The 115,343-nt window shown below is 62.2% G+C and carries 90 protein-coding genes, 1 tRNA gene and 3 pseudogenes (2 of these 94 running past the window's edge); 65 read left to right on the top strand and 29 right to left on the bottom strand.

From position 1 onward, the window contains the following. The 4 genes from U0023_RS01795 to U0023_RS01780 form a co-directional block, all read left to right on the top strand. Positions 1–7,201, top strand: the 3' portion of a protein-coding gene (locus U0023_RS01795; RefSeq protein WP_154661149.1) for a hypothetical protein. Its footprint begins 224 nt before the window's first position; only the last 7,201 of its 7,425 coding nucleotides appear in the window; its start codon lies off the left edge, out of view; the stop codon is at positions 7,199–7,201. Further along, entirely contained in the window at positions 7,198–11,886 is a 4,689-nt protein-coding gene (locus tag U0023_RS01790) for a hypothetical protein (RefSeq protein ID WP_009764070.1), read from the top strand. Before U0023_RS01795 ends, U0023_RS01790 begins: the two co-directional genes overlap by 4 nt. A 41-nt stretch (positions 11,887–11,927) precedes the next feature. After that, positions 11,928–12,407 carry a YybH family protein gene (locus U0023_RS01785; RefSeq protein WP_009764071.1) on the top strand — a complete coding sequence of 160 codons (480 nt, stop codon included), beginning with the start codon at positions 11,928–11,930 and terminating at the stop codon, positions 12,405–12,407. Between the two features lie 493 nt (positions 12,408–12,900). Then, entirely contained in the window at positions 12,901–13,035 is a 135-nt protein-coding gene (locus U0023_RS01780) for a hypothetical protein (RefSeq protein ID WP_009764072.1), read from the top strand. 43 nt (positions 13,036–13,078) lie between these two features. Here the strand turns inward: U0023_RS01780 and U0023_RS01775 are convergent. Continuing rightward, positions 13,079–13,652 (bottom strand): annotated as a pseudogene (locus tag U0023_RS01775) (IS6 family transposase); the annotation flags it as partial. A gap of 4 nt (positions 13,653–13,656) precedes the next feature. Here U0023_RS01775 and U0023_RS01770 point away from each other — a divergent pair. Next, complete coding sequence (locus tag U0023_RS01770; protein ID WP_245272996.1) at positions 13,657–13,833, top strand: hypothetical protein; 177 nt, start codon at positions 13,657–13,659, stop codon at positions 13,831–13,833. Between the two features lie 163 nt (positions 13,834–13,996). On the opposite strand, the pseudogene U0023_RS35495 reads toward U0023_RS01770, so the two are convergent. Continuing rightward, positions 13,997–14,221, bottom strand: a pseudogene (locus tag U0023_RS35495) (DUF2293 domain-containing protein); the annotation flags it as partial. Positions 14,222–14,405: 184 nt separating this feature from the next. Continuing rightward, positions 14,406–14,993 (bottom strand): S24 family peptidase, encoded by a 588-nt coding sequence (locus tag U0023_RS01765; protein ID WP_195904218.1) that lies wholly within the window; start codon positions 14,991–14,993, stop codon positions 14,406–14,408. Between the two features lie 300 nt (positions 14,994–15,293). On the opposite strand from U0023_RS01765, the gene U0023_RS01760 reads away from it, so the two are divergent. After that, positions 15,294–15,689, top strand: coding sequence for a helix-turn-helix domain-containing protein (locus U0023_RS01760; protein ID WP_009764076.1), 396 nt, complete (start codon positions 15,294–15,296; stop codon positions 15,687–15,689). A gap of 106 nt (positions 15,690–15,795) precedes the next feature. Here U0023_RS01760 and U0023_RS01755 read toward each other — a convergent pair whose 3' ends face one another. Next, the gene (locus tag U0023_RS01755; protein WP_009764077.1) at positions 15,796–16,158 is read right to left on the bottom strand and encodes a hypothetical protein; all 363 of its coding nucleotides are present in this window, start codon (positions 16,156–16,158) and stop codon (positions 15,796–15,798) included. 271 nt (positions 16,159–16,429) lie between these two features. Here U0023_RS01755 and U0023_RS01750 point away from each other — a divergent pair, with 271 nt between their 5' ends. The 17 genes and pseudogenes from U0023_RS01750 (at position 16,430) to acs (ending at position 35,393) form a co-directional block, all read left to right on the top strand. Then, positions 16,430–16,720 (top strand): antitoxin Xre/MbcA/ParS toxin-binding domain-containing protein, encoded by a 291-nt coding sequence (locus tag U0023_RS01750; protein ID WP_009764079.1) that lies wholly within the window; start codon positions 16,430–16,432, stop codon positions 16,718–16,720. A gap of 166 nt (positions 16,721–16,886) precedes the next feature. Beyond that, on the top strand, positions 16,887–17,837 hold the full coding sequence (locus tag U0023_RS01745) for an antitoxin Xre/MbcA/ParS-like domain-containing protein (RefSeq protein ID WP_195904219.1): 951 nt from the start codon (positions 16,887–16,889) through the stop codon (positions 17,835–17,837). Further along, positions 17,818–18,132, top strand: coding sequence for a DUF433 domain-containing protein (locus U0023_RS35490; protein WP_407667365.1), 315 nt, complete (start codon positions 17,818–17,820; stop codon positions 18,130–18,132). Before U0023_RS01745 ends, U0023_RS35490 begins: the two co-directional genes overlap by 20 nt. Before the next feature lie 1,048 nt (positions 18,133–19,180). Then, on the top strand, positions 19,181–21,256 hold the full coding sequence (locus U0023_RS01740; protein WP_154661151.1) for a hypothetical protein: 2,076 nt from the start codon (positions 19,181–19,183) through the stop codon (positions 21,254–21,256). A gap of 788 nt (positions 21,257–22,044) precedes the next feature. Further along, on the top strand, positions 22,045–23,343 hold the full coding sequence (locus U0023_RS01735) for a hypothetical protein (RefSeq protein WP_040638747.1): 1,299 nt from the start codon (positions 22,045–22,047) through the stop codon (positions 23,341–23,343). A gap of 580 nt (positions 23,344–23,923) precedes the next feature. Further along, positions 23,924–24,268: pseudogene (locus tag U0023_RS35485) on the top strand (hypothetical protein); the annotation flags it as partial. A 195-nt stretch (positions 24,269–24,463) separates the two neighbouring features. Next, positions 24,464–25,312, top strand: a complete 849-nt coding sequence (locus tag U0023_RS01730) for a site-specific integrase (protein WP_040638748.1) — start codon at positions 24,464–24,466, stop codon at positions 25,310–25,312. Positions 25,313–25,854: 542 nt separating this feature from the next. Next, positions 25,855–26,076: a hypothetical protein gene (locus tag U0023_RS01720; protein ID WP_083861451.1), complete on the top strand. Its 222-nt coding sequence runs from the start codon at positions 25,855–25,857 to the stop codon at positions 26,074–26,076. 1,287 nt (positions 26,077–27,363) lie between these two features. Then, the gene (gene thyA, locus U0023_RS01715) at positions 27,364–27,777 is read left to right on the top strand and encodes a thymidylate synthase (protein ID WP_009764086.1); all 414 of its coding nucleotides are present in this window, start codon (positions 27,364–27,366) and stop codon (positions 27,775–27,777) included. Positions 27,778–27,783: 6 nt separating this feature from the next. Further along, on the top strand, positions 27,784–28,089 hold the full coding sequence (locus tag U0023_RS01710; RefSeq protein WP_009764087.1) for a DUF2293 domain-containing protein: 306 nt from the start codon (positions 27,784–27,786) through the stop codon (positions 28,087–28,089). Positions 28,090–28,126: 37 nt separating this feature from the next. Beyond that, positions 28,127–28,609, top strand: coding sequence for a GNAT family N-acetyltransferase (locus U0023_RS01705; protein WP_009764088.1), 483 nt, complete (start codon positions 28,127–28,129; stop codon positions 28,607–28,609). Then, a complete protein-coding gene (locus tag U0023_RS01700; protein ID WP_009764089.1) occupies positions 28,606–29,118 on the top strand; it encodes a dihydrofolate reductase in 513 nt (170 codons plus the stop codon). The genes U0023_RS01705 and U0023_RS01700 overlap by 4 nt, the downstream gene beginning before the upstream one ends. 135 nt (positions 29,119–29,253) lie before the next feature. Beyond that, complete coding sequence (gene hflK / locus U0023_RS01695) at positions 29,254–30,399, top strand: FtsH protease activity modulator HflK (RefSeq protein ID WP_009764090.1); 1,146 nt, start codon at positions 29,254–29,256, stop codon at positions 30,397–30,399. After that, positions 30,396–31,331, top strand: coding sequence for a protease modulator HflC (gene hflC, locus U0023_RS01690; RefSeq protein ID WP_009764091.1), 936 nt, complete (start codon positions 30,396–30,398; stop codon positions 31,329–31,331). The genes hflK and hflC overlap by 4 nt, the downstream gene beginning before the upstream one ends. Positions 31,332–31,337: 6 nt before the next feature. Next, a complete protein-coding gene (locus U0023_RS01685; protein ID WP_009764092.1) occupies positions 31,338–31,529 on the top strand; it encodes a DUF2065 domain-containing protein in 192 nt (63 codons plus the stop codon). Between the two features lie 214 nt (positions 31,530–31,743). Further along, positions 31,744–33,261 carry a DegQ family serine endoprotease gene (locus U0023_RS01680; protein WP_009764093.1) on the top strand — a complete coding sequence of 506 codons (1,518 nt, stop codon included), beginning with the start codon at positions 31,744–31,746 and terminating at the stop codon, positions 33,259–33,261. Between the two features lie 176 nt (positions 33,262–33,437). After that, the gene (gene acs, locus U0023_RS01675) at positions 33,438–35,393 is read left to right on the top strand and encodes an acetate--CoA ligase (RefSeq protein WP_009764094.1); all 1,956 of its coding nucleotides are present in this window, start codon (positions 33,438–33,440) and stop codon (positions 35,391–35,393) included. On the opposite strand, the gene serB is transcribed toward acs, so the two are convergent. Then, positions 35,363–36,271, bottom strand: coding sequence for a phosphoserine phosphatase SerB (serB, locus tag U0023_RS01670; RefSeq protein WP_009764095.1), 909 nt, complete (start codon positions 36,269–36,271; stop codon positions 35,363–35,365). The two genes, acs and serB, sit on opposite strands and share 31 nt — an antisense overlap. Before the next feature lie 14 nt (positions 36,272–36,285). Between serB and miaA the strand changes: the two genes are divergently transcribed. Continuing rightward, a complete protein-coding gene (miaA, locus tag U0023_RS01665) occupies positions 36,286–37,236 on the top strand; it encodes a tRNA (adenosine(37)-N6)-dimethylallyltransferase MiaA (RefSeq protein ID WP_009764096.1) in 951 nt (316 codons plus the stop codon). On the opposite strand, the gene U0023_RS01660 is transcribed toward miaA, so the two are convergent. Next, positions 37,196–38,023: an RMD1 family protein gene (locus U0023_RS01660; protein ID WP_009764097.1), complete on the bottom strand. Its 828-nt coding sequence runs from the start codon at positions 38,021–38,023 to the stop codon at positions 37,196–37,198. The two genes, miaA and U0023_RS01660, sit on opposite strands and share 41 nt — an antisense overlap. A gap of 276 nt (positions 38,024–38,299) precedes the next feature. Here U0023_RS01660 and U0023_RS01655 point away from each other — a divergent pair, with 276 nt between their 5' ends. The 3 genes from U0023_RS01655 to ilvN are packed head-to-tail and all read left to right on the top strand — an operon-like array spanning position 38,300 to position 41,376. Beyond that, the gene (locus U0023_RS01655) at positions 38,300–40,072 is read left to right on the top strand and encodes an acetolactate synthase 3 large subunit (RefSeq protein ID WP_009764098.1); all 1,773 of its coding nucleotides are present in this window, start codon (positions 38,300–38,302) and stop codon (positions 40,070–40,072) included. A 48-nt stretch (positions 40,073–40,120) separates the two neighbouring features. After that, positions 40,121–40,801, top strand: coding sequence for a glutathione S-transferase family protein (locus U0023_RS01650; protein ID WP_009764099.1), 681 nt, complete (start codon positions 40,121–40,123; stop codon positions 40,799–40,801). 29 nt (positions 40,802–40,830) lie between these two features. Then, positions 40,831–41,376, top strand: a complete 546-nt coding sequence (gene ilvN / locus U0023_RS01645; RefSeq protein ID WP_009764100.1) for an acetolactate synthase small subunit — start codon at positions 40,831–40,833, stop codon at positions 41,374–41,376. A 3-nt stretch (positions 41,377–41,379) separates the two neighbouring features. Here the strand turns inward: ilvN and U0023_RS01640 are convergent, their stop codons facing one another. Beyond that, a complete protein-coding gene (locus U0023_RS01640; RefSeq protein WP_009764101.1) occupies positions 41,380–41,925 on the bottom strand; it encodes a DUF924 family protein in 546 nt (181 codons plus the stop codon). A gap of 276 nt (positions 41,926–42,201) precedes the next feature. On the opposite strand from U0023_RS01640, the gene ilvC reads away from it, so the two are divergent. After that, complete coding sequence (ilvC, locus tag U0023_RS01635) at positions 42,202–43,221, top strand: ketol-acid reductoisomerase (RefSeq protein WP_009764102.1); 1,020 nt, start codon at positions 42,202–42,204, stop codon at positions 43,219–43,221. Positions 43,222–43,341: 120 nt separating this feature from the next. On the opposite strand, the gene U0023_RS01630 is transcribed toward ilvC, so the two are convergent. From U0023_RS01630 to U0023_RS01620, 3 genes are all read right to left on the bottom strand, one after another. Then, entirely contained in the window at positions 43,342–43,689 is a 348-nt protein-coding gene (locus U0023_RS01630; RefSeq protein WP_009764103.1) for a hypothetical protein, read from the bottom strand. A 110-nt stretch (positions 43,690–43,799) separates the two neighbouring features. Beyond that, positions 43,800–43,955, bottom strand: a complete 156-nt coding sequence (locus U0023_RS01625) for a hypothetical protein (RefSeq protein ID WP_009764104.1) — start codon at positions 43,953–43,955, stop codon at positions 43,800–43,802. A gap of 64 nt (positions 43,956–44,019) precedes the next feature. Next, positions 44,020–44,541 carry a DedA family protein gene (locus U0023_RS01620; RefSeq protein WP_009764105.1) on the bottom strand — a complete coding sequence of 174 codons (522 nt, stop codon included), beginning with the start codon at positions 44,539–44,541 and terminating at the stop codon, positions 44,020–44,022. A 155-nt stretch (positions 44,542–44,696) separates the two neighbouring features. Between U0023_RS01620 and pdxY the strand changes: the two genes are divergently transcribed. The 6 genes from pdxY (at position 44,697) to U0023_RS01590 (ending at position 50,309) form a co-directional block, all read left to right on the top strand. Next, on the top strand, positions 44,697–45,545 hold the full coding sequence (gene pdxY, locus U0023_RS01615; RefSeq protein ID WP_009764106.1) for a pyridoxal kinase PdxY: 849 nt from the start codon (positions 44,697–44,699) through the stop codon (positions 45,543–45,545). Positions 45,546–45,682: 137 nt separating this feature from the next. Next, on the top strand, positions 45,683–46,495 hold the full coding sequence (locus tag U0023_RS01610) for an ABC transporter ATP-binding protein (protein ID WP_009764107.1): 813 nt from the start codon (positions 45,683–45,685) through the stop codon (positions 46,493–46,495). Beyond that, entirely contained in the window at positions 46,495–47,286 is a 792-nt protein-coding gene (locus U0023_RS01605; RefSeq protein ID WP_009764108.1) for an ABC transporter permease, read from the top strand. Before U0023_RS01610 ends, U0023_RS01605 begins: the two co-directional genes overlap by 1 nt. A gap of 35 nt (positions 47,287–47,321) precedes the next feature. Continuing rightward, positions 47,322–48,344 (top strand): ABC transporter substrate-binding protein, encoded by a 1,023-nt coding sequence (locus U0023_RS01600; protein WP_009764109.1) that lies wholly within the window; start codon positions 47,322–47,324, stop codon positions 48,342–48,344. Between the two features lie 349 nt (positions 48,345–48,693). Continuing rightward, positions 48,694–49,599, top strand: coding sequence for a PhzF family phenazine biosynthesis protein (locus tag U0023_RS01595; protein WP_009764110.1), 906 nt, complete (start codon positions 48,694–48,696; stop codon positions 49,597–49,599). Further along, entirely contained in the window at positions 49,596–50,309 is a 714-nt protein-coding gene (locus U0023_RS01590) for a hypothetical protein (RefSeq protein WP_009764111.1), read from the top strand. The genes U0023_RS01595 and U0023_RS01590 overlap by 4 nt, the downstream gene beginning before the upstream one ends. Here U0023_RS01590 and U0023_RS01585 read toward each other — a convergent pair. Further along, positions 50,300–50,629: a hypothetical protein gene (locus tag U0023_RS01585; RefSeq protein WP_009764112.1), complete on the bottom strand. Its 330-nt coding sequence runs from the start codon at positions 50,627–50,629 to the stop codon at positions 50,300–50,302. The two genes, U0023_RS01590 and U0023_RS01585, sit on opposite strands and share 10 nt — an antisense overlap. Positions 50,630–51,049: 420 nt before the next feature. Between U0023_RS01585 and U0023_RS01580 the strand changes: the two genes are divergently transcribed. After that, positions 51,050–52,612, top strand: a complete 1,563-nt coding sequence (locus U0023_RS01580; protein ID WP_009764113.1) for a 2-isopropylmalate synthase — start codon at positions 51,050–51,052, stop codon at positions 52,610–52,612. A 218-nt stretch (positions 52,613–52,830) separates the two neighbouring features. On the opposite strand, the gene U0023_RS01575 is transcribed toward U0023_RS01580, so the two are convergent. Next, positions 52,831–52,906, bottom strand: a tRNA-Lys gene (locus U0023_RS01575). A 253-nt stretch (positions 52,907–53,159) separates the two neighbouring features. Here U0023_RS01575 and U0023_RS01570 point away from each other — a divergent pair. The 7 genes from U0023_RS01570 to U0023_RS01540 all read left to right on the top strand — a co-directional run bounded on the left by U0023_RS01570 (position 53,160) and on the right by U0023_RS01540 (position 62,481). Next, entirely contained in the window at positions 53,160–55,472 is a 2,313-nt protein-coding gene (locus U0023_RS01570) for an FdhF/YdeP family oxidoreductase (protein ID WP_009764114.1), read from the top strand. Positions 55,473–55,620: 148 nt separating this feature from the next. Continuing rightward, positions 55,621–56,271: a cytochrome c3 family protein gene (locus tag U0023_RS01565; RefSeq protein WP_009764115.1), complete on the top strand. Its 651-nt coding sequence runs from the start codon at positions 55,621–55,623 to the stop codon at positions 56,269–56,271. Next, positions 56,259–59,192, top strand: a complete 2,934-nt coding sequence (locus U0023_RS01560; RefSeq protein WP_052600608.1) for a TAT-variant-translocated molybdopterin oxidoreductase — start codon at positions 56,259–56,261, stop codon at positions 59,190–59,192. Before U0023_RS01565 ends, U0023_RS01560 begins: the two co-directional genes overlap by 13 nt. Positions 59,193–59,196: 4 nt before the next feature. Continuing rightward, positions 59,197–60,510: an NrfD/PsrC family molybdoenzyme membrane anchor subunit gene (gene nrfD / locus U0023_RS01555; protein ID WP_009764117.1), complete on the top strand. Its 1,314-nt coding sequence runs from the start codon at positions 59,197–59,199 to the stop codon at positions 60,508–60,510. Then, positions 60,507–61,040 (top strand): DUF3341 domain-containing protein, encoded by a 534-nt coding sequence (locus U0023_RS01550; protein ID WP_009764118.1) that lies wholly within the window; start codon positions 60,507–60,509, stop codon positions 61,038–61,040. The genes nrfD and U0023_RS01550 overlap by 4 nt, the downstream gene beginning before the upstream one ends. Continuing rightward, positions 61,037–61,534 (top strand): c-type cytochrome, encoded by a 498-nt coding sequence (locus U0023_RS01545; protein ID WP_009764119.1) that lies wholly within the window; start codon positions 61,037–61,039, stop codon positions 61,532–61,534. The genes U0023_RS01550 and U0023_RS01545 overlap by 4 nt, the downstream gene beginning before the upstream one ends. Further along, positions 61,531–62,481, top strand: coding sequence for a hypothetical protein (locus U0023_RS01540; protein WP_009764120.1), 951 nt, complete (start codon positions 61,531–61,533; stop codon positions 62,479–62,481). The genes U0023_RS01545 and U0023_RS01540 overlap by 4 nt, the downstream gene beginning before the upstream one ends. Positions 62,482–63,127: 646 nt before the next feature. Here the strand turns inward: U0023_RS01540 and U0023_RS01535 are convergent. After that, positions 63,128–63,673: a c-type cytochrome gene (locus tag U0023_RS01535; protein ID WP_009764122.1), complete on the bottom strand. Its 546-nt coding sequence runs from the start codon at positions 63,671–63,673 to the stop codon at positions 63,128–63,130. A 158-nt stretch (positions 63,674–63,831) separates the two neighbouring features. Here U0023_RS01535 and coxB point away from each other — a divergent pair, with 158 nt between their 5' ends. From coxB to U0023_RS01515, 4 genes are read left to right on the top strand one after another with little or no spacing between them, the layout of a single operon-like run. Further along, positions 63,832–64,875 (top strand): cytochrome c oxidase subunit II, encoded by a 1,044-nt coding sequence (coxB, locus tag U0023_RS01530; RefSeq protein ID WP_245272997.1) that lies wholly within the window; start codon positions 63,832–63,834, stop codon positions 64,873–64,875. Next, on the top strand, positions 64,872–67,439 hold the full coding sequence (locus U0023_RS01525; RefSeq protein WP_009764124.1) for a cbb3-type cytochrome c oxidase subunit I: 2,568 nt from the start codon (positions 64,872–64,874) through the stop codon (positions 67,437–67,439). The genes coxB and U0023_RS01525 overlap by 4 nt, the downstream gene beginning before the upstream one ends. 1 nt (position 67,440) lies before the next feature. Next, a complete protein-coding gene (locus tag U0023_RS01520) occupies positions 67,441–67,797 on the top strand; it encodes a hypothetical protein (protein WP_009764125.1) in 357 nt (118 codons plus the stop codon). 25 nt (positions 67,798–67,822) lie between these two features. Next, complete coding sequence (locus U0023_RS01515; protein ID WP_009764126.1) at positions 67,823–68,350, top strand: DUF421 domain-containing protein; 528 nt, start codon at positions 67,823–67,825, stop codon at positions 68,348–68,350. 4 nt (positions 68,351–68,354) lie between these two features. On the opposite strand, the gene rhaI is transcribed toward U0023_RS01515, so the two are convergent. Both rhaI and U0023_RS01505 read right to left on the bottom strand, forming a co-directional pair. Continuing rightward, positions 68,355–69,650, bottom strand: a complete 1,296-nt coding sequence (gene rhaI / locus U0023_RS01510; RefSeq protein WP_009764127.1) for an L-rhamnose catabolism isomerase — start codon at positions 69,648–69,650, stop codon at positions 68,355–68,357. A gap of 115 nt (positions 69,651–69,765) precedes the next feature. After that, complete coding sequence (locus tag U0023_RS01505) at positions 69,766–71,871, bottom strand: bifunctional rhamnulose-1-phosphate aldolase/short-chain dehydrogenase (protein ID WP_009764128.1); 2,106 nt, start codon at positions 71,869–71,871, stop codon at positions 69,766–69,768. Positions 71,872–72,114: 243 nt separating this feature from the next. Between U0023_RS01505 and U0023_RS01500 the strand changes: the two genes are divergently transcribed. The 7 genes from U0023_RS01500 (at position 72,115) to U0023_RS01470 (ending at position 79,327) form a co-directional block, all read left to right on the top strand. After that, complete coding sequence (locus U0023_RS01500; protein ID WP_009764129.1) at positions 72,115–72,927, top strand: DeoR/GlpR family DNA-binding transcription regulator; 813 nt, start codon at positions 72,115–72,117, stop codon at positions 72,925–72,927. 35 nt (positions 72,928–72,962) lie between these two features. Next, on the top strand, positions 72,963–73,958 hold the full coding sequence (gene rhaS, locus U0023_RS01495; RefSeq protein WP_009764130.1) for a rhamnose ABC transporter substrate-binding protein: 996 nt from the start codon (positions 72,963–72,965) through the stop codon (positions 73,956–73,958). 77 nt (positions 73,959–74,035) lie between these two features. Beyond that, positions 74,036–75,553 (top strand): sugar ABC transporter ATP-binding protein, encoded by a 1,518-nt coding sequence (locus U0023_RS01490; protein ID WP_009764131.1) that lies wholly within the window; start codon positions 74,036–74,038, stop codon positions 75,551–75,553. A 19-nt stretch (positions 75,554–75,572) separates the two neighbouring features. Next, positions 75,573–76,592, top strand: a complete 1,020-nt coding sequence (locus U0023_RS01485) for an ABC transporter permease (protein WP_040639131.1) — start codon at positions 75,573–75,575, stop codon at positions 76,590–76,592. Further along, on the top strand, positions 76,589–77,635 hold the full coding sequence (locus U0023_RS01480; RefSeq protein WP_009764133.1) for an ABC transporter permease: 1,047 nt from the start codon (positions 76,589–76,591) through the stop codon (positions 77,633–77,635). Before U0023_RS01485 ends, U0023_RS01480 begins: the two co-directional genes overlap by 4 nt. Beyond that, on the top strand, positions 77,632–77,955 hold the full coding sequence (rhaM, locus tag U0023_RS01475; RefSeq protein ID WP_009764134.1) for an L-rhamnose mutarotase: 324 nt from the start codon (positions 77,632–77,634) through the stop codon (positions 77,953–77,955). Before U0023_RS01480 ends, rhaM begins: the two co-directional genes overlap by 4 nt. A 4-nt stretch (positions 77,956–77,959) precedes the next feature. After that, positions 77,960–79,327, top strand: a complete 1,368-nt coding sequence (locus U0023_RS01470) for an FGGY-family carbohydrate kinase (RefSeq protein ID WP_009764135.1) — start codon at positions 77,960–77,962, stop codon at positions 79,325–79,327. Positions 79,328–79,783: 456 nt separating this feature from the next. Here the strand turns inward: U0023_RS01470 and tam are convergent, their stop codons facing one another. Further along, on the bottom strand, positions 79,784–80,557 hold the full coding sequence (gene tam, locus U0023_RS01465; RefSeq protein ID WP_009764137.1) for a trans-aconitate 2-methyltransferase: 774 nt from the start codon (positions 80,555–80,557) through the stop codon (positions 79,784–79,786). 262 nt (positions 80,558–80,819) lie between these two features. Between tam and U0023_RS01460 the strand changes: the two genes are divergently transcribed. After that, a complete protein-coding gene (locus U0023_RS01460) occupies positions 80,820–81,644 on the top strand; it encodes a DUF2189 domain-containing protein (protein WP_009764138.1) in 825 nt (274 codons plus the stop codon). A 57-nt stretch (positions 81,645–81,701) separates the two neighbouring features. On the opposite strand, the gene U0023_RS01455 is transcribed toward U0023_RS01460, so the two are convergent. From U0023_RS01455 to U0023_RS01435, 5 genes are read right to left on the bottom strand one after another with little or no spacing between them, the layout of a single operon-like run. Then, entirely contained in the window at positions 81,702–82,037 is a 336-nt protein-coding gene (locus tag U0023_RS01455) for a cytochrome C oxidase subunit IV family protein (protein ID WP_009764139.1), read from the bottom strand. A gap of 10 nt (positions 82,038–82,047) precedes the next feature. Next, entirely contained in the window at positions 82,048–82,770 is a 723-nt protein-coding gene (locus U0023_RS01450) for a heme-copper oxidase subunit III family protein (RefSeq protein WP_009764140.1), read from the bottom strand. 14 nt (positions 82,771–82,784) lie between these two features. Next, positions 82,785–83,483, bottom strand: coding sequence for a cytochrome c oxidase subunit 3 (locus U0023_RS01445; RefSeq protein WP_009764141.1), 699 nt, complete (start codon positions 83,481–83,483; stop codon positions 82,785–82,787). Then, positions 83,476–85,257, bottom strand: coding sequence for a cytochrome c oxidase subunit I (ctaD, locus tag U0023_RS01440; protein ID WP_009764142.1), 1,782 nt, complete (start codon positions 85,255–85,257; stop codon positions 83,476–83,478). Before ctaD ends, U0023_RS01445 begins: the two co-directional genes overlap by 8 nt. 36 nt (positions 85,258–85,293) lie before the next feature. After that, positions 85,294–86,109, bottom strand: a complete 816-nt coding sequence (locus U0023_RS01435) for a cytochrome c oxidase subunit II (protein WP_009764143.1) — start codon at positions 86,107–86,109, stop codon at positions 85,294–85,296. A 618-nt stretch (positions 86,110–86,727) separates the two neighbouring features. Between U0023_RS01435 and U0023_RS01430 the strand changes: the two genes are divergently transcribed. After that, positions 86,728–88,707, top strand: coding sequence for an autotransporter assembly complex protein TamA (locus U0023_RS01430; RefSeq protein WP_009764144.1), 1,980 nt, complete (start codon positions 86,728–86,730; stop codon positions 88,705–88,707). Continuing rightward, the gene (locus U0023_RS01425) at positions 88,707–93,005 is read left to right on the top strand and encodes a translocation/assembly module TamB domain-containing protein (protein WP_009764145.1); all 4,299 of its coding nucleotides are present in this window, start codon (positions 88,707–88,709) and stop codon (positions 93,003–93,005) included. Before U0023_RS01430 ends, U0023_RS01425 begins: the two co-directional genes overlap by 1 nt. A 50-nt stretch (positions 93,006–93,055) precedes the next feature. Here U0023_RS01425 and U0023_RS01420 read toward each other — a convergent pair whose 3' ends face one another. Genes U0023_RS01420 through U0023_RS01405 form a run of 4 tightly spaced genes read right to left on the bottom strand, consistent with a single transcriptional unit; the run spans position 93,056 to position 97,374 of the window. Then, positions 93,056–93,709, bottom strand: coding sequence for a methionine ABC transporter permease (locus U0023_RS01420; RefSeq protein WP_009764146.1), 654 nt, complete (start codon positions 93,707–93,709; stop codon positions 93,056–93,058). 19 nt (positions 93,710–93,728) lie between these two features. After that, positions 93,729–95,042, bottom strand: coding sequence for an acyl-CoA dehydrogenase family protein (locus tag U0023_RS01415; RefSeq protein WP_009764147.1), 1,314 nt, complete (start codon positions 95,040–95,042; stop codon positions 93,729–93,731). Positions 95,043–95,069: 27 nt separating this feature from the next. Continuing rightward, positions 95,070–96,470 carry an LLM class flavin-dependent oxidoreductase gene (locus U0023_RS01410; protein ID WP_009764148.1) on the bottom strand — a complete coding sequence of 467 codons (1,401 nt, stop codon included), beginning with the start codon at positions 96,468–96,470 and terminating at the stop codon, positions 95,070–95,072. Between the two features lie 31 nt (positions 96,471–96,501). Continuing rightward, positions 96,502–97,374 (bottom strand): MetQ/NlpA family ABC transporter substrate-binding protein, encoded by an 873-nt coding sequence (locus U0023_RS01405; RefSeq protein WP_009764149.1) that lies wholly within the window; start codon positions 97,372–97,374, stop codon positions 96,502–96,504. Positions 97,375–97,823: 449 nt separating this feature from the next. Between U0023_RS01405 and U0023_RS01400 the strand changes: the two genes are divergently transcribed. Beyond that, complete coding sequence (locus tag U0023_RS01400; RefSeq protein WP_009764150.1) at positions 97,824–98,279, top strand: Lrp/AsnC family transcriptional regulator; 456 nt, start codon at positions 97,824–97,826, stop codon at positions 98,277–98,279. A 272-nt stretch (positions 98,280–98,551) separates the two neighbouring features. On the opposite strand, the gene U0023_RS01395 is transcribed toward U0023_RS01400, so the two are convergent. Then, entirely contained in the window at positions 98,552–99,232 is a 681-nt protein-coding gene (locus tag U0023_RS01395) for a GntR family transcriptional regulator (RefSeq protein WP_009764151.1), read from the bottom strand. Between the two features lie 191 nt (positions 99,233–99,423). Between U0023_RS01395 and U0023_RS01390 the strand changes: the two genes are divergently transcribed. The 8 genes from U0023_RS01390 to U0023_RS01355 all read left to right on the top strand — a co-directional run bounded on the left by U0023_RS01390 (position 99,424) and on the right by U0023_RS01355 (position 112,599). Next, positions 99,424–100,404, top strand: a complete 981-nt coding sequence (locus tag U0023_RS01390) for a TRAP transporter substrate-binding protein (protein WP_009764152.1) — start codon at positions 99,424–99,426, stop codon at positions 100,402–100,404. A gap of 72 nt (positions 100,405–100,476) precedes the next feature. Continuing rightward, the gene (locus U0023_RS01385) at positions 100,477–101,016 is read left to right on the top strand and encodes a TRAP transporter small permease (protein ID WP_009764153.1); all 540 of its coding nucleotides are present in this window, start codon (positions 100,477–100,479) and stop codon (positions 101,014–101,016) included. A gap of 4 nt (positions 101,017–101,020) precedes the next feature. Then, the gene (locus U0023_RS01380) at positions 101,021–102,301 is read left to right on the top strand and encodes a TRAP transporter large permease (protein ID WP_009764154.1); all 1,281 of its coding nucleotides are present in this window, start codon (positions 101,021–101,023) and stop codon (positions 102,299–102,301) included. Between the two features lie 23 nt (positions 102,302–102,324). Beyond that, positions 102,325–103,161, top strand: a complete 837-nt coding sequence (gene kduI, locus U0023_RS01375; RefSeq protein WP_009764155.1) for a 5-dehydro-4-deoxy-D-glucuronate isomerase — start codon at positions 102,325–102,327, stop codon at positions 103,159–103,161. Between the two features lie 10 nt (positions 103,162–103,171). After that, entirely contained in the window at positions 103,172–103,930 is a 759-nt protein-coding gene (gene kduD / locus U0023_RS01370; RefSeq protein WP_009764156.1) for a 2-dehydro-3-deoxy-D-gluconate 5-dehydrogenase KduD, read from the top strand. Positions 103,931–103,948: 18 nt separating this feature from the next. Continuing rightward, positions 103,949–104,287: a cupin domain-containing protein gene (locus U0023_RS01365; RefSeq protein WP_009764157.1), complete on the top strand. Its 339-nt coding sequence runs from the start codon at positions 103,949–103,951 to the stop codon at positions 104,285–104,287. 354 nt (positions 104,288–104,641) lie between these two features. After that, positions 104,642–110,494 carry a hybrid sensor histidine kinase/response regulator gene (locus tag U0023_RS01360; protein WP_040638749.1) on the top strand — a complete coding sequence of 1,951 codons (5,853 nt, stop codon included), beginning with the start codon at positions 104,642–104,644 and terminating at the stop codon, positions 110,492–110,494. Continuing rightward, a complete protein-coding gene (locus U0023_RS01355) occupies positions 110,491–112,599 on the top strand; it encodes a response regulator (RefSeq protein WP_009764159.1) in 2,109 nt (702 codons plus the stop codon). Before U0023_RS01360 ends, U0023_RS01355 begins: the two co-directional genes overlap by 4 nt. Positions 112,600–112,725: 126 nt before the next feature. Here the strand turns inward: U0023_RS01355 and U0023_RS01350 are convergent, their stop codons facing one another. From U0023_RS01350 to U0023_RS01340, 3 genes are all read right to left on the bottom strand, one after another. After that, positions 112,726–112,956 (bottom strand): hypothetical protein, encoded by a 231-nt coding sequence (locus tag U0023_RS01350; RefSeq protein ID WP_009764160.1) that lies wholly within the window; start codon positions 112,954–112,956, stop codon positions 112,726–112,728. A gap of 228 nt (positions 112,957–113,184) precedes the next feature. Beyond that, complete coding sequence (locus U0023_RS01345) at positions 113,185–113,955, bottom strand: SDR family oxidoreductase (protein WP_009764161.1); 771 nt, start codon at positions 113,953–113,955, stop codon at positions 113,185–113,187. A 16-nt stretch (positions 113,956–113,971) separates the two neighbouring features. After that, positions 113,972–115,343: the 3' portion of an FAD-binding oxidoreductase gene (locus tag U0023_RS01340; protein ID WP_009764162.1), read on the bottom strand. It continues 5 nt past the right edge of the window; only the last 1,372 of its 1,377 coding nucleotides appear in the window; its start codon lies off the right edge, out of view; its stop codon occupies positions 113,972–113,974.

The raw sequence follows: 115,343 nt of genomic DNA, 5'->3' as shown, positions 1-115,343 counted from the left end.
GCGCGTCAGCGGAGCGCAGACAAGAGCGCATTGGGGACCGGACGCAACGGCAAAAATCGAAACACGCGGTGAGGTCACAGCCGTCGTTCTGAAAAAGGCTAGGTTGCTTGGCGAGACAGCGTCTCTCGAGTTGGCATTCGTGCGGGATCAAAAAGGCTGGCAGTGCGCCATGTCCTTTGCGGCGGGAAAGTTATCAGCCAAATCGGCTGCTCCTTTCCCCTTATCAGGGCCACACTTGTCCGCGCCAACATCCGGCACCGCGCTTGTCCGCGCCGCACATCTTCAGCCCCATATATGGGCCAATGCCAAATTCGAATTGGACCGCGCGCTGCGGCCAAGAGCGACCGGCACATTCTTATTCGGGGGTCTTGGTGGATTCAAGAGTCAAGGGACGCTCTATCTGCTGCCGCGCACCGATGACGGGACTGCCTACGCAAGGATGGAGTTCGGACCGACCGACATCATCAGTCTTACAAAGGAGTGTTCGGTCCGACCCGCCAGCATGAGCACTTTCTTTTATGGCCGAAATGACAATTTAACCTTCAAGGGCGCGGGCACATTCCAGGTCGGACAGGTCAATTTCGCCGGCCACAGTGAATGCAAGATCACTTTTTCCAAGAACCTGCGTGGCGGGGGCTGGCGCTGGAGCGCCGACTGGCGGCTGCCCGAACACGAACAACTCATCGAAACGCCGCATGGCCGTATGGGAGTCGTTGGCACCGGCCTCTCGGACATTCAATCGTCCGGGCAGTTCGGCAAGCTGGAATACTTCAACGCCGCCGCCACTCTCAAGCACGTCGCGCATCGTCTGCCTCTCGGCAAATCGTATCCAGGTTATGCCGATCTGGCGCGGCTCGACTTCACCGCGGCGGGAGAGCGCATCAGGCTCCTTTACGACGCAAAACAGATCGCATCAGCAGACCTTAAATCTGGAAGCTGGGTGTCTCTTATTCCCGGCAGCAAGACCGGATTTGCTATCAAGCTCGATCAGGCCAGCCTGCTTGTCGTGCGCGAAGCCGACATGTTTCATGGCAAGTTCACATTCCGCGGCCTGGCATTGAAGCGGGGCAGCGACGGCTTATGGCTCCTGACCGCCGATCCGAAGGAACAGCTGTTGAAGGTGGAACTGCCATCGCAGCACCTGATGGAAAAAAGCTTTTTCCGTCAATTGCCGGTTTTGCCCGGAGCTCCTCTGTTGCCGGATGAATTGCCGCTTCTGTTCAGCGTGAAAGGCCGGGGCTCGATCCGCGAGCAACTTGAGAAGCGAATCGCGGACTTTTCTGCATTCAGCATTTTCGCAAAAAGGTACGAAGAAACATATAGGTCGGTTGGCCCGAAAGATGAAGTTAAGGACCTGCCACTTCCGCCGCAACACGTCCGCGATGTAGAAGCCATATATGTCGGCCGTGAGGGCTTGTTCTCCCTGCGCAGCCGCAGGGTGGCGACTTTAGTAGCCAATGCCATCCGTGATGAATCGCTGCCAGTGCTGCGCGAAGTCAAACTGGGGCTCGGCGCTATCCTCGTCGCCGATATTCTCCAGCGGGCGCGGGGAAACCTCTCAGTGCCCTGGACCCTCGGCGAGGCGAATACAGCCCTCCAGGAACTTCTGACCGAGGCGAGGAAGCGCAGCGACGACCACAACATCATCCAAACGGAATATCTGGCGCGAACCAACGGCACGGTTCTTTTCTATGCGAGAGACTGGCTAAACGATTGGCCGAAAGAATTCCCAGCCGCGGCGCCGCCGCCCACGATTGGGAGAAAAAATCTGAATGCCGAACTCGGCGAAATGCTTGCGGTGGTGATCGCAGCCGGCGGATTTCCTGACCCTTCGCCCAGCGAGGCGGCCTTGCAGGCGGCCTACAAGGAAGACAAGTATCCACTTTTGCCGGTTCAAGCGCTGGCAGCGGGGCCAACGCGGCTTGTGTTCGACGTCGCTAACGATCGCGGCGAAAAACCTGGCGAAGCCAGGGAGGTGAGCGCCCGGCCTTATTCTCTCGAGACTCTGCTGGCATGGAAAAACTACGACCTGAAGGTGACACAACGCGCGAACCGCTTCGGCGCCGGGCAACATCCGGGCATGGCAGCTAATGTCAGCGAAGAGGCAAAGCTCATCGATGCGCTCATGTCGCAGAAGATCAACCCTAGCACGGTGATCAAGGAGCGGTTCGATCAAATCATCGAGCAGGCGCGCCTTACCCCGAACCCGTTTGAAACCCAGATCGAACTGCCGGCTAAGCTGTTCCTGTCGCCCGCCAGAGACGTGAACATCCTGCCGTCTTGGCCCAAGCGCGTCTCTCGCGTGCCGATCTGGCAAGCGGAACTGCGTGAGAAGCCCGGTGAGCGTTTTTCGCTTCGCGCCGTCGGCTCGCCAGATTTTGAGGCCGATGTGTTCGATCCGGCGTTGCGGGACAGCGCCCGCGCGAGACTGGAAAAGCCGGACGCGTTTCTGTCGCCGCTCAACCGCTACGACAGGCACCAGATCGTTGCGCTGAGCAGCATCTACGGTCTGCCGGTGATCGCGCGGCAGTCGCCGAATGAAGGATCCGAGCAGACAAGCCAGATCGCGCCGCCGACGGTGTATCGACTGGAGAAAGGATCGCGCGGGAAGGAAGGCTTGCGGGAGAACGACGAGAAAGAACAGGCGATTTACATACCCCGCCCGATGCGCCATCGCTTACTGACGCTCTCCCCGGTCGGCGCTTCGCTCGACCTCGATGCGACATTCGTGCCGCCTGCGTCGGTGCGCAACATGTCGGATAAGAACCTGTTCGACGCCTTCAGCATCGAACGTTGGCGCAGCCTAATCGCCTTCGGCCGCGATGTCACGACAGAAGTTGTCTATAAGGGCTTCCTGTACCCGATAGGTTTCCGGGCCACGCTTGTTAAAGTAACCGAACGTGTCTTTGAGCCGTGGCAAGGCGAAAACACCTTGCCGATCGGCTTCCTCCGGCAGCGTCTATACATCCAGATATCCGACCCGACCAAGCTATTCCCGGCGGTCGGCCAACCGTTCGGCGGCAATTGCTGGCCGGCAAGTTCCATGACCCTCGACATGAGCAAAACGCCGGACATCGTCGATCCGACGCGAGCGCAGACAGAACGTCCCCAAGAACAAAAATGGAGCACACAGGGCAGCGGGCGTCTCGACCATCCGCTCCGCGTCGGCATGGTGTTCTGGCCGCGCAGCGCGCCGGGGGAAGCCGGCAACATCCAGTTTCGCATGAAGATCGACGGGCGGCCGGAACTGGTCGCCATGCCGATGATTTTCGTCGACAACGCCGCCGCACACGACCCGCCGACCATGCGCGCTTTGCGCCGTCACTACAACAATGACGCGGAAGTTGGCCCTCATCTTAAGCTGCTCAAGCATGGCGGCGTCCGGCGCCGCTACGCGAATGAACAGAAGCCCGGTGACGCCACGCTGGAAACGCTCGAATGGCGTGTGAGCGCCGACTCACTGCGCGCCACGCTTGACGAGGCGCTCGAGCACGACCCCAGCGATTTCCTCATGAATTCGGCGATGGAGAGCGTCGACCAGCCTCCCGTATTTCCGCGGCTTGCTAGCGCCGTGGTCTGTCACGACACAGTGGCGCGGTTCAGCGGCAATCCGCCGGCGCCGATGGAGGTTAAGTACTTCCCCGGCTACATCGAAAAGGGTTTCGTGAAGCGGGCTGACGAGGAGAAGCAAGAGAAAGAGCGAAAGGAGAACCCGAGCGGAGCGGCGGAAAACATTCGTCCAAAGCCAGACGCCAATCTGGCCAAACAGGCCTTTCTGGTCACCACCGCGAATGAACCGCCTTCCCTCGACATGGGCGCCAATGGCGATCGCTCTGGCGGCGTCGGGCGGCCCAGCAACTTCATCCGCGCGATCGGTCGCGACGGGCCGATCGGCGGCTCTGCGAAGTGGGATGCAATAAAGGGGAATGATACGGCACCGACATTTGGCGACGGCTTTTTCGACGAAAATGCCAAGGTCCTCGGAATCGTCCGTCTGAATGAATTGGTCAAGGTCGCGGTCGCCAACACGAAGTTGCCGCCGCTCCTGAAAGACACACTCGATTTTTCCTGCGACGTCCTGAAAGGCGGCGCGAAAGGCGCTCTGTCCGCGGTTGAGGCCGTCGAGGTTCAGCTGAAACAATTGCCGGAAGAGGCGCGAAAGGCGCTCACGTCGCTCTCGGAACGCATTTCGGATGAAAAAGCGGCGCTGGAACGTGTCGCAAAAGCATGTGCGCCCAACGACGTCGCCGCCGCGGTGTCGGCCACGCGCAATCTGATCGACGAGGTCGATCGCCTAGCCTCCGCGCCTTTGGCCATACTTACGTCCATCGTCGACGGCAGACTCGAAAAGCTGAAGACGAACTGGCTCGCCGAGATCGAGAGACAGATTGAGCTGCCGATACGCCAGTTGCTCCTCACTGTACCGATCGCTCGTCTGGCCGAACTGCTGCTGCCAATCGGCGCGGGGCTCGCCGCGCTGGACCGGCTGGAAGAACTCGCTGCGCTGCGCGGGCCTCTGACCGTCCTATTGGAGCAAAGCGTCACCCACGCCTTCAAGGAACCGCTGCCGCTCGACCTGCAGGGATTGCGGGACCGCTGGGTCGACAATGTCGTCCAACGGCTGGAAGCGGAGAAGAATAACCACTCCGACGCTATTAAAGCCAGTCTCGACAAACTGAAAACGGCTGTGGAAGCGCTGAAGAAGCGCAGCGCGGCGACGGATTTTATCGCGCAGTTGTATCGCGCCGCGGTCATCCTGCGCGGCGATCCCAGCGACTGGGCACGGGCGCTCAACGTCGACGTGCCGACGAAGGCGCTCGAAGACGAGCTGGCGTTCTGGTGGAGTCGCACAGGCCTTCCCGATTGCGCACAATTGGTCGATGGTTCAATCGCGCTGCGCAAGGCTTTGGTCGCCCAGCGCTTCGACAAGAGCGTCTGCGCGGACCCTCGGTTCTGCGTCGCCAATCAGGCGCCGGGGCCAAACGCGCCGGCCGCACTCTGCACGTTGCTCTGGCAGCTCTGCCTCGACCTGCCGGATCCAAACGTCTCTAAGACCGCAAGGGAATTGGCGCAGGCCTATGCGGCCTTCGCCGAAGCTTTAAGCGCGCTCGCGGCTATCGAAGCGCAATACGCTGCTTGCACCGTCGCCGACCTGACTGCCGCGCAGAGAGATTTTTCGTGTGGCCTACAAAGGCTGGACGCGGCCCGAACGGCCTTCATTGATGCGTTACAGAACTGGTTCAACGCCGTCAAAGGCGCTGCGCTCGGTTCGCTGAACGACGCCGCCGCCACGCGGCTTGCGACCGCGCTGGCTACCGCGCTGCGCGTGATCAAGCCCGAAGAAGCCGACATAAAGGATTTCGTCAAGCAATTAACGCCGCTGTTGGGACAAGTCACTGCCGCCGCATTTGAGAAACGGCTACAGGCCCCGTTAGGCGAAGTCGAAACGCTCATCGAGGCGCTCGACAGAGTCAAAACAGTCGCTGAACTGCGCAAAGCCATCGACGCGATCGAGGCAGCGAAGCAGACGCTCAGCAGTTTGAAAGTGCTGGCGGAGCAAGCTGTCATGCAAAGCATGCTGCGCGCTACTCTGCCCGCCCGACAAGCCGCAGAAGATTTACTCAAGCGCATCATTGCGGTTCTCGCCAGCGGATACCGCGACGTTCTCGACGCTCGCAACAAGCTTCGCGACGATCTAGACAAGTTGCAGGCGGACCTATCCGAGGATTTCAAGGTAACGCTGCCGAGTGGCGCGCTGCGCAAGATTGCCGAAGTCGACAAGGATTCAAGCCTGGTCGCGATCTGCGGCACGGCAACGCCGAACGGTGATGGTCTCGACTTAGAGGCTGTCGTCATCCAATGCATGCGCGGCTTGTCCGGCGCTTCGCAGAAGGACGCTGCGCTAGCGCTTCTTACGGCCTGGAGCCGACGCGCACCAGCCTTGATGCGGCTGATATCCGACCTTGGCGCGCGCATCACGCGCACTATGGCGCTGCCGGCGCAGCTTCAAATTCTTGATCTCGATGACTTGCGCGCCCAACTGAACAACTTGCTCGGCGATATCGTGCCGACGAGGCGAACGCTTGAATATGACTGGACCTTGCCGCTGCCAAGAGGCAAGGAGATCCCGATCGGTGCCTCGGGAAGCGTCGCGAAATTTATCCTGCCCAGTGAGTTAAAGCTGTCGGCCAAGACGACGATCGATCTGTTGAGGCCGACCGCGCCTGTGGTCACAGCCGATGGAAAACTGGACAGCTTCAAGGTCAACATTCTCAGTGACTCGGTGATCCTGAGATTCAAGCCTTTCACATTCAATAGCGCTAATGGCGGCTCCCGATTCTCGGCAGACATTGAAGGCGTAGACATCGGCGCGAGCCTCGCCTTCCTCACGGCGCTTGCCGTTTACTTCCAGGCACAAGGCGGCGATGCGTCGGACGGGCTCGGCGACAAGCCAAACGGCCCCTATGTCGAGCAACGAAAAGCAGGGCCGGGCGTCCAGGCCGGCTACCGGATCAATATCGGCGCTGCGCAGCTTGGCACTTTGGCGATTCAGGGTCTGAATTTCGATGCGCATTGCGAACTCCCCTTCGACTCCGCTTCTGGCGCGGTGCGCATCAGCTTGGCTACGCCGGAAGCTCCCTTCCTGATTACCTGCGCGCCCTATGGCGGACGTGGGCATTTCTTCCTGGTTAGCGGACCGGACACGGCAGGCGTGCGGTTTGACGTGGGATTTCAATGGGGCGGCGCGGCGGCGATCTCCTTCGGCCCGCTGCAGGGTGCGGCCTTCATCATGGTCGGCTTCCGCATGTCGAATCTCGGCGGCTTCGAGTTCGCCGGCTTTTTCATCGCCGCCTTTGAAGGCCACGTCGCCTGTTTCGGCGTCTCCGGCAGTTTCGTCGTCAGCCTGCGCAGCACCAGCGGGCAGATGAGAGGCGAAGCCACGCTGACCTTCAAGTTCTCCTGCGGACCGGCCGAGATAACCTACCGGGTCGGCGTCGGCCATAATGCTGGAAGCAGGATGGGCGACCGAGCCTGGCTTGAGCAGCAGCCGGGCGAGCCGCAAACCATGTGGGCCGGACTGGGGCAAAGCCCGGCCGCGGTCGCAACGGCCAATGTGCCGGGCATGCTAGAGAACTGGAGTGCATATCGCCGCCGGTTTGATTTCAAGGTTCGCGCAGCTGGTAGGAGAAAACGCCGATGACAGGTCCTCTTCTGCGGTTGGTGGCCAACGGCCTGAGTGGGCCGCGTCAGGCGCGTGCCGTGTTGTTGGTGTTTCCCGATCCGAACGGAAAGAGCGGCTGGGATCCGTTCCATTGGCCGACAGCGGCGCATCCCTTCATCGATAGCTTGCTCGCAGGCGCGAAGGTTGAATTGAGCGGCGACATCTTCAAGGGGCTAACGCCGCCCACGTTGACAAAGCCGCCATTGAAGACACCCAATGAGCAGGAAGTCGAAGATATCGAGGACCTCTGGCAGCGCAGCCTACTGCGCTCGCCGAAAATCTCAGCGGAGCTGTTTAGCGTATGGACCAAAACAGGAGTTCATTCGCCACCGCTGCGTGCGCATATGCCGCTGCCTGTGGCCGAAGCCGGGCTGCTGCTGCCGCTGGAGCGTGCGCGCGCCGCGCTCACCATGATCGCGCCTGACGACAGCCCGCTTCATAAGCGCACCGGCCTGCGGCCGTCGTCGGAGAAACTCAACGCCATGGGGCGCCCCTGGCTCGGCGATCCGCAACCACTGGTGCGCTTCGCGTCGGCTAATCCCGACTCGCTCGACGATGCGTCGCGGCGCATCCTCTTTGGCCCGCCCGATGTTGGTGCATGGTTGCATGGCAACGAGGCCGGAGCCGATCTTTCTGACCATCCTTTCTCAGCGCCGTTAAATCCGGACGATATCGCACGCCGGGCTCTTGGCCATGGCGATGAAGACCTATTATCGATCTTCGATCGAATGCACGCATTTCACTACGCTGCCTTGAACGGCATCCAATTGGCTCAGAATGTGCCGGTGCCCAAGGCCGCTGAAGAATCTGAACACGAACAATCAACGGGCGCAACGCGACGGCTGCAACAATTGCTGTCGTCGCCTGCCTTGTTGCGTCTGTTCGGCTTTGCACGCGATGTCCTGATCGATTTCGGCGCCGATATTCCCAACGGCGTTGGAACATTCGAGCAGGTGATTTTCAACGTGCCCTTTGCATTCAAGAGGACCGCCTTTGAGTCCGAAAGAGACAAGGGACATTTCTATCCGGCATCCCGGGTGACGAAAGGCGACACGGTCCGTCACGGTGTGCGGCGCATCGGCGTCCAAGAGAACGGCAAACACCGTTTCACCATGGTCTCGATCGAGCCTGTGACCTCAATAGATGAAGACATACAAGCCAACAGCAACAATAGAAAGGCTAAGGTGACCACCGGGCCGCTGGCGCTGGTTGACCTGTACCCGCAGTCGTTCCCTCCTTTCGCGGGATCGGACGTCGAATACGCCGAAGACCTCGCGGCACCGGCACCGAACCGGCTTGATGTTGGCATCGACACGGAGGACGGCAAGGTCGCGTGGTACAGCGCGTCGCCGCGCGTGATCCGCTACGGCGATCCTCGGGTGCCTGCCGGCAAGAGTGCGAATTGGCCGCAAAAGATGATTGAACGGCTGACGCCGGACTGGCTGCCGGCTTACGAGCGCGACGCGCATGGCGTTGCCTTTTCGACATTCATACAGAAGCCTGAGATCCAGGCGAACGCCTTGCAAAAAGACGATCAAGACAAGAAGAAGACAGCTGCGGTCTCCTGCTACGATCCGCGCGTTGCGACCTACGGCGGCGAGGCTCTCGGCGCGAGGTCTAATCCGATTAATATCGAAGGCAACAAGCCGCGATGGGGTGCCAGCCCTGTCTGGCTTTCCGATAGCGACTTGCTGCTCGACCAGCATGTCGGCGTTCCGGACGGAGACGCCGGCGACCTCGCCTTGCGCCGTTTCGGCTGGCGCTATCACTTCGGTATCCGGCGCGCTTTCATCGGCGGTGCCGGCATTACTCTCGATCGCGCGCGCGCGATCTATGAAGAGGACGAGGACGCGGCGTTTCCATCGGCCAGCAAGAATGGCAGCGGGTTTCGATATCTGCGCCACGATGCAATCACTAAGCCCGAGGTAATGCTGTCGCCCAATGTCTCAGTCCGACCAAAGCCGCTGGATAAGCTTCAGACTGGCCAACAGATGGTACTGGTTAGCCGCAAGGTGAAGTCGGGCGCGGAGATCCGTCGGACGACGCGCATCTTGGTTCCCCAACCGGTCGAACCTGAATTCGCCGCGATGCATGAAGCCTTCGACGAGGTAGAGGGGCGGGGCGCTGTCGCCGACCAGATCGCCGTCCCGATGCCGAACACCGCGGCGGGCGATAAAGGTGCACCTTTGGCCACGCATGCGCCGCGCCAGGGCCTGCGTAACCTATGGCTGAACCATGACGATCAGCACGGCACCGACAAGCGCTCCCACCGCCTGAAGATCGGCAGCGGTGAAATCCGGGCGACGCCTTATTATCCCGACCCCTCAGCCTGCTTCATAGTGCTGCGCCTGCAGCACCCGCATCTCGATCACTGGCTCGGCCCTCCCATGGCGGTTCGCATCCGCGGCGACGAGGTGGATGAGAGGGATTTCCGCTGGCCCGATATTCTACCGGTAATGCTCGAATTGAGTGCAGTCACTGGGACGCTGGGTCCGCAGCTGTCGGGCGGCAATATCATTACCGAGAATGGGCAGCGTTTTCGGCACATCACGGCATCGCTCGCCCCCGGCGAAGCCGCCAATCTGAAGGTGTGGTTTGCGCCTGACGCCGAGGACATGTTGTCATGGTTCGACGTCATCGACCGCTCTGTCGGCCTGTGCACTGCCGAGGGAAAGGAATGCGAATGCAAGCCTGAAGTGGAATGCGCGGCCGGCCGGCTCCGTCTTCTGGGCACCTTGGGCGTCGCCATGAGCGCGGGCTTGGGCTCAACAGACGAAGAGCGCTATCGCCTGGCCGGGCTTTATCACCAGCGGCTGCTGCAGGAACCCAACTACCTGTTCGCCGATGTCGCGGACATCAAGCTGGTTCACACCACCGATGAGCCGTGGACTGCCGCCGCGTTTAAAGGCACGCCTGCGGTGGCGCGGCCAATCTCGCTGGAGGAGGAGCCGCTCAATTCGTTCCTGGCAACGGCGGGACGCGCTTCCGACTGGGATGACAAAGTGGCTGAGGACAACGCAACCGCGGTGATCATCGGAGGCGAGATTACCTTCGATCAGGCCACTACATCGAGCCTGAGCATCGAAGCCCAGATGTTGCGGCCGGGGGATGAGTCACTCGAACGCGCACCGCCGGAAGTGCCGGCGCAGTTCGTGCCCAACGAGATGACGACCATCAAATATGACAAGGACACAGGCAAAGCCGATTTCGGCAAGAAGGTTTGGACCGAGATTCTGCGCATCGAGAACATCCCTATGCCTGAGGACGGCCGGGCGGGCCCTCACGACTTCCGGCTCGAAGAGGTGCTCGCAGGCCGTGATCCGCGCATGAAAGGCGCGACCGTGCAGTATCTCGCGCCATTGCATCACGGCCAAGCTCGGCAGGCCCAATTGCGCGTCGTGCCGACCGCGAGGCACGCCGCAATGATCTCGACAAAGCCGGCGAGGTCATCGCTGCAGCACCCGGTTACGCCGGCCGTCTGGATCCCGGCCACGATCCAGCCTGCCGCGCCCGATTGCAAGGAGCTAATCCCTTGCCTGGCCTGGGAGGAATCGTCTGATATCGAACGCGGCAATGTCCGGGCCATCAAGAAGCGTAACACCGGCTTCCGGTTGGTCCTGCGCCGGCCGTGGTTCAGCACCGGTGAGGGGGAGCGCGTCGGCGTCGTACTATGGCCGCCGCCAGTGCTCAATCTGCCCTTCGCGAAAGGTCAGCCACCGTTCAATGAGACGGAAGTTCCTAGTGATCTCGCCTTGAACATGCTGACCGAGGAAGATCTTAATCCGTTCGGTCGCCTGGTCTCAGTCTGGGGTGGCGATCCGACCAAGACGGCGCCGAGGCAGCGTAACGCGAAGCACCGGTTCCTGTCGTTCAAGGAGTTCAAGCTGCCGAAGACAGCGATGCTGCACCCGCGCGTGCTGATGCCGATTCCAGCGTCGGTGTCGGGTCAGGACAAACCGACATTCGTTGAAGTTTCGGTGATTAGTTTCCCCGTCGAGTTCGAGGAGTATGCGACGGATGCCTTTGTCGATATAGACATCGCGCCGATCATGGGCGTTGCGGAGCCATTGCTGCGGCTCGGTGTTGTGAGACTGCAAATTAATGCGCGCCATGATACGCTGCCGTCCCTCCGTGGCGAGCGTTCCGGCATCCGCTGTTCGCCGGCCTCGGTTGTTGAGGCCCGACTATTTCCGGAGCGTGTGCTCTCCGTGAGCGCCACAGCCATTGGCCCGGAACATGGCGCAAGCGAGCCGCGGACGTCGGTCTCAGTCGTCCTATCCGGTCCCGGCTCGTCGAGCGCCACCGGGCCTTCCGGGACGAGGGTCTACATCGAACTCAAGGAACTGATCGGCGACGATGAAGTCGCCGTCGCATCCATCAAGTCGGGAATATCACAGGGTGACGAGACCCGCGCGCTCACCCATGCTATTGCCGAGGGGACCGGAGAAAAGACCGACAGCGTCCTCTACAAACATGAAAACGGCGAAGACATTTGGGTGGCGAGCTTCATCCTGCCGGGCAGCATCGGCAGTCGAACCATCGTGGCACGTGCCCGCGAGGTCGTCCTTAAAAAATATGCCTTGGAAGATTTGAGAGATCCGGCGGAACTGCCGAGATACTTTGCTGAGGTCAAGCTGAGTAGTACTCATCCCAAGCAAGGTTAGGCGATGGATTTTGACACGTACAAAGTGGTGAGGGGAGCAACATGAAACTCGCACCTGCGGTGGCATTAGTGTTGACGTTGGCGGAAATTTCGACCGCAGCGAGCGGAGACCTTCCGGCGCTGCCGACTGCGCGTCCGGAAAAACTACGCGAGCAATGGCAAAGAGCTTTCGCAGCGGGCGACAGTGGAGCGCTCGCGGGAATGTACTGGCCGGACGCTGACTTGCTGCCGCCCGGCGGGGAGAAGAAGACGGGCGCCGCAGATATTAAGAAGTTCTGGGAGGAACAGACGGCCAAGTTCGCCAAGCCCACCGTCGGTACATCCAAGGTTGTCGTCGTCAGTCCGAATTTCATGGTCGAGACCGGGCTACTCAATTTCGAACATAAAACGCCGGCAGCGACAGGTCCACGAAAGGCTTTCATCGGCCACTACGTCGTGGTCTGGCGCAGGATCAAAAACAACTGGAAGATCGCGGTCGATACCTGGAATTCGAGCGAATTTACTCAGGCAACCTTACCCTAGATTCATTGCTGCTCGCGTTTCTCGCCAACCCGCTGACCCACGCTGCCGGCAGGGGTCGAATGCTCCGAGGTGAACACCCAGTTCCGTGCGAAACAGGCGTGCACAAAATCCTCGAAGTCGGCGTAAGAGAGATTGGTGAAGCTGTAGGGTATTCGACCACGCCATTCCAGTAGATCTCGCTCTGCATTCGGTCGAGTTCCTCCTGGCTCAGGACGCCGATAACGCCGTGGCCGTCACCGAGATGTTTGAGAGACCCAATGACCGCGCTTGTCCAGTAGGCGCCACTGTAGCGTCCACCTTTGCGACGCGCCAGATCTAGTTGAGGAAAGAGACCGCGAACTCCGCACGTGCGGCGTTCGCCGTTCCGGGCGTCTCCAGACTGCCCGAAAGCGGACGTTGGCTGATTCTGCTTTAGGCAGAATTTGAAAAATTCCTCGTGATTGGCGGCAGTTCGTGATTTGCTGTTGAGGTATTCTCGGCGGAGGCTTCGGCCATGACGGGCGAGCATCTCGTGATGCAGGAGAGCCTGTTCAACGAGTTCCGGCTCGAGGATTATGTCCCGTCCGATCACCTCCTGAGGCGCATCGACCGCTTCGTCAACTGCTCCGGGAGCTTTTTGTCACGGTAACTGGTACTGGGTGGATTGAGACGATTATAGCTGGTTTATGGGCTCAAGCGGCAACACCAGCTGCACTTTTCCATTCCGCCTTGGCATTGAGGTGTGAAGATGGGTGGCAAGGGCGAAGCGGCGGAACGGAATGGAACGAAGATATTGCGGACAGCTGAAAAGACACTGGCGAACCGCTGCAGGCCTCCGACAGACCGAAAGCCCTACATCATTCTCTCCCACTTCCTCAGCGGGAGATGTGAATTCTCAACCCTGTTGTTCAAGCCCTTGTGGGACCAGTGCTCAACCCTTGGCATGACTTGGCGTCTGGCAGCTCCGTACGAGAGCAGCTTGTCAGTGATGATGCGCTTCGGCGCCATGCCCTGCTTCTTCATCAGCCTGGCCAGCAAGCGCTTGGCCGCCTTGGTGTTGCGCCGGCCCTGGACGATCTCGTCGAGCACACATCCCTTCTGATCGACGGCGCGCCACAGCCATTGCTTCCTGCCAGCCATGCTGATGACCACTTCATCCAAGTGCCAAATGTCAGTCGTGCGTGGCGACTTGTGCCGGAGGCGCCGAACATACTCCGGACCGAACTTCTTGCCCCATCGCCGGATCGTCTCATAGGAGACAACCAACATCATGCTGCGTCTCGTTGAGCGCCTCCAGTTTGCAAGTCTGCGCTCGAAGAATGGTGATCCCCTGACTCAAGTATTGATAGGTGATGCTCATCTTGCAGTGCCTCGAGCTGTTTTTCTTCTGAAGCGCTCTGTACTGGAGATCGCCGTGCATTTATCCATCTGCTTAGGTGGTCTGTGAGGGTGGCGTTTTCTTCGCTGATTAGCCGGTCCTCAAGTAATCTGGCCTCTTCTCTGCAAAGTACTTGGCACATTCGCTTGAGATCTCTTCTGCGGCGTTTGAAATCCCTAGTAATACGGCTGAGCTCCGGGTCAGATTGGGCCGATCCGTGCCGCCACCAATTCCAAGCTTCGTGAACTTCAGCCGCAACGATAAGTCGGGCCTCATTCCGTGTCAGGCCCTGCCTGAGCCCGTTAACATTCAGCAGCTTCTCGTAGTCGGTAAGTTCATGACGGATATGGTTCGTTGCGAGAATGCCAGCGATCATACCAAGCCTGCCAAAATGACCTTTCCTCTTGGCCCGCATCAACAGGTCATTGCGCATCTCAGGCGGGCATCGCGGATACATAGCTCGAAGATAGATATCAAGCTGCGACAGGAATGCGGCCCGCTGAACCTTCGGACCGAGGGCTACTTTGGACGGACTGCCCGTCTCGGAGGTTTCAGCCTCCGGATCAGCATCGCAACCGTTAGCCAATCATTGTCCTCCCGCACGGAGAGTTGGTGACTAAACTTAGCACGGAAACGGGCCATCAAAGCTTATGGCCTATCCACCTGACACGCCCATAAACCTGCACAGGCAAGTTGTCTGAGACCGCTATCGCTGGGATGTCTCGCCGTTGTGCAGTGAGGATCCAAGAGGCTTCTCCTTTTGCGCGCTCGGCTCGCCGGATCGTGAGTTGATCGTCAACTGCGATTGCGAAAAGCTCGTCTTGGGAGAGGTCGCATTCCCTCAGATGGATGAGAACGTCGTCCATTGGGTTCATCGTTGGCGCCATAGCGTCATCTGAGACTGAAATAACACCAGCATTATCCGGTGACAGTCCCAGCTCCTGTAGTAACTCTGTTTCGAAGAGCTTGTGCCTACCTGTGGGCTGAAGCGTCCCTGAACCATGCTCGAGCTCCACATACTTCATACGAGGGACAAGTGTCGTTGCTTGCTCCCAGTGCGCTGCCGGCATTCCGTTGCCTGTAATAAGCCATGTCCAGCTATAACCGGTGGTGTCTAAAATCTTAGACAGTATGGTAAGGGAAACTGCCTTTCCGTCAAGGATGTTGTATATCGATGCTCGCGAGACGCCGGCGCGCTGGGCTAATAACGTGACATTTTCACCAGCCAAGATTGAACGCAATCTCTCAGTTAAGTTGCTGATATTGCCGTCTTCTTGCCGGCTTTTGGATTGTAAAGACGAGTGGTCGCGAGCCAATGATATTGACCTTCCAATGCATTCATTCTTTTATGTCTAAGTTTTTAGACACACGGTGAGTCGAGGACTGACAAGAGAATCGTTCCTCAGGATGAGAGAACGTCAAGGCTTTCTGCTCCGAGGCGCAAGGCGCGACTGGGCGCTGAATGAAATTACATAGCGCCGGCGCTTAGTCATTGAACCGAAGCTATTTCCACACAGGCAGGGTAAAGAATGGAACGCTCACACTCAAAGCACGCAGACAATGATGAGAGCTTCTCCGGGTTTGACCAAATTGATGCGGTATTACGGGACTCTGCGGATGGGACAGATGTCGCTGTCATTGCCGAGAAATACAATCTGCCCGTGAGCATAATCTACCAATGGAGAGCTCTATTCCTTCCGGGGTTCAAGCATCGGCAGCAACTCAAGGCACTTGAGGAAGAAAATGCCCAGCTAAAGCAGTTCATAACTGACGCCATGTCTGACGGGATCGCGGCTAAAGCGCATATCCTTAATCAGCTTAACTCAAACCTCAGGGAGCGAATTCGACCACGTCGGTCGCCGGATCTTGGACAGCATCCGCCGGAGAAGGGGCATTGCGGCGAGGAAAGTGAGAAACCGGCGTGAGAGGGGCAAGTGGATCTGAAATCATGAACTGCGGCAGATTTCTCGCCCGGCTTAAAATTTTCATCAATAACCGTCTCATTGCAAGTATTCCGCGTTTGGCGGATCATTAGAAATGGCTCGAACAATGGATGTCGGTGCCCGCCTTGAGGCGAATGCCATTCTTGATCAGCTTGTCGCCGACGGTGCAACCTTTCGTCGGGAGGATGCCCGACGCCTCATTGACTTGATCCCGATCGCTCGAAGTTCCCGCTTTTCGTTTCGAGGGAAGATCGCTGGCCGTGGGCCAAGTTTCAAAGGTCGCGCGGCTGGGATCGGTGACGTTAAAGTTGAAGGTGAGGAGCAGGAAAAAAACTTGGTGCTGAATGCTCCAATCTCTCACCGAATTGGCGGGTATGTCGTCACGCATACCCCAGGACAGATTGCAATCGAACTCATGTGGAGCGACACCAGGATCGATCAGACAGATCAAAGCTGTCTCCTCACGTATGAGGCAAGTACAAAGGAGCCGGAAGCGATGCTTCTCTCGAAGCAAGTGTCGCTGAATCTGCTCTTTATCACCCTTGCGTATGTCTCCTACGTACCGTGGAAAGCTGTAGTCGCCTCTCGCGTATGAGGTGAAGAAATCAACTCCGGCAGCGGGGCCTTTCGAGCAAATGCTCTCTAGGGCTGAATACGCCACAACGACCTGTATGCATTAAGCGATTGGCTGTAGCAGGCCTGAACAATGGAAGGAGTGATAGTTGTCCGAGACTTTCACACCGTACACCAAGACGCACACTGATCTGCTGCTCGAGAAAGCGATCATTCATCTCGATAGTCAAATAAACGGGCTCAGGTCGCTTAAGGGATCCGGGCCGGAGATCGCTGCTGTCATTGGGAAGGCACATGAGGTCTTCGGCGACCTGGGTGCTTTGTGGTTGGTCCGTCATAACCAGGTGCTCCAGTCTGTTCCATTGGACATAATCTTGCAAGGTAAGATGGACCGCGTCCTCCAGCTTCTCAGCCAGATCGAATATGGGGTCTACATATGAGCGCGGCGGAGCGTCTATCTCTAAGTGCCTCAGCGATGCGCTGTTCAACTCGCCAGTGAGCAATCGGCAAATTCTGGGAGACGCCCATGGCATCGACAACATTCGCGGACCTTAGAGGCCAACGGAGGCTCGTATTGATATGGCCGCGTCATTGGTAGCCGCGCTGATGGCGGCCGGTGAGGTACGGAAAGCTGAGTTAGTCAAATTGGCTGGCGGGCTCTACATGCCCGGGTATGTCGCCGCGATCCTCGCAATACCCGAGCAATTAGTCGAGGAGCGGCGTAAGGCGGGGGAGCTTATCGCTGTCGAGACAGGAGAAGGCTACCGCTATCCGGCCTGTCAGTTCACGCCGGACGGCATCGTGGCGGGCCTCTTCGAGGTCTTGGCCGTAATGCCAATCCGGCATGACTGGATGCGGCTTGAATGGCTCCTGGTCCCGGATGAGGCACTGGAAGGGCTTTCCCCGCTCGAGGCTCTCAGGGCAGGGCGCCTTGAGGACCTGCTCGACATCGCTCGTGACCATGAAGGACAGGATCCGGGACGGGTTCTGTCCACAGAGGAGACCCCTGGCGACATCACGGCCCTCCTTGCAGACGATCTTGCCGATCTTGACTATGAGGCTCCTTGGGAAGTGGAACACGGCCCTCGACCTTCGGATCGGCCACTTAGCGATACCGGGAAGGGTGTCCGCGTCATGAAGGGATCCGGCCTCGGGCCCCTGGTCAGCCTGGAAGAGGGTAAAGCGCTGCTGGCCGAAATCACAGTCGATGATGACTCGACAGACTGGGCCGCATCCGAACTCCTGGCTGCTGACCGCATCGCGGAGAAGCTCGGTATCTCCGCCGCGACGCTCGAAACTTGGCGAGAGAGCGGCAAGGTCATTGCCTTCTGCAAAGACGTCCATGGGTTCGTCTATCCGGCGCGGCAGTTTGAGCACTCCCGACCGATCGAAGGACTCGATCAGGTTGCAGGGTACTTCCCATCTCCGGAGGAAGCGTGGGAGTGGCTGGTCACGCCCAATCTGTACACTGATAGCGCGCCACCGATCGACCGGCTACGATCAGGGCATATCGAAGAGGTCGTTCGCGCTGCGGAAGGTGCGCTTGACTACCAGTGAGGATACGAACGCAAGCCGAGACGACACGATTGTCTCGGATCCCGAAATCCTGGGCGGCATGCCGGCCATCAAAGGCACACGGGTCTTGGCCTATGACCTGGCGGCGTCCGTGAAGGCAGGTATCCCGCGGGATCGTATTCTGGCAGCCTATTCCACCATCAAAGAGCACCATATGGATCTGGCTGTCGCTTACGTTGACGCTAATCCATTGCCGCAGCAGATCCGTCATAGGCTTCCTCCTTGGCCGGGAGCAACTTTGGTAAGGTCGGAGCGGATACCGCGGAGGAAGGGATGATGGCCGAGCCCCAGGATCTTGAGTACGCAGGACCTGAATAATCCGAGCAGCTCAGGTGTGCAATACGAGAGGCCATTGCAGCAGCAGTCACGGAGCATCAAAAGGCAGGAAATCCCGTGTACTTCACTGACAATGCGGGTTGCTTGTGCGTGCTGATTTTGGACGGACATGAGCGCCGGCTGACCGATGACGAGATTGAGGCTCTCACGCGGTAATCAGTCGATCGCCCATTTGGCTTGCAAGCGATCGACGATGTCAGTCGCAGGTGTGGCTTCACCCGCTATCATATTCTGATTTCCAAGAACCCGCATTTCACACGCGCCAGCGCTTCATGGTATTCCTCAGACCGGGCAGCGGGATCACGCGGTCCCCAATGTACTCAATCGAGGTCTGAATAGGATTTCTCAGGCCGCCTGAAGGTATCACTCATGCTAGCAGATCATCCGTGCATGCCGTTCAGCCATCTCAGGTGTCATCTGACCTGAGGAGCATGAGAACCCTCTCGTCGGCCTTAAGATTGATCGTAAAAGTCTTGACACTGATGCCGCTTTTGGACCTGTTGAAGATAAGATGCAGGGATGGCCGCAGGTTCACCTCTCGCTCTCGGAACAGCGAGTGCATGGTTTGCCAGCGATGGGATCCGATCGTGTTCTCGGGAAAATCTCATCGCAATGTCCCTTGGCTCAACTGAAGCCGAGCACCGTTCACTAGAACTCTACCTCATCAAGTAGCAGCCGTTCAGCAATTATGCTCCCTGACGAGTTCGTCGCGTGCGTCAAGGATCGGCTGTATTCAATGAGACCAGTCCACGGGAATGACCGCTTTCCGCCTCACCGACAGTGTAGAAAAAATGAATTGTCCAATTTTTATTAAACAACGCTTTTTCCAGAAAATGAAAAAATCATCCAGAACCAAAAAAAGAGGAGTTCAATTTTTGGGGAGGAGCATTTTTACTCTGTATTTTATTCCAGTTGACATACGAAAAGCTGTGCTTAACCTACAAAGCTAAGAAAGTCGTTGCTCGCGTTTAATCGGTGGGAAGTTCAACGTGGTGCGGATCGAGGCCATGGCTACGAGGTACACGAAGGTTCGCGACGAGCCCGCACCCAAAGAAGACGTGCCGACATCGGGGCAAGGTACCGAGCTCGTTCTGACGGTCCCAGGAGAACAGAAGTCTCGCGACTTTAGCTTCTTGATTCCATTGTTCGGCCTGTCGGCAGCACAATCAATCGCGCGCTCATTAATTAGCTTCTACAGGAAACGCGCGCCTAAGACACGAGACGGAGACCATTTGATTGTCTGCCGCGCGTTTCGTTGGATGGCGGCAGCGCCTTCACTTGCACACTTCTGGGAGGAGACTTTAGCAAAAAATGGCAGAGTCAGCGAAGAGGGATGGCAAGATGCCATCAACATTTGGGCCGCGTACTTTAAGGCACAGGAGAATCTCGCAAAGCGTTCAATCGCTCAGGACCTATTTGCTTTCTGTCGATGCATTGAGCACGTCGCCAGCGCTGGTCTCTTACCTCGTGTCACGCGGCCACGGATGCCTCCAGGATACAGACGCGCATCGCGCAAAAGGAAATCATTAGCAGAAGTCTCTATGAACGGCGCAGACGGCGACGTTGACTCTGTGACGCGAACTCTCCGGGAGGGCATCCTCGCAGGTGAGGAGGATTCACAATCCTTTCTCAACACTCTTCGCGACACAAACGTCACGAACTGCAGCTCGATTGATGACCTGATCAAAGCAATTCAGCACCTGAATGCCTATCGCCTACAAGCTATACGGGACATTGCAGAGACCGCCTTCTTAAAATGGTCTGCAGTCTTTGACGAAGGCCAGGCTCTCGCGCGGCAAGGAGACGATGTATCTTGGCTCATCGTCCAAGCCCTTCAGGCAGATCGCGATAGGCGGTATCAATTGATCGATGCGGCGTTCCCACCTTGGGACCTGCAACAGTCGAAGGCGAATTTCGCTCGGTATATCCGAGACATATGGGGCAGTCTATGTCCGACTGAAATTACGTTCGGTGACAGACCAACATTCCGGCGCTTAATGATACGCTTTGGCGGAAGAGACGTCGTGAAAGCATGGTTAGCGGCACACGAGGATGCAGTCGCAGGGGCAGTTCTCATGTATCTCGTCGACTCAGGGGCGAATGTTTCAACTGCGCTCAGCTTACCACCTAATTTCGAGCAGCCGTCTGATGAGCCTGGACATGTTAGGATCAGTGCGCAGAAGGATCGCCCTATCTACAAGGCTATTGTAGACACATTTCTGATCGACGATCCGAGCGTACAAGCATCAACTGTACAGGCGCTGAGAAAACTGAAGGAGATGACAGCCCCGTTTCGCGAGCGGGATCCATCGCTGGGCGACCGCCTTTTTGTACAGCGCTTCTTCGAAAGCCCCGCGGCTGCGAACTCCGACTTCGTGAAAAATCGGATGACTTACCTGCTACGATTGCACCCGCAGCTCAGTAAAGTTCCCCTTCGGCCGAACCATATTCGTTCATCGGTGCTCTTAGACGCGACCCTTAACCTAGAAGGGGGAATAGTTGCAGCTCGTGCCATCGGTGACCACGAGGGATATGGCGTCACTGAAGGCTACACCATGAAGTGGCCAACTCGCCTAGTCTACCTGAAGATGATCAGTGACTTCCAAACCAGACTGCAGATCGTCATTATTTACAATATTCCCGGTGCTATTGAGTCATTAGGCATAACTCCAGATCAGGCTGAGGAACTTTACAAGACCGCAGTCCGAACGGGGCTAGGCTTTAGCTGTCGCGATCCTAAAGCTGGTGCACGCCCGGGAACGCATGCCGGAGAGATCTGTACTCAGATTGAGGATTGCACCCGGTGTCACATGATCCTGTTCCAAGCAACCGCGGAGAACGTTGCAGATATTATCCTGTTTAGAGACCACTTGCTCTCGCACCAAGACGAATGGCAAGCGCAACGCGAGGAGCGTTGGAACCAGGTTTGGCTTCCCTATCTGGCTCTCTGCTTCGTGGTGATGGAAAAGATCCGCCGTAGCCCTCATGCAACTCTTATTCGGACTGGCGAGCAGCTTGCCGCGGAATGGAAGGCGTCGGGCTATCAGTTCTCGCCTCTGTTCTAACGGAGCTAGATATGGCGCGCATGGCAGCAGCAAGACCAGACGGGCGCGCTGACAGCGAAGGCCCTACAGAGGCTCCGTGGCTTCTATCACCGTATTGGGCCGACACCATTTTGGTAGCAGGCCGATTCGAGCCTTTGCCAGTTCATTTAAAGGTACCACTTCCGGGCGGATCGTTGTTGACGGATTCTGTCAATTCGCACCTAAACCGCACAATACGACGGGTGATTTTCGAACAGAGAACAGGCCCACTCGCCACGTGTGAATATGGTGAACACCAAGTTCAAACAGCGCGAAGCCTCATTACCCTTGTAGAGTGGATGCTCCTTAATAGCATATATCGGTTCGCAGATCTCACATCCGACGACATCAGCGACTACTTGGAGGCTCGAATTGCCGGACGAGAACACTGCATTGACGCTCCAAATCGTATATCGTCAGTTCTGAGAGAGTACGAAACGTGTCCCCAGACACTACCGTCGTTTACTGAAATTCTCCAAGAAGCAAGTATTGACTCTAAGAGCCGGGATCTGCCTGCCAGTTTGGAGCGCTTCAACGAGTTCTGTGTTCGTCATGATCTTGAAAGTCGTATCAGCAAGACGCTGCCCAAGCAGCCTTCAGAAGTCATAAGCAATGCCACAATCCGGTCGGAAGCGGCGCGCATAGCATCATTGTGGACCCTTCGATCCCGTATCAGAGGCGATCGGCTTACCTGCAATCCGTTCCCGGACGGTATTGACGCAACAGTGGGTCATCTGGGCAGACCCGGCGGGCGTACACGTACGATACCAATGATTCAGGGCGACCACCTGTTGACGGAGGCTGCGCGCCTTGTGCTGGAGACAGGGCCGATTGCATTGGATCTTCGAGATGCTTGGACAGCGCATAAGCGGGACTACCCTCACAACTATTCGCGGGCAGACGGGAATGCTATCTTCGAACGAGCCAACGCAGCGCTGCTCCAACGATTCAGGGCCACTAGTGTGGCCACAACGGTTTCGTTCAAGGTTGCAAAAGGGAAGATATCATTCCGGAAGCTTGTAGACGGCTTTATTCCAACAGCCTGCGCGATACTGATTTTAACTCTAATGGCGCGCAGGAAGCGAGAAGGGCTCGCGATTGAGGTCGGTGCAATCCAAGGAAGCAGGGCCGATGGTTGGTTTGTCCGGATGCCAATTTTGAAGACTGGGCAGGGAACTGCTGTATTGCCATGTCCAGAACTCGTCATAAAAGCTGTTGAGTTGTTGGAGCGGTGGAGTGAGCCTGCGCGAACGAAGGTTGATCAGCGCCTTTTCCAGGTGCCAGGATTCACAGATCATAAAGAAGCCCGTGAGTTCCGCATCGGAATCCATCTCGGCGATTTTGCTCGGGCTGTCGGTGTGCCGGCCCTAGAGGATGGATCGTTTTTTGACTTCGCGCCACATCAATTCAGGCGTTTCTGGGTTGTGCTGTTCGTTTGGCGTTATGATGGTGACCTAGGAGCCGCATCCTGGTTCCTTCACCACTTCAATATCGACCACACGCGTCGGTATGCGAATGACGCTGAGCTCGGTCGAATGATCCATGTAGAGAGCCGTCACTTTACGGTCACGAAAGTGCGAGCAGTCGCTCAAGGGGACTCCAAGTCTGCTGGGCTTCTTGGGCGCAAGTTGGACAAACGAATTCAGCGGCACATGGACGAGATGCGGAAGCGAGTGCGTGTTGTCGGTGAGCAAGAACTGACTCGTGAATGTGAGCGCTTGGTCGATCAACTCAAGCTTGAACTGCGAGCCTCCCCTTGGGGCCTGTGCGGATGCCGCGCCACAGAACCGGCGCGTCGTCGGGCAAAGTGTCTGCAAGATACCTGGAATGGAGGTGCACTTGCGCTCGATGGGCGGCCCGATCCTTCGGGATCCTCTGAATCGACCTGTGCGACCTGTATTCATAATATGGTTGATCAACTGCGACACAGCCATTGGCACAAGGAACTTGCGAAGGAAGATGCCTATCTCAGCCGGGACGACATCTCCATCATACTGAGGCGAGTGCACGAGGACCGCCGCAATGTTCTTGCGGCGCTCATTGCATCATTTCCTTCTGCTGAGAAGTGATACTCGCAATGGCTGGTCGGCGCAAAAATTACAACCGTGATGCTGGCCACCGAAACCTGCTGCGGAAAGCAGCATTATTGCGATTGTACCTTGTACGAGGAGTTCCTGCAGAGGCATTTGTGCCGGCGTCATTGAGGCAGTTTGCTCAGTGGACGGATGCTTCGCTACGATTGAGAGCCTGCAGCTATAGTACAGTGTCGCCGGAGAACCGACACAACGTTCTCATAGTCGCAAAGGCGAAGGCATATTGGACCGCTGTCCTAAGACAACGTGCGGTCGTGCCTGATGGACTGGCTGCGTTGCGCCTCGAGAATGAACGCCTCAAGGACGAGAATAGCCAGCTTAGAACAATGAATGCTTACTTGGCTCGCGGTTGGCACGAGGCAAGGCATGAAGCGAATGACAGCAGGACTAGCCTAAATCGTGAAATGCAGAGGACGCGGGATTTGGATAGCGTGATTTCTCAACTTCGTGCGCAGCTAATCGCTCACGAACGTAGGGGATTATCTGTCATCAATCCAGGTAGTGATCCTGACCCTCCGGCCCGCAAAGTCTGGAGCGGCATTGTGCGTAAGAAGCAATGAAGCTTAAGCGCGGTCGACCCAACCTTGTTTGGTGCACTTGCAGCCTCGACGGAGAGGAAGTGCAGGTACCAGTGCTGTTCAACGGCGCAAATAAGCCGGTTGTGTCGGTATCCGACTGGTTTCGACACCTTGGCGGATCTGGGAAGAGCGGCGCTGGGACGCTCGCTGAGTATTCAAAGACGCTTAGAAATTTCGCTGAATTCTTAGAAGAGCATTGCGTTGAATTCGAAAGTGTAACCGATCGGGTTCTCAAGCGGTGGAGGAATCGTGATCGGCACCAGCGGAAATGCGCAAAGCGAACGTGCAACGCGAAGCTTGGAGTCGTTTACCGCTTCTATCTGTGGGCTCAGGCGCACGGATACTTCGCTCGCGTTATTGGTCCGGCGGAGTGGTCCTCAGGATTGACTCCCCCCATTGAGATTCGTTTCGTCACGAGCAATGAGGGTAAAGGGCGCGGGCGTCGAACAAAAATTACGAGTGACGTGGTATATTCGAGGTTATCGTCCTCTCCCCTACACGTCCCGACTGCGGAGGAAATGGATCGGGCGTATCTGCGCCTTTCATCGGTTGGCGATCCGAAGATTGCAATGCGGAACACGCTGGCCTTTTCCATCGCAGAGATCGCCGGTAGTCGCAGGATGGAAACACTCAATATACGGGTTGATCAAATTCCGGAATGGGACACTATTTATAATCTCTTAGATGAAGACAAATCTTTCCCAGTAGAAATTATTGGAAAAGGCGGACACCAGGAAAAGATTTATCTCACTCACAATATACTTGCCGACCTTCGAGATTACATTGAGGGGGCTCGCGCGTCCGTCATTCAACGCAGGTCAACTGGCCGAAAGAGCCTGCAGGATCATGGGTTGGTGTTTATTTCTCACACGTCAGGTAGGCCGCTCTCGAAGGACTATTTTTCTCGGCTGGCGTCAAAGGCTTTTCACGATGAAGGCATTGATGCAACCTACCATCGCATTCGTGCTCGGTTTCTCAGCCGCATTGTAGAGGAATGTTTGGACGATGCGATTGAGCAGACAGGATTTCACTATAGTCCAGAAACAGTGCTCAATCGAGCGGCTGAACTCGCTCGACATCGCTCAACTGCTAGCTTGAAATATTATCTGCGATTGGCTGAGAAGCGGCGAGCTCGTCAAAGTTCTGCTCAGCGGGTCTATGAGCTGCAGGAAAAAGAACTTAGTGCTCGGAGGTCTCTTATGCACGCGGAACAAAAGTTACAAGAGGTTGAGCACGCACGGGAGCTTTTGCGTGCACTTCGGAGTGAAGACGCAGTCAAAATTCGAGATGCTAAGTTGAATCTGGATGCAAAAATTGCCGAAATTCTCCGTAATCTTCCGAACGGCGACGCACAATTGAGCCTTTAAGCGTAATATTTGCTCGCGAGGGAAAGCGGTGCGAATTCTCAAATCAGAAAGCGGAATTGGAGATATCGACGCACTGACGTGGATCAAGCAGGTGCGGTTAGGTTGCCCGCACGGACGGCTATCATGTCCTTGAGGGATGGCAGCCGGGTCATTGAACATTCTGACCATCCGCTAGCATCTATTGAAAGCAAGTCTTTTGCCCGCAGTCTTTGGTTCGGCGATGCAATTCACTGAACTTGGTCATGGATCGCCCGAACCGAATTTTCTATGCACGCAGGTTCTGACTCAGAGAACCTGCCATTATCATGGGCGTCGTCCCAAGCATCCGACGAGGAACATGACGGAAGCTCGATGAAGGAAGTATTGGGCCGACGTGAGTGTTGCCTCAGGATCGTTCCAGCGCTGGCGATTGCGGTTGATCCTCCGGTAAGCTCAGGATGAGGATGTACAACACCCATTCTGCAGCCTAGAGTCTCGCGGCTATTGCTCCGCTAGGTAGCTGGCGGTCAGATGGTTAGCTCAAGGAATCGAAGGTTCTAGCTGTGGCAAGCGAAAACGTTTCCGCAAGCGCCGAGACTGAACTCAAGCTGCTCAGCGCGGTTGCGGTCAGGATAGCCATTCTGGAGCTTCTGCCGGCCTTCGAACGAGAAAGCGTGCGCAAAGTCGCCGTGTCATTCGCACTCAACCCAGCGGTTAAAATCCAGATCGAGGCTGCGAGTCGTTCGACGTCGTGGTTATCAACGCGGATTTGGCCGAAGACCTGATGAAACAGGAGAGGATTGCTCCTGGCAGCCGACGAGCGTTCAGCCGGGTCGGCCTTGGGGCGTAGTCCGAGCGGGCGTGCCCAAGCCGGATCTGAGTTCAGTCGAAGCTCTCAAGCGAGCCCTGGTGATCGCGAAGTCCATAGAATACGCTAGGGGAGGTTCGAGCGGGGCTCATCTCACGGCACTGCTGACCAGCTTTGGTATCATGGACGAAGTCAGGCCCGAGCTAACGACAGTCGGAGGTGGCGAGACCGGGCAGGTCGTCGCGAGAGGTGAGACTGAGCTTGGAATTGTTCCCGTGATGACGATCCTGGCCGCTGCGCCCGGTGCCGAGCTGGCCGGGTTCTCCCGGCCGAGTTGCAGAGCTACATCGACTTCGCAGTCGGCCTCAGCTCTGCGGCCACCGACCTCAGCGGGAGCAACGCCCTCCTGAGCTTTCTCAACAGCCGTGAGGCCGACGACCTGCTCCAATCCAACGGTATCGAGCGTCCGAAATGAGCCTGTTCGAGGCTTTGAGCAATCAATCATGCCTTTGCAATTGGGAACTTCAGATTGAATTTGAGACTCGGTGACTACCGTCTGTCGTCAGCGGGTCGTCTGGTGCTCGAACTGGAAGCTGTTTCTAGGTTACAAGAGGAGATCAATGTTGCAAAGCTTGTTCTTGTTGCAATGCTCTCATGACCCATTGCGGCTGTCGCGAGAAGCTGATGCTGGATCGCATAACGTAAATTGATTTGGAAGTTGGCGTAGCCACGAGCCGGAAAATCATTCCAGAGGACTCATTTTCTCGGTCAAATCCAACGAAGTGGCTTTCTATGTTGGATAAGCTTAGCAACTGCTGTTGCTTCGGGCGAGTTAACTGCGTGTCAGGCTTAGAGGCTGTCGGGTAACCGATCGAGACTAGAATTGGCGAATCAGGACTGATGCTCAGCCAAAATGCCTCTTAGGCGTGATAGCCGAGTTCACTGATATTGTGGCGGATAGAAAAATCTAACGCGCGGAGACCACTTAGGTTCATAGGTCGCTCGTTGCGGCTTAATACGCACTAGCGCGATTGAAATTGTGGTTCAATCAGTAAACCAAGTTACGGTTGATGTGATAATGTACCGTACACTGACGGTCGGGTAGCGCGAATCGCGAATCGTGGCAACAGCGTTGAGCAGAAGGCCGCCCACATGACCACAGGCCTGATGGCGCATGCGTAATGAGGCGCTAGCGCCATCAGGCCTGTGGACATATGGACGGACCTGTTAGGGTACGGTATTGCAGAACACGAGGGAGGGTTATATGACCTGTACCAATATGACATTTTCGTCCGTAGCAGGGATAGGAACATCAGAAAACCACTGCCTCTTCCAGTTCTACGTGGCCGAAGGGCGGCTTTCCTGTCAGCTCTACCAGCGCTCGGCGGACGTGTTCCTCGGGGTCCCGTTCAACATCGCATCCTATGCGCTGCTCACGCACATGATGGCGCAGGCGACAGGACTGCAGCCGGGCGACTTCGTTCATTCCTTCGGGGATGCGCACCTCTATCTCAACCACCTGGAGCAGGCGCGCCTTCAGCTGTCGCGCGAGCCACGCCCGCTGCCGAAGCTGCGACTCAACCCGGCCGTGCGCTCTCTGTTCGATTTCACCTACGACGACATCGCCATCGAAGACTACGATCCGCATCCGGCCATCAAGGCGCCCGTCGCAGTCTGACCTAAGATGAACAGGCGAGAAGCCATCGAAAGTGCCGTCCGCATTCTGGCCCCGCGCATTCCGCGACACGAATTCGAGGCGGTGACCGATCATGCCCTGGGCAGCCGGGGCCTGCACGCCGCTTCGCCCGAGACCGCCGCGTGGCTGTCTCTCACGGCCTATATCCGGCACAGGCTGACGGATTACGACGATCTGCTCAATGACGGCTACGACATGGAGAGCGCCCGCTTCTTCGTTCTCGACGACATGAACGGCATCCTCGAGGAATGGGGCTCCCCTCGGCGTGTCCAGGCCGAAGACGAGCCTGAATAGGCTCGACAGCCGTGCTCACATCCGACACAACAGCCGCATGAGCCTTGTCATCCGCAGAGCCGAAGAGCGCGACGCTTCGGTGATCTTCAGTTTCATCCGCGAACTCGCCGAGTACGAGCGGCTGGCCCATGAGGTCGATGCCACCGAGGCCGATATCGCGAAGGCGCTTTTCGGCGAGAACCCGCGGGTGTTCGCGGATATCGCCGAATGGGACGGAGAACCCGTCGGCTTTGCCCTGTGGTTCTACAACTTCTCGACCTTCCGCGGGCGCCATGGGATTTACCTGGAGGACCTGTTCGTCAGGCCTGCATTCCGGTCCAAGGGAATCGGCAAGGCTCTGCTGAGACGTCTCGCCAGCCGTTGTCTCGACGAGGGGCTGGCCCGTCTCGAATGGTGGGTGCTCGACTGGAACGAACCGGCCCTCGGTGTCTACCGCTCCATCGGCGCCATCCCGATGGACGAATGGACGGTGCAGCGGATGAGCGGCGACGCTCTGAAACAATTGGCGGAGGAGCCATGACCATACCCCTCATCCTCGTCGTCGCGGTCGCCGAGAACGGCGTCATCGGGCGTGACAACCAGCTGCTCTGGCGTCTCAAGACCGATCTCGGGCGATTTCGGAGGCTGACAATGGGGAAACCCATGATCATGGGACGCAAGACCTTCCAGTCCATCGGCAAGCCCTTGCCGGGGCGGGAGACGATCGTTCTGACCCGCGATGCCGGCTTCGCGGCCGAGGGCGTGCATGTGGTCCATACCTGGGACGAGGCGGTCGCCAAGGGGGAGGAGCTCGCTGGCCGGATGGGAGCTGATTCCGTTGCCGTCGCAGGTGGAGCCGAAATCTACGCCCTGTCCCTGCCGCATGTCCGCAGCATCTTTATGACGAAGGTTCAGGTTGCGCCGGAGGGCGATGCCGTCTTTCCTGAATTCGACCGGTCACAGTTTCGTGAAACGAAGCGGGAGGACCATTCCAAAGGACCCGATGACGAGCATCCGTTTACCTTTATTGATCTCGAAAGGCGCCGCTGACCTTGTCCAAGGTTGACGAAGGCTCGCACAATCCCCAAGTCGCAGGCTTGACAGGCGGAAGAGGCAGCACCCACAACCGTCTAGATCTCTCAACGGCCGCCAGGCCGATCATGAAAAAGCGAGGAACGGCGTCTAATGCCTTGGAGTAACCAAAGCGGCGGCGGTGGCCCCTGGGGCCAGCGTGGCGGATCGGGAGGCGGCAAGAGCCCATGGGGCTCCGGTGGCCCACAGGGCAACGGAAATCCCCCCGACCTTGAAGATATCCTGCGCCGCAGCCAGGATCGCCTGAAGGATTTCATTCCCGGCGGCTCCATGGGAGGCAGAGGGCTCATCATCCTCGTCCTGGGCGTCATTGCCGTCTGGCTTCTGACCGGCTTCTACACGGTGCGGCCCAATGAGGTCGGCATCAACATGATCTTCGGCAAGTATACGGGGACCGCCGGCGAGGGCCTGCGCTACAACCTGCCTTACCCGATCGGCCGCGTGATGAAGCCCAACGTCACGGCCCAGCAACGGGTCGAGGTCGGCTATCGTTCCACGCCGACGGGGCAGGGGCGTGCCCGCGACGTGCTCGAGGAAAGCCTGATGCTGACCGCCGACGAGAACATCGTCGACATCGATTTCGATGCGGTCTGGCAGATCAATCCCGCTCGTCCTCAGGATTACGTCTTCAATCTCCAGAACCCCGAAGGCACCATCAAGTCCGTGGCCGAAAGCGCCATGCGCGAGGTGATCGGCCGCCGCAACATCCAAGCCATCCTGACGACAGAGCAGGCCAGCATTGCTCAGGAAGTGCGCCAGATCATGCAGGAGGCCCTGGATGCCTATGGCGCCGGTGTCCTGATCAACGTGGTCCAGCTCCAGGCGGTTCAGCCTCCCGCGGATGTCCGTCAGGCCTTCTTCGACGTGAACGCCGCCCAGCAGGATGCGGTCCGCGTCCAGAACGAGGCCGGAGCCTTCGCCAGCCGCGTCGTTCCCGAAGCCCGAGGCGAGGCGGCCCGCACGGTGCAGCAGGCTGAGGCCTATCGGGAGCAGTCGGTCGCCGACGCGACCGGTCAGGCGGCCCGCTTCCGCCAGGTTTATGAGGAGTACCGCAAGGCTCCGGCCGTCAGCCGCGAGCGCATGTTCCTCGAGACCATGGAGCGCGTCTACGGCGGCGTCGACAAGATCATCGTCGACCAGAACGGCCAGGGTGTCGTGCCCTTCCTGCCTCTCACCCAGCAACCCCAGCGCCCGCAGCCGCAGGGCAATGCCGCGAACCCGCAGGGAGCTACGCGATGAACGGTTCGACTCTTCGCACGGGCCTCCTGATCATCGTGGCCCTGGCTGCCATCGTGCTCTACAGCTCGGTCTTCATCGTCCAGCAGACCCAGTATGCCCTGGTGCTGCGCTTCGGCGCCGTGCAATCCGCCATCTCGGAGCCCGGCCTCAAGTTCAAGATGCCGCTGATCGACACCGTGACTTATTTCGAGAAGCGCGTGCTCGACCTCGACCTGCCGGTGCAGACCCTTCTCTCGGCAGACCGGCAGAACCTGGAAGTCGATGCCTTCACCCGTTATCGGATCGTCGATCCGCTGCGCTTCTATCAGGCTGTCGGCAATATCGCGCTGGCCAACCAGCGCCTGCAGAGCTTCACGAACTCGGTCATGCGTAACACGCTGGCGAGCGCATCCCGCGATGCTATCGTCCGCACGGAGCGCGCGGGTCTGATGAACCGCATCCAGGCCGATGTGAACCGGCAGGCGGCGAGCCTGGGCATCCAGATGATCGACGTGCGCCTCACCCGCGTCGACCTGCCCGCGGCGAACAGCCAGGCGGTCTACCAGCGCATGCGCACCGAGCGTGAGCGCGAGGCGGCGGATCTCCGCGCCAACGGTCAGCAGCAGGCCCAGACCATCCGGGCCAAGGCTGAGCGCGAGGCCACGATCATCCGGGCCGAGGCCAACCAGCGGGCCGAGGAACTGCGCGGTCAGGGCGATGCGGATCGGAACCGCATTCTGGCCGAGGCCTTCGGGCAGGATCCGGAGTTCTTCGCCTTCTATCGCTCGATGCAGGCCTACGAGGCCGGTCTCAAGGGGACCGAGACCCGCCTCGTGCTGAGCCCGGATTCCGATTTCTTCCGCTATTTCAACGATCCGACGGGTCGCGGGAATGGCAGAACGGCCACCCCCCAACCAGCTCCAGCGCCGGCTCAACCGGCTCCAGCCCAATAAGCCCTGATGTTGGATTTGATTGCAGCCCTCGGCCTCGCTCTCGCGGTCGAGGGCATTTTGTTTGCCGCCTTCCCGGACGGCATGCGTCGGGCCATGTACGAGGCGGCCCACAGCCCGAGCGACCAGATGCGGATTGTCGGGATCATTTCCGCGCTGATCGGAGTTGGCGTGATCTGGTTGGTGCGGCACTTCAGCTGAAAGCTCATCGTGCGGACTCGCAGGGTCGCGCCAGCCGAGACTGACCCGGTTCTCCGCGCCGAAATAGGCGGTCTTCAAGGGGTGGAGCATCGAACCCAAAAGTGCATGTCCACTTTTGGGTTCGATGCTCTCCGCCAAGCTTCCGCCGCAATATCCGCTTGAATGGCGCGGCCAGATGCCAATCTATATGCGTATTCTCCGAGAGAGGTTTTCGATGAACACAGCCATGAATGCGCTGGAGCCTTCCAAGACGGCGCTGTCCCGGCGTCCCCTGCGCCGGCTGGCCGCGTCCTGCTTCGCGGTCTTCGCAATTGTTGCAACGGCCGCCGTGCCGCTGCCCGTCCTTGCCCGTTCCGCACCCGAATCCTTTGCCGATCTGGCGGCGGAGGTCACGCCGGCCGTGGTCAATATCTCGGCTTCGACGACCGTCGAGGCGCGCAACCGGACCCTGCCTCAGCTTCCACCGGGCACCCCGTTCGAGGATCTCTTCGAGGAGTTCTTCAACCGTCGCGGCCAGGGAGGGGGCGGCGGAGACAGCGCGCCTTCGCGGCCGCGCAGCTCCAACTCTCTCGGCTCCGGTTTCGTGATCGATCCGTCGGGCATCGTGGTGACGAACAATCACGTGATCGGCGACGCCAACGACATCAGCGTCATCTTCCCGGACGGCACCCGTCTGAAGGCTGAGATCGTCGGCAAGGATTCCAAGGTGGACCTGGCCGTCCTGAAGGTGAAGTCCGACAAGCCGTTGAAGGCGGTGAAGTTCGGCGATTCCGAATCTCTCCGTCCCGGCGACTGGGTGATGGCGATCGGCAATCCCTTCGGCCTCGGCGGCTCCGTGACCGCCGGCATCGTTTCGGCCCGCGGCCGCAACATCGAGTCCGGTCCCTATGACAACTACATCCAGACCGACGCCGCCATCAACAAGGGCAATTCCGGCGGGCCGCTGTTCAACATGAACGGCGAGGTCATCGGCATCAACACGGCCATCCTGTCGCCCACGGGCGGCTCGGTCGGCATCGGCTTCGCGGTTCCCGCGTCCACGGCCGTCCCGGTCATCGACCAGCTGCGGCAGTTCGGCGAGACCCGTCGCGGATGGCTCGGCGTGCGCATCCAGAACGTAGATGACGCTACCGCGGAGGCCCTGAGTCTCGGCGCCGCGCGTGGTGCCCTGATCGCCGGCATCGACGACAAGGGTCCTGCCAAGCCGGCCGGCCTCGAGGTCGGTGACGTGATCGTTCGCTTCGACGGCAAGGAGGTCAAGGATTCCCGCGACCTGCCGCGCATCGTGGCGTCGACCCCCGTCGGCAAGGCCGTCGACGTGGCCATCGTCCGCAAGGGCCAGGAGATGACCAAGCAGGTTACCCTGGGCCGGCTCGAGGATACCGAGAAGCAGGCGAGCCTGCAGCAGCCGTCGACCGAGCCGCCGACCGCGACCCGCCAGGCCCTCGGCCTCAACATGTCCGGCATGACGGACGAGCTGCGCCGCCGCTTCAGCCTGAAGGACGACCTGAAGGGCGTGGTCATCACCCGGGTCGATCCGAACTCGAACGCCTCCGACAAGCGGATCCAGGCCGGCGAGGTGATCGTCGAGGTCAATCAGGAGCCGGTGACGAGCCCGGCCGACGTGACCAAGAAGATCGACGATCTGAAGGCTCAGGGCCGCAAGTCCGCCCTGCTCCTGGTGGCGAACGCCCAGGGCGAAGTCCGCTTCGTCGCGCTGTCGATCGAATAAGCCCTCCTGCAAGATTGGGAGAGGGCGGTCCTTCGGGGCCGCCCTTTTCGTTTATAGGTCATGTTCTTTATTAAGAACAATTTGGTTGACATAAAGGCCTGATCTGGAGGATTGAAGACCTGCATCCTCCATGAACCGGGGCTCCGGCAGAGCCTCGCCTGCAAGATCAGAGCATCATGACCCAGCACGTCTTCCCCGTTCCGTCGGCCCTGGCATCGACAGCCCATGTGGATCGGCAGGCCTATCAGGATCTCTATCAGCGCTCTATCGACGATCCCGAGGCCTTCTGGCGCGAGCAGGCCCGGATCCTAGACTGGGTAAAGCCCTTCACGAGGGTGAAGAACACCCGCTACTCGCCCGAGGACGTGACCATCGAGTGGTTCGCGGACGGAACCCTGAATGCCTCCTTCAACTGCCTGGACCGCCATGCCCGAGACCGGGGCGACGAAGCGGCGATCCTTTGGGAGGGCGACACGCCGGGCGAGACGCGAAAGGTCACCTGGACCGACCTTCAGCGGCAGGTTTCCCGCCTCGCCAACGCCCTCGCCAGGCTCGGGGTCAAGAAGGGCGACTTCGTCAGCGTCTATCTACCGGTGGTGCCGGAGGCCATTGCGGCCATGCTGGCCTGCGCCCGGATCGGCGCGGTGCATTCCGTGGTCTTCAGCGGCTTCTCGGCCGAAGCCCTGGCCGGGCGCATCGAGGATTGCCGCTCGCGGGTGCTGATCACGGCCGACGAGGGATTGCGGGCGGGTAAGCATGTGCCGCTCAAGAAGAACGCCGATGCGGCTTTGCAAAACCTCCCCTTCGTCGAGCACGTGCTCGTCGTGCGCCGCACGGGCCGGGACGTTCCCATGGTTGCGGGTCGCGACCGCTGGTATGACGAGGCCCTGGCCGAGGTGCCGGAGGAGTGTGCGCCTGTCGCGGTCGGCGCCGAGGATCCGCTCTTCGTGCTCTACACGTCGGGCTCGACAGGCAAGCCGAAGGGCATGCTGCACACCACGGGCGGCTATCTCGTCCATGCGGCGACGAGCTTCCGGGCGATGTTCGATTATCATCCGGGCGACATCCACTTCTGCACGGCGGATGTGGGCTGGGTGACGGCTCATACCTACCTGATCTACGGCCCCCTCGCGAACGGCGCCACCATCGTGCTGTTCGAGGGCGTCCCCACCTGGCCTGATTCCTCGCGCTGGTGGCAGATCGTCGAGACGTACAAGGTCAACATCTTCTACACCGCGCCGACCGCCATCCGGTCGCTGATGCGCGATGGCGAGGGGCCGGTGCGCAGGCACGACCTTTCGTCACTGCGCGTCCTGGGTTCCGTGGGCGAGCCGATCAATCCGGAAGCTTGGCTCTGGTATCACGAGGTGGTCGGAGGAGGGCGGTGCCCGATCGTCGACACCTATTGGCAGACGGAGACCGGGGCCGCTCTCCTCTGCCCTCTGCCTGGCGCCATGGACCTGAAGCCGGGCTCCGCCACCAAGCCGTTCTTCGGCGTGCGGCCCGCTCTGCTGGGCAGCGACGCCACCGTTGTGGAAGGCGAGGGCGCGGGCAATCTGTGCTTTGCGGATTCCTGGCCGGGGCAGGCCCGCACCATCCTCGGCGACCGGGAGCGTTTCCTGAAAACCTATTTCAGCACCTTCCCTGGCTATTACTTCACCGGCGACGGCGCGCGTCGGGATGCGGACGGCTATTACTGGATCACCGGCCGCCTGGACGACGTGATCAATGTTTCCGGCCACCGGCTTGGAACCGTGGAGGTCGAGTCCGCCCTGGCCTCGCACCCATCGGTGGCCGAGGCCGCCGTGGTGGGCATGCCGCACGAGATCAAAGGGCAGGGCATCTTCGCTTTCGTGACGTTGAAGGAGGGCATCGCGGAAAACGACGACCTCCGCCGCGACCTGATCCAGGTCGTGCGCACCCGCATCGGTCCCATCGCCACGCCGGACCGGATTGAATGGGCGTCGCAACTGCCCAAGAACCGCTCAGGAAAAATCCTGCGCCGCATCCTCGCGCGCATCGCCGCCGGCGACTACGAGAACCACGGCGATACCTCGACGGTCGCCGATCCTACGGTGGTGGCCGAGATCGTCAGACGTGTTCAGGTGTCGACGAACTCGTCCGCCCTGTAGCCCTGCACGTAAAGCAGTGCCGACAGGTCCGCGTGGGCGATGCGGGCGTGGGCAGCCGCGGCGACGGCGGGCTTGGCATGGAAGGCGACGCCGAGCCCGGCCTCTGCCAGCATGGCGAGGTCGTTGGCGCCGTCGCCCACGGCCATCGTCTCCTGCGGCGCGAGGCCGAAGCGGGCCCGAAGCTCGACCAGGGTCGCGAGCTTCGCTTCGCGGCCAAGGATCGGCTCCTCGACTTGGCCCGCAAGCTTTTCGCCATCCAGGATCAGGTGGTTGGAGCGATGCTCGTTGAAGCCGATCTTGGCCGCGATGGGGCCGGTGAACAGGGTGAAGCCGCCCGAGACGAGGCAGGCATAGGCACCATGGGCGCGCATGGTCTGGACGAGGGTGCGGCCGCCGGGCGTCAGGGTGATCCGCTTCTCGATGATCTCGTCGACCACGTCGACCGGCAGGTTCCGGAGCAGAGACACGCGCTCGCGCAGGGCGGGCTCGAAGGCGATCTCGCCGCGCATGGCCCTCTCGGTGATCTCGGAGACTTCCCGCTTCAGGCCGACGTAATCGGCCAATTCATCGATGCATTCCTGCCCGATCATGGTGGAATCCATGTCCGCCAGGAACAGACGCTTGCGGCGGGCTCCCGTGGGCTGCACCACGATGTCGATGGGCTGGCCGGCCAGGGCCCGGCGCAGTGTCGCCTCGACAGCCTTGGCATCGGGTGTACCCGGCACGATCAGATCCGCGGCGATTCCCCTTGCCAGAACGGAGCGTTCCGTCTCTTGTCCGAGCGACGTTGCGGCCAGGGCCACGATCTCGTCCGTTAGGACCGGTCGGGACGGGTTGGCGATGAGGGTCGCGACGAGGGAATTCTGGGAAGACGCCATTGGGAGACCTGGCTGTGAAGGAGTTTGGGATCGGCGCGGTTCTCATCGCAGGGCCGACCGCATCAGGCAAGTCCGCATTGGGCATCAAGCTGGCTCGGGAACTCGACGGTGTGGTGATCAATGCCGATTCCATGCAGGTCTACCGGGACCTTCGCGTCATCACGGCCCGACCCACGCCCGAGGAAGAAGCCGAGGCGCCCCATCGGCTCTACGGCCATGTGGATGCCGCCGTGAACTTTTCCGTGGGACGCTATGTGGCCGACGCGGTCGAGGTTCTGCGGGAGGTCCAGGGCAGGAAGCTGCCGATCTTCGTGGGCGGGACCGGGCTCTACTTCAAGGCCCTGACGGAGGGCCTGTCCGACATGCCGCCCGTTCCTGACGAGGTGCGCGAGCAGGTGCGCCGGAACAGTGAGGGGCTGGAAACGCCCGAGCTTCACCGCCTCCTGACGGAGCGCGACCCCGAGACCGCCCGGACCTTGCGACCCTCCGACCGCCTGAGGGTCCAGCGGGCGCTCGAGATATTCGCCGCGACCGGTCGGCCGCTCGCCTCCTTCCACGGTGCTCGCCAACCGGGGCCTTTAGCCGAAGTGCCGGTCATCAAGCTCTTTCTCGCGCCCGACAGGGACGAACTGCGCCGACGCATTGACGCGCGTTTCCTTGCCATGATGGACCAAGGCGCTCTCGACGAGGTAGGGACTCTGGGCGAGCGGAACCTCGATCCCATGCTTCCGGCCATGCGGGCCCACGGGGTCCCCGGTCTCCTGGCTTACCTGCGGGGCGAAATCCCGCTCGATGAGGCCATCGCCAAGGGGCAGGGCGACACGCGACGCTATGCCAAGCGCCAGTTCACATGGTTCCGCCACCAGCTGCCCGACTGGCAGTGGGTGGCGCCGGAAACGGGCTTCGAGGCCGTCATGGAGCGACTCAATGCCCCGGCGTCCCGGCCCACATCTGGTAGAAGGTGATGAAGATCTCGAACAGGATCAGGAGGACGATGATCAGTTCGAGGCGCAGGGACCGTTCGGTATCGATGATGTCGGTGAGAGCCTGGGCGGTATCGCCCAGCACCTCGAGCTTGCGGTGAAGCGCCGTGGCGCGCTCTTTCAGCTCGTATTCGTCCTCCAGCCGGGCATAGAGGCGCTCCAGGTCGGGACGATCCCAGAGGACGTCAGGCTTTTCCTCCACGGCTACGCCGCCCGACATGCGCTGGCGGACCAGGAGGGCTTGGCCGACTTGCTTGAGGATCCGGCGGCGGTCCCGGGGGCGCCGGCCATTCGCGGCGAGATGCTGCACGGAGGGCTCCACCAGCTCGAAGGCCGCGGAGGCCTCCCGCTCGTCCCGGGCGAGGGTCGCGCTTTTGGACAGGGCGTCCGCTATGACGATCAGGCGCTCGGTCGAGAGCTGCTTGATGAAGATTGGGCCTCCCGGCGGGATCTGGTCGTCCCGGTCCGGCGAGATCTCGATGATCGCGGTCTCCTCCTCGTGGCGGGCGAACTCGCCCCGGATGCGCTGGCGCAGGCCACGGATGACCTCGTCTTCTTCGAGGGGTGTGAGGCCCACGAGAACGGCGACGCCGTAGCGGAAGAGGGCGACGAAACCGTCCTGGCCAGCCCTGAAGGCGAGGGGAGTCGTGGACAGCACGTCGCTGCGTTCCAGTCCCGCCACGTCGAGGCGGTCGCCAAGGAGCAGGGCTCGGGCGGTGAGGCGCATGTTCTGCATAGGCGCGCCGGTGGAAGAGATGGTATCGGTCATGGTCATACGACTAAAATAGCAGTTTAAAATAGAAGCTGGGCAGATTTCAGCCAAGTTGATCCTGCTTGACCGAATGAAATGGATCGTCTAGCGTCGGCGCAACTTTTGAACCGAGAGCTGCCCCCATGCGCAAGCTTATTCTCGTAGTACGAGCGCCATCGACGGAGCGGGATTGATCCCCGCAGGTCCGGCGATGGCGCACAGGCCCCCTCAGGGGCCTTTTTTATTGCCCGAATTCCAAGATACCGATGCGAAAGATGCCGAGGAGCAGTTAAGATGAGCGAGACGATGACCGGAGCCGAAATGGTGATCCGAGCCCTGCAGGACCAGGGTGTTGAGCATATCTTCGGGTATCCCGGCGGCGCGGTGCTTCCGATCTACGATGCGCTCTTCCACCAGGATAAGGTTCGCCACGTTCTCGTTCGCCACGAGCAGGGGGCCGTGCACGCGGCCGAAGGTTATGCCCGCTCGTCCGGCAAGCCGGGCGTGGTGCTGGTGACCTCCGGTCCCGGCGCGACCAACGCGATCACCGGGCTCGCCGACGCAATGATGGATTCGATCCCGCTGGTCTGCATCACCGGCCAGGTGCCGACCCATCTCATCGGTTCGGACGCCTTCCAGGAATGCGACACGGTCGGCATCACCCGCCACTGCACGAAGCACAACTATCTGGTCAAATCCATCGAGGACCTGCCGCGCGTCCTGCACGAGGCCTTCTACGTGGCCCAGAATGGCCGCCCGGGTCCGGTCGTGGTCGATCTGCCGAAGGACATCCAGTTCAAGTCCGGCTCCTATGCCCGTCCCCTGAGCAACCAGCACAAGACCTATCGTCCGACCGTCAAGGGCGACATGGACCATATCCGCGCGGCCGTGGAGCTGATGGCCAATGCCAAGCGTCCGGTGTTCTACACGGGCGGCGGCGTCATCAACTCGGGACCTCAAGCCGCCATGCTGCTGCGCGAGCTCGTGCAACTCACGGGCTTCCCCATCACATCGACCCTGATGGGGCTGGGCGCCTATCCGGCTTCGGACCGGCAGTGGCTCGGCATGCTCGGCATGCACGGCACCTACGAGGCCAATCTCGCGATGCATGAATGCGACGTGATGATCAATCTTGGAGCGCGCTTCGACGACCGCATCACGGGTCGGCTCGATGCGTTCTCGCCCTTCTCCAAGCGCATCCACGTGGACATCGATCAGTCCTCCATCAACAAGACCGTCAAGGTTGACATCCCGATCGTCGGCGATTGCGCCCACGTGCTTGAGGACATGCTGCGCCTGTGGCGGCAGAGCGCTCATCAGCCCGACAAGGCGGCGCTCCAGGATTGGTGGAACAAGATCGAAGGCTGGCGCGCCCGCAACTGCCTCGCTTTCCGCAACTCCGCCGAGACCATCAAGCCGCAATATGCGATCCAGCGTCTCTATGAGCTCACGAAGGATCGAGAGACCTATGTCACCACCGAAGTGGGGCAGCACCAGATGTGGGCGGCCCAGTACTTCAAGTTCGAGGAGCCGAACCGCTGGATGACCTCGGGCGGGCACGGCACCATGGGCTACGGGTTGCCGGCCGCCGTCGGCGCGCAGCTGGCGCATCCCAATGCGCTCGTGATCGACATTGCCGGCGAAGCCTCGATCCAGATGATGCTGCAGGAGATGTCGACGGCCCTGCAGTACAACCTGCCGATCAAGGTCTTCATTCTCAACAACGAATACATGGGCATGGTGCGTCAGTGGCAGGAGCTGCTACATGGTGGACGCTACTCGCAGAGCTATTCGGAATCGTTGCCCGATTTCGTGAAGCTCGCCGAGGCTTATGGCGGCGTCGGCATCCGTTGCGACAAGCCCGGCGATCTCGATGCGAAGATCCTCGAGATGATCAACGTGAACCGTCCGGTCATCTTCGACTGCATCGTCGACAAGACCGAAAACTGCTTCCCGATGATTCCTTCGGGCAAGGCGCATAACGAGATGCTGCTCAACGATTACCTGGGCGAGACCGGAGCCGATATCGGGTCCGTCATCGACGAGAAGGGCAAGATGCTGGTGTAACGCAACAAGACCCCTCTCCCGGAAGAGAGAGGGGAAAGGAGACTTGTGATGCCGACTCTTGTCATCGCGAATAAGTGCTACTCGTCCTGGTCGCTGCGCCCCTGGCTGTTGATGAAGCAGCTTGGGATCTCCTTCGACGAGATCATCATTCCGCTCGACCTGCCTGACACGAAGGCGAAGGTGCTCAGGCACTCGCCGGCCGGCAAGGTGCCGATCCTCATCGACGGCGATGCGACCGTGTGGGAGACGATCGCCATCATGGAATATGTAGGCGAAGCCTATCATGCGCCGGTGTGGCCCGAGGTCCGCGAAGCGCGTGCCATGGCGCGCTCGGTCGCTGCGGAAATGCATGCGGGCTTCTCGGCTCTGCGTTCCGCGTGCCCAATGAATCTCGGCAGGAAATACGCGCAGAAGGACAGGGGCGAGGCCGTTGCGCGCGATGTTGCCCGCTTCAGCGAGATCGTCCATCAGGCCCGTGAGCGCTTTGGTGCGGGCGGCCCGTTCCTTTTCGGCGCGTTCACGGCGGCCGATGCCATGTATGCGCCGCTCGCGACGCGTCTCGACACCTATTCCATCGCCCTCGATGCGATGACGCGCGCCTATGTTGATGCGATCCTCTCGCTGCCTGCTTTCCAGGAATGGCGTTCGGCTGCCCTGACGGAAGAGTGGGTCGTCGCGGCCGACGAGGTCGACGAAGAGGCGATCGAGAATTGCCGCAAGGCGGCTTGAGACCACATCAGACTTCGGGAATCCAGACCATGCTTCAGATGAAAACCCATTATCCCGATGCGACCCGCGTCGAGCCGTCGAACCGGCACACGCTCGCCGTCGTCGTCGACAACGAGCCGGGCGTCCTTGCGCGCATCGCGGGCCTGTTCTCGGGCCGCGGCTACAATATCGAGAGCCTGACCGTCACCGAAACCGAGCACGAGGCGCACATTTCGCGCATCACGATCGTGACCACGGGCACGGACAGCATCATTCAGCAGATCAAGAGCCAGCTGGAGCGCCTCGTGCCCGTGCATCGCGTCGTGGATCTTACGATGACCGGCGAAGCGGTCGAGCGTGAGCTGTGCCTCGTGAAGGTCGTCGGCAAAGGTGACCACCGGGTGGAGGCCATGCGCCTCGCTTCCGCCTTCGGCGCCCGCACCCTCGACGCGACGCTGACGTCTTTCGTCTACGAACTGACCGGCACGACCGACGAGGTCGAGCGCTTCATCAAGCTGATGACGGCGGTTGGCCTCGTGGAGGTGTCCCGGACCGGGGTTGCCGCCATGGCGCGTGGCGCGGAAGCGATCCTGTAAGGATCAGCCTCTGAAGTCGTTCTCCTTCAGGAACGCTTCCTCTTCCGACGTCGACTCGCGACCGAGGAGGGCATTGCGGTGCGGGAAGCGGCCGAAGCGGGCAATGATCTCGTGATGGTGACGGGCCCACTTGATGGAGTCCTCGCCGAGGGCTTCGTTCAAGGTCACCGAACGCTCCTGATGCCGCAAGGACTCGGAGTGCATGAAGGGCAGGTAGAAGAATCGGCGGAATTCGGGTTCCACCCTTGTGTCGAAACCGCGCTCGATGGCGCGGTCCGCGACCATCAGGGCGACCGGGTCGGTTTTGTAGGTTTCGCGTTTGCCTCGGAACATGTTCCGGGGAAACTGGTCGAGGAGGAGAATGACGGCGAGCGCGCCCTCCGGGGTGAGCTCCCACTCGTTGAGATCGCCGCGCGCGGCGGCCTCGTAGGTGGGCAGGAAACGGTCCCGGCAGACTTGGTCGAAGGCTTCATCCTTCGAGAACCACTTCTCCGGTCCGGCCTCGCGCCAGAAATCGAGCACTTCGTCGGGAGTGGCCATGCGCTGCATGCGGTGTCATCCTTCTCGACACAAAAGAGTAAAGCCAATCTAGAGCATGGGAGAGCTGTTTGAACTCTCCGGGCTCGGATCGTTTGTTGACAAAACGCGCAGCTCTGCGCCGAAAGCGGGAGTGGTTCGCAGTTTTGCTACAAACAACACCTTGTCAGCGCAGTTTTATTCGCTAAAAGCGGCGCCTGATGAAATAAATGTTGCGCAGTTCCTTGCGGGCTGTGCAGCGAGATGAGGACGGGGAAAACCCCCTTCGAAACAAGGGACTTGAGGACCATGCGTGTCTATTACGATCGCGACGCAGACATCAATCTGATCAAGGGCAAGAAGGTTGCCATCGTCGGTTACGGCAGCCAGGGCCACGCCCATACCCTGAACCTGCGCGATTCCGGCGTGAAGGACATCGTTGTGGCTCTCCGCAAGGGCTCGCCCTCGGCGGCCAAGGCCGAGAAGGCCGGCCTCAAGGTCATGGAGGTGGCCGAGGCCGCCAAGTGGGCCGACGTGGTCATGATGCTGACCCCCGACGAGCTGCAGGCCGATATCTACCGCGCCGATCTGCACGACAACATGAAGCAGGGCGCGGCGCTGCTCTTCGCTCACGGCCTCAACGTCCATTTCAACCTCATCGAGCCCCGCAAGGACCTGGACGTGCTCATGGTCGCCCCGAAGGGCCCGGGCCATACGGTCCGCTCGGAGTATCAGCGCGGCGGCGGCGTGCCGACCCTGATCGCGATCCACCAGGACGCCACGGGCAATGCCCATGACATCGCGCTCTCCTATGCCTCCGCCAATGGCGGCGGCCGCGCCGGCATCATCGAGACCACGTTCAAGGAAGAGTGCGAGACCGATCTCTTCGGCGAGCAGGTGGTGCTCTGCGGCGGCCTCGTCGAGCTCATCAAGGCGGGCTTCGAGACCCTCGTGGAGGCGGGCTATGCCCCCGAGATGGCCTACTTCGAATGCCTGCACGAAGTGAAGCTGATCGTCGACCTCATCTACGAGGGCGGCATCGCCAACATGAATTACTCGATCTCCAACACGGCCGAGTATGGCGAATACGTCACCGGCCCGCGGATCATCACGGCCGAGACGAAGGCGGAGATGAAGCGCGTCCTGGAGGATATTCAGAGCGGAAAGTTCACCCGCGACTGGATGCTCGAGAACAAGGTCAACCAGACCTCCTTCAAGGCGACCCGCGCCCGCAACGCCGCGCATCCGATCGAAGATGTCGGCGCCCGGCTGCGCGATATGATGCCGTGGATCAAGGAAAAGGCCCTGGTCGACAAGAGCAGGAACTAAGGCCTTCCAGACGATGCGTCTGGTCCGTGCGAGAGCCTCGAAGGGATCCCTTCGAGGCTTTTTTGTTTCCATGACCTCACGTGTGCAAGCAGACGGTCCTGCGTCACGGCCGTGCTCGGCTCACATACGGTGCAATGTCATGGCCGCGGCAGCCAGGAGGGCGCCGAGAACGATGCCGATCGTCTCGGAACGCTCCTTCCAGAACCGGTAGATGCCGCAGGAGCACAGAAGGGCCACCATAAGTCCGGCGAGACCTTGCGTCAGGTAATTGACCTTTGTCGCGCCCACCAGCGGCTTGGCTTCCTCCCAGCTCTGCAGCATCCAGAAGATCGCGAACATGAGAGACGCCACGCTGCCGACGGAGGGCCACCAGGCAGCCGGAAGGCCGGTTCCCAAAAGGCCGCCTGCCTTGTCGACCGAAAGAACGGGATGAGGCTCATCATCGGAGCCGGAAGTGGAAAGAGACACGACTTGATTTCCGCAATGTTATTGCAGTCGCACTAACATTGCGGCAAGCCGCTGCCACCTCCGGAAACGAAGGGGAGAGGCGGCTCACCGTTGGGTGAACCGCCGGATTCTTACTGCTGGTTGCTCTTGGTGTTCGCAGCCTTGTTGTTGTCCTGCTTGCCGGGATCTTGGCGGTTCTTCATCGTTCCGCCCGAGCCGCGGATTTGGGTGCCGGGGTGCTTCTTGCTCTCGGCGGAGTTGTCGCCGTTCATCTTGCCTTTGCCCATGGGTAGCCTCCTTGGTGATCGGGGATAATGACCCGTGGCACACCGGGTTCCAGGCTGCGCCCACCTACCACAGCAGGTAATGCGCGAGCCCGGCGCCAGGCGCGAGGATCACGAAGGCCCAGACGGATGCCGATGCCAGGTTCGCGGCTTGGAACAGGATCTGGGGCATCAGGAAGATGCCTGCGATCAAGGCGATGACGGCTCGGATCGGGCCGAAGAACCGGCCCAGGAAGACCGCCCAGGGGCCAAAGCGCTGAAAGAAGCTCTCTCCGCGCTCGACCAGCTTCGGATGGCGGGACAGGGGCCAGACGTCGTAAGCGGTCTCCTTGAGCCGCTGGCCAATGGCATAGGACAGCCAGTTGCCGAGAAAGGCGCCGCAGACTGCGCCGGACCATGCTACCCAGAACGGGATCTCGGCGGCCGCCAGGATGAAACCGACGGCGACCAGGATCGTCATGGTGGGCAGCAGCAGGGAGATGAAGGCCAGAGACTCGGCAAAGGTCATGAGCCCAAGGACGAAGGGTGCATAGGCCCTATGGTTCTGCACGAATTCCAGGATGCTGGTCTTCAGAAACTCGATGTCCATGGTGCCGTCGAAAGTCCTGTCCTGGTGCCGGTACCAGGGTCAATATGGCTTGTCGCGGGAAGAACCAATGGCCTTTGTGATGAATCTGATCACATCAGGCGATTTGTGGCGAAGCCGCTCTTGCGCTAACGGGAGAGGGAAAGGGGGCCTGAGCTATGAATGTTCTCTCGATCCAGTCCCATGTCGCCTACGGCCATGTGGGTAACGCCTCGGCGGTGTTTCCGATGCAGCGCCTCGGCGTCGAGGTGTGGCCCATTCACACGGTGCAGTTCTCCAACCATACCGGCTACGGTTCCTGGAAAGGCCGCGTCTTCGACGGTCCGGCCATCGAAGACCTCGTCGAGGGCATAGCGGAGCGGGGCGTTCTGGACCGCTGCGATGGCGTTCTCTCAGGCTATATGGGCTCCGCCGATATCGGCAACGCGATCCTCTCGGCTGTGGCGCGGGTACGCGCGCTCAATCCGGAGGCTCTCTATTGCTGCGACCCCGTCATCGGTGACGTGGGCCGGGGTGTGTTCGTGCGACCGGGCATCCCGGAATTCATGCGCGAGCAGGCCGTGCCGGCGGCCGACATCATCACGCCGAACCAGTTCGAGCTGGACTACCTGTCCGGCATCGGGACGCAGACCCTGGACGACGTGAAGCGGGCCGTCTTGGCCGTGCAGGCCTTGGGCCCCAAGGTCATTCTCGTAACCTCGGTCGAAACGAAGGAGACGCCGGCCGACAGTGTCGATCTCGTGGCCGGCGAGGGTGGCCAGTTCTGGCGCGTGCGGACGCCGAAGCTGTCCCTCTCCGTGAACGGGGCAGGGGATGCCATCGCGGCGCTCTTCTTCGTTCATTATGCCCGCTCGCGCTCGGCCCCGACGGCCCTCGCCGCAGCGTCGGCCTCCGTCTACGGCCTGCTCAAGCGCACGGAGGAGGCAGGATCCCGCGAGATCCTCACCATCGCGGCGCAGGATGAGTTCGTCTCGCCTTCGCACCGCTTCGACGTGACAGAGGTTTGAGTCTGCCTCGATCCCAACGACCTGATTCGGCTCGGCCGTGAGAGGCCAATAGGCCGAAGGGCGAAGGCGGGCTGCCTTGCGATCCTTCTTCAGGCGGTCCTAGAATGCCATCCTAACGAAGGGTCATGAGGAGCGGAATGGATCAGGCAACCTCCCTCGCGGCGGTGGCGCTCAACGATGTTGCCATCACGTTCGGGCCTAAGGTCGGTGGTTACACGGCGGTCAGCGGCATCGACCTCTCGGTCCGTCCGGGCGAGTTCGTGGCGATCGTCGGACCCACGGGCTCTGGAAAGTCCACGATCCTCAATGCGGCTGCCGGCTTGCTGAAACCGTCGGCCGGTCAGGTCAAGATCTTCGGCACCGATCTGACCAGCCTCAATCTGCGCGCCGGCTACCTCTTCCAGCAGGATGCGCTGATGCCGTGGAAGACGGCTCTCGACAACGTGGCGGTCGCGCTCGAATCGAAAGGAGTGACGCGCGGGGAGGCTTCGCAGCGCGCGCGGGAGTGGCTCGGACGTGTCGGTCTCTCGGCCTTCGTCGATCGGTATCCGCACATGCTCTCCGGCGGGCAGCGCAAGCGCGTGGCCTTGGCGCAGGTCCTGATCCGCGATCCCGAGATCCTTTTGATGGATGAGCCGTTCGGTCCGCTGGACGCACAGACGCGGCAGATCATGGGCAATCTGCTCTTGAGCTTGTGGGCGGCGGATCGCAAGGCGGTGATGTTCGTCACGCACGATCTCGAGGAGGCCATCGCCCTGGCCGATCGCGTGGTTCTGATGTCGGCGGGGCCCGCCGCGCGGATCATCGGCGACTTCGCAGTGTCGCTGCCTCGCCCGCGCGATATCGCGGAGGTGCGCATGGAGCCGACCTTCCACCACATTCACAAGGAGATCTGGGCGAGCCTGCGGGTCGAAGTCCAGAAAGCCTACAGCCAAGGGGAGGGAGCGTGATGCCGCGCCTGAAACTGACCGTCCTGCAGATCGGCGTGGGTTTGGTCTTCCTTCTGCTGTGGCACGTGCTGACCGTCTATCCGCTTTCGGGAACGCCCAAGCAGATCCAATTCTTCTTCTCGACGCCTCTCGATGTGCTGAAACGGTGCTGGACGCTCTTCGCCAGCGGCGAGATCTGGGGCCATCTCTGGATCACGTTGGTCGAAACCATTCTGGCTTTTCTGATCGGCGCGGGCGGCGGCATCATCTTCGGCTTCCTGTTCGCCAGGAAGGAACTGCTGGCCGCCGTCTTCGATCCTTACATCAAGGCCGCGAATGCGCTGCCGCGCGTGGTGCTCGCCCCGATCTTCGCCCTGTGGTTCGGCCTCGGCATCTGGTCGAAAGTGGCGCTCGGCTTCACGTTGGTGTTCTTCATCGTATTCTTCAACGTGTATCAAGGCGTCCGCGAAGTGTCGCCCGTCGTGCTCGCCAATGCGCGGATGCTCGGCATGAACGAACGTCAGCTGCTCCGGCACGTCTATTGGCCCTCGGCGCTGACCTGGGTGTTCTCATCACTTCACACGTCCGTAGGTTTTGCTCTCGTCGGCGCCGTCGTCGGCGAATATCTCGGATCGTCCGCCGGTCTCGGCTACAAGATCCATGAGGCCGAAAGCGTCTTCGACGTGACGGGCGTCTTCGCCGGCATGCTGATCCTGTCCGTCTTCGTCATCCTCATCGACATGCTCGTCACGAGGATCGAGAACAGCTTCCTCGTCTGGAGGCCGCAGACATCCTTGGCCGCACGGACATAGAATCGACAGAATCCATCAAAGCAGGGAGAAACGCCATGGAACGCCGTACATTCTTGAAGACAGCCGGAGCCTTGGGACTCTCGGCGGCTCTGGGCCCGAAGGCTTTCGCCCAGGGAGCCCCGGAAAAGACGAAGGTGACGCTCGGCGTCGGCGGCAAGCCGCTGCTCTATTACCTGCCGCTGACCATCGCCGAGCGCAAAGGCTTCTTCAAGGAGCAGGGCCTCGAGGTCGAGATCAACGATTTCGGCGGCGGCGCGAAGTCCCTGCAGGCTCTCATCGGCGGTTCCGTCGATGTGGTGACCGGGGCCTATGAGCACACCATCCGGATGCAGGCCAAGGGGCAGGACGTGGTGGCCGTCACGGAACTCGGCCGCTTTCCGGCGATCGTGATCGCGGTCAAGAAGGACAAGGCCGGACAGATCAAATCGGCCGCCGACTTCAAGGGTCTCAAGATCGGTGTGACCGCACCCGGTTCCTCGACAGCTCTCACCGCGCAATATGCCATGGTGAAGGCCGGCCTGAAGCCGTCGGATGCCGCCATCATCGGTGTGGGTTCCGGCGCCAGTGCGGTGGCGGCCATGCAGAAGGGCGAGATCGATGTGATCTCCCATCTCGATCCGGTCATCGCCAAGCTCGAAGCCGACGGGGACATTCAGATCCTGATCGACACACGCACGGAAGCGGGAACCCGCCAACTCTTCGGCGGCTCGAACCCGGCGGCGACCCTCTATACGAAGAAGGATTTCATCGAGAAGAACCCGCAGACCACGCAGCGTCTCGTCAATGCGTTCGTGAAAACGCTGAAGTGGCTTCAGACCGCAAAGCCCGAGGATATCGCCGCAACGGTGCCGGAGGAATATTACCTGGGCGACAAGCCGCTCTACCTCAAAGCCGTGCAGAATTCGCTCGAGAGCTACTCCCGTGACGGCATCATCCAGATGGCCGGTATGCAGAGCGTGCTCGACATGCTGCGTCAGCTCGATCCGGAGCTGAAGGACGCCAAGGTGGATCTCGCAGCGACCTTCAACGATCGCTTCGTGCGGCAGGCGGCGATCTAGATGGCCTGCAGCCGCGCCGGCACAATCTGCATCCGGTTTTCGTGGACGCACTCGTCATGGCCGGGCTTGTCCCGGCCATCCCGATTGTGTGAGGCGGTTGCGCTTCTCTGAGCTGGATGACCGGCACAAGGCCGGTGATGACGAAGGGAGAGGCAATTTGAGTCTCCTCCTAGGATGAGGGGGCGGCTGATGAGCCAGCCTCTCAGGTCCAAGAGGTTATGGGGAGCTGGACCTGCCCAAAGGGCATTACGTGCGTTCGGTTGACAGAAGGATCTCCGACGATACCTCATCCGATGCCGAAGAATCGGCATTCTCGTTTTCCGAAGGCTCCCGAACAGGTTTGGCCCGCATGTCCCGTCGCTTTGTCACCCTTGATGTCTTCACATCCCAGCGCTTTGCCGGGAATCCTCTCGCTGTCGTTCTGGAGGCCGAAGGCTTGGATACGGATGGAATGCAGGCCATCGCGAAGGAGTTCAATCTCTCCGAGACCGTCTTCGTTCTCCCTCCGTCCGAGCCGCGCCAGCGCGCCGATATCCGCATCTTCACCCCGGCCCGAGAGCTTCCCTTCGCCGGGCATCCCACTGTCGGGACGGCGGTCCTTTTGGCGCTGCTCGACCGGAACGGGCAGGCGGGTGCCGTCGCCTTCGGCCTGAAGGAGCAGGTCGGCATCGTTCCCTGCGCGGTCGAGATTGAGAATGCGGCAGGCGGCACGGCGCGCTTCCGCCTGCCGCGCCTGCCCTTCGTCTGGGGCGAGGGCAAGGAGAGCGCCGATTGCGCCTGGGCGCTCGGCCTCGACCCGAAGGAGATCGGCTTCGGCCAGCATGTCCCGAGCCGCCATTCGGCCGGTGTGGCCTACGATCTCGTCCCTGTCTCGTCCCTGGAGGCCCTGGTGCGCTCCAAGCCCCATGGGGAAGCCTTCGACAAGGCGTTCGGCGACAGCGATCATCCGTCCGCCTATGTCTATGCCCGCGTGCCCGGCGCCGAGGGTCTCAGGTTCCGCGCCCGCATGTACGGGCCGGGCATGGGCATTGCCGAGGATCCGGCCACCGGCTCCGCCGCCGCGGCTTTCGCCGGCGCCCTCATGCAATGCGAACCCCTGGGCGACGGCGAGCACAACATCGTCATTGAGCAGGGCGTCGAAATGGGACGCCCGAGTGAGATCATGCTTCAGATGATCATCAAGAGCGGCGCCCTCGTTTCAGCGGAAATCGGGGGGCAGGCCGTGATGGTGAGCCGCGGCGAGATCCTGTCGTGAACGGGGAGGCCCGGATCCGGCGCGTCACCCGCGTCGAGGCGTTCTGCCGCCCGTTCGACTGGGAATGGCCCAAACGGAACCGAGATTTCATCGCCGAGAACTGGAAGCGCCGCACGGCGGGCAAGCCGCAGATGTTCAACGGGCGGGTGCTGCTGCTCCAGGATGTCCAGTTCGAACAGGATCTGTGCCGAAACATCTATTTCGAGGTCGATTACGCCGATTTCCTCGGGTGGATCGACAAGGACTATCCCGATCCCGCCATCGCCAACGGTTTCGCCATGGGGGCGCTGCGCGGCTCCGACGGGGCTTTCATCTGCGGGGTCATGGGAAACGGCACGACCAATGCGGGCCGGATCTATTTCGCCGCAGGCACGCCGGATCCGAACGATCTGAGGCCCGACGGCACGGTCGATCTCGCCACCAGCCTCACGCGGGAGCTGGCCGAGGAAACGGGCCTTGCGGAGGGCGACTACCACGTGGACGACGAGTGGATCATCGTCCAGCGCTGGCCGACCATCGCGCTCCTGCGGATGGTGACGCTGCCGGTGCCGGCCGAGGAGGCCGCGGCGAGGATCCGCGCCGCCATCACCGCCCAGGAGGAACCGGAATTGCAGGACGTGCGGGTTGTTCGCGGGGCCGAGGATATCGACCCGGAACGGATGCCGCTTTTCCTGCAATCCTTCTTCGGCTGGGTGTTCGATCAGCGATAGCCGTGGCGGGACTTGGTCGCATGAACGATGCGCACGGCTTCTGCGTCGCGTCCGCCGGCACAGGCGGATTCCGCCGGCCCGAGCTCCCGCTCGACTTGATTGTAAACCGACTGGTTCACGTGCCCCATGGCAAGGTCGTTGCTCATCACGGCACGGTACCGGTCGATCTCGCCCTTGCAGCCTGACCCTTCCGGCATGCGGAAGCCCGACGAGGTGACGCTTGTCCCTGTCGGGGAAGGGGTGGAGGCGGTTTGGTTGCAGGCAGCGAGCGGCAATGCCAGCAATCCCGTCAGGCACAGGGAACGGATCGCAAGTCTCATGAAACACTCCTGGATCGAAGAGAGCGAGGGTAAAAGCCAAGCTTGATCCGATCTAGGGCGATTTGCCGGGAAACCAGTCCCGTCCCGCGCGGAGTCATAACCCATACAATAGTCGAGCCCCGGCTTTTCATTTGTTTCAACGGCTTGCCATCCTGGCGAAGCCCCATTACAAACAGGCCCGTTGTTCGCGGCTTCACGCCCGCGGCCGAGGAGGATTGGGCAGCGATGATCATCGGCTCCCACAGCGCATGGACGAACGGACCCGCTCCCGCGGCCGATCGCGCGCGTCTTCTTGGCCTCCTTCTCCTTAGCTGCCCCTGAGGGTCGGCTGGGCGTCGTCGCCTGGGCTCTCAGGGGTTCTGAAACAGCAGGAACAACCTTGAGCGCAAAAGGCCGCTCCCTCCGAGAAGGACTAAAATCATGACCGCTTCCGTATCCGGCTCCTCCAAGGACCGCGTTCTGATCTTCGACACGACCCTGCGCGACGGCGAGCAATGCCCCGGCGCGACCATGACCCTGGAGGAGAAGCTCGAGGTTGCGGAACTGCTCGACACCATGGGCGTCGACATCATCGAGGCGGGATTCCCCATTGCCTCCAACGGCGATTTCGAGGCCGTCTCGCTGATCGCCAAGCAGGTGAGGCGGGCCACCGTCGCCGGTCTCGCCCGAGCCATCTCGGCCGACATCGCCCGGGCCGGCGAAGCCGTGCGCCACGCGGCACGGCCCCGCATTCACACCTTCGTGTCGACCTCGCCGATCCATCTGGCGCACCAGATGCGCAAGTCGGAAGAGGAGGTCCTGGAAATCATTACCAAGACCGTGACCCAGGCGCGCAACCTGATCGAGGACATCGAGTGGTCCGCCATGGATGCCACCCGCACGCCCATCGACTACCTGTGCCGCTGCGTCGAGGCCGCCATCAGGGCCGGAGCAACCACCATCAACCTGCCCGACACGGTGGGCTATGCCACGCCGGACGAATACCGCGCCATGTTCCGGGCCGTCCGCGAGCGCGTGCCGAATGCCGATAAGGCCATCTTCTCGGCCCATTGCCATAACGATCTGGGGCTCGCGGTCGCCAACTCCCTGGCGGCGCTGGAGGGCGGCGCCCGGCAGATCGAATGCACCCTCAACGGCATCGGCGAGCGCGCGGGCAACGCGGCCCTCGAAGAGGTCGTGATGGCGATCCGCACTCGCGGCGACGTACTTCCCTATGAGACCGGGATCGAGGCCACCATGCTGACCCGTGCCTCGAAGCTGGCATCGGCCGCCACCTCCTTCCCGGTGCAGTACAACAAGGCCATCGTGGGCCGGAACGCCTTCGCCCACGAGAGCGGCATCCACCAGGACGGCATGCTGAAGAACGCTCAGACCTACGAGATCATGACGCCCGAAAGCGTCGGCGTCACGAAAACCTCCCTGGTCATGGGCAAGCATTCCGGCCGTGCGGCCTTCCGCAACAAGCTGGAGGAGCTGGGCTACAGCTTGGCCGATAACCAGTTCCAGGATGCCTTCGAGCGGTTCAAGGAGCTCGCCGACCGCAAGAAGCACGTCTATGACGAGGACATCGAGGCCCTGGTCGACCAGAACATCGCTACGGCCCATGACCGCATCAAGCTGGTTTCCCTCCACATCGTGGCTGGAACCCGCGGACCGCAGCGGGCCACCATGCGGCTCCAGGTCGACGACAAGATCGTCATCGAGGAGCAGGAGGGCAACGGTCCGGTGGACGCCACCTTCAACACCATCAAGGCGCTCGTGCCTCACGAGGCGGTGTTGGAACTCTATCAGGTCCATGCGGTGACGGAGGGCACGGACGCTCAGGCCGAGGTTTCGGTGCGCCTCTCCGCCGACAACCGCAGCGTCACCTCGCGGGCGGCCGATCCGGACACCCTGGTCGCCTCGGCCCAGGCCTATCTGGGCGCCCTCAACAAGCTGATGAGCCGCGGCGCGCGCCTGCACGCCCAGCACGCGGCGGAGTAACACTCCTTCATCTCTTGCATCTCCGGCCCATGCCGGGGATGCACGGTTGCCCCACACGTCGATGACGAGCGGGACCTTGCGCGACGAGGGCAGGGGCGGAGGAGCCTACAGTAAAGCAAAGCTGTTCAATGCCGAGGGTTCGACCCTGTCGAACGTCGCTCAGCCGTCGCGCAGGTCAATCGGCCTGCGCCTTCGAACTCGAATTGTCTTGAAGAGATTGGTGGGTGTGCAAGGATTCGAACCTTGGACCCGCTGATTAAGAGTCAGCTGCTCTACCAACTGAGCTACACACCCGTCGCCGAAGCGCTCTTTCGCGGCGCGATGTCCGCTGAAGAGGCCGTGCGTGTAACAAACCGCTTGGCCCCTGTCTAGCCTGTTCGACGAGGTTTTTTGCATCCCCTTGCAGTTTTTGGCAGGGCGCGGTCGCAGGAGTACCTGTGACTTTTCATACCCTTCGCGGCCCCGGAGGAACGGTCAGGCTTTCCGATCATTGACATGGGTCGTGTCGAAGGCCGCGCGGACAGCGGCAAGTGGGAGGCTGGCCCTCATGAACGATGAGTCGAAGATCCAACCCTATTCCGGTCCCGCAGGTGGATGGGGATCCGTGAGATCCGTCGAGAGCATTCTGACGAAGGAGGGGCGGCTCGTCAGCGGCAACGCGATCCTGCTCAAGCAGAACAAGCCTGACGGTTATGCCTGCGTGAGCTGTGCCTGGGCCAAGCCGGCGAATCCGCATCCATTCGAATATTGCGAGAATGGCGCCAAGGCGACGGCATGGGAACTCACCACGAAACGGGTTACGCCCGAGTTTTTTGCCGAGCATACCGTCTCCGACCTCAGGACCTGGACCGATCACGACCTCGAGGAGGCCGGGCGCCTGACACATCCCATGCGCTTCGATGCCGGCTCGGATACCTATGTGCCGGTGAGCTGGGAAGATGCGTTCCATGAGATCGGCCAGGAGCTGAAGAGTTTCGATCCGCGCGAGGTTGTGTTCTACACCTCCGGCCGCGCCTCGCTCGAGACCTCCTATATGTGGGCGCTGTTCGCCCGGCTCTATGGCACCAACAATCTGCCGGACTCCTCTAACATGTGCCACGAGAGCACCTCGGTCGCTCTGCCGAAAAGCATCGGCGTTCCCGTGGGAACCGTGATCCTCGACGACTTCGAGAAGACGGATTGCATTCTGTTCTTCGGTCAGAATGTCGGCACCAGCAGCCCGCGCATGCTCCATCCGCTCCAGGATGCCTCGAAGCGGGGCGTCCCCATCATCACCTTCAACCCGATCAAGGAACGTGGTCTCGAGCGCTTCACCAACCCACAGGCGCCGACCGAGATGCTGACGGGTTCCGAAACCCGCATCTCGTCGCAATATCATCAGGTCAAGATCGGCGGCGACATCGCTGCGCTCATGGGAATGGCCAAGTCCCTGATCGAGGCCGACGACCGCGCCAGGGAGGCTGGCGGCAAGCCGATCCTCGATCATGCATTCATCGCCGAGCATACCCACGGCTTCGAGGAGTTTGCCCAAGCCGCTCGACAGGCCTCGTGGCCCGACCTGGAACGACGCTCCGGTTTGCCGCAGGAGGCCCTGGAAGCTGCTGCGACCGTGTATTCCCAGGCCAACGCCGCCATGGGCATCTACGGCATGGGGCTGACCCAGCACAAAGCCGGCGTCGAGAACGTCCAGATGCTCGTCAACCTGCTGCTGCTGCGCGGCAATATCGGCAAGCCCGGCGCCGGTATCTGTCCGGTGCGCGGCCATTCCAACGTGCAGGGACAGCGCACGGTCGGCATCTCGGAGAAGCCCGAGCTCGTGCCTCTCGACAAGCTCAAGGAGCAGTACAGCTTCGAGCCGCCGCGCTGGAAGGGCCTGTCGACGGTCGAGACCTGCGAAGCGATCATCAATGGCGATGTAAAGGCCTTCGTCGCTCTCGGTGGGAACTTCGTGCGAGCCGTGCCGGAGACGGCCGCCATGGAAGAGGCTTGGCCGCGCCTGCGCCTTTCCGTGCAGATCTCGACCAAGCTCAATCGCAATCACCTCATTCCCGGTGAGATTTCCTATATCTTGCCGTGCCTCGGGCGCATCGAGATCGACGAACAGGAAACGGGGCCCCAGGCTGTATCCGTCGAGGATTCGACGGCCTGCATTCACGGATCCAAGGGCATCGCCAAGCCGGCAAGTTCCGATCTTCTCTCCGAGCCGCGCATCGTCGCGGAAATCGCCAAGGCGACGCTGCCGGTAAACGACAATGTCCCCTGGGATGAATGGGTGGCCGATTATGCTCGCGTTCGAGATGCGATCGAGGAAACCTATCCGGAAGACTTCCGTGGCTTCAACGAGCGCATGTGGCAGCCGGGAGGTTTCCACCGCCCCATCGCGGCACGCGAGCGGCGATGGAAAACCGAAACGGGCAAGGCGAACTTCACGACACCCAAGAGTCTGGAGGCGGATCTCGGAATTGCCGAGCAGGATGCCAATATCCTCAAACTCATGACGTTGCGCTCCAACGATCAGTTCAACACGACGGTCTACGGTTACTACGACCGGTTCAGAGGCGTGCGCGGCACGCGCATGGTCCTCTTCATGAACAGAAATGACATTGCTCGCCTGAATCTGGCGGAAGGCGATCTCGTAACGCTGACGACCGCTGTCGACGACGGCGTGATGCGTCAGGTGAACGGCTTGCGCGTCACGCCCTACGACATTCCTGAAGGCTGCTGCGGGGCCTACTATCCAGAGTGCAATCCGCTGATCCCTGTCTGGCATCACGCGGATGAGAGCAAGGTTCCGGCAGCGAAATCCATTCCGATCCGGATCACCTTGATGCAGGAAAAGCAGCCGGAGGCAGCAGAATGAGGGGGCAGGCTCAGCCCTGCCATTCGCCCCGAACCCATTGACCTTCGAACGCCCTGAGGGAACGAAGCTCCGCCGAACCGATTGTGTCAACAGCGAAGCTTCACCTCAGGCGCATTGCCTGACTAGAAAAGGGTGCGCGGCACAGGCAATGGCGCAGCTCTTCACACCGGCGGCCACCACTCTGTTTCGGGTGATGATCGTGCTCACCGGCCTGGGCGTCGTCGCTGCGGGCGCGGCGGCTTATGTTTGGGCACGCTCCGGAAGCACCTGGAATGTGGGGAAACCCGCGTCGCAGCCGGTGCCATTCCGGCACGATCTCCACAGCGGATCGCTGGGCATCGATTGCCGCTATTGCCATCCGACCGTCGAGCGTGCGGCTGATGCGGGCATGCCGTCCGCCCAGACCTGCATGTCGTGCCATTCGCAGGTATGGATCGGTGCAAGCGTGCTGGAGCCCATCAGATCGAGCTTTCTCCTCGGACAGCCGATCGAATGGACTTCGGTCCATCGCCTGCCGGATTATGCCTATTTCAATCACGCCGTTCACGTGACCAAGGGAGTGGCCTGCGAGACCTGTCACGGCCGTGTGGACCAGATGCCGAAGACGGTGAAGACCCAGACCATGTCCATGGGGTGGTGCTTGGACTGCCATCGCGATCCGACGCCTCATCTTCGACCGCGCGAGGCCGTGTTCTCGATGGGATACGAGCCGCATGGCAAGGACCTGCCGGACGATGTGCGGGTGTTCTATCAGGAGGCGTCCCGGCGCCTCGTCAGCTGCAGCACATGCCACCGGTAGATGCGATGGGTGAGGAAGCGTTACTCGATCTCGACACCGTGAAGGCCCGCCTCGCGAAGGAGGCGGGCCCAAGGCTGTGGCGCAGTCTGGAAGAGCTGGCCGATCTTCCGGAAATCCGCCGTTACGTGGAAGCCGAGTTTCCAGATATCGCGCAGGCCTCCGCCATCGACCGGAGGACCTTGCTCAGGCTGATGGGCGCCTCTTTCGCCCTGGGAGGGCTCGCAGCCTGCAACGGCAGCGGCGCTGAAAGAAACGCTCCGCTCCTGTCCCAGAGCCGCAACATGCCGGGCTATACACCCGGTGTCCCGCTCACGATCGCCACGTCGCTGCCGTTGGACGGTTATGGCCGCGGCGTCCTCGTGAAGGCCCAGGAGGGACGGCCGATCAAGATCGAAGGCAATCCGCTGCATCCGGCGAGCCTCGGGGCAGCGGACGTGTTTGCCCAGGCCGAGATTCTATCCCTCTACGATCCGGACCGCTCCGATGCTCCGCTGCAGAACGGTTCGCCGCGAACGTGGGAGGATCTGACGAACTTCATCCGCCCCGTGCGCAACGAGCTCGTCGTCGGCGAGGGGCGGGGACTGCACATCCTGATGCCGCCGACCTCGTCGCCAACCTTGCTCCGGCTGATGGCACAGGCGCGGCAACTCTTTCCCTTGGCGCAATGGCACGTGTTCTCGCCGGTCGACGATGAGGGCAGGCGAAGCGCCGCGACGGCCACGTTCGGTAAGCATCTGGATCTCGTCTACGACCTGACCCAAGCGGACGTCGTCGTTACCGTGGGAGGCGATCTTTTCGCCGAGGAGGCGGGGCACCTGCGATACGCGGCCGAGTATCAGGCGCGGCGAAGGATGCAGGACCGGGCGCTGCCCCGTCTCACGGCCGTGGAGACGAGGCCCAGCCTCGTGGGAGCGCGCGCGGACGAGCGCATTGCTCTCCGGCCCAGGGATATCGAAGCCTTCGTGCAAGCGCTCGCCTCCGCCCTGGGAGCGGGTCCTGCGCCTGCCGATCCTCCGCATCCGTCCGTCTTGAAACTCGCGGACGACCTGCGCCGCGCGGGACCACGGGGTCTGGTCGTGGCAGGGCGTGAGCAGCCGGCCCGCATCCATGGGCTCGTCCACGCGATCAACGCCAATATTGGTGTATTCGGAACGACGGTCCGCGCCATCGAACCGGTCAGGGCGGTGGCGGGCGATGCGCGTACGCTGGCCGATCTCGCGACTGCCATCGAAGCGGATGAAGTCTCCCGTCTCCTCATCCTCGGCGGGAATCCGGTTTATACCGCGCCGGCCGATATCGATCTGGCGGCGCTCATCCGGCGGGTGCCCCTGTCGCTGCATCTGGGCCAGCATCGGGACGAGACGGCCATGGTATGCCATTGGCATGTGCCGGAAGCTCATCCCCTCGAGAGCTGGGGCGACCTGCGGGCCTTCGACGGCACGGTGGGCCTGCGGCAGCCCGCGACCGTGCCGCTCAAACCGGGATTGAGCCCCGAGGAATTCCTCGGCCTCATGGCGGGGCAAAACCTGGACGGGCAGGCGCTTGTGCAGGCCACGTGGCGCGAGGCCTGGGGGGACGGCGGCTTCGAGGAGCGCTGGGCCCGCTCTCTCGAAGACGGCGTGATCGAGGGATCGGCGTCGCCGGCGGTCGCGTTGACCGATCGGTTCGATGTGACGGCTGAAACGGCAGCTCCTACCAGGGCGGCTGGAATCGACGTGGTATTCGCTCCGGACCCATCCGTCTGGGACGGCTCCTATGCGAACAATGGGTGGCTCCAGGAGCTGCCGAAGCCCCTGACGAAGCAGGTCTGGGGCAATGCGGCCCTCATCGGACCGGAGACGGCGTCCGTGTTCGGATTGTCGTCGGGCGATGCGGTCGACCTGAATGTGGAGGGGCGGGTTATCCGTGCGCCGGTCTGGGTCATGCCGGGCCATGCGCCCGGTTCCGTGACCCTGACCCTCGGCTACGGCCGTCGGCAGGCCGGCAGGATCGGCAACGGCATCGGGTTCGATGCCTATGCGGTGCGTCCCTCCCGTCGGCCCTGGATCGCTTCGGGCGAGATCAGGAAGGCCGGTGAGAAGATCCCGGTGATCTCGACGCAGCAGCACCATTCGCTCCAGGGTCGCGACATCGTGCGTATGGTCGCATCCGACAAGGAAGCCGTCGAGACGGCGGAAGAGCAGCCCTCGCTCTATCCGGACTGGTCCTACGAGGGGCACGCCTGGGGCATGGCCATCGATCTCGATGCCTGCATCGGCTGCAACGCCTGCGTCATCGCATGCCAGTCCGAGAACAACATCGCGGTCGTCGGGCCGGAGGAGGTGGCCAGGGGACGGGAGATGCATTGGCTGCGGGTCGATCGCTACCATGCAGGGGATCCGGCCAATCCCGACACGTATTTCCAGCCCGTGCCCTGCATGCATTGCGAGAAGGCGCCCTGCGAGGTGGTCTGCCCGGTCAATGCGACGGTGCATTCGGCCGAGGGGCTCAACGACATGGTGTACAACCGCTGCATCGGCACGCGGACCTGCTCGAACAATTGCCCCTACAAGGTCCGGCGCTTCAACTTCCTCGATTACCAGGGCACGGACTACACCGCCTCGCCGGATGCCATGAACCCGCAGGTGACGGTTCGGGATCGCGGCGTCATGGAGAAATGCACCTATTGCGTCCAGCGCATCGGCGCGGCCCGCGCGGATGCGCGGATCGAGGACAGGCCTCTGCGCGACGGCGAGATCGTGACGGCCTGCCAGCAGGCCTGCCCGACGCAGGCCATCGTGTTCGGCGACGTGAACGATCCCGGCAGCGCCGTGAGCCGGCTCAAGGGAAGGCCTCGCAACTACGCCCTGCTCGGCACGCTGAACACGCGGCCGCGCACGACCTATCTCGCCCGCATCGAACCGTCCTCCGAGAACGGATAACCGCATGACCAGCGAGGCCCAGGCCGTCACCAGAACCGTCGCGGAAGTCCCGCTCGCCCGCCGCTTCGGCGTGCTCTGGTGGGGCGCTCTACTGGCGTCGGGAGCGCTCGTGCTGCTCCTCGGCTACACGCTGGTCTCGGTTACGCTCGTGGGAGTCGGAGTCTGGGGCATCAACATCCCGTTCGTCTGGGGCTTCGACCTGATCAACTACGCCTGGTGGATCGGCATCGCCAACGGCGCGAGCCTCTTCGCGGCCATCCTGGTGCTGCGACGCCACGATCTGCGCACGGCGGTGAACCGCTTCGCGGAAGGCGTGGCGTTCTTCGCGGTCATCTGCGCGGGGATCTTCCCGATCATCCATCTCGGGCGCCCCTGGCTGTTCTACTGGGTGTTCCCGTACCCGGCGACCTTCGAGGTCTGGCCGCAATTCCGCAGCACCCTGACCTGGGACTTCTGGGCGATCAGCACCCATGCCATCGTCACCAGCCTGCTCTGGTATGTCGGTCTCATTCCAGATCTCGCGACCCTGCGCGACCGCGCCCGGAGCAGGAACGTCAAGCGCCTCTACGGCGTCTTCGCCCTCGGCTGGCGCGGATCGGTGCGGGACTGGGCCTATCATCAGCGCGCCTATCGCCTCGTCGCGATCCTGGTGCTGCCCCTGATCCTCATCATGCAGAGCACGGTGGCGTTCGAATTCGCCGTGACCCTCGTGCCCGACTGGCACGAGACGCGCCAGCCGCTCCACTTCGTCGCCACGGGCCTTGCGCAGGGATTGTCCATCGTTCTCCTCGTCGCCGTGCTGCTGCGCTGGGGGCTGCGGCTGGGACCGTATATCGACGAGGGCGACATCGACCTCCTGGGCAGGCTCGTCCTCGCGAGCGCTCTTGTGTCGGCCTATCTCTATGTCGACGAGATCGTCGCGGCGCTCCTCGCTGACGGGATCGCCCAGGAAGCCACCTTCAACCGCCTGACGGGCGACTATGCGGGCCTCTACTGGACGGCCATCGTGTACAGCATCCTGATCCCGCAGCTCCTCTGGCTCAAGGCCGCGCGCCGGAGCACGCTCGCATGCGTCTTCGTGGGCTTCTCCATCGGCGTCGGCATCTGGTTCGACCGCTTCTCGATCATCGTCGGCGGGCTCCAGACCGATTACTTGCCGTCGATCTGGCGCACCTACAGCCCAACCCTTGCCGAGACGGGGCTCTTCCTTGGAACCATCGGATTGTTCGCGGCCCTCCTGCTGCTCTTCGTGCGCTTCCTGCCCGTGGTCTCCATGTTCGAGACCCGCCATGACGAACATGAGGAGAAATCGTCATGACGCAGCGCCCGTACGGCCTCATGGCCGAGTTCAGGACGCCGGATGACCTGATGCACGCCGTCAGGGCGGCGAGACGCGCGGGCTTCACCAGGATCGATGCGTTCAGCCCCTTTCCGCTCCCCGACCTCGCCAATGAGCTCGGCATCCGCACCAGCATCATCCCCTGGATCGCGTTCGTGGCGGCGCTGATCGGCGCGGGACTCCAATACGGTTCCCAATACTGGATGAACGCCGTCGACTATCCCCTGAATGTCGGCGGACGCCCCCTCAACAGCTGGCCGACCTTCATCCCGTCGACCCTGATCGTCGCCATCCTCTGGGCCGGGGCCGCGACACTGCTCGGCCTGCTCGCAATCCTCCGGCTGCCCCGGCTTCATCACCCGGTCTTCTCCGTGCACGGCTTCGAGCGGGTCACCAACGACCGCTTCTTTCTCTGTGTTCTGGGCGAGGATCCGCTGTTCGACGGCGAAGCCACACGGGATTTTCTGCAAGGGCTGTCGCCGCAGGCAGTGCGGGAGGTTCCCGCATGAGACTAGCTCTCGTCCTCCTCGCGACCGGGCTTCTTGCGGCCTGCGACAGCGGCACGGAGGAGCGCGACGGGGTCGCGTCGACCCGCGCCGTCCAGCGGCCCTATACAGCTGTTCCCCCTGGCGTCGTGCCTCAGGGAACGGCGGCCAGGAAGGCGGCGCTTGCAGCCCCCGGGCCGGAGGTGACGCGGGAACTCCTGGCGCGGGGCGAGGAGCGGTTCCGGGCCTTCTGCGTCCCGTGCCACGGCGAGAGCGGGCGCGGTGATGGAACCATCGTCTCACGCGGCTTCCCGCCGCCGCCGTCCTATCACGAGGAGCGGCTTATCTCCCTGGCGCCGGAGCAGATCGTTCAGGTGATCACTCATGGCAAGGGCCGGATGTACCCCTACGCGGATCGCGTGCTGCCCGAGGAGCGTTGGGCCATCGCGCATTACGTAAAGGACCTGCAGGCTCGGGGAACAGGTTCGTCTTCCGATCAGGGGACGGTAAGGCCATGAATACGATGGAAGTCTTCTACATCGTGTTCGTCGGCCTGACGGGACTGGCGATGGGCTCTCTCGTCGTGCTCATGCTCGGTCATCTCATGAGCGAGCACTGGCTGGCTCCCGTGCGCAGCGAGATCGAGGCGACCGCCCTCACGCTGCCGTTGCTCCTGCTTCTCGGCATTCTGCTTGCATTCGGGCTCCAACAGGTTTTCCCATGGGCCAGTGGGAGGGGAGATCTGCCTCCCCTGAGGGCGGCCTTTCTGAGCCCGGTCTTCTATCTCCTGAGATCCACCGTCTATCTGGGGATCTGCGTCGCGTTGGCGTTCTGGCTGACCCGAACCCGTCATGTCCGCCGCGCGAGCGCCATCGGACTGGCTTGCTTGATCCCCGTCATGAGCTTGTCGGCCTATGACTGGGTCCTGTCGCGCGAGCCGCATTGGTGGTCGAGCCTGTTCGGGTTCGCGTTCGGCCTGAGCGAGGCCCTCGCGGCGCTCTCTATCGCCATCCTCGTGACCCTGCTCAAAGTGGAGCCCGCTTCTCCGATGCGCCTGAAAAGCCTGGAGCGCGCGCTGCTGACCCTGGCGCTGCTCTCGGTCTGGACATGGTTCGCGCAGTTCCTGATCGTCTGGCTCGCCAATCTCCCGCAGGGAGCGGAATGGTACGCGCGGCGCTCGGATCCCGAGAGCCTCGCCCTTGTGGCGGTCTCTTACGGCCTGATGCTGGCCGCGATCCTGGTGCTGGTTCCGTCCGGCGTGAGCCGGATCGGCATGATCGTCGGCAGCGCGCTCGCTCTGCTGCATCATGGAACCCATTTTGTCTGGATTCTCCAACCGAAAGGCAGGCCGTCCTGGATCGACCTTGGCCTCATGGTGGGCCTTGTGGGCCTCTGGGGCATCGCTCTCGCGCTCGTGATGCGCCGACGCCCCACCTACGCGGAAGAAGCCGCCACGGAGCCCTGAGGCATCGAACGCAAAAGCGGGAACCGTCTTGTGGGTAAAGATGGGGAAACAGAGTCTTAGAGCATTGGGCGTGAATTCAGATCCACGTCCGATGCTCCGGAATGTCGATCCTTTGAAGCGCGCCAGCAGCCTGTTCGACACAAATTCTATCAAGGCAAGACGCAGACAAATGTCTTCCGAGGATCTGGTTCGTCGAGGCTTGCCGAGCCGTCCAGACGGCCGCCATCCTGACGCCCAGTTCATCCGCGATGTTTACCGAAACTGGTCATGCCATCGCGCTGGTCCCGCACAGGAGGAGGAGAAGCCTGTCATGTCGAGATTAGCAATCGGGGTTGTGTTGACATTGGTCGCGACCGCAGCCAACGCTCAAGGTGCGCCGTCCGGACAAACGCATGCTCCGGCAGCCACGAGCAGGGATGGAACACAGCCTTTCCTGTTCGATGGACGGATGAAGGGTGATGGTATCCGGCGGGGAGCGCCCGTGGACAAGCGGCACTCCAGTGCCGGCGCCATCGTCGTGCAGCCGAAAGCGAGCCAGCCTGAGCGCGAATGACAAGGCGGGCAACCGGGTCCGCACGATGCTCCAGGTTTTTGTTTTCTCGCATCTTTACACGCAAAACCGGTTCCTGCTTTTGCGTCCAATGCTCTAGGTTTTTGAATCAGCGCCCGAGGTCTGATGAGGAACGATGCGCCGCGTGCGGGGCTCCGTCTCCGATGGCCGAGGTGCCGGTTGAGGAAGATCCGCCGTCGTGTCCTCCCGTCCACGGAGCGGGAGAGGCGGATCGGGGGGATAAACCGGGTTCCCGCCTGAGCCGAGGGTGTAGAGATAGCTGGCGACATGGCGGGCTTCCAGCTCCGTCAGGCCCTGCGCGGGCATCCCTGTCCGGGGCTTGAGCGCCACGGGATCGACCAGCCATGCGATCAGGTTCTGCGGCGTGTTCGGGAGAAAGCCTGCGAGCAGATGCTGCTGTGCGTAATCGCGCAACTCGGGGCCGACCTTGCCTCTGGCGCCTCTCACGCCGCTGATCGTGTGGCAGGTCCCGCAGCCATAGGCCTGTATCAACGCCCGGCCTCGGCCGGGATCGCCGCCTGCGATCCGCAACGCGGCCGCCTGCTCCGGCTGATCGCTGCAGGAGGGCAGACCGGCCAAGGCGGGGACGATGGCGATGCATAAAAGTACGTGCCTGTTCATGGGCTCTGCTTGAGGATATCCGACGAGCCAACCGGCAGGCGCATTCTCCGTTCCAGGCGGGGCGTCGCATGGTGAGCCGCTTCGCTCGTGCATGGCTCTCTGTGGGATGTTTTGCGGGAACCAAGTCTCACGGCCAAGCTTATCCGTTCAATGCATGCATGACCCATGTAGGGCGGATGGCTCTGGAAACGACACCGCACGGCCTCCCTTGGCGCTGCACGGCGATGAACCGCGCGGCGGTCTTCGTGTGTGCGTTGTCGCTTGCGGGCTGCAGCGGCGTGCAATCGGCCCTCGACCCGGCCGGGGGCGATGCTCTCCGGATCTACTGGCTCACCCTGATCATGACTTTGGGCGGAACGCTCATCTTCCTCCTCGTGACCGGGCTTCTGCTCTATGCGATTTTCGCCCCGCCCGAGCGGCGAGCCTGGCTTGGTCGCCGCAGGACCATCGTGGTCGGCGGGCTCGCCTTTCCCATCGTGGTTTTGTCCGGGCTTCTGCCCTATGGGCTGATCGTCATGCGCGACACGGACGTGCCGATGCCGGGCGCGCTCCAGGTCGCGGTGACCGGCGAGCAATATTGGTGGCGGGTGAAGTATCCGGAGGAAGGTGCAAGACCCGAATTCTCCACCGCCAACGAACTTATCATTCCTGTCGGGCAACCCGTGACCGTGACGGTGACCGCCGCCGACGTGATCCACAGTTTCTGGATCCCGAACCTGGGCGGCAAGATCGACATGATCCCGGGGCGCATCAACCGCCTCAGCTTCACGGCGGAGCGCCCCGGAATCTATCGCGGTGTCTGCGCGGAATTCTGCGGCGATCAGCATGCGCGCATGGCCTTCGACGTGGTGGCGCTGGAGCCCGCGGCTTTCGATGCTTGGAGAGCCGCGCAGGCGAAGCCCGCGCGGGAGCCGGACCTGCCATCTCTCGTTCGTGGCCGCGATCTGTTCCGCGCCGCCGGATGCGGATCCTGCCACGTGGTGCGCGGGACGGAGGCCGACGGGGCATTCGGGCCGGACCTGACCCATGTGGGAAGCCGACGCACCATCGGGGCAGGTCAGTTTCCCAACAATGTCGGCACGCTCGCCGGGTGGATCGCCAACACGCAGCACATCAAGCCGGGCGTGCGGATGCCGTCCTACGGCTCGTTCACGGGTGAGGAGCTTCGGTCCTTGGCGGCTTATCTGGAGAGCTTGAAATGAACGCGCCCGAGCGCTCCGAAGCCTTCGACGAGCGGGAGCCCGCGCTTCCCAATCCGCTGCCGCGCCCCGCGGGCGAGTTCGAGGCGCTCAAGAAGGCATGGGAAGCTCCGCGCGGCCTCAGCTTCATCACGGCCGTCAACAACACCTATGTGGGCCTCTGGTATGTCGGCACGGCGTTCCTGTTCTTCATCCTGGCGGGAATCCTCTCGCTGATCATGCGCGTGCAGCTCGCGGCGCCGGAGAGCGATTTCGTCGGGCACGATCTCTACAACCAGCTCTTCACCATGCACGGCACGGTGATGATGTTCCTCTTCGCCGTGCCGGCCGTGGAGGCGGCGAGCGTCTATCTTCTGCCCAACATGCAGGCGGCCCGCGACCTGCCGTTCCCGCGCCTCTCGGCCTATGCCTTCTGGGCCTATTTCGTCGGCGGCCTGGTGTTCTTCTGCACGATCTTCTTCGGCCTCGCCCCGAATGGCGGCTGGTTCATGTATCCGCCGCTCACGGGCTCCAAGTACTCGCCCGCCGACAATGCGGATTGGTGGCTTCTCGGCATCGGCTTCATCGAGATCTCGGCCATTGCGGGCGCCATCGAGATCATCGTCGGCGTGATGAAGACCCGCGCGGTCGGCATGAGCCTCGACAGGATGCCGGTCTATTCCTGGGCCATGCTCGTCTTCGCCGTCATGATCGTCATCGGCTTCCCGGCGATCATCCTCGGCACCTTGCTGCTCGAGATGGAGCGCGCCTTCGACTGGCCGTTCTTCATCGCCGAGAGGGGCGGGGATCCGCTTCTGTGGCAGCACCTGTTCTGGTTCTTCGGCCACCCGGAGGTCTACATCATCTTCCTGCCCGCCACCGGCATGGTGTCGATGATCGTGCCCGCCATGGCGCAGACGCCGCTCGTCGGCTACCGGCTGGTCGTGCTCGCCCTGGTGGCCACGGGCTTCCTCTCCTTCGGCCTGTGGGTGCACCACATGTTCGCCACGGGCCTGCCGAAGATGTCCTTGAGCTTCTTCTCCGCCGCCAGCACGGCGGTGGCGGTGCCGAGCGGCATCCAGGTCTTCGCCTGGATCGCCACCATCGCGTCGGGCCGCATGAAGCTCACGACGCCGTCGCTCTTCATCATCGGCTTCCTGTTCATCTTCACGCTCGGTGGCCTCACCGGCGTAATGGTCGCCATGGCGCCCTTCGACTGGCAGGCGCACGACAGCTATTTCGTGGTGGCGCACCTGCATTACGTGCTCATCGGCGGCATGGTGTTTCCGCTCTTCGCAGCCTTCTATTACTGGGTGCCGGTGGCAAGCCAATATGCACTCTCCGAGCGGGTCGGGCGCTGGGTGTTCGGCCTCATGTTCGTCGGCGTCAACGTGACCTTCCTGCCGATGCACGTCACCGGCCTCATCGGCATGCCCCGGCGCGTCTATACCTATCCGGTCGGCATGGGATGGGACGCGCTCAACCTCGTCTCCACCATCGGGGCCTTCATGATCGCCGCCGGCGTCGCGCTCTTCATCGTCGACTTCGCCCGCAGGTTCAGGATCGCTCGGGACGAGAATGCCGGCAACGTCTGGAATGCCGGCACGCTCGAATGGCTGCCGAACGCCAACTACAACACCCGCAGCATTCCCGTCGTCGCCAGTCGCGACCCGCTCTGGGACCAGCCCAACCTGTCTAAGGACGTGCAGGACGGACGCTACTACCTGCCCGGAACCGCCACCGGCGGACGCGAGACGCTGGTGACGAGCCCCTTCGATGCGCAGCCGCAATACATCCTCCAGGTTCCCGGCCCCGGCTGGCAGCCCTTGCTCGCCGCGGTGTTCACGGCCGCGTTCTTCCTGCTCCTCACCGTCAAGATGGTGCTCCTGTCGGCGACCTGCGGCGTGCTCGCGGTCGCCTGCGTGATCTGGTGGCTCTGGGACACCGATCCGGGACCGGTCCGCCCGCCCGCCGACATCGGCGGCGGGATCGTCGTTCCCGTCTATGCGACCGGATCCATGAACCATTCCTGGTGGGCGATGATCGTCCTGATGGTCGTCACCGGGATGGTCTTCACCTGCCTGATCTTCTCCTATCTGTTCCTGTGGCTTGTGAACCCCGCCGCATGGCCGCCGCAGGGCACCGCATTGCCCGATGGGATCAGCCCCTTCGTCTCGGGAGCGCTCTACATCGTCAGCGCCGTCCTGATCGCCTATGCCAGCCGGATGTTGAGGGGCGAGGATCGTCGCAGCCCGCGATCCGTGCCGGTGCTGATCGCCGTGGCGCTCCTGCTCGTCGGCGGAGCCGCGGCGGCGGATCTCCGGGCGCAATGGCAGACCGGTCTCAGTCCCTCGGTCCACGCCTACGGGGCCGCGGTCTACGGCATCGTGTCCCTGCAGATCTTCTTCGTGCTGACGACGCTGATCATGGGCCTCTACACCATCGCCCGGTGGCTCGCGGGCAGGCTCGACAGCGTCCGCCGGACGACTTTCGACAACATGATGCTGTTCTGGTTCTACACGGTCGGCCAGGGACTGGTCGGGCTCGCTCTCGTCCACGGGTTCCCGCGTCTGACGGGAGGCGTCTAGCATGAGCGGGCGGCGGACGGGACAGGTTCTCCTGATGCTGGCCGGACTCATCGCCTGGGCGGTCCAGTTCACGATCATTTATGCCGTGACGTCCACGCTATGTGGCCGCGAATGGGCCGATGCGACGATCATCGGTGTGGGAAGCGTCCACGCCGTTGTCCTGCTCACGACGATCGCAGCCCTTGGCGTCGCGGCCTTGTCTTTGCTCCAGTCACGGCGCGTCCATGGGAGGCTGGGAGAGACGGCTGCCGCACCCGACCGCTTCATCAGCCAGGCCGGGATGCTGATCAGCGGTCTCTCGCTCGTCGTCATCCTATGGCAGGGCATACCCGCCTTCATCCTTCCGGCTTGCGCGTGATGCGCCCGATAAATGAGGTCCGACCATGATCGACTGGCAGGAGATCTTCATACCCTCTCACTCCGTCCTGGAGACCGTCGTGCGCGGGACGATGATCTACATCATGCTGTTCCTGATCCTGAGATTCCTGCTCAAGCGCCAGACCGGCGTGATCGGCGTCGCCGACCTTCTCGTGATCGTCCTCATCGCCGATGCGTCGCAGAACGCGATGGCGAGCGAGTACAAGTCGGTCACGGAGGGGATCGTCCTCGTTCTCACCATCGTGTTCTGGAACTATGCCATCGACTGGCTCGGCTTCCACTTCCCCGCGTTCCAGCGCCTCACACGGCCGCCGCCGCTGCTGCTGATCGAGAACGGCAAGATGCTGCCCAGGAACATGCGCCAGGAGATGATCACGACCGAGGAGCTCAACAGCCAGCTGCGGGAGCAGGGCATCGAGCACTGCTCCGAGGTGAAGCGGGCCTATATCGAGGGCGACGGCACGATCAGCGTCATCCGGAAGGACAAGGAGGACGTCGGGGGAAAGACCGAGTCCATGAAGGGGGCGCTCTGAGACCTCAGACGATGCCGCCACCGCCGCCGGCGACGGCGGGACGCTCCTCGGCGATCCTTCGGCGGTAGCCGCTGGCCCGATAGGCCGCGATCGGATCGACGGCGCCTCCGGCCTGCAGCCGCGCCATCGCCAGGATCGGCTCGACATCGGTGCGGTAGGCGGCCTTCAGCGTCTCGGATGCCATAAGGGCGTCGTTGTCGTCCTGATAGCCTTCGAGGGCTTTCCGGTTCACGAGAAGCGCCTGAGCATAGGCGCGGCGGATCTCGTTGGCGCTGCGGATCAGGCTCTCGATGGGATCAGTCACGTTGTGCGACTGGTCAATCATATGGGCGGGGTGAAAGTTCTCGGCCCGGCGGTGCTCCGCATCCACCAGCTCGTTGAACACGAGGAAGAGCCGATGGGGATCGATGGCGCCCGCGTCGAGATCGTCGTCACCGTACTTCGAATCGTTGAAATGGAAGCCCCCGAGCTTCCTGAACTGGATCAGGCGGGCGACGATCATCTCGATGTTCACGTTCGGCGCGTGGTGCCCGAGATCGACGAGGCAATAGGCCTTGTCGCCGAGCTCCGTGGCGATCAGGTAGTTGGTGCCCCAGTCCTGCACGACGGTCGAATAGAAGGCCGGCTCGTACATCTTGTGCTCGGAGAAGATGCGCCAGTCTTCCGGCAGGCGCTGGTAGATCGCCTTCATGGATTCGAGATAGCGCTCGAAGCTCCGGGTGAAGTTCGTCTGGCCCGGGAAGTTGGACCCGTCCCCGATCCAGACCGTGAGCGCCTTGGACCCGATGGCCTTGCCGATCTCGATGCATTCGATGTTGTGCTCGACGGCCTGCCGGCGCGTCGCGGCATCGGTGTGGCTCAAGGAGCCGAACTTGTAGCTCCTCTCCTGGCCGGGCGCATCGGAGAAGGTGTTGGAGTTCATGGCATCGAAGCCGAGACCCAGCGCATCGCCATGCGTCTTGAGCCGTCTCGGGTCGTCGACCTTGTCCCAGGGGATGTGCAGAGATACCGTCGGCGTCGCTCGGGTGAGCTGGTGGATCACCGCGCAATCGTCGAGCTTGTCGAAGATGTTGCGCGGCTCGCCGGGACCGGGAAAGCGCGCGAACCGGGTGCCGCCCGTGCCGACGCCCCAGGACGGAACCGCCACGAAGAACTCACACACCTTGCCGGTGACTGCATCGATGTCGATCCCGTCCCGCGCGAGCCTGGCGCCCAAGGCCTCGTAATCCGCCTTCAAGGCGCCCATGCGCTTCTCGTTGTCGTCGGAGACGGTTTCTCCCGCAATCCTCTGTTCGGTCATGGCGTCCTCCCTGGTGCTAGAGGTGCTTCCACGCAAATGGAAGCACCTCCCTTGCTTGCTTTGCCGCATTTTTTGACGGTGAACCGGGTCCACTTCACCGAAAAATGCTCTTGGCCTATCGCGTGAACGACGTCGCGTTGCCGGCATCCACGTTGATGATGTTGCCCGTCGATTTCGCGGACAGATCGGAAGCGAGGAAATAGATCGCCTCGGCGATATCCTCCGGGAAGACGTTGAGCTTCAGCAGCGAGCGCTTGCGGTAATGCTCCTCCAGTTCGTCGACGGCGAGCTTGGACGAGGCGGCGCGCTGCTCGCGCCATTCTCCCGTCCAGATCTTGGAGCCGCGCAGCACCGCATCAGGGTTCACCGTGTTCACGCGGATGCCGGCTTCCGCGCCCTCCAGCGCCAGGCAGCGGGCGAGGTGGATCTCCGCCGCCTTGGCGGTGCAATAGGCGGAAGCGTTGGGCGATGAGGCGAGGCCGTTCTTCGACGAGACGAACACCACGTTGCCGCCGAGCTTCTGGCGCCGGAACAGGCGGAAGGCTTCGCGCGAAACGAGGAAATAGCCGGTGGCGAGAATGTCGATGTTCCGGTTCCACATGGCCAGATCGGTGTCTTCCACGGGAGCCGAGGAAGCGATGCCCGCATTGGACACGAGGATATCGATGCCGCCGAATTCGACGCTGGCCTCGATGAAGGAGGACAGGACGTCCGGCTCGCTCGTGACGTTGAGCCTCACTCCGCGCACCGAATCCTGACCGAAGCGCTTGGAGAATTCCTGGACCGTAGTGGCCAGGGATTCCTCGTCGATATCCGCCAGAACCACACAGGCGCCTTCCCCCACCAGCCGCTCGGCCGTGGCGCGTCCGATGCCCCCGGCGCCGCCGGTGATGAAGGCCACCCGACCGGCGAGGCTCTTCGGCCTCGGCATGCGCTGGAGCTTGGCTTCCTCGAGCAGCCAGTATTCGATGTCGAAGGCTTCCTGCTCGGGAAGTCCCTGATACTCGGACACCGAGGAGGCTCCGCGCATCACGTTGATGGCGTTGACGTAGAACTCGCTCGCGATGCGCGCCGTCGCCTTGTCGCGGGCGAAGGACAGCATGCCGACGCCGGGGATCAGGAAGATCACCGGATTGGGATCGCGCATCTTCGGGCTGTTCGGATGCTTCGACTGCTCGTAGTAGCGCGTGTAGTCGGCGCGGTATGCCTCGAGCGCCGCATCGAGGCCGGCGAGAACGGCGTCCACGTCCGGGGATTTCGGGTCGAAATCGAGCACGAGCGGACGGATTTTCGTGCGCAGGAAGTGATCGGGGCAGCTGGTGCCGAGCTGGGCGAGTGGCTTCAGGTCGGCCGAGTTGACGAATTCGAGCACCGCATCCTGGTCGTCGAAATGACCGAGCTTGCGCTCCGCCTGTCCGATCCTGCCGCGGATCTCCGGCATCAGGCGCGCGGCGATCCTGCGGCGCTCGTCCCGCCCGAGACTGGACGCGACGGCTCCGCCGAAAGCCGCTTTGCCTGCGGTCCGCTCCGCGAACCATTGAATGGCCTGATTGATGATCCGCAGGGTGAGTGCGTAGCATTCCTTGGCGTCGTCGGCCCAGGTGAAGAGGCCATGGCTTTCGAGCACCACGCCCTTGGCGTTGGGATTGGCCTTGGCAAAGGCTTCGAGGTCGAGACCGAGCTGAAAGCCCGGCCGACGCCACGGCAACCATCCGATTTCCTCGCCGAAGATCTCCCGGGTCAGTTCACGGGAGTTCCTGGACGCTGCGATGGCGATGATCGCGTCCGGATGCATGTGATCCACATGCTTGTACGGGAGGAAGCCATGGAGCGGCGTGTCGATCGAGGCCGCGCGCGTGTTCAGGTTGAAGGTGGCATGGGGCAGGAAGCCGACCATGCGGTCTTCGTCCTCGACACCCTTGTAGAGGTTCTTCAGAGACCGCAGCTTGTCCATGTAGAGGGTGGCGAACCCGTCGAGCTTGATCGTGCCGACGTCTCCGCCCGAGCCCTTGACCCAGAGCACCTCGACCGTCTCGCCCGTCAGCGGATCGGTCTCCATCACCTTGGCCGACGTGTTGCCGCCGCCGTAATTGGTGATCCGCTTGTCGGCGCCAAGCAGGTTGGAGCGGTAGAGAAGGAGGCCCGGCTCATCCAAGGCGGCAGCCTTGGCGTCATCCCACTGATTGTCGAGGAGTTTGACGGCTTGGGTCGCGGTGTCCACGGTTTCCTCCTGTCCGCTCACGGGGCGCAGACTGCCCCGGATTTGAGCGAAAGGTGGCCGGAAGCCCCCATCATGTCAACCATATTCAATCAAATCTGATCAATAATGATCATGATACGAAGGTGGTATGTCGATCTTGATTGACTGTGAGCGGTTCGGTGCGCAGTCTAGGGCGATAACTTGCGTGACCCTGAAAGGTATTTGATCCTTCCGATCATTGTCGATCGACCTTGTTGAGGAACCATGCACGAACGTGAAAGGCACCGGATCATCCTGAGCGCCGTCCAGGAGAAGCCGGTTGCGACAGTCCAGGATCTCGTGGAGCTGACGTCCGCGTCGGAGGCCACGATCCGCCGCGATATTGCGGCCCTGCACGTTCAGGGGCGCCTGCGCCGGGTTCGCGGCGGGGCGGAGGCTCTTCATCCGGCCCAGATCGGCAGCCTCGCGGCCAAGCCGTTCCGGGTGTCGGAGGGCGAGAACCTCGCCAAGAAGCGGGCGATTGCGCGTGAGGCCGTGGCTCTTTGCACGGAGGGGGACGCCATCATCATCAATGGCGGCACCACGACGTTCCAGATGGTGCATTACCTGACGACCCGGCGGCTGCAGATATTCACGAACTCGTTCGCCATAGCCGAGCATCTCGTGAAGCATTCCAAGAATCAGGTGATGCTGCCGGGCGGCGCGATCTACCGCGATCAGAGCATCATTCTCTCGCCTTTCGAGAACGACGTGACGCGGAATTTCTATGCGCGCCGGATGTTCATGGGGGCTCAGGGTGTCGGCGGGCTCGGCGTCATGGAGCAGGATGCCCTGATCATCCAGGCCGAGCAGAAACTCATCAATCAGGCGGACGAGCTGGTTCTGATGGTGGATTCCACCAAGTTCCAGCGCCGCTCCAGTCTCATTCTCTGCCCGCTCGAGCGTGTCTCGACGCTGATTACCGACGACGCCATCCCGGATTCGGCCAGGACCATGATCGAGAATGCAGGAATCAAGCTGATCGTCGCCGGAACGACGGCGGCAGATCGGACTGAGGAATCCTCATCGGCCGCCTGAGAGCGGCCGAGAGGTGTTTCAGAGGGAGGAAGACCATGAAAGCATTTGCAAAACTTGCTCTCGGCACGGCGTTGAGCGTGGCGCTCTTCGCCGGGTCGGCAAGCGCCCAGAACATGAAGATCGGTCTCGTGGCCAAGTCGCTCGGCAACGGATTCTTCGAGGCGGCCAACAAGGGCGCCCAGGAAGCCGCGAAGGAACTCGGCGGTGTCGAGGTCATCTATACGGGGCCGACAAGCACGACGGCCGAAGGGCAGATCGAGGTCATCAATGCGCTCATCGCCCAGCGCGTGGATGCGATCGCCATCTCGGCCAACGATCCCGATGCCGTTGTGCCCGCGCTGAAGCGGGCCGCGCAGCGCGGCATCAAGGTGATCTCCTGGGATTCCGCCGTCGGCAAGGACGGGCGCATCGTGCACCTCAACCCGTCCTCGAACGAGTTGATCGGCAACATGTGCCTGAAGCTCGCGGCATCCCACCTGCCGGACGGCAAGGGTGATTTCGCGATCCTGTCCGCGACCTCCACCTCGACCAACCAGAACACCTGGATCGCCGAGATGAAGAAGCAGCTCCCGAAATATCCCGGCCTGAATCTCGTCACGACCGTTTATGGCGACGATCTGGCCGATAAGAGCTATCGCGAGGCCCAGGGCCTGCTGAAATCCCATCCCAACGTAAAGGTGATCGTCGCTCCCACGACGGTGGGCGTGCTCGCCGCTTCGCAGGTGGTGAAGGATGCGGGCAAGATCGGGCAGGTCTATGTGACGGGCCTCGGGCTTCCCTCCGAGATGGCGGGCGCGGTCCATTCCGGCGCGACGAAGGAGTTCGCGATCTGGAACCCGATCGATCTCGGCTATTCCGCCACGCAGATCGCCTATCGCCTCGTGAAGGGCGAGACCGACGGCAAGCCCGGCGCCGAGATCAATGCCGGCCGCATGGGCAAGATCAAGATCGGCGACAACGGCGAGGCCGCCATGGCCGACCCCTTCGTCTACGACAAGAACAACGTCGACGAGTTCGCCAAGATCTTCTGATCTCGAAAAGCCACTCGGAGAGAGGGCGTGGACAGCCGCGCCCTCCTTGCTCTCATTCGGCACCTGGAAGGATTTCCATGTCCGCGGTTCAAGCGATCCCCGAGACCCCGGCTCCGCTTCTGGAGATGCGCGGCATTTCCAAGACGTTCCCCGGAGTCAAGGCGCTCGATCAGGTGGATGTCGCGCTCTATCCCGGCACCGTGACGGCGCTGATCGGCGAGAACGGCGCGGGCAAGTCGACGCTCGTCAAGATTCTGACCGGAATCTACCAGCCCGACAGCGGTGAGATCGCCGTCGACGGCGCTCCCGTGCAATTCGTCAATGCCGAGGCGGCGATCCGCAGCGGCATCACGGCGATCTACCAGGAGACCGTGCTGTTCGACGAACTCTCGGTCGCCGAGAACATCTTTCTCGGTCACGCGCCGAGAAACCGGCTGGGGCTCGTCAATTGGGGCGCCATGAACGCGCGCGCCGCGGCCCTGCTCACCTCCATCGATGCGCCGATCAGCCCTTACACCCGCCTGAAAGACCTCTCGATCGCCCATCGGCATCTCGTCGCCATTGCGCGGGCGCTCTCCGTCGAGGCTCGCGTGGTCATCATGGACGAGCCGACGGCCGCGCTCTCCTACAAGGAGGTGGAGGACCTCTTCCGGATCATCGAGCGGCTGAAGAAGCAGGGCAAGGCGATCCTCTTCATCAGCCACAAGTTCGAGGAAGTCTATCAGATCGCCGAACATTTCGTGGTGTTCCGGGACGGCCGCTCGATCGGCTCCGGGCTCCTGTCGCAGACCGGGCAGGGCGAGATCGTCCGGATGATGGTCGGCCGCTCGGTCGATCATGTGTTTCCGAAGGTCGATGTGGCGATCGGCGATACCGTTCTGAAGGTTCGCGGATACTCGCATCCGACGGAGTTCGACGGCATCTCCTTCGACCTCCGGCGCGGCGAGATCCTGGGCCTCTACGGGCTGGTCGGCGCCGGGCGCTCGGAATTCTGCCAGGCCCTGTTCGGCATCACCCGCCCCAGCGCGGGAACCCTCGAGCTGGAGGGCCGCCGGATCGGTATCCGGTCGCCGGCGCAGGCCATCGCGGCAGGCATCGTCTATGTGCCGGAGGAGCGCGGCCGCCACGGCGCCGTGCTGCAGATGCCGATCTTCCAGAACATTTCCATGGCGACGCTGGCCCGAACGACCCGGGCGGGATTCCTGCGTCAGGCGGAGGAGTTCGCCCTGGCGCGGACATACGCGGAGCGGCTGGACCTGCGCGCGGCGGCGCTCTCGGTTCCTGTCGGCACGTTGTCCGGCGGCAATCAGCAGAAGGTCGTCATCGGGAAATGGCTCGCCGCGCGGCCGAAGGTCATCATCCTGGACGAGCCGACCAAGGGCATCGACATCGGCTCGAAGGCGGCCGTGCATGCCTTCATGAGCGAGCTCGCGGGCGAGGGGCTCAGCGTGATCATGGTGTCGTCCGAACTGCCCGAGATCCTCGGCATGTCCGATCGCGTGATGGTGATGCGCGAGGGGCGAATGGCCGGACTATGGGAGCGCGACGGTCTCGATGCCGAATTGCTCGTGCGGGCCGCGACGGGCAACACCTGATAGGGCAGGGTAGGAAATGATGAGCCGAATCCTGAAATACCGAGAACTCCTGCTGGTGGCGATCATCGTCGTGCTGATCGCGATCTTCTCGGCGCGCGCGCCGGGCTTCGCCTCGCCGGAGAGCCTCGCCAACATCTTCAACGATACGTCCATCCTGATGATCCTGGCGCTCGGCCAAATGGCGGTGATCCTCACGAAGTCCATCGATCTGTCGGTCGCCGCGAACCTGTCCTTCACCGGCATGGCCATCGCCATGATGAACGCGGCCTATCCGCAGATCCCGCTGCCGCTTCTGATCGTCATGGCCATGGGCATCGGCGCGCTCCTCGGCGCGATCAACGGCCTCATGGTCTGGAAGATCGGCATTCCGTCCATCGTGGCGACCCTCGGCACGCTCACGATCTATCGCGGCATGGCCTTCGTGCTCTCGGGCGGAGCCTGGGTCAACCAGACCCAGATGACTGCGACCTTCCTGAATACGCCCCGCGTCGTCGTCCTCGGCCTGCCGCTGCTCGGCTGGACGGCCATCCTGGTGATCGCGCTCGTCACGATCGTCTTCACGCGCACGGTCTTCGGTCGCGCCCTCTACGCCGCGGGCGGCAATCCGACGGCGGCGCTTTATGCCGGGATCGACGTCGGGCGCACGCGCTTCTTCGCCTTCGTGCTGTCGGGCGCTCTGGCGGGCCTCTGCGGCTATCTGTGGGTCTCCCGCTATGCGGTCGCCTATGTGGATATCGCGGCCGGCTTCGAGCTCGATACGGTTGCGGCCTGCGTGATCGGCGGGATCTCGACGCTCGGCGGGATTGGATCGGTCGGCGGCGCGATCCTCGGAGCCCTGTTCCTCGGCGTGATCAAGAATGCGCTGCCGGTCATCAATATCTCACCGTTCTGGCAGATGGCGATTTCCGGTTTCGTCATCATCGTGGCGGTTCTCTTCAACGCGCGGCAGGAGAAACGGAAGGGGCGCCTCATCCTCCGCGATGCCGCGAAAAGCAGATCGCCCCTGGCTGAGGTGCCGGTGGAAGGAGCCGCCGCATGAGCACGCTGACCTTCGAGAAGCAGCCGTCGCGCCATATCCCCGACAAGCTCTCGACGCCGGCGGGTCGGATCCTCGGCAGCTGGGAGGCTCTGCTCGTCGCCGTCGCCATCGCGATCTTCATCGCGAACTCGTTCGCGTCCCCGCACTTCCTCGATCCGTGGAACCTGTCGGACGCGACCTACAATTTCACGGAAAAGGCGATGATCGCGTTCGCGATGACGCTCCTCATCATCTCCGGAGAGATCGATCTTTCCGTCGCGGCCATCATCGCCTTGGCGTCGACCGCCATGGGAGCGGCCGTGCAGGCAGGATTCCAGACTCCGGCCCTCGTCGGAATCGGGCTCGGTGTGGGGCTGCTCTGCGGCGCCTTCAACGGATTCCTGGTGGCGCGCATCGGGCTCCCGTCCATCGTCGTGACCATCGGCACCATGAGCCTGTTTCGCGGCATCGCCCAGATCGTGCTCGGCGATCAGGCTTATGGCGGGTATCCTGCGAGCTTCGCCTGGTTCGGCCAGGGCTACATGTCCGACTTTTCATGGTGGCCGACACTGCCGGGTTTCGAGGTCGTCACCTTCGAAATGGTCGCCTTCGTGGTGTTCGCCCTCATCTTCGGTATCCTGCTTCACCGGACCGCTTTCGGGCGGCGGATCTACGCCATCGGCAACAACGCCTTTGCCGCGCAGTTTTCCGGCATTCCGGTTCAGCGGACCAAGTTCATGCTCTTCCTGATGACCGGCCTCATGAGCGGCTTCGCGGCCGTGTGCCTCACATCGCGCCTGGGTTCGACCCGCCACACCATCGCAGCCGGATGGGAGCTCGAGGTGGTCACGATGGCGGTGCTCGGCGGTGTGAGCATCCTCGGGGGCTCGGGCACCATCCCGGGCGTGGTGCTGGCCGCCATCGTCATGGGGCTCGTCACGTTCGGTCTCGGTCTCCTCAATGTGCCCGGCATCGTCATGTCGATCTTCATCGGCTTGCTGTTGATCCTCGTGATCGCGCTTCCGATCGTCATCCGCCGTATCCGCTCAGGGGCAGCCGCATGACCGGAAAAGAGAAATACGCCTTCAAGATGCAACTCAACCCCGGCATGGAGGGCGAGTATCGCCGCCGTCACGATGAGATCTGGCCGGAGCTGGTCGAGCTTCTGAAGGATGCCGGCATCGAGGATTATTCGATTCATCTCGACCGGGAGACCGGCATTCTCTTCGGTGTTCTGTGGCGGCGCGCGGACCACCGCATGGCGGATCTGCCGAACCACCCGGTCATGAAGCGCTGGTGGGCCCACATGGCCGACATCATGGCGACGAATGCCGACAATTCCCCGGTCGACAAGCCCCTCGTCACCGTCTTCCATATGGCGTGAAAGCATGAAAGTCGCAGTGCTCGATGTCGGCAAGACCAACGTGAAGGCCGTCATCGTCGATGCCGAGGCACGATGCGAGATCGCCACCCGCACGATCCCCAACAGGGTGCTGACCGATGGTCCTTATCCGCATTTCGACATGGACGGGATTTTCGCGTTCTTCCTGCAGTCCCTGAAGGATCTCAACGCTGAATTCGGATTCGATGCCATTTCGATCACGGCTCACGGTGCAAGCGGGGCGCTTCTCGGGGACGATGACTTGGCGCTGCCGGTCCTCGACTACGAATTCCGCTATCCGGCAGAGATCGATGCCGCCTATGACGAGATCAGGCCGGACTTCACGGAGACCTTCTCGCCGCGCCTGCCCGGGGGCCTCAATCTCGGAGCGCAGCTGCATTATCAGAGATCGCTGTTTCCGGAAGCCTTCCGCAGAGTGCGGGCTGTCGTCACGTACCCGCAATATTGGGGCTGGCGGCTGACGGGAAAGGCCGCCACGGAGGTCACATCCCTCGGCTGCCACACCGATCTCTGGAGGCCGAAGGAGGGGCGCTTCTCCTCGCTCGTCGAGCGGCTCGACATCGGCGACAAGCTTGCTCCCGTCATGAGGCCTTCGGACCTTCTGGGACATGTGACGGAGAAGATCAGCGCGATCATCGGGCTTGCGCAGCCTGTGCCCGTCCACTGCGGCATTCACGACTCGAACGCGTCGCTCCTGCCGCATCTGGGACAGCATGAAGCGCCGTTCGCAGTCGTCTCGACGGGAACGTGGGTCGTGATCTTCGCGGTCGGCGGCGACCTCGATCACCTCGATCCGACACGGGACACCCTCGCCAACGTGGATGCACTCGGTCGTGCCGTGCCGTCCGCCCGCTTCATGGGCGGGAGGGAGTTCGAACTGCTGACAAAGGGCCGGGGCCGGGCGACGCCGGAGGCAATCCGCCGCGTCCTGGACCGACGGATTCTCATGACTCCGAGCGTCGTGCCAGGGTGCGGGCCGTTTCCCGACGCCACACATCGTCTCGTGAACGCGTCGGATGATCTGAATGAGGACGAGACCTATGTTGCGGCTTCGCTCTACACGGCAATGATGACGCAAGCCTGTCTCGATCTCACCCGTGCAGCAGGGCCGATCATCGTGGAGGGACCGTTCGCGCGCAACGCCCTTTATGCAGAGGCCTTGTCGAACGCAACCGGCCGCGAGGTCATTGCCGTTTCCAGCGCCACCGGGACCAGCGTCGGCGCGGCCCTCCTCGCGCTCGCACCATCGACACCAGTCGCACATCGAGAAGGACTGCAAACGCCTTCCAGCCAACTGCAGAAAGACTTTCCGCTTTATCGTGCCGAGTGGAACGCTCACGTGAAGATCAGTTGAATGGAACGTCTTGAGCGCACGCAAGACTAAATCGCTATATCGTTAAATGGCGGGTGGTAATACGCTTTTGCACGGATCGATGATCCTTTATTGCTCTTAAGCCGCCATATTGCAGCCGCACTGCGACGCTTAGCTGGGTCATATTCAGTTGTAGCGTTGTAGAGCAAACAGGTTGCCAATGAAGTTGGAACGAAAGAACCTATCAGTCCCGGCAGAAACGAACACGATCCTGTCGGAGTTGGAGCGGACGATGGTTGCATCGATCGCTCTGATGAAGCGGCTGAGGCGCGAGAGAAGGCGATCGGTGCGCGTGGAGCGCACGGCCGAAGAGCAGAGTGCCTGATCAAGATCATCCCTGACGATCCGCGTTGCTCTTTCTCGAGACGCCTGATTGCAGACGGAGCTTGCGCATGAAGCCCAAACGCGAAACGCAGGATTGGGCTTCTTGCTTTCGTCCTACGGGCGTTGCGCAACGAAGAAGAGCCGCGGGAAGCGCAGCAGAACCTTGCCATCGGGTTGAACTGGATAGGCTTCAGCAATGGCTGCCTCGTAGCGGCGATGGAAATGCGAGCGCTCCTCCGGCGACAGCGGGTCGATATAGGGTTTCAGGCCCGTGCTCTTGAACCATTCGACGATGGCGGCTGCACCGTCCAGAGGATGAACATAGGTCGTCTGCCAGAGATCGACCGAGCACCCCACCTGCCGCAACCACGCATAATAATCCTCGAAGGATCCGATGGTCTCTCTTGCCCGGCCTAGCGAGGTGAGCTTCTCCGCCCATGGGCCATCCTGAGCAATCTGGGCCATGAGGCGATGGGAAGGCTCGTTCAGATTGTTCGGCATCTGCACGGCGAGGCATCCGCCATCCTTCAAGAACGAGACGAGCCGTTTGAGAAGGGCAGGGTGTTCGGGAAGCCATTGCAGAACGGCGTTGGCGAAGATCAGATCAAAGCGCTCGGTGGTCTCCCAATTTGCGATGTCCGCTTCCTCGAAGTGCAGCCCGGGCAGCCGCGCCTTCGCCTTGGCGAGCATGTCCGGCGAATTGTCGAGCCCGAGAATCCGCGCCGAGGAAAAGCGCCGGGCGATCAGTTCCGTGCTGTTCCCGGGCCCGCATCCGAGATCGATGCAGCTCGTCGCCGCGTCCAGGGGCACACGTTTGAGCAGGTCGAGCGAAGGGCGCGTGCGCTCGTCCTCGAACTTCAGGTATTGTCCCGCATCCCAATCGACCAACGGATTGTCTCCTTCATCGTGCCGCGTCGACATCCGGCCACTCTGACGGAGTTCCGGCACGCCGCGGGCGCAGCGGTACAACTTTCCTAGCTGCGCCTCAACGGATCTCATGCCGCCACAAGGCTTTATCGGCGAAATCCGACGCGACAGCCATAATGTTTCGGCGTATAGTTCGACAACAGGTTGCGGTTGTGCGTAACCCCGGACGGTACACGCAAGGCCGTGATCTCGACTGCCAAGGTTCATCCCTGGAGGAGCGATTATGGCCAATTTTCATATTGTCGCCGGCGCAAGCGAAGCTCCGGCGCATCCGGTTGTCAGAAAGATCACGCCTGCCGATTTGAAAGAGGCTTTGGCGAAGGGGTTCGACGATTTCTGGGCCATGCCGTCGCATCTGGTGTTCCTGGGACTGATCTATCCCGTCGTCGGGGTCTGCCTTGCCGCGCTCACCTTCAGCAACGACGCGCTGCCGCTTCTCTACCCCCTGGCCTCGGGCTTCGCTCTGATCGGCCCGATCGCGGGTATCGGTCTTTATGAGATCAGCCGGAGGCGGGAACTCGGCCTGTCGACCTCCTGGCAGGATGCGTTCAACGTCCTGAAGTCGCCCTCGATCCCATCGATCCTCGCACTCGGCGTGCTGCTGCTGGTGATCTTCCTGACCTGGCTGACGACGGCCCGCCTGCTTTATCAATCCATCTTCGGCTACGCGGTGCCCGATACCTATGCCGGCCTGATCAATCAGGTTCTCACGACACCGGAGGGCATGCAGTTGATCATCTGGGGCAACATCCTCGGCTTCGTCTTCGCCGTGGCCGTCTTGAGCATCAGCGTGATCTCGTTCCCGCTTCTCCTCGACCGGGATGTGGGCGCGGCCGTTGCCGTCTACACCTCCGTCAAGGCCGTGGCCATGAATCCGCTCACCATGGCCTTGTGGGGCATCATCGTCGCCGCGGCCCTCCTCGTCGGCTCCATACCGCTCTTCGTGGGGCTCGCCATCGTGATGCCGGTTCTCGGACACGCGACCTGGCATCTCTATCGCCGGGTCGTAGAGCCTCCGCATCCCGACGATGCGCACCCGGTGAGATAATCCCCTATCAGGGAGTGGATGGGAGGCGGTCCGGTGGTCGGGCCGCCTTCTCGTCGTTCAGGATCCGGATCCGAAAAAGACGATCCGTGACAGCAGCGTGTAATCGGATTCGAGAACCATGATCGCGACGAACACGAGGACGGCGCTGATCGGCACCAGAATGGCATAAACCAGCGACAGCCGCTCCCAGGCCATATGCATGAAGATCGCCACGATGAGGCCGGCCTTCAGCAACATGAAGAGAACGATCAGGGCGTATCGGAGAAGTCCCTGAACCTGGAAGTAGTCGACGAAGTAGGAGCAGGCGCTCAGGACGAACAGCCAGGCCCACACGACCAAATACAGCTTGATGGGATGCTGTTGTCCCTGCGCATGTGCGCCTCCCTGTGCCATGACGCGTTCCTTACCAAAGATAGAAGAAGGCGAAGATGAAGACCCAGACCAGATCGACGAAGTGCCAGTAGAGCCCCATGATCTCGACGGATTCGTAACGCCCTTTCCGGCTCGTGAAGAAGCCGCGTCGCTCCTGGTCGAAATCGCCGCGCCACACCTTCCGGGCGATGACGAGCAGGAAGATGACGCCGATGCTCACATGCGTGCCGTGAAAACCGGTGATCATGAAGAACGACGAGCCGAACTGGGCCGCTCCCCACGGATTGGCCCAGGGGCGGACGCCTTCATGGATCAGCTTGGTCCATTCGAAGGCCTGCATGCCGACGAAGGTGGTGCCGAGGAGCGCCGTCACCAGCATGAGGATGGCGGTTTTCCTGCGGTCGCGGCGGTAGCCGAAATTCACCGCCATCGCCATGGTTCCGCTGCTGCTGATCAGCACGAAGGTCATGATGGCGATCAGGATCAGGGGAAGGGATTTTCCGCCGATGGTCAGGGCGAAGACTTCGCTCGTGTTGGGCCACGGCACCGTCGTGGACATGCGGGCCGTCATGTAGGAGATCAGGAAGCAGCTGAAGACGAAGGTGTCGCTGAGAAGGAAGATCCACATCATGGCCTTGCCCCAGGACACGTTCCTGAAGGCCTGCCGGTCCGAGGAAAAATCGCTCGCGATGCTCCGCAGGCCGGAAGTTTCGGTATAGGTGGTTCGCAAGTCCGTCGCCGCCTGTTCCGCCATGGGCAGAATTCCTCTCACGTCAGCAATTGCCGGCAGATGTCCACGAAGTTGCCCGCCCAGCCCGTCAGCACGCTCAGAAAGACCAGCCAGACGAGAAGCAGGAAGTGCCAGTAGGTGGCGCAGAGCTCTACGGACAGCCGCAGCCGATCCGTCACCACTTCGCGCCATGCCTTTTCGGTGGTCCTGCCCAGGGCCGCCAGACCGCCGAGCAGATGGAGGCCGTGCAGCCCGGTCAGGATGTAGAAGAAGGCGTTGGCCGGATTGGCGGCCAGAAAATAGCCTTCACCGCTCAATTGGCGCCATGCCAGGAGCTGGCCCGACAGGAAGGCGAGGGCCGAGATGCCGCCGGCGAGGAGACTTGCCCTCAGCTCGGCCATCTCGCCGCGTTCGGCCGCGCGCCTCGCCCCGTGAAGAGCGAGGCTGCTCAGGGCGAGCATGGTTGTGTTCAGCCAGAGAATGCGAGGCACCGGCAAGCTGCGCCAGTCGGGCAACTGCATGCGCATGGCATAGGCGCTGATGAAGAGCGCGAACAGGGAGCCGATCACCGCGAGCAGGATCAGAAGCCCGACCCTGTAGGGAGGCGCAGGCGCTTCGTCCGGAAGGTCGCCCGCGACGCCCTGTTCCAGCCAGGGCTTCGATGCCAGCCCCTGCCGCGAGAGCCACCAGGCGCCGATGACGGCGAGTCCGCTCAGGAACAAGAGGATGCTACCCATGGGACGATCCCGGTACGATGCGCGTGATCCCGGGCTGGTTCTGCGGCAGGAAATCCTGGTCGGCGCCCGGCACGCTGTAATCGTAGGCCCAGCGATAGACTGTCGGAACGGTCTTGCCCCAATTGCCGTGCGGCGGCGGCGTCTCCGGCGTCTGCCATTCCAGCGTCGTCGCCCGCCAGGGATTGCCGCCGGAAGGCCGGCCGTGACGCAGGCTCCAGAACAGATTGAAGACGAAGACCAGCTGCGTCGCGCCGACGATCAGGGCCGCGATGGTGATGAAGGCGTTGAGCGTGTGCGCCGACGGCGGAACGAAGGCTATGTCGGCGATGTCATGATACCGGCGCGGGATGCCCATCAATCCGAGATAATGCATCGGGAAGAAGATCGCATAGGCACCTAGGAACGTGACCCAGAAATGGATCCGGCCGAGCGTTTCGTTCAGCATGCGCCCGGTCACCTTCGGATACCAATGATAGATCGCTCCGAAGATCACGAGGATCGGGGCCACGCCCATGACCATGTGGAAATGCGCCACGACGAACATCGTGTCGGACAGCGGAACGTCCACCACCACGTTGCCGAGGAACAGCCCGGTGAGGCCGCCGTTCACGAAGGTGACGATGAAGGCGAGCGCGAACAGCATGGGCAGCGTCAGATGGATGTTGCCGCGCCAGAGAGTCAGGATCCAGTTGTAGACCTTGATCGCTGTCGGAACGGCGATGATCAGCGTCGTGGTGGCGAAGAAGAACCCGAAATACGGGTTCATGCCGCTCACATACATGTGGTGCGCCCAGACCACGAAGCTCAAGGCGCCGATGGCGAGAAGCGCCCAGACCATCATGCGATAGCCGAAGATGTTGCGCCGCGCATGGGTGCTGATCAGGTCCGACACGATGCCGAAGGCAGGCAGGGCGACGATGTAGACCTCCGGGTGCCCGAAGAACCAGAACAGATGCTGGAAGAGCAGAGGGGACCCACCGTTGCGTTCGAGCGGCTGACCCATCTCGACGATGGCTGGCACGAAGAAGCTCGTCCCGAAGACGCGGTCGAAGAGCATCATCACGGCACCGACGAACAGAGCCGGGAAGGCGAGCAGCGCCATGAAGCTCGCGGTGAAGATCCCCCAGACGGTGAGCGGCATGCGCATCAGCGTCATGCCGCGCGCCCGCGCCTGCAGCACCGTCACCACATAATTCAAGCCGCCCATGGTGAAGCCGATGATGAAGATCATCAGGGAGGAGAGCATCAGGATGATGCCCCAATCCTGTCCGCCGGGCGTGCCCGACAAGATGGCCTGCGGCGGATAGAGGGTCCAGCCGGCGCCGGTTGGGCCGCCCGGGGCGAAGAAGCTTGCGACGAGAACCAGGACGGCGAGGAAATAGACCCAGAAGCTCAGCATGTTGACATAGGGAAAGACCATGTCGCGTGCGCCGACCATCAGGGGAATGAGGTAATTGCCGAAGCCGCCGAGAAAGAGGGCGGTGAGAACGTAGACCACCATCATCATGCCGTGCATGGTGATGAACTGGTAATAGGCGTTGGCGTCGATGAAGGCGAAGACGCCGGGAAAGCCAAGCTGCAGCCGCATCAGCCACGACAGCACGAGGGCGATCAGCCCGACCGAGAGGGCGACGAACGCGTACTGGATCGCAATGACCTTCGCGTCCTGGCTGAAGACGTATTTCGTCACCCAGCTGTGAGGATGGTAGAGCTCGACATCTTCGACGTCGGACGGTGCGACAGCTCCGGCCGGACCAAGTGGGACATCAACCATCAGGGTTCTCTCCCCGGCTGCTTCCTCTATCTCCGTTCAATCGGGCCCGCCGCTCGCAGGCGAAAGGCGCGCAAAGCTGCGCGCCGCCTGATGCTGCAGCCATGCCTGATAATCCTTTTGCTCCTGGATCACGAGCGTTCCCCGCATCTGCGGGTGGCCGACGCCGCAGAGTTCCGCGCAGAGAATGTCGAAGCTTCCGGTCCTCGTGGGCGTGAACCAGATATAGGAGACCTGTCCCGGCACGAGATCCATCTTGGCGCGCAGCTCCGGCACATAGAAATCGTGGATGACATCGATGGAGCGCAGGAGCGCCTTCACCGGCTTGCCGACCGGCAGGTGCAATTCGCCGCCCTCGATGACGACGTCATCCTGCGATTTCGGATCGTCCTTGTTGATCCCGAGCGGATTGTCGGGGCTGATCAGCCGGGCGTCGGAGGTGGCCAGCTTCCCGTCCGGTCCCGGCAGCCGGAAACTCCATTGCCATTGCTGGCCCACGACTTCGATGTCGGTCGCATCCTCCGGAACGGTGATGAACTGCCGCCAGACGAAAAGGCCCGGCGTCAGCATGGCGGCGACCCCGACGGCCGTGACGAGGGTCAGCCACCATTCGAGCCTTTTGTTCTCCGGTTCGTAATGGGCCTGCTGCCCGGCCCGATGACGGAAGCGGTAGACGCAATAGGCCATGAAGAGGACGACCGCGACGAAGACAGCGCCCGTGATCCAGAAGGTGATGATGATCGTGTCGTCGATGTAGCGCCAGTTCGAAGCGATCGGGGTCCACCACCAGGGGCTGACGAGGTGGAAGATGACAGAGCCGACAGCGATCAGAACCAAGACGAGCGCTACAGCCATTCCTGACCCATCCTTGCCGTGAGAGGCCTCGGATTTGAAGCAGAAAGCAGTGACTCTTGTACGCCATTACATGGTTTTTGGCTGGGTTCACTCGTGAAGAAACTTCAACCAAAACATGGATGCAGGCAACGCCGGCTCGTCGTTGTTCACTCTACATGGGAGCAACTTGGACTACGCCAGTATATGGGGTGAAAAACTACACCCGTCGGAATGTCAGGTCAATGAGCCTTGGCTTTCGGGGCGTCGCCAGACATAGATTAACCCTTCATCGGGAGCAGGTGGGCAGAGTTCTTATTTTAGCCACATTTGGCATGAGTGAGAAATCGCCAGTCGAATGGGCTCCAGTTCCACTATAGTGTCACGACGCTGCTGTCGGGATACGCGTCGTTCAGCCATTAACCTCAAGGCCGGGTTCCATCTATTGCAAGTATATTTTCCTCGGGACAGTCTGTGATCTTCGGTCAACTGTCCGTCAAAAACGCAGTGTCAGGGTTTTGCCGCTAGGGAAACTGTGGTTAGGTGCCTCTCGACAATCTGAGCCGATCAGGATCCCGGCCTAGTCGGGACGGGTTCGGCCTCGCGACCAAGAAACATGAATCTGTTTTGGCCAGGGAGGTCATGCTTCACTTGCGACGGCTGCGTAACAACCGACGGATCGTGTTTCCCGTCGTGGTCGGCGTTCTGTTGAGTGGAATGCCGCTCGCGCCTGCCGTCGCACTTGATCTCTTCGGATGGCTTCGTGGGGACGGCAATGCGCCGCCGCCTCCGAGTGCTCAGGCCCTGCCGTATTCTCTCGATATCGTGGTGAGCGGGGACAACAGCGATCTCAAGCAGGTGCTGAAGGACGCCTCGACCCTTCAGAGCCTGCAATCGGATCCGCCGCCCGATGCCGCGGCCTTGGCCAGTCGCGCCGAGGCCGACCTGCCTCGCCTGATCGACGCGCTCTGGGGCGCCGGGTATTACAACGCTCGTGTCACGATCAACGTGGCCGGCGTCCCGATGGTTCTGCAGTCCCCCCGCAGGGATGCCGCGACCCGGGCCGCCGCAGGCTATCTCGCGCGTGCGCTCGTGCCCGTTCAGATCGTCGCCGATCCGGGTTCGCAATTTGCCTTGAGGGACGTTGCGGTGCTGGACGCCAGGACTGGGCGTCCGTTCCCGCCGGCGGAACTCCCGCCCCGTGTCGTACAGATCAAGCCCGGGGATCCGGCGCGTTCCGCCGACATCGTCGCCGCCGAGGCGAGGATCGTCGATCATTTCCGGTCGCAGTCGCACCCCTTCGCCAAGATCAGGCGGCAGAATCCCGTGGTCATCCATCCTGCACAGGCGATGGACGTGAGCCTGAGCGTCGATCCTGGACCTCGGGCAGGAATTGGGACGATTTCGATCCATGGCGCGGAGAATATCGACCCGGCCGTTGTGCGCTCCTTCATCTACACGGAGCCGGGCGATCCCTATTCGCCCGCGGAACTCGCCTCCATGCGCAAGTCGATCTCCCAGATCGAGGCGCTGTCCTCGGTGCGGATCCGTGAAGGAGAGGCTCTGGATGCTTACGGCAATCTTCCTCTCTTCGTGGAGCTGACTGAGCGCCCACCGCGGGTCATCGGCGCCTCGGTGCAATATTCGACGACCGATGGGCCAGCGGTGCGGGCGTACTGGGCCCACCGGAACCTGTTCGGCGGCGCGGAGCGGCTGCGGCTCGAGGGCAGCGTCTTCTATCTCACCGAAGATGGCGGCCAACCCGACCGGAGCCAGGATTTCTCCTGGGACAATCTCGGCGGACGGTTTCGTGCGAGCTTCCTGAAGCCTGCCCTCTGGGGGACCCGCAACGATTGGCTGGTCGACGGTCTCGTCGAGCGCGACAGGACGGAGGGCTATACGAGCCGTCTCGCGAATGCGAGCACAGGCATCCGCCACCGCTTCAGCGAGACCTTCTCGATCCAGGGCGGCATCGAGTACGAGAAGGGGCAGGCGACCGACATTCTCGGCCAGATCGACTATACCCTCGTCGGCCTTCCGGTTTCCCTCAGCTACGACTCGACCGACAACCTCCTCAATCCCACCAAGGGCATGAGGGTGATCGCCTCCGTGGCGCCCTATCCGGAGTTCCTCGGTTCGTCGGTGCCCATGACGGTCGCAAGGGGAACTGCGTCCGCTTATTTCTCCCTTGACGAGGACGCCCGATACATCCTTGCCGGACGCATCGGACTCGGCTCCATCGTCGGCGCCGATCTCGACGAGATTCCCGCCAACCGGCGCTTCTATGCCGGCGGCGGCGGTTCCGTGCGCGGCTACCGCTATCGCTCCCTGAGCCCGACCTTCCTCGGAGACCCCATCGGCGGCCGAAGCCTGCTCGAAGCCTCGCTCGAGGCGCGCATCAAGATCACCAACACCATCGGCATCGTGCCCTTCGTGGACGCGGGAACGGCTTTCGACTCGAGCTTCCCGAATTTCGACGAGCCCATCCGCGTCGGTGCGGGCCTGGGCCTGCGCTATTACACGGCCGTCGGGCCCATCCGCCTGGACGTCGCGATCCCGGTCAATCCGGGGCCCGGCGATCCGTCCTACGCCATTTACGTTGGAATCGGGCAGGCCTTCTGATGTTCAAGCGGATACGCTCTCTCGCTCTCATGTCCCTCGTCATCCTGGCCATCGCGGCCTTCTGGCTGGCGAGCGACCGTCCGAGCCAGGCACAGAGCGATCAGGGCATCCTGGCGAGCCTGATCTCGCGTCTTCTCTCGACGCCGACCACCCGCGTCACCATCGGCAGCATCGAGGGAGCCCTGACGTCGGACGCGGTGATCCGGGATATCCGCATCGCCGATCGGGACGGCGTGTGGCTCAACCTCGATCGCGCCCGGCTGGTCTGGAGCCGCACGGCGCTGCTGCGCGGGCGCCTGCAGGTCGATGAACTCACCATCGACAAGCTTCAGATTTCGCGCAGGCCGCTGCCCGCCGAGGAGGATGCGCCCGTTTCCGACGAGCCGATCCTGCCCGAGTTGCCGGTCAAGGTGATCGTGGACCGTTTCGCCCTGCAGGAACTCGCCCTCGGTCAGCCGGTGCTCGGCACGGAGGCCCGGCTTTCAGCGGCGGGGTCGGCACAGTTGGGCGATCCGTCCGAAGGTCTCGACCTGAATTTTCAGGCACAGCGCCTCGATGCTCCCGGCCGGCTTTCGATCGATCTCACCTATGTGCCGCAAACGAAACGGCTCGCCCTCGACCTCACGCACCGGGAACCCGCCGGCGGTATCGCGGCCCGGCTGATGGATCTGCCCGGGCTTCCGCCTGTCGACCTGAAGCTCACCGGCCAGGGACCCATGAGCGATTTCGCAGCAAGGCTCGACTTCGCCGCCGGGCCGACGATCGGCGCCGCCGGGACGGCGGCCGTCCGGCGCGCCACGTCTGGCTACGATGTGAACCTGGATCTTGCGGCCCGCATCGAAGGATTGCTGCCCGCGCCGGCCGCGCCGGTCTTCAGCGGCACGACCCAGCTCGTCGGCAACGTGACCGTCGGCGACGACAGCAGCCTGCGGTTCCAGCCGGTGCGCATCACGTCGAATGTCGCGCGTTTCGATATGACCGGAACGGTCAGCTCCGGCCAGGTTCTCGATCTCACCCTCAACGCCCGCGCCCTGCCGACCGACGGCACGAAGACGCGAGCCGGAGAGGCGGAGATCGCCCGGTTCAATTTCGACGGCACGGTGCAGGGCCCGTTGACGGCGCCGCGCATCAACGGAACGCTCGACGCAGCCGAGATCAGGCTCCCCGAGGGCTCCCTGGACACGCTGACGGCACGCGTGACCATGAACCCAGCGGACGGCTCAACCCCTCCAAGCCAGTTCTCCTTCTCCATCGACGCCAACGCCGCGGGCATCCGGCCCGTCGACCGGACGCTCGCCAGGGCAATTGGACCGACGCTCTCCATCACCTCGCGCGGTTCCTTCGGTCTCGACGGCATCGCCAATGTGGAGACGGCGCGCATCGAGACGTCCACCGCTCAGGCGAGTTTCACCGGACGCGTGGGCGGCACCATTCTCGACGGCACGCTCGATGCCCGCATTCCGGGGCTGGCATCCTTCTCCGGCCTGGCCGGCCGGCCCTTGCAGGGAGCCGCGACCCTGACGGCGCAGCTGTCGGGCAATCCACGCCGGTACGACATGGCGGCCGTGATCGATGCGCGCTTGCGGGAACTGTCGACCGGTACACCGGCGGCCGACGGACTCCTCGGGCGCAGCGTCACGGCAGCCGGAACCCTGCGACGCATTCCCAACGGCTACGCGTTCGAGAATTTCCGCGTGGACGGTGCGCATCTCGATGCACGTGTCGATGGGCGCGCCACGCAATTCGCGGCCGATCTCGGCCTCGACATCACCATCGACGAGTTGAGGCGCGTCGATCCGCGCATCGCCGCCGGCCGCGCGAATGTGACGGCCCGCCTCGGCGGCTCCCTCGAAAAGCCGGACGTGAAAGGCGTTGCGACGCTCACCGACATGCGCGCCCTCAACCGCTCAATTCCACGCCTTGCGATCAATATCGACGCCAGGGACGTCACGGGAGCGCTCGACGCGGCATTGACCCTCGATGGACGGGTGGATGGGAAACCTGCGACGGGCTCTCTCCATCTGGCAAGGCCCTCGGATGGCGGATGGCTCCTGGATCGGCTCGCCGTCAATATCGGTTCCGTGGCATTGAAGGGCGATCTACGGCTCGGCAACGACCAGCTGGCGCAGGGTGAGATTTCCCTGTCGGGCAGCAATTTCGACGATCTCTCGCCGCTCGTGCTCACCAAGCTCGATGGCGCGCTCGATGCCGTCGTTTCGCTGAGCGCTCACGATGGCGGTCAGGATGCGCGGATCACCGCCAAGGGCGCGCGCTTCGCCGTGGCGGACATTTCGGTGCGGGACTTCGATGCGAGACTGACCCTCCAGGATCTCTACCGCCGCCCGATGATCGACGGCAACGTCTCCGCGGAGTCGCTGACGGCTGCGGGGCAGACGTACAGCGCCGTGCGCTTCGTGGCCAACGGCACGCCTGCCGCCTCGCAATTCACCGCCTCCGCGGTGGGGCAGGGCTTCAACCTCGATGCGCAGGGACGGGTCGTTCCGGGCGATGCGACGCGGATCGAGCTTGCCAGCTTCACGGCCCGTCGCGGCAACCGCCGCCTGGCTCTTGCGCAGCCCGCGGCCATCACGCTGCAGAACGGCGCCGTCACCCTGTCCAATCTCGTGATCGCGGCGGACCAGGGGCGCATCACGGTGAACGGCACCGTCGCCGACAGGCTCGATCTCACGGTCGATATCCGCCGTCTCCCGCTTCAGGTAGCCGACATCGTAGTGCCCAATCTCGGCCTCGCCGGCACGGTCAACGGGAATGCGTCCATCGGCGGAACGGTGGCAAATCCGACGGGCGCCTACCGCGTTGCCGTCTCGGGGCTTGCGACGGCGGAGACCCGCCGGGCGGGCCTGCCCGCGCTCACCATCGACGCGCAGGGTCGGCTCGCCGACCGGCGGGCCGGCGTCGACGCCAGGATTGCAATTGGACGCGGCAGCGCCTTGCAGGTGACGGGAAGCGTGCCTCTCAGCCCGGCGGAGGAGCTTGCTCTCAGGGTATCGGGCCGCACGGACCTGACCATCGCCAATTCCTTCCTGTCCACATCCGGTCAACGTCTGACGGGCGCTGCCAATCTCGATCTGTCGATTGCCGGCACCTTCGCGGATCCGCGCATCGAGGGCAGCGTCACGCTCGCCAGCGGCAGCTTCACCGACTCGCTGCAGGGCATCCGGCTCAGCGGCATCGCCGGCCGGTTCGTCGCGCGCGGGAAGGTGCTCACCATCGAGAACCTGACCGCGCAGACGCCGAGCGGCGGCTCCCTTGCGGCCAGGGGACAGGTCACGATCGATCCCGCCGCGGGCCTGCCCGGCGACATCCGGATCACGGGCAATCGCGCCCAGCTCGTCTCCAACGAGACCGTCGACGCGACGGCGGATTTGGACCTGACCCTCTCGGGGCCGCTCATGAGCAGGCCGCGGGCCGCTGGGCGCATCGACATCGTCTCGATGAACGTCTCGGTGCCGGACCGGCTGCCGACCACCTTGAGGCCGCTTCCCGGCACCAAGCATGTGCGGCCGACCCCGACCGCGGCCGCGCGGCTGGCCCTCGCGCAGCGGCGGCAATCCGCTTCCTCGCGGGGCACCCCGTTCCGCGCGGAGCTCGACCTGACGTTGACTGCGCAGAACCGGATCTTCGTCCGCGGGCGCGGCATCAATGCCGAACTCGGCGGCGACCTGCGGCTTCAGGGCACGACGCAGGATCCGGTCGCGATCGGAGCCTTCGAACTCCGGCGCGGGCGTTTCGACATCCTGGGCAAGCGGCTCGATTTCGTGCGCGGACGGCTCGATTTTACCGGCGACCTGACACCGTCGCTCGATTTCCTGGCTGAGACGCAGGCCGGCGACGTGACCGCCCGCATCGGCGTGACCGGCCCGGCTTCGAGCCCGGAATTCACGTTCAGCTCCAGTCCGGACCTGCCTCAGGACGAGGTTCTCTCCCGCATCCTGTTCCAGCGGCCGTCGGGCGGGTTGTCGGCCGGGCAGGCTCTGCAGCTCGCGCAGGCCGTTGCCCAGCTCTCGGGCGGGACCGGAAATGATGCCTTCGAGCAACTGCGCCGCTCGCTTGGTGTCGACAGCCTCGACATCACGGTTGGCGCCGGAGGCGGGCCGGGCGTGGGCGTCTCGCGCTACATCAGCGACAACGTGCGGGTGGGTGTGAAGGCCGGTGCCCTGCCGGAGGAGAGCGGGGTCACGGTCGATATCGACCTGACGCGTCGCCTGAAGGCTCAGGGTGAGATCAACGCCGAAGGCGGCAGTTCGGTGGGCTTGGGCTTCGAGATGGAATACTGATCGAGGCGTGATGCGCTGGATATGAGAGGGGCGGCCCCACCTTTTCTAGGTCATCGCCGGTCGAACCGGCTCGCGATGAGATCGCCCGTCGATTGGACCACCGTGACGATGACGATCAGGATCGCGATGACGCTGACCATGACGGTGGTGTCGAAGCGCTGGTAGCCGTATCGCATGGCGAGGTCGCCCAACCCGCCGGCTCCCACGGCGCCGGCCATGGCCGAGGAGCCGATCATCGATACCAGCGTGATCGTGAAGCCCCGGATGATCCCGGGCAGGGCTTCCGGCAGAAGCACGTGGACGATGATCTGCCAGCGGCTCGCACCCATCGCCTGCGCGGCCTCCACAAGACCGTGATCGACTTCCCGCAGGCTCACCTCCGCGATGCGGGCGAAGAAGGGCGTCGCGGCGATGCTCAGGGGCACGACCGCGGCCCAGAGCCCGATGGATGTGCCGACGATCAGGCGCGTGAAGGGTATGAGGGCGACCAGGAGGATGATGAAGGGCGTCGAGCGGAAGCCGTTGATGACGCTGCCCAGCACCCGGTTGAGGCGTGGCATCTCGTAGATGCCGCCGGCACTGGTGGTGACGAGGACGACGGCCAGGGGAATACCGGCCGCGAAGGCGAAGAGACCGGCCGCGCCGACCATGGTCAGGCTCTCCAGGAAGGCTTCCCAGAACATCGGGATGAAGTTGGTGGGCATGGCTGGTCTCCCTTTCCTGTCACGGGGCCTGCGAGGAGGACTCGGCGGCGATCTTCGCCTGGGCTTCGCTCTGGATGACGGCCTGGAGGACGCCCACGGGCGGCGTGCCGTTCAGCCAGTAATCGCCGATGGCGCGCTCGCGCTGGATGGCGGGATTGTGGGAGGCGAGAACCCTCGCATTGCGCCAGTATCGGTCGAGGCGCCGCGTCTCGCTCGTGGCCGAGGCGCCGCCGATCTCGAACAGCAATGTGGTCGCTTCGAGCACCTGCTCGATCACGATCTGCTGCGCCTGATAGGCCTTGATGTTGGCCGCCGTATAAAGCTCCGTCGCGTCCTGGCCGTTGGCAGCGGCCTGGTAGGAGGATTCAATCGCAGCGGCAACGCCGTCTACCAGCGTAGCCGCCGTGAAGGACAGGCTCGCGAGGCGCCCGATCACGCTCTGAACCAGAGGGTCGTGGCGCGGGCTCGACTTGCCCGGAACCGCGAAGGTCCGGGTCTTGGCGCGGGTGAACGCGATGGCGTCGTTCAGGACCGCCCGGGCGATGCCCGCGAGGGCCGCGAGATGGAACAGCTGGTAATAGGCGATGATGTACGAGGCCTTCGGCGGCTGCTCGACGGAGACGCGGCGCAGGATCTGGTCCTCGCGGATCGCGACCTTGTCGAAACGCGTCGTGCCACTGCCGGTCAGGCGCTGGCCGAAACCGTCCCAGTCGTCCTCGATCGTGACGCCCTGGGCTGTCGTGGGAAGGACCAGAGAGACATAGTCCGTTCCCTCCAGGGCGACCGCCACGATCCACGAGGCATAGATCGTCCCGGTGCTGTAGAACTTGTAGCCGTCGAGGAGCCAGTGATCGCCGTTCTTCGTGAGGGTCACGGTCGTCTCGGTTCCCTCCGTCTTCTCCGCCATGGCGGCGCCGAAGAGAGCCCCGTCCACGATGAGGGAGAACCACCGCCGACGGTCGGCTTCATTCTTGCCGTTCAGGCGCTCTTCGACGAAGGCGAAATGGGCGCGGAAGATCTGAGGCAGGTTGGAATCCGCCTCGCCCAGCTCGACGAGGAGCCGGAAGGTCTGGGGCAGGCTGGCGCCGAGGCCGCCATAGGCCTGCGGAACGCGTAAAGCTCCGAAGCCCGCGTCGCGCAGCCAGGCGACGGCATCGACGGCCAATGTCCGCGACTGCTCGCGCGCCACGGCACCCTCGGCAATCTTCGCGAAGATCGGCCGGAAGCGCTGCGCCAGCGCCTCGTAGGAGATCGGCGTGGACTCAAGCCGGTGCGGAGCGTCGCTGGGCTCGACATGAGGATCTGGTGGGAAAAGGCTCGTGGCAGCGGACATCGATGCTTCCGTGAAAATGAAAATGGATCAGGCGATTTCCCGAGCGGGCGCAGGCTGCGCCGCGTTCGGGCGATAGCGAGCGCCCCAATGCTCGGCCGGAAGACGGCTGCGGCCCTCGCCGAACAGCTTCTCGCGAAGCGTCCCGTCCGCGTAATCGGCCTTGAACAGGCCGCGCTCCTGGAGGGCGGGAACGACGAGATCGACGAAGTCGGCGAGACTTTCCGGCGCCACCGTGCGCGGCAGGTTGATGCCGTCGATATCGGCGGTCTCGACCCATGAGGCGATATGGTCGGCGATCTGCTCGGGCGTGCCGACGAACGGCTTCTGACGGCTGCCCAGGATCATCTGGTCGATCAGTTTGCGAACGGTCCAGACCGTGCCGGCACTGCGCTTGGTGATGGCTTCCAGGGTCGAATTGTTGGCATTGTTCTTCTCGTATTGGATCGGCTCGTCGAGATCGTATTTCGCGAAGTCCACGCCTGACGAACTCGAGAAGTGGGCCAGCGCGCCTTCCACACTCGCATGGCGGCGATATTCCTCCAGCTTGTCCTGTGCTTCCTTTTCCGTGCGGCCGACCACGACGCTCATGCCGACGAAGACCTTCACGTCGCGGGGATTGCGTCCGTGGCTCGCGGCGCGGGCCCTGATGTCCGCAATGATGTCTTTCGCGACGCCCGGGTTGGGACCGCCCGTGAACACGCATTCGGCGTGCCTGGCGGCGAACTCGCGCCCGCGGGTCGAGGAGCCGGCCTGATACAGGACGGGCGTGCGCTGCGGAGACGGCTCGCTCAGGTGAATGGCGTCGATCTGGTAATAGGGCCCATCGTGCCTGATGGCCCTGACCTTGTCCGGGCGCGCATAGATGCCGTGGGCGCGGTCGCGGACGACGGCATCATCGTCCCAGCTGCCTTCCCAGAGCTTGTAGAGCACGTCGAGATAATCGTCGGCGATGTCGTAACGATGATCGTGATCGAGCTGCTCGGGTAATCCCATGCCGCGGGCGGCGCTGTCGAGATAGCCCGTCACGATGTTCCAGCCGATGCGCCCGTTCGTGAGATGATCGAGCGTCGACATGCGGCGGGCATGCAGATAAGGCTGCTCGTAGGTCGTGTTGACGGTGACGCCGAAGCCGAGATGCTTCGTCGCATGGGCCATGGCGGGCACGACGAGCATGGGGTCGTTGACGGGAACCTGCGCGCCGGCCGCGATGGCGGTCTCGGGACCGCCCTTGTAGACATCGTAGACGCCGACGATGTCGGCGAGGAAGATGCCGTCGAGCTTGCCCCGCTCGGCGATCTTCGCGAGGTTCACCCAGTAATCCAGGCTCGTATAGGACGGAGACTGATCGCGCGGGTGGGTCCACATTCCATGATTGATGTGGCCCACGCAGTTCATGTCGAAGGCGTAGATGTTGATCTTCTTGGTCATGGCCTCACCCGGCTCGATCGTCAGTTGATGGTCAGTTCGTCGGATTGGCGGCGGTTTCCTTCGGGAGATCCCACGCAGGAACGGTCATGTCGCCGAAATGCTTCTTGAGTATGGCTTTGACCTCAGGCGAGTTCTGGTAGATCGAGACGAACTTCTTGATCCGTGGGTTCTCGGCGTCTTCGGCGCGCACCACCCACTGGATGGCGAAGCGCTTCTGGACGTTGTCGAAGATCAGGGCCGAGTTCGGATCGATGTCGTATTGCTTGAGGGTCGCGGGATAGCCCTGTCCGAGATCGACGTCGTCGAGGGCGGTCGGCAGCTGCTGCGCGACGAGTTCGGTGATCTTGATGTTCTTCGGATTGGACACGATGTCCGCAACGGTTGCCTTGTAGTCCAGGCCTTCCTTCAGCTTGATCAGGCCGACCCGTTCGAGAAGAACGAGGCCGCGTCCGCCGTTCACCGGATCATTGGCGATGGCGACCTTCGCGCCGTTGGGAAGGTCCGCAACGCTCTTGTACTTCTTCGAGTAGAGGCCGACCTTGGACATGGTGCCCACGCCGATGGACACGAAATCGTAGCCGCGCGCCTTCTTGGCGTCCTCCAGGAAGGGGATGTGCTGGAAGTAGTTCGCGTCGATGTCCTTGTTCACGAGGGCGGCATTGGGCGTGATCCAGTCGGTGAACTCGATCACCTTCACGTCGAGCCCCTGCTCCTTGGCTTCCTTGGCGGCCTGATGGACCGCATCGGCCGAGAGGCCCGAATTGATGCCGATCTTCAGGGGCGGCTCCGCATGAGCCGGAGCCGCCACGAGGGCCCAGGCGGAAGCGGCGAGAAGGGCCAGGAGCGGCAGGGACTTTGCAGCTGACCGGCGGGGGCTCCAGGCGGAGAGAGCTTTGATCGGCATTGGACGGGACCTCTGGTTCGTAAGAAAAATCAGATCGAGTTTCTTGTCTCCAGAGGACGAAAGAAGCTTATCGGCCTTCGTCTTTTTGCGCCATGAGCTTTGAGAGCTTTGAAGATCTATTCCACGACGGACAGATACTTCCATGCTCTGATGCTAATGACCCATGTCGCATCGTGGAGACTTGCCGAAATGGTGACGGGCGAACCGGTCGGGGTCAATTAGATTGTTCTTTTTTTAGAACACGGAGGCAAAGAAAAAACTTCTCCTGATGCTAAAGAGGCGGGCGGAAAATTCCTTCTCCTCATGGCTTCATTGAAGTTGCCGGCTTTTTAAGGGAGGGGAAGGTGGCTCAGGGTCCAACGGTCTGGGGTGCCGCTTGTCCATGCGACTTGACCTTGTTCTATATAAAGAACATAAAGGGACTCGCGAAACGCTGCTTAGGACGGTCGATGGACGCAATCGATGCCAAAATCCTGAGGTACCTGCAGGAGGATGCCAGCATCTCCGTGGCGGAACTCGCCCAGCGGGTGAACCTGTCCCAGACGCCGTGCTGGAAGCGGATCCAGCGGCTGGAATCCTCGGGTGTCATTCAGCGGCGGGTGGCGCTGGTCGATCCGGACAAGATCGGCCTCAGCCTCACGGCCTTCGTGGCCGTGGAGGCCTACGACCATTCCGAGTCCTGGATGCAGCAATTCGCGGATTTCGTCTCCGGCATTCCCGAGGTGATGGAAATCTACCGCATGGCCGGCGACGTGGACTACATCCTGCGCGTCGTCGTGCCCGACATGGCCGCCTACGACCACTTCTACAAGCAGCTGGTCAAGGCCATCCCGCTCAAGAACGTCACGTCCCGCTTCGCCATGGAACGCATCAAGTCGACCACGGCGTTCGTGCTGCGGTCGTGAGGAGGGTGCACGATCGCACACTCACCTCCCAAGTCATCACCGGCCTCGTGCCGGTGATCTCGATTAGAAGAGCGCGGCGTTTTTCAGTATCGGGATGGCCGGCACTGGTCCCCGGATCAAGTCCGGGCAGGCCATGAGGTGGCAAGTGTCATTCCCGGAAGGACGCGCAGCGGAGGGGAAGGGAATCCACCGACCGGCTCTGCGCTATGGATCCTCTTCCCTCGCCTTCGGCTCGCCGAGGATGACAGCGGAGCGCTCCCTGCACTAATCCCTCACGAACTGAACAGTTCCGGGTTCTCGGCCTCGACGCGGGGCAGGGCGCGCAGGATCTCCGTGAGGTGGCGGCGCATGGCCTCGGCGGCGGCGTCCTCGTCGCGGCTGTCGATGGCCGTCACGATGGCGCGGTGCTGGTCGATCAGGGGCAGCATGGCCTCCGGACTTGGTAGCGTGAGCTGGCACACCCGGTCCATATGGGCCTTTATGTCCTGCACGGCTTCCCAGGCGAGGGGGCAGCCGGCACCCTCCGCCAGGGCAATGTGAAACAGTTCGTCGTAGCGCTGGAAGGCGTCGTGGTCGTTCCTGCGGGCTGCCTGTTCCTGCATCTCGAGGAGATCGTCGATCCGCTCCCGGCTCTGCTGGTCGAAGGACGCGCAGGCGCGGCGCACGACCGCCGTCTCGATCGCCTCCCGGACGAACCGGGCCTCCATCATCTTGCGCACAGAGATCTTCACGACCGTGGTGCCCCGCTGGGGCTGGATCTCCACGAGGCGGGTCCTGGCGAGGCCGATCAGCGCCTCGCGCACCGGCTGTCGCGAGACCCCATGACGCTCCGCGATATCCTGCTCGGAGAGCCGGCTTCCGGGGGGAAGCTCCAGGGCGATAATCAGGCGGCGCAGCTCGTTCTCGATGCGCTGGGCTGCGGAGCCTTGGCCGACAGGGAAGGGCGTGTTCACGGCAATCTCATTCTTTTGGCGGGTTGCGTAACATATAAGTGCATACTACCATACAATCGTCGACCAGGTAAGCCGCGGCAAGCGGACGCCGGTCCCGCTCGATGAGTCGCATGGGCTCAAGGCGCAGGGCAAGCCGACCAATGGCTTGGACTGGAACAACAAAACACTGAGGACGCCTAAGGAGGAAGATCATGTTCACCAAGAGAACCCTTGCCGCCACCGCGCTCGGCGTGTGGGCGGCTTTCATGAGCGGCACGGCCGGCGCCCAGGCGACGCTGCGCTCGGCCGATATCCATCCGGACGGATACCCGACCGTCGAAGCCGTGAAATACTTCGGCTCCCTGCTCGAAAAGAAGACCAACGGCCGGTACAAGGTGCAGGTGTTCCACTCCGCGCAGCTCGGCCAGGAAAAGGACACCATCGAACAAACCCGTTTCGGCGTGATCGATCTGAACCGCATCAACATGGGTCCGTTCAACAACCTGATCCCTGAGACGCTCGTCCCCTCGCTGCCCTTCATCTTCCGCTCGGTCGACCATATGCGCAAGACCATGGACGGTCCCGTGGGCGATCAGATCCTGAAAGCCTTCGAACCGCATGGCCTCGTGGCGCTCGCCTTCTACGATTCCGGTGCGCGCTCGTTCTACAATTCCAAGCGCGCCATCAATACGCCGGCCGATCTCAAGGGCATGAAGGTGCGCGTGATCCAGTCGGATCTCTTCCTCGACATGGTGAATGCGCTCGGTGCCAATGCGACGCCGATGCCTCCGGGCGAGGTCTATTCCGCCCTCCAGACCGGCGTGGTGGACGGCGCCGAGAACAACTGGCCGAGCTACGATTCCTTCCGTCACTTCGAGGTGGCGAAGTTCTACTCGCTGACCGAGCATTCCATGTCGCCGGAAGTGCTGGTGATGTCGAAGAAGAGCTTCGACAAGCTCTCGCCGGAAGACCAGAAGGCGGTGCGCGAGACGGCGAAGGAATCCGTCGTGAAGATGCGCGAGCTCTGGGAGGCGCGCGAGAAGGACGCCGAGAAGAAGATCCGGGCGAGCGGCAGCCAGATCAACAACGTCGACAAGCAGCCCTTCATCGACGCCATGAAGCCCGTCTATGAGAAATACGCCAAGGACGCGAAGGTGAAGGAGCTCGTCTCCCGCATCCAGGCCATGAACTGAGCCTGTCAGGTCGATGCCGGCGGGCCGGCTTTGAAGCCGGTCCGTCTCTTGCTCCACCGGAGATTCTTACCGATGCGCGCTGAACTTGCCGCGCTGTCCCGCATCCTCGCCGTCGTGAATCGATCGGCTCTCTGGATCGCCGGGATCGGCCTTGTGTTGATGACCCTCTTCGTCGCCTGGCAGGTGTTCGGCCGTTACGTGCTGAACCAGTCGCCGAGCTGGACGGAGCCTGCCTCCCTGCTTCTCATGAGCTGGTTCATCCTGCTCGGTTCCGCCGTGGGCGTGCGCGAGGGCAACCATCTCGGCTTCGAGATCGCCCTCCATTACGCCCCGCACGGCCTGCGCCAGATCATGCTGGCCGTCACCGAGGTGCTGGTGATGATCTTCGGTGTTGCCATGGCGTGGTACGGCGCGGCGCTGGCGGTGGAAACCTGGTCGGCCCTGATGCCGGGCCTGCCGATCCCGCAGGGCTTCGATTACGTGCCCCTCGCGGTCGGCGGCGTGCTGATCGCCCTGTTCTCCCTGGAAAAGCTCGTGCGTCTCCTGCTCGCCGGGGAGGAAGCGCCCCTGGTGCGTGCGGACGAGCCTCATCTTGTTGCCGTGAAGGAGTGAGACGATGGAGATGTGGGTTCTGTTCGGCGTCTTCACGCTCCTGCTCATCATCGGCACGCCGGTCGCGTTCTGTCTCGGCATCGCGTCGCTGGCGACCGTTCTCTCCATGCAGCTGCCGCCGGTCGTGGTGTTCCAGCAGCTCAATTCGGGCATGAACGCCTTCGCCATGATGGCGATTCCGTTCTTCATCTACGCGGGCGACCTGATGATGCGCGGCGGCATCGCCGACCGCCTGATCCGCCTGGCGGCCGGGTTCGTCGGCCATCTGCGCGGCGGCCTGGGCCAGGTGAACGTGGTGGCCTCGACGCTCTTCGGCGGGATTTCCGGCTCAGCCGTCGCCGACGCCTCGGCCATCGGCGGCATCATGATCCCGCAGATGGAGAAGCGGGGCTACGCCAAGGATTACAGCGTCAACGTGACGGTGAACGCCGCCATCATCGCGCTGATGATTCCGCCGTCCCACAACATGATCATCTATTCGATCGCGGCCGGCGGCACGATCTCCGTGGCGGATCTCTTTACGGCCGGCGTGGTGCCGGGTCTTCTTCTGGCGGCCGCGCTGATGATCACGGCCTACGTGGTTGCCGTCCGCCGCGGCTATCCGGCCGATCCCTTTCCGGGTTTCCGGATGCTGGCTTATTTCCTCGTCTCGGCCGTGCCGGGAATCCTCCTCATCTTCATCATCTTCGGCGGCGTCCGCTCAGGAATCTTCACGGCGACGGAGAGCTCCTGCATCGCGGTCGTCTATGCGCTGCTCGTGACGCTCTTCGTCTATCGCGAGATGAACTGGGAGAGCTTCGTCGAGGCGACGCTTGGGGCGGTGCGCACCACCGCCATGGTCCTGCTCGTCATCGGCACGGCGAGCGCCTTCGGCTGGCTCATGGCTTTCCTGCAGGTGCCGCAGGCCACGATCGCGCTCATGAAGAGCGTGTCCGACAATCCCATCGTGGTGCTTTTGCTCATCAACGTCATCCTTCTGGTGCTCGGAACCTTCATGGACATGGCGCCGATGATCATCATCTGCACGCCGATCTTCCTGCCCGTGATCAAGGCCTTCGGCATCGATCCGGTGCATTTCGGCGTGATCCTGATCCTCAATGCCGGCATAGGCCTCAACACGCCGCCCGTGGGCTCCGTGCTCTTCGTCGGGTGCGCGGTGGGCAAGATCACCATCGGCGAGGCCATGAAGACCATCTGGCCTTTCCTGGGCGCCAGCGTCTTCGTGCTGCTGCTCGTCACCTACATCCCCGGCCTGTCGCTCTGGCTGCCGGCCCTGTTCCGCTAGAAATTCGCAGTTGAGAGGTAATGATGACCATCGCCATCCGGCAGGTATGCCATCCCGAGGCGGTCCGCCATTTCAGCGCGGCCGAACTGCGCCGGCACTTCCTGATCGAAACGCTGTTCGTCCCTGGCGAGGTCAAACTGACCTACAGCCACATCGACCGGCTCGTGGTCGGCGGCGCGACGCCCACGACGGGAGCGATCAGGCTGGAATCGCACAGGCAGATCGGCTCTCCGAACTTCCTCGACCGTCGCGAGCTTGGTGTCGTCAATCTCGGTGGGGCAGGGCGCGTGCAGACGGACGGCGAGAGCCACCACCTCGATCCCCGCGATGCGCTCTACGTCGCCATGGGCACGAGGGACGTCCGCTTCGAAAGCCTCGACGAGAGCAGCCCGGCGAAGTTCTATCTCGTCAGCACGCCGGCCCATGCCCGTTTCGAGACCGTGAAGATCGGCCTTGACCGGGCTCGCCGGATCGATCTGGGCGATGCGGCGAACGGTAATGTCCGCACGATCTTCCAGATGATCCACCCGGAGGTATGCCGCTCTGCCCAGCTCGTCCTCGGCATGACCCAGCTCAAGCCCGGCAGCATGTGGAACACCATGCCGGCTCACGTGCATGACCGCCGCTCGGAGGTCTATGTCTATTTCGATATGCAGCCCGACACGCGCGTGTTCCATTTCATGGGCGAGCCCGACGAGACGAAGCATCTCGTCGTCGCCAACGAGCAGGCGATCCTCTCTCCCGGCTGGTCGATCCATTCCGGCGTCGGCACCAGCAACTACACCTTCGTCTGGGCCATGGGCGGCGACAACCAGGATTTCACCGACATGGACATGGTCCCCATGGATGCGTTGCGGTGAGGATCGTGCGATGACCTATTCCTTCGATCTGGGCGGCAGGACGGCGGTCGTGACCGGGGCCAATACCGGGCTCGGACAGGCGATCGCCGTCGCGATGGCGCAAGCCGGCGCGTCCATCGTGGCCGTCGGGCGCTCGGCCATGGACGAGACCGAGCGCCTGTGCCGCGCGGGGGGCGCGGACTTTCATTCGGTGCAGGTTGACCTGTCGACCCTCGAGCCCATCGAGCGTATCGTCGCAGACGCGACCTCGCTCAGCGGGCGGATCGATATCCTCGTCAACAATGCGGGCATCATCCGCCGCGCGGACGCCATCGACTTCACGGAGAAGGATTGGGACGACGTGATGAACGTCAATCTCAAATCCACGTTCTTCCTGTCCCAGGCGGTGGCCCGGACCATGCTGGCGGACGGGCGTGGCGGCAAGATCATCAACATCGCATCGCTGCTGTCCTTCCAGGGCGGCATCCGCATTCCGTCCTACACGGCGAGCAAGAGCGGTCTGGCGGGGCTCACGCGATTGCTGGCCTGCGAATGGGCCGGGAAGGGCATCAACGTGAATGCGATCGCACCGGGCTACTTCGTGACCAACAACACGGAGGCGTTGCGCAACGATCCGAAACGAAGCGGCGAAATTCTCGGGCGGATCCCTGCCGGGCGATGGGGCGACCCGACGGATCTCGGCGGCGCTGCCGTCTTCCTGGCATCGTCGGCCGCAAACTACATCCACGGGGTCGTTCTGCCGGTGGACGGTGGATGGCTCGCCCGCTGACAAAGTCTTGGAGGTAACATGAACCGTATCAACGAGCCCTTCGCCTTCGACGGCGAGATCGACTGGGAACCGGCAGGCGAGGGCATCCGCCGCAAGATCCTCACCTACAATGCAGAGGTGATGATGGTGCGCGTGGAGTTCCAAGCCGGAGCGGTCGGCACGCCGCACTCGCACCCGCATATCCAGTGCAGCCTTGTCGAAGCGGGAACCTTCGACGTGACGATTGCCGGACGGACCGAGCGGCTCAAGCAGGGTGACAGCTTCCTCGTGCCTCCCCATGCCGTCCATGGGGCCGTCGCCGTGGAGGCCGGAGTGCTTCTCGACGTCTTCACCCCGATGCGCGAGGATTTCGTCTGACCTGACGCCCTCCACCTGAAGTCAAGTCACTTCCTCAAGCCGCACCATGACTGGTCGCGGCTTGATCGCTGTTGGACCGATCAAGCCTTTGGTCGCGCCGGCCGGACCTGTTGACATGCCCCCGCCGGAGAACCGGCTGCAACCCGTCAGCGGGCCCATGCCTTGAGGTGGGCCCGCGACAGAATATTTCGCGTTAACCGATCCATCGCGAAATTTGGTCCGGCATGGAACCTCGCCCCTTGAAAAACGTTAAGGTGGGTCGAATTCCATCTGAAGACGAACAAAGTAGCTTTTGGGATGTCGGCAAAGGGGGCCAGGCGTGGGTTGCGCCTGGAACAGTGTAACGGGGGCCTTATGTCACAAGTCGAAACCACCACTTCGCAGCTTGATCCCAGGTTGCTCCTCAAAACATTGCGCGCCTTCCGGAAAGGCGACTTTTCCGCCCGGCTGCCGTCGGACCTGACTGGGATCGACGGCGAGATCGCGGAAGCGTTCAACGACATTGCGGACCTGAACCAGGGCTTGGCGCAGGAGTTGGAGCGCGTCGCCAAGGTGGTCGGCAAAGAGGGGCGGATCGAGGAGCGCGGGCAACTCGCAGCGGCGACCGGCTGCTGGAGCGAGTGCGTCGATTCGGTGAACGCCATGATCGGCGACATTGTCCAGCCGACCGTCGAGGTGGCGCGTGTCATCGGCGCCGTGGCAAAAGGCGACCTGAGCCAAACGATCGACCTCGCCACCGACGGACGTCCCCTGCGCGGCGAATTCCTTCGCATCGGCAAGGTGGTCAATACCATGGTGGGCCAGCTTGGAAGCTTCGCCTCCGAAGTGACCCGCGTGGCGCGCGAGGTGGGCTCGGAAGGCAAGCTCGGTGGTCAGGCGAAGGTCAAGGGCGTTGCCGGAACCTGGAAGGATCTGACCGAGAACGTGAACCTTATGGCGGCCAATCTGACCGGTCAGGTCCGCAACATCGCCGAGGTCACAACGGCGGTCGCGAATGGCGACCTGTCGAAGAAGATCACCGTAGACGTGAAGGGCGAGATTCTGGAGCTGAAGGACACCATCAACACGATGGTGGATCAGCTGAACTCCTTTGCATCCGAAGTGACGCGCGTCGCGAAAGAAGTGGGCTCGGAAGGTAAGCTCGGCGGTCAGGCTCAGGTGCGCGGCGTCGGCGGTGTCTGGAAGGACCTCACGGACAATGTCAACATGATGGCGGCGAACCTCACCGGACAGGTCCGTAACATCGCCGAGGTCACGACGGCGGTCGCCCGCGGCGATCTGTCGAAGAAGATCACCGTGGATGTGAAGGGGGAGATTCTGGCCCTCAAGTCGACCATCAACACCATGGTCGACCAGCTGAATTCCTTCGCGTCGGAAGTGACGCGCGTTGCGAAAGAGGTGGGCTCGGAAGGCAAACTCGGCGGCCAGGCGCAGGTGGAGGGCGTCGGCGGCGTCTGGCGCGACCTGACCGAGAACGTCAATATGATGGGCGCGAACCTGACAGCACAGGTTCGTAACATCGCCGAGGTGACCACGGCCGTCGCGAATGGCGACCTGTCGAAGAAGATCACGGTGGAGGTGAAGGGCGAAATTCTGGAACTCAAGAACACCATCAATACGATGGTGGATCAGCTGAACTCCTTTGCCTCCGAAGTGACGCGCGTCGCGAAAGAAGTGGGCTCGGAAGGTAAGCTTGGCGGTCAGGCCCAGGTGCGCGGTGTTGCCGGCACCTGGAAGGATCTCACCGACAACGTCAACCTCATGGCGGCGAACCTCACCGGTCAGGTGCGTAATATCGCGGAAGTCACGACCGCAGTCGCGAACGGCGACCTCTCGAAGAAGATCACCGTGGAGGTCAGAGGTGAGATTCTGGAGCTGAAATCGACCATCAACACCATGGTGGACCAGCTCAATTCATTCGCCGGCGAAGTGACGCGCGTCGCCAAGGAGGTGGGCTCGGAAGGCAAGCTCGGCGGACAGGCGCGCGTCGAAGGCGTGGCCGGAACCTGGAAGGATCTCACCGACAACGTGAACCTGATGGCCGCGAACCTGACGGGTCAGGTCCGTAACATCGCCGAAGTGACGACGGCGGTCGCGAACGGCGATCTGTCGAAGAAGATCACCGTGGACGTGCGCGGCGAGATCCTGGAGCTGAAGTCCACGATCAACACCATGGTTGACCAGCTCAACTCCTTCGCGGGCGAAGTGACCCGCGTGGCGCGCGAGGTGGGTACCGAAGGCAAGCTCGGCGGCCAAGCCCAGGTGCGCGGTGTCGCCGGTGTCTGGAAGGACCTCACCGACAACGTCAACATGATGGCCGCGAACCTGACGGGTCAGGTGCGAAACATTGCCGAGGTGACGACGGCGGTCGCGAACGGCGACCTGTCGAAGAAGATCACCGTCGCGGTCGAAGGCGAGATTTTGGAGCTGAAATCGACCATCAACACCATGGTGGATCAGCTCAACTCCTTTGCGGGCGAAGTGACGCGCGTGGCGCGCGAGGTGGGTACCGAAGGCAAGCTCGGCGGTCAGGCTCAGGTGCGCGGTGTCGGTGGCGTCTGGAAGGACCTCACCGACAACGTCAACATGATGGCCGCGAACCTGACGGGTCAGGTGCGTAACATCGCGGAAGTCACGACGGCGGTCGCGAACGGTGACCTGTCGAAGAAGATCACCGTGGACGTGCGCGGCGAGATCCTGGAGCTGAAATCGACCATCAACACCATGGTCGACCAGCTCAACTCCTTCGCATCGGAAGTGACGCGCGTGGCGCGCGAGGTGGGCATCGAAGGCAAGCTCGGCGGTCAGGCCCAGGTGCGCGGCGTGGCCGGCACCTGGAAAGACCTCACCGACAACGTGAACATGATGGCGAACAACCTCACCGGTCAGGTGCGCGGCATCGCCAGCGTGGTGACGGCGGTCGCGGAGGGCGATCTCAAGCGCAAGCTCATCGTGGACGCCAAGGGCGAAATCGCGGCGCTCGCCGAGACCATCAACGAGATGATCGACACGCTTGCGACCTTCGCCGATCAGGTGACAAACGTCGCCCGCGAAGTGGGCGTGGAAGGCAAGCTGGGCGGGCAGGCGAGGGTGCCGGGCGCCGCAGGCCTGTGGCGCGATCTCACCGACAACGTGAACCAGCTCGCCGCCAACCTGACCACGCAGGTGCGCGCCATCGCGGATGTGGCCACCGCGGTGACCAAGGGCGATCTCACCCGGTCGATTTCGGTGGAAGCCTCGGGCGAGCTGGCCTCGCTCAAGGACAACGTGAACGAGATGATCCGCAACTTGCGCGACACGACGCTCAAGAACGCGGAGCAGGATTGGCTGAAGACCAACCTCGCCAAGTTCACCCGCATGCTGCAGGGCGAGCGCGATCTCACCACCGTGTCCAACATGATCCTGTCGGAAATCGCTCCGCTCGTGAATGCACAGCAGGGCGTGTTCTACACGATGGAGAGCGACGGCAACGAGCCGATCCTCGATATGGTGGCGTCCTACGCCTTCACGGAGAGGAAGCATCTCAATAACCGCTTCCGCCTGCGTGAGGGACTGGTCGGGCAGGTTGCCTACGAGAAGAAGCGGATTCTCCTCACCAACGTGCCGGGCGACTACATCACCATCAGCTCGGCTCTCGGCGAAGCGCCGCCCTTGAACATCATCGTGCTGCCCGTCCTGTTCGAGCAGGAGGTGAAGGCGGTTATCGAGCTTGCCTCCTTCAGCCGCTTCTCGGAGACGCACCAGTCGTTCCTCGAGCAGCTCACGGAATCGATCGGCATCGTTCTGAACACCATCGCGGCGAACATGCGGACGGAAGGGCTTCTGAAGCAGTCCCAACTTCTGACCACCGAGCTGCAAAGCCAGCAGGAAGAGCTGCGAAACACCAACGATCGGCTGGAACAGCAGGCCGCCAGCCTGCGCCAGTCCGAGGAACTCCTGCGGCAGCAGCAGGAAGCGCTGCAGAAGACGAACGAAGAGCTCGAAGACAAGGCGCGCCTGCTCGAACTCCAGAAGAGGGAGGTCGAGACGAAGAACCAGGAGGTCTCCGTCGCAAAGACTGCCCTGGAGGAGAAGGCCGAACAGCTTTCGCTCACATCGCGCTACAAGTCGCAGTTCCTGGCCAATATGAGCCACGAGCTGAGGACGCCGTTGAACTCGCTCCTGATCCTGTCGAAGCTCCTGACCGAGAACTCGGACGGCAACCTGACCGACAAGCAGCGGGAATTCGCCAAGACCATCCACGCGGCCGGCTCCGACCTGCTCTCGCTCATCAACGACATTCTCGACCTGTCGAAGATCGAGTCCGGCACCGTCAGCCTGGAGGTGTCGAGCGTCGCCTTCAAGGATCTCGTCGACAACATGGAGCGGACCTTCCGCCAGGTGGCGGAGGAACGAAAGCTAGATTTCCATGTGGAGGTCGATCAGAAGCTGCCATCGTCGATCAGGACGGATTCGAAGCGGTTGCAGCAGGTTCTGCGCAACCTCTTGTCGAACGCCTTCAAGTTCACGGAGCGCGGAGGCGTAACGCTGCAGATCGGCTCGGCCGAGGGAACGCCCCTGCGGTCCGGCAGTCAGTGGGTGGCCATTTCGGTGACGGATACCGGCATCGGCATCCCGGAGGAGAAGCAGCGCATCATCTTCGAGGCTTTCCAGCAGGCAGACGGCACGACGAGCCGGAAATACGGCGGAACAGGCCTCGGCCTGTCGATCAGCCGCGAGATTGCCCGTCTGCTCGGCGGCGAGATCGTCGTGTCGAGCACGCCTGGAAGCGGCTCGACCTTCACGCTGTTCGTCCCGGTCGAACCGCCCGCCAGCCATGGAACAGCCGGCGCGACAATGTCCATGCGGCCGAACGGAGACGGAGCCGGTCAGTTCAGCGCTACATCCGACGATACCGCGGGAACGATGATCCGCCAGCCCTCGGCAGCCATGGCTCTCTCGGCGTCCCTGGACGACCGTCACGCGATCACGAGCGGAGACCGCGTTGTCCTCATCGTCGAGGACGACGCCATGTTCGCCTCGGTGCTGCTGGAGCTGGCCCGGGAGGAGGGCTTCAGGGGCCTGATCGCCATGGACGGCGCTTCGGCGCTTGCCCTGGCGCATCGCTACAAGCCGCATGCGATCACGCTCGATATCGGATTGCCCGATATGGACGGCTGGGCGCTTCTCGACCTCCTGAAGCACGATCCGCGCACGCGGCATGTGCCGATCCATGTGATCTCCGTCGACGACCAGAAGAAGCGTGGTCTCAAGGCGGGTGCATTCGGCTTCCTGGAAAAGCCGGTCGATCGGGAGGCGCTCATGGGAGCGCTCAACCGCACGAAGGAGTTCATCGATCGTCCCGTGAAGAAGCTGCTTCTCGTCGAGGATGACGACATTCAGCGCATGAGCCTGTCCGAACTCATGAAGAGCGAGCAGGTCGACGTGACCGCCGTGGGAACGGCCGAGACGGCGCTCGAGGTCATCCAGGTGCGGCAGTTCGACTGCGCGGTCGTCGATCTGGGCCTGCCGGATCTTCCGGGTGCGGAACTCATTGAGCGCATCCGCAAGACGAAGGGCGGGGAGGAGCTGCCGATCGTCATCTATACCGGGCAGGACCTGACGAAGGCAGAGGAGCGGCATCTCCAGGGCATGGCGGCCACGCTGATCGTGAAGGGGGAAGGTTCGTCCGAGCGCCTTCTCAACGACACGGCTCTGTTCCTGCATCGGGCCATCAGCGCGATTCCCGAGGAGAAGCAGATCGTCGTCCAGCACCGGGCCGACGATGCGCTCGATGGCCGGAAGGTTCTGATCATCGACGACGACATGCGCAACATCTTCTCGTTGACGAGCGCGCTCGAGCAGCATGGGATCTCGGTCATCTTCGCCGAGAACGGCCTCGAAGGCATCGAGAAGCTTCAGGCCAACCCGGATGTCGACGTGGCCCTGGTCGATATCATGATGCCGGAGATGGATGGTTACGAGACCATGCGGGAAATCCGGAACATCCCACGCTATCGCGACCTTCCCCTCGTGGCGGTGACGGCGAAGGCCATGAAGGGCGATCGCGAGAAGTGTCTCGAAGCCGGCGCGACCGATTATGTGTCGAAGCCTGTTGATGTGGATCAACTTCTGGCCGTCTTGCGCGTTCAACTCAGTCGGAGCACATATATCCCGGACGGGAAGATGACTCCCAATGGTGCGGTAGAGACCGGGTTGAACTCATGACGGACGAGCTACGGCGCGGGGAGCTGAGCCAGAGCCTGGATGATTTTCATCTGGTCTCGGCCCGCCATCCGTCGGACCCGATTCCGGCCAAGATCCTTGTGGTCGACGACGACCCGCGCAACCTGATCGCCGTGGAAGAGGTGCTCAGGTCTCCGGGGGTCGAGATCGTCACCGCGGATTCGGGCGAAGGTGCCCTGCGCCACGTTCTGAAGGATGACTTTGCGGTCATCCTGCTCGACGTGCAGATGCCCCGGCTCGACGGCTACGAGGTTGCAAGCCTGATCAGGAACCGGCCGCGCTCCTCGCGCGTGCCGATCCTGTTCCTGACGGCTTTCAACAAGGACGACATGCATGTCTTCAAGGGATATTCGGCGGGTGCGGTCGACTATGTCTTCAAGCCCATCGAGCCCCTGATCCTCCGATCCAAGGTCGACATTTTCGTCGACCTGTATCGCAAGACGGAAGAGATCCGCCGGCAGGCCGAACAGGAGCGCCGGCTGCTGATGGACAACCTTCATGTCCGCAGTGAAAAGCTGAAGGCCGAGCAGGCTCTGCGCCGCCGCGAGGAGCACCAATCGATTGTCCTGCAATCGCTGCCCATCGCGCTTTATACGGCCTCCGTCGAGGAGGATCACCGACGCCTTCATTTCACCAATGAGAGCATCGAGCGCATCACGGGCTTTCGGCCGGAAACATTCCTGGAGCGGCCGGACTTCTGGGCCTCCCGCATCAATCCGGAAGATCAGGAGCGCGTTCTCGCCCAGCTGAAGCGGCTGGGGGAGGATGGCTCCGTCAATCTCGAATATCGATGGCGCTGCGCCGACGATGTCGAGAGACACTTTCTCGACCAGACGGTTCTCATGCGGGATGAGGACGGTCGTCCGCGCGAGTTCTTCGGCATGTGGTTCGATATCACGGAGAGCAAGCAGATGGAGCAGAACCTGCTCCACGCCAGCAAGCTCGAAGCGGTCGGCCGTCTCACGGGCGGGATCGCGCATGATTTCAACAACATGCTCAGCGTCGTGATCGGCAATCTCGATCTTCTGAAGAAATCCATCCAAGGCAACGAGAAGGCCGAACGTCGTGTGCGGATGGCGCTGGAAAGCGCCCAGCATTGCGCCGATCTCACTTATAGGCTCCTGACCTTCTCCCGGCGCCAAGCCCTGCAGGTTTCGACCATCGACGTCGCGAACCTGATGCCGAGCCTGCTGGAGTTGATGCGCAGGACGCTGGGCGAGCACGTCAATGCGAGCCTGAATCTGCAAGACGGCATCTGGCCGATCCAGGTCGACCGAGCCCAGCTCGAGGCGGCGCTCCTGAATCTCGCCGTCAATGCCCGCGATGCCATGCCCAATGGCGGCGATCTCACCATCTGCGTCAAGAACCAAGTGGTCGAGGAGGGGAAATCCGTTCCCGGCGGCGAGTTCGTCGTGATCTCCGTGAGCGATACGGGGATCGGCATGCCGCCCGAGGTGCTGGAGAAGGTGTTCGAGCCGTTCTTCACCACGAAGGAAAGCGGGAAAGGTACGGGCCTCGGCCTGAGCATGGTCTATGGCTTCGTCCAGCAATGCCACGGCCACGTGGAGGTCGAGAGCGAGCCGAATGCGGGCACGACGATCCGCATCTTCCTTCCTCGCTCGCATGAGGTGGCGGAGAAACCGGAGGATAACCAATCGGCCGTCGCCCACCCTTTCGGAAATGGCCGCATGGTGCTCGTCGTTGAGGACAATCCGGCCGTGCGTCAGGTGGTGCTGTCCACCCTGCATTCCCTCGGATTCAAGGTGATGGAGGCCGAAACCGGCGATGAAGCCGCCCGGCTTCTGAAATCGAAGAAGGACATCAAGCTTGTCCTCTCCGACGTCAGGATGCCGGGAGCCCTCAGCGGCATTGACCTAGCCCGGCTCATTCAGAAGGAACAGCCTGACGTCCAAGTCCTCCTGACCACCGGATACTTCGATGGGGAAGACAAGCTCGAAGATCTCAATCTTCTCTACAAGCCCTACCGGGCAAGCGACCTTGCGGAGAAGATACAATCCTTGATGAGTGCGTCACAGGGTGTCGAACTGGAGAGCGCGACCCTGCATCAAGCAGCGGCCGTCGCGTAGGTCTTCTTTCATGTCGGGCCTGAATGAGAATCTGAACTTCGACGACCGGAACATCGTTCCGGTCGTCGTCTCTCCCTGATGGAAGAGATCGGAACGTGGCTTCCCGGGCGGCTTTGAGGCAGGCGTTCAGATTTCAGCCGAGAGACTGTCCCGGTCACCGCGCCAAGCCGTGTAGAAATCTCCCGTCCGATCGAGAACGAAGACCATCGGATTGTTCGATACGGCCGACCAGCAGGCTGCCTCGACGGCGAACTTCAATGCCTTTGCGCGAAAATAAAACGAGCCGAGATCCCGGCCGAACTGAGAGACCGTCCAACGATCGTGCTTAAATGCAACGCAGTACGCTCCGTGGGGCATGAAGCACCTCCCAAGTCGCTTTTCCGGCGCATCGTGCGGCCCTGCGGGGGTGCCCCGAACGATGCGCTCGTCCAATGGATGAGCATCGGAACGATCCCGGGAGCGGATCCGCGCTCGGGGCCGATGCTTCGCAAAATACAGGTGCAGTTGCTAACCATCCTGAACGGATATGGCAACCGAGAATGACGGTTTACGGCCCCAAACATTAAGATTGGGTTTCGGCCTCCTTCAAAGCGATGCCGTCACGCCCCCGTCGACATAGATGATCTGACCGTTGACAAAGGCGGAGGCATCCGACGCGAGGAAGACCGCGGCACCGATCAGGTCTTCCAGTTCCCCCCAGCGACGGGAGGGCGTGCGGCCGATGAGCCAGTCGGAAAAGGCCTTGTCGTCCACGAGGGCCTGATTGAGCTCTGTCTTGAAGTAGCCGGGGCCGATGCCGTTCACCTGGATGCCGTGCCGCCCCCAATCGATGGCCATCCCCTTCGTGAGCATCTTCACGGCCCCCTTCGTGGTCGCGTAGGGCGCAATCGAGGGGCGACCGAGTTCGCTCTGAACCGAGCAGATATTGATGATCTTTCCCCGGCCGCGTGGGATCATTCTCCTGGCGACGGCCTGGCTCACATAGAAGACGCTGTCCACATTCGTGGCCATCAGCTCGTGCCATGTCTCCTCCGGATAATCTTCCAGAGGCCCCCGGCGCTGCATGCCCGCATTGTTGACCAGGATGTCGACAGGGCCAATCTCCGCTTCGATCCGGTCGATGGCGGCCTTGACGGCGTTGCTGTCCGTCACGTCGAAGGGCATCCCGACCACGGACGAGCCTTCGTCCCGCAGGCTCCGTGCCGCCTCAGTGACTCTGTCCGATCGACGTCCGTTGAGGATGACGTGCGCGCCGGCGCGTCCGAGGCCCCGCGCGAGCGCAAGGCCGATGCCCGCGCTCGATCCCGTCACGAGAGCGATGCGGCCCGACAGATCGAAGAGGTTCGCAATGTTCATCGTCCGATCCGATGCTCTAGAGAATGCGTCCGGGATTGAGAATGCCGGCAGGATCCAGCGTCTGCTTCATCTGCCGCATCAGGGCAAGTTCGGGTTCCGTGCGGCTCAAGGAAAGGTAAGGGCGCTTGATACGACCGATTCCGTGCTCCGCGGAGATCGAGCCTCCGAGACGAGACACCAGATCGTAGACGAGGCCCTGAACGCCCTTCTTGATCGCATCGTCCATGTCGCGAACGGCGACGTTGATGTGGATGTTGCTGTCGGCCACGTGCCCGAACACGACGTAAACGGCGTCGGGCCATTGCTTGGGCATCTCTCGACGCAAATGGGCGACGGCTTCCGTCATGCGGTTGAGCGGCACGCTGACGTCGAAGCGGATTTCCTCGGGCAGGAAGCGGCCGTATTCGTAGGGCGTTTCGCGGTAGGCCCAGAACCGGTTCCGATCGGCGCGAGACTGTGCCACCACGGCGTCCTTGATCAGCCCCTGCTCATAGAACTCGCCCAGGAGGAGCGAAAAGGCTTCCGTTCCCGCCGGATCCGCTCCCATGTCGGCCTCGATCAGGAGCGTCACGTCGTGCTCGTCCTCGAACGCAGGCGCAAGGCCGCAGATCTCGGTCGCGACCGTCATGAACTCCCGCCACATGGCCTCGAAGACGAGCAGGCGGCCCGGATGAGCCTGCTGGAACCGGCGTAGGACCACGAGGGCATCCTCGAAGCTGCCGACCGCACAGAGAGCCGTCTGCAAGCCCTGGGGCTTGGGATGCAGCCCGATCACCGCCCGGGTCACGACGCCGAGCGTCCCTTCGCTGCCAATGAAGAGTTGCGTCCAATCGTATCCGGCATTGTTCTTCAGCATCTTGTTGAGGGACCGGACCACGGTGCCGTCGGCGAGGACCACTTCGAGGCCGAGAACGTTGCGCCGTGTCATGCCGTAGCGCAGCACCTGGTTGCCGCCGGCATTGGTCGCGACGTTGCCGCCGATCGTGCAGGTTCCGCGCGCGCCGAGATCGATCCCGCACAGGAAGCCGGCCTCGTCCGCCGCCTGCTGAATGACCGCGAGTGGCGTGCCGGCGAGGGCCGTCAGCGTGGCGCTCGCCGCGTCGATCTCTTCGATGCCGCTCATCCTCTCAAGGGACAGAGCAACCTCTCCGGCCTGCGGGTGCGCGCCGCCCGCGAGGCCCGTCAACCCACCTTGCGTGACGACGGGCTGGCGATGCTCGTGGCAGATCCTCAGGGCAGTCGCCGCATCGTCTGTGCTCTGCGGCAGGATCAATGCCTGGGGTGCGGTGGGCTTGAGGCCGCTGGCATCGGCGTGGTTGCGGGAGGGAATGTCGCTCCCGACGCGGACCCTGGATCCCAGGGCTTCAACAAGGGCATCGATCACATGG

The sequence above is a fragment of the Microvirga lotononidis genome, assembly GCF_034627025.1.
Classification (GTDB): Bacteria; Pseudomonadota; Alphaproteobacteria; order Rhizobiales; family Beijerinckiaceae; genus Microvirga; species Microvirga lotononidis.
This window is presented reverse-complemented; position numbering and strand designations above follow the sequence as displayed.

What these genes read in the sequence shown, in the direction of transcription:
- U0023_RS01355 (WP_009764159.1), top strand. Translation starts at nt 110,491, where the DNA reads ATGACGGACGAGCTACGGCGCGGGGAGCTGAGCCAGAGCCTGGATGAT.
- acs (WP_009764094.1), top strand. Translation starts at nt 33,438, where the DNA reads ATGACCCAGCACGTCTTCCCCGTTCCGTCGGCCCTGGCATCGACAGCC.
- U0023_RS01535 (WP_009764122.1), bottom strand. Translation starts at nt 63,673, where the DNA reads ATGAACAGGCACGTACTTTTATGCATCGCCATCGTCCCCGCCTTGGCC.
- U0023_RS01450 (WP_009764140.1), bottom strand. Translation starts at nt 82,770, where the DNA reads ATGGCGGAACAGGCGGCGACGGACTTGCGAACCACCTATACCGAAACT.
- hflK (WP_009764090.1), top strand. Translation starts at nt 29,254, where the DNA reads ATGCCTTGGAGTAACCAAAGCGGCGGCGGTGGCCCCTGGGGCCAGCGT.
- ilvC (WP_009764102.1), top strand. Translation starts at nt 42,202, where the DNA reads ATGCGTGTCTATTACGATCGCGACGCAGACATCAATCTGATCAAGGGC.
- U0023_RS01540 (WP_009764120.1), top strand. Translation starts at nt 61,531, where the DNA reads ATGAATACGATGGAAGTCTTCTACATCGTGTTCGTCGGCCTGACGGGA.
- rhaI (WP_009764127.1), bottom strand. Translation starts at nt 69,650, where the DNA reads ATGACCGAACAGAGGATTGCGGGAGAAACCGTCTCCGACGACAACGAG.
- U0023_RS01405 (WP_009764149.1), bottom strand. Translation starts at nt 97,374, where the DNA reads ATGCCGATCAAAGCTCTCTCCGCCTGGAGCCCCCGCCGGTCAGCTGCA.
- U0023_RS01655 (WP_009764098.1), top strand. Translation starts at nt 38,300, where the DNA reads ATGAGCGAGACGATGACCGGAGCCGAAATGGTGATCCGAGCCCTGCAG.
- U0023_RS01620 (WP_009764105.1), bottom strand. Translation starts at nt 44,541, where the DNA reads ATGGACATCGAGTTTCTGAAGACCAGCATCCTGGAATTCGTGCAGAAC.
- U0023_RS01455 (WP_009764139.1), bottom strand. Translation starts at nt 82,037, where the DNA reads ATGGCACAGGGAGGCGCACATGCGCAGGGACAACAGCATCCCATCAAG.
- pdxY (WP_009764106.1), top strand. Translation starts at nt 44,697, where the DNA reads ATGAATGTTCTCTCGATCCAGTCCCATGTCGCCTACGGCCATGTGGGT.
- U0023_RS01480 (WP_009764133.1), top strand. Translation starts at nt 76,589, where the DNA reads ATGAGCACGCTGACCTTCGAGAAGCAGCCGTCGCGCCATATCCCCGAC.
- U0023_RS01565 (WP_009764115.1), top strand. Translation starts at nt 55,621, where the DNA reads ATGGCGCAGCTCTTCACACCGGCGGCCACCACTCTGTTTCGGGTGATG.
- U0023_RS01760 (WP_009764076.1), top strand. Translation starts at nt 15,294, where the DNA reads ATGGAACGCTCACACTCAAAGCACGCAGACAATGATGAGAGCTTCTCC.
- U0023_RS01400 (WP_009764150.1), top strand. Translation starts at nt 97,824, where the DNA reads ATGGACGCAATCGATGCCAAAATCCTGAGGTACCTGCAGGAGGATGCC.
- ctaD (WP_009764142.1), bottom strand. Translation starts at nt 85,257, where the DNA reads ATGGTTGATGTCCCACTTGGTCCGGCCGGAGCTGTCGCACCGTCCGAC.
- U0023_RS01420 (WP_009764146.1), bottom strand. Translation starts at nt 93,709, where the DNA reads ATGCCCACCAACTTCATCCCGATGTTCTGGGAAGCCTTCCTGGAGAGC.
- U0023_RS01700 (WP_009764089.1), top strand. Translation starts at nt 28,606, where the DNA reads ATGACCATACCCCTCATCCTCGTCGTCGCGGTCGCCGAGAACGGCGTC.
- U0023_RS01785 (WP_009764071.1), top strand. Translation starts at nt 11,928, where the DNA reads ATGAAACTCGCACCTGCGGTGGCATTAGTGTTGACGTTGGCGGAAATT.
- U0023_RS01685 (WP_009764092.1), top strand. Translation starts at nt 31,338, where the DNA reads ATGTTGGATTTGATTGCAGCCCTCGGCCTCGCTCTCGCGGTCGAGGGC.
- U0023_RS01515 (WP_009764126.1), top strand. Translation starts at nt 67,823, where the DNA reads ATGATCGACTGGCAGGAGATCTTCATACCCTCTCACTCCGTCCTGGAG.
- U0023_RS01625 (WP_009764104.1), bottom strand. Translation starts at nt 43,955, where the DNA reads ATGGGCAAAGGCAAGATGAACGGCGACAACTCCGCCGAGAGCAAGAAG.
- U0023_RS01545 (WP_009764119.1), top strand. Translation starts at nt 61,037, where the DNA reads ATGAGACTAGCTCTCGTCCTCCTCGCGACCGGGCTTCTTGCGGCCTGC.
- U0023_RS01430 (WP_009764144.1), top strand. Translation starts at nt 86,728, where the DNA reads ATGCTTCACTTGCGACGGCTGCGTAACAACCGACGGATCGTGTTTCCC.
- kduI (WP_009764155.1), top strand. Translation starts at nt 102,325, where the DNA reads ATGACCATCGCCATCCGGCAGGTATGCCATCCCGAGGCGGTCCGCCAT.
- U0023_RS01610 (WP_009764107.1), top strand. Translation starts at nt 45,683, where the DNA reads ATGGATCAGGCAACCTCCCTCGCGGCGGTGGCGCTCAACGATGTTGCC.
- U0023_RS01485 (WP_040639131.1), top strand. Translation starts at nt 75,573, where the DNA reads ATGAGCCGAATCCTGAAATACCGAGAACTCCTGCTGGTGGCGATCATC.
- U0023_RS01595 (WP_009764110.1), top strand. Translation starts at nt 48,694, where the DNA reads ATGTCCCGTCGCTTTGTCACCCTTGATGTCTTCACATCCCAGCGCTTT.
- U0023_RS01680 (WP_009764093.1), top strand. Translation starts at nt 31,744, where the DNA reads ATGAACACAGCCATGAATGCGCTGGAGCCTTCCAAGACGGCGCTGTCC.
- U0023_RS01390 (WP_009764152.1), top strand. Translation starts at nt 99,424, where the DNA reads ATGTTCACCAAGAGAACCCTTGCCGCCACCGCGCTCGGCGTGTGGGCG.
- kduD (WP_009764156.1), top strand. Translation starts at nt 103,172, where the DNA reads ATGACCTATTCCTTCGATCTGGGCGGCAGGACGGCGGTCGTGACCGGG.
- U0023_RS01500 (WP_009764129.1), top strand. Translation starts at nt 72,115, where the DNA reads ATGCACGAACGTGAAAGGCACCGGATCATCCTGAGCGCCGTCCAGGAG.
- U0023_RS01365 (WP_009764157.1), top strand. Translation starts at nt 103,949, where the DNA reads ATGAACCGTATCAACGAGCCCTTCGCCTTCGACGGCGAGATCGACTGG.
- U0023_RS01435 (WP_009764143.1), bottom strand. Translation starts at nt 86,109, where the DNA reads ATGGCTGTAGCGCTCGTCTTGGTTCTGATCGCTGTCGGCTCTGTCATC.
- U0023_RS01605 (WP_009764108.1), top strand. Translation starts at nt 46,495, where the DNA reads ATGCCGCGCCTGAAACTGACCGTCCTGCAGATCGGCGTGGGTTTGGTC.
- rhaS (WP_009764130.1), top strand. Translation starts at nt 72,963, where the DNA reads ATGAAAGCATTTGCAAAACTTGCTCTCGGCACGGCGTTGAGCGTGGCG.
- ilvN (WP_009764100.1), top strand. Translation starts at nt 40,831, where the DNA reads ATGCTTCAGATGAAAACCCATTATCCCGATGCGACCCGCGTCGAGCCG.
- U0023_RS01415 (WP_009764147.1), bottom strand. Translation starts at nt 95,042, where the DNA reads ATGTCCGCTGCCACGAGCCTTTTCCCACCAGATCCTCATGTCGAGCCC.
- U0023_RS01470 (WP_009764135.1), top strand. Translation starts at nt 77,960, where the DNA reads ATGAAAGTCGCAGTGCTCGATGTCGGCAAGACCAACGTGAAGGCCGTC.
- U0023_RS01425 (WP_009764145.1), top strand. Translation starts at nt 88,707, where the DNA reads ATGTTCAAGCGGATACGCTCTCTCGCTCTCATGTCCCTCGTCATCCTG.
- hflC (WP_009764091.1), top strand. Translation starts at nt 30,396, where the DNA reads ATGAACGGTTCGACTCTTCGCACGGGCCTCCTGATCATCGTGGCCCTG.
- U0023_RS01770 (WP_245272996.1), top strand. Translation starts at nt 13,657, where the DNA reads ATGCTGCGTCTCGTTGAGCGCCTCCAGTTTGCAAGTCTGCGCTCGAAG.
- U0023_RS01580 (WP_009764113.1), top strand. Translation starts at nt 51,050, where the DNA reads ATGACCGCTTCCGTATCCGGCTCCTCCAAGGACCGCGTTCTGATCTTC.
- U0023_RS01745 (WP_195904219.1), top strand. Translation starts at nt 16,887, where the DNA reads ATGGCGGCCGGTGAGGTACGGAAAGCTGAGTTAGTCAAATTGGCTGGC.
- U0023_RS01735 (WP_040638747.1), top strand. Translation starts at nt 22,045, where the DNA reads ATGATTCAGGGCGACCACCTGTTGACGGAGGCTGCGCGCCTTGTGCTG.
- U0023_RS01730 (WP_040638748.1), top strand. Translation starts at nt 24,464, where the DNA reads ATGGATCGGGCGTATCTGCGCCTTTCATCGGTTGGCGATCCGAAGATT.
- U0023_RS01710 (WP_009764087.1), top strand. Translation starts at nt 27,784, where the DNA reads ATGAACAGGCGAGAAGCCATCGAAAGTGCCGTCCGCATTCTGGCCCCG.
- U0023_RS01350 (WP_009764160.1), bottom strand. Translation starts at nt 112,956, where the DNA reads ATGCCCCACGGAGCGTACTGCGTTGCATTTAAGCACGATCGTTGGACG.
- U0023_RS01460 (WP_009764138.1), top strand. Translation starts at nt 80,820, where the DNA reads ATGGCCAATTTTCATATTGTCGCCGGCGCAAGCGAAGCTCCGGCGCAT.
- U0023_RS01490 (WP_009764131.1), top strand. Translation starts at nt 74,036, where the DNA reads ATGTCCGCGGTTCAAGCGATCCCCGAGACCCCGGCTCCGCTTCTGGAG.
- U0023_RS01705 (WP_009764088.1), top strand. Translation starts at nt 28,127, where the DNA reads ATGAGCCTTGTCATCCGCAGAGCCGAAGAGCGCGACGCTTCGGTGATC.
- U0023_RS01660 (WP_009764097.1), bottom strand. Translation starts at nt 38,023, where the DNA reads ATGACCGATACCATCTCTTCCACCGGCGCGCCTATGCAGAACATGCGC.
- U0023_RS01550 (WP_009764118.1), top strand. Translation starts at nt 60,507, where the DNA reads ATGACGCAGCGCCCGTACGGCCTCATGGCCGAGTTCAGGACGCCGGAT.
- U0023_RS01650 (WP_009764099.1), top strand. Translation starts at nt 40,121, where the DNA reads ATGCCGACTCTTGTCATCGCGAATAAGTGCTACTCGTCCTGGTCGCTG.
- nrfD (WP_009764117.1), top strand. Translation starts at nt 59,197, where the DNA reads ATGACCAGCGAGGCCCAGGCCGTCACCAGAACCGTCGCGGAAGTCCCG.
- U0023_RS01360 (WP_040638749.1), top strand. Translation starts at nt 104,642, where the DNA reads ATGTCACAAGTCGAAACCACCACTTCGCAGCTTGATCCCAGGTTGCTC.
- coxB (WP_245272997.1), top strand. Translation starts at nt 63,832, where the DNA reads ATGACCCATGTAGGGCGGATGGCTCTGGAAACGACACCGCACGGCCTC.
- U0023_RS01345 (WP_009764161.1), bottom strand. Translation starts at nt 113,955, where the DNA reads ATGAACATTGCGAACCTCTTCGATCTGTCGGGCCGCATCGCTCTCGTG.
- U0023_RS01780 (WP_009764072.1), top strand. Translation starts at nt 12,901, where the DNA reads ATGACGGGCGAGCATCTCGTGATGCAGGAGAGCCTGTTCAACGAGTTC.
- U0023_RS01445 (WP_009764141.1), bottom strand. Translation starts at nt 83,483, where the DNA reads ATGGGTAGCATCCTCTTGTTCCTGAGCGGACTCGCCGTCATCGGCGCC.
- U0023_RS01560 (WP_052600608.1), top strand. Translation starts at nt 56,259, where the DNA reads ATGCCACCGGTAGATGCGATGGGTGAGGAAGCGTTACTCGATCTCGAC.
- U0023_RS01600 (WP_009764109.1), top strand. Translation starts at nt 47,322, where the DNA reads ATGGAACGCCGTACATTCTTGAAGACAGCCGGAGCCTTGGGACTCTCG.
- U0023_RS01790 (WP_009764070.1), top strand. Translation starts at nt 7,198, where the DNA reads ATGACAGGTCCTCTTCTGCGGTTGGTGGCCAACGGCCTGAGTGGGCCG.
- U0023_RS01380 (WP_009764154.1), top strand. Translation starts at nt 101,021, where the DNA reads ATGGAGATGTGGGTTCTGTTCGGCGTCTTCACGCTCCTGCTCATCATC.
- rhaM (WP_009764134.1), top strand. Translation starts at nt 77,632, where the DNA reads ATGACCGGAAAAGAGAAATACGCCTTCAAGATGCAACTCAACCCCGGC.
- U0023_RS01385 (WP_009764153.1), top strand. Translation starts at nt 100,477, where the DNA reads ATGCGCGCTGAACTTGCCGCGCTGTCCCGCATCCTCGCCGTCGTGAAT.
- U0023_RS01585 (WP_009764112.1), bottom strand. Translation starts at nt 50,629, where the DNA reads ATGAGACTTGCGATCCGTTCCCTGTGCCTGACGGGATTGCTGGCATTG.
- thyA (WP_009764086.1), top strand. Translation starts at nt 27,364, where the DNA reads ATGACCTGTACCAATATGACATTTTCGTCCGTAGCAGGGATAGGAACA.
- U0023_RS01570 (WP_009764114.1), top strand. Translation starts at nt 53,160, where the DNA reads ATGAACGATGAGTCGAAGATCCAACCCTATTCCGGTCCCGCAGGTGGA.
- U0023_RS01525 (WP_009764124.1), top strand. Translation starts at nt 64,872, where the DNA reads ATGAACGCGCCCGAGCGCTCCGAAGCCTTCGACGAGCGGGAGCCCGCG.
- serB (WP_009764095.1), bottom strand. Translation starts at nt 36,271, where the DNA reads ATGGCGTCTTCCCAGAATTCCCTCGTCGCGACCCTCATCGCCAACCCG.
- U0023_RS01520 (WP_009764125.1), top strand. Translation starts at nt 67,441, where the DNA reads ATGAGCGGGCGGCGGACGGGACAGGTTCTCCTGATGCTGGCCGGACTC.
- U0023_RS01640 (WP_009764101.1), bottom strand. Translation starts at nt 41,925, where the DNA reads ATGCAGCGCATGGCCACTCCCGACGAAGTGCTCGATTTCTGGCGCGAG.
- U0023_RS01410 (WP_009764148.1), bottom strand. Translation starts at nt 96,470, where the DNA reads ATGACCAAGAAGATCAACATCTACGCCTTCGACATGAACTGCGTGGGC.